The organism is Neobacillus sp. GCM10027624 (assembly GCF_042675345.1).
GTDB classification, from domain to species: Bacteria; Bacillota; Bacilli; order Bacillales; family Cytobacillaceae; genus Neobacillus; species Neobacillus cucumis_D.
This window is the reverse complement of record NZ_JBHTHD010000008.1, coordinates 288,357-403,699: the sequence shown is the minus strand read 5'-3', so window position 1 is coordinate 403,699 and position 115,343 is coordinate 288,357. Positions and strand designations below refer to the sequence as shown.

The window sequence follows — 115,343 nt, the reverse complement described above, 5'->3', positions numbered from 1 at the left end:
TACCGGTGACCGTTCAGAGCGGATTCGGACCTACAATTATCCGCAAAATCGCGTGACGGACCACCGAATCGGTTTAACGATTCAAAAACTTGATCAAATCATTGAAGGCAAGCTTGAGGAAATTATTGATGCTTTAATCATGGATGACCAAGCAAGAAGATTGGAAAATGCCGCAAATGAGTAAAAAAATTTACGAAGCTCTTCAATGGGCTTCTTCTTTTTTAAAAAAATCTAACCGGGATGAGAATGCCGGGGAGCTTCTCCTCCGCCACTTCACCGGAATGTCGCGGGCACATTTGTTTGCGAATGTCAGAGAGGATTTGGATCCAACCGTTTGGGACCAATTTGAAAAAGCCGTGCATGAGCATGTGAAAGGAACGCCGATTCAATATATCGTCGGCTCAGAGGAATTTTACGGCCGAATGTTTATCGTTAATGAAGCGGTGCTGATTCCGCGGCCGGAAACGGAAGAGCTTGTTTATGAAACGTTGAAAAGAGTAAAAAGGCTTCCGAAAGAAACGAAAAAACTTGCGGATATCGGGACTGGGAGCGGGGCAATTGCGATTACGCTTAAGCTTGAGGATCCAACATTAAATGTTTCCGCCTCCGATATTGCCGAGGATTCACTTAAAGTGGCAAGAGAAAATGCCCGCCTCCTTGGGGCGGACGTTGAATTTTATCTAGGGGATCTGCTTCAGCCTTTTCAGGAAGAGCTCGATGTCGTGATTTCCAATCCGCCTTATATACCTACTGGTGATATAATCACGATGTCTGAAGTGGTAACGGAGCATGAGCCGCACCGGGCGTTGTTTGCCGGGGAGGATGGCTTGGATTTTTACCGCCGCTTTATGGAGGAGCTGCCTCATGTTCTAGCTCCGGTCGCGCTCGTTGGCTTTGAAATTGGGGCCGGTCAGGGCGAAGCGGTAGCGGAGCTTTTTCAAAAAGCCTTTAAAGACGTAAAAGTGGAGATTGTTAATGATATAAACGGTAAGGACCGGATGGTGTTTGCGGAAATTGGCTTCGGGGTGTAGGGCCCCGAAGCTTTTTTGAAAAATATTAAAAATTACTAGTTTAAGATTCTTAGTTTCTGTCCACAATGAGGATATCGAAGGGACGGTGCTAGGAATGTATAGTAAAACATTGGTTTGGGCGTATCTTCTAATATTATCGTTTGGGACGATATTAAGTTTATATATACCGAAAAATGAAGCGATTGCGAAGGAGTCAGTGGTGATTCCGGGGGAAGCGATCCGCTTAAGGATTCTTGCAAACAGTGATGTGCCGGCTGACCAGCAGTTGAAGCGTGAAGTAAGGGATGCGGTGAATGCGAAAATTACCGTTTGGGTGAAGGATTTAACTTCGATTGATAAAGCAAGATCGGTGATTAAGTCGAAGCTACCGGAAATTCAGGCGATTGCAGAAAAAACGGTTGCGGATAAAGGGTCAAAACAAGCAGTGCATGTGGAGTTCGGGAAGGTTCAGTTTCCAACAAAGTTATACGGCGAGTTTTTATATCCTGCAGGTGAGTATCAAGCGATTTTAATTACGCTCGGTGAAGGAAAAGGTGCAAACTGGTGGTGTGTGCTATATCCGCCATTATGCTTTCTTGATTTTTCAAATGGGGTTGCGGTGAGCGATGGGTTTGATGAAAAGGTAAAATCGGAGTCGGAAGTTCAGAGGGATTCGGAGAAAACTAGTGAAGAAGTGGTGGACCAAAAGGAAGAGCAAAAGGCTGTGGCGTCTGAGGAGCAAGAATCCACAGATACGGAGCAAAGATCTTTGGCCTCTACTAGTAAAGTTGAGGAAGATCCTGCAACAACAGATAGTAAGGTTGAGCAAAATCCGGTTACAACAACGAGTAAGGTTGAAGAAGAGCCTGTAACTGAGGAAAAATCCGTACCTGCTATTAGTAATGAAGAGCAAAAGTCTGAACCTACTGTTAAAAATAGGGTGGAAAAGCCTGTGGATGTAAGCAAATCGGAACAGACGGCTCCCAAAGCAGAAACTTCGAAACAAGCGCCTGTTTATACCTCTCAAGACGAAGATCCGGTTAAAGTGAAATTTTTCGTAGTAGAATTGTGGAAAAAGCTTTTTGACTAAGAACTCCTTCAATGGGAAGGGTTCTTTTTTTGTTCTAAAAATAATAGAGTTCATCTGTTCTACTTTTCCTATTTTCTCATATTCATAGAGTAGAATCTTAAAAAATGGGGTGGAACTTAGATGCAGGCATTGATTCGCACGGCAAATAAGCAGGATTTGGGGAAATTGAGAGAGTTCTTGATCAAGGCAAACCTTGGAACTGACGGACTAACGGACGAAACGATTGAATACTTTTTGCTGCTAGAGGATGTGAACGGACAATTAAAGGGAACACTTGGAATTGAGGCGTTTGAAGGCTTTGGTTTGCTGCGATCATTGGTGGTAACCCCTGGGCAGGCGGAAAAAGAAATCTTTATTCTTGTGGAACAAATGATGAAGCTTGCGAAGGAGAAGGGGATGGAAAGTTTATTTTTGGCGACGAATAAGCGGGCAGCTCTGCCATTTTTCAATTTGCTAGGTTTTCAGGAGATTGAACGTACGAAATTACCTTCTGAATTGAACGGGTCTGAGCATATTCGACATATTTTAAATGTGGATAACTCGAGTTTTCTGAAATTTTCATTGTAGATGTGGATATTTGGGCAAAGTTATCCACTATTTCCACTAAGTTATACACAATTTGTGGACAAAACTTGTATTTTTCCACACCTTCTTTTATACTTGCAAACGTATAATGTGAAAAATATGAGTCTAGGTGCCTAGATTCGGCAAATTTCGATAGAAGTTTTGTTTTTATATAAAGGTGGATAACTATGAACACGAAAGTTTGGAAAGTGGATAACTATGTGGATATCTTAGAAAATAATCCACATATTGTGGATGCAGCACATTTTTTACGAGAAAATGAAGTGGTTGCCCTCCCGACGGAAACGGTTTATGGCCTTGGCGGGAATGCGGAGAGCGACGTGGCAGTCGCGAAAATTTTTGCGGCAAAGGGCAGACCTGGGGATAACCCGTTAATCATTCATATTGCGGATCGGGAGCAGTTATGTCGATTTGTGGCGGAAATTCCGGAAACGGCGGAGCGCTTGATGGAGGCATTTTGGCCGGGTCCGTTGACGATTATTTTTAAAAAGAAGGAAGGCGTGCTTTCGGAAAAAGCAACTGCAGGTCTTGATTCCGTTGGGGTGAGGATGCCGGACCATCCGGTCGCCCTCTCGCTGCTTAAGGCGTGCGGTCTGCCAATTGCGGCACCAAGTGCGAATAGTTCTGGAAAGCCGAGTCCGACTCATGCCGAGCATGTAATCGAGGATTTGCAAGGGAAAATAGCCGGGGTGCTGGATGCGGGTCCGACCGGTGTTGGTGTGGAGTCAACGGTTGTCGATTGTACGGAGGCGGTTCCGGTTATTTTGCGGCCGGGCGGTGTGACAAAGGAGCAGCTTGAGGAAGTGATTGGAGAGGTTCGGATTGATCCAGCGCTTGAGAGTGGTGCCGGCGAGGGTGGATTGAAGCCGAAATCGCCTGGGATGAAATACCGTCATTATGCACCGAATGCACCGCTTTATTTAGTCGATGGAAGCCGGTCGTTTCTACAGGGGCTTGTGGATGAAAAGCTGAGTAGGGGTTTGCGAGTCGGCGTGCTGACGACAGAAGAGAATCAGAGTAAATTTTCGGCGGATGTTGTGATTGCTTGTGGACAAAGGGCCGAGCTTGAAACGGTTGCAACGGAGCTTTATGATACATTGCGTCGATTTAATGTGGAAAAGGTCGATGTGATCTTTAGTGAAATGTTCCCGAGGGGCGGAGTTGGTCTGGCGATCATGAACCGGCTGGAGAAGGCGGCGGGGAATAAGGTAATTTCGGAATAGTTGTTGACTTGTTGAAGCACCTCGGGAGGACCGGGTGCTTTTTTTGGTTGCTTTAGGGGCGACTGATATAAAGAACTACTGATAAGGGTAATTAAAATTGACAGTTTTTAGGGATTCTAGGTGAAAAGTACCTGAGCCGGGGCTTCAGGGCCCTGCTTTTTTTAATGAAAATAACTAGATGGCAAATAAAGTAAGCCGAAGTGGAAACTAACTCAAAAAAGCGGCAAATAAAATCCACCCTCTTCCCCGATTCACAAAATTCCCCTAACTCTTCAGGTCTGACTTCTAAACGCCAGTGGACGTGCATATGTTGAAATAGCAAGTCCAAGGGGGCGGAGAAAGAATGTCAGCAATGATTGGAGAAATCCTTACACTCGTAATAATGGCACTCGCACTAGGCATGGATGCCTTTTCTGTTGGCCTCGGCATGGGGATGTACAACCTCAGACGGCGGCAAATTTTTAAAATCGGTCTGACCATTGGACTTTTTCATGTCTGGATGCCACTCATAGGAATCTTGGCCGGGAAATTTTTATCGGCAAAATTCGGTACCTTTGCGTCCCTAATCGGCGGTCTGCTGCTCATCATTCTAGGCGTGCAGATGATCTGGGGCAGCTTCAAAAAGGGCGATGAAAAAGTGATGACCCCAGTTGGATTTGGTTTACTTGTATTTGCCCTAAGTGTAAGCCTCGATAGTTTTTCCCTTGGCCTTACACTCGGAATATATGGTGCCAAAACCATTATGGTTATTATATGCTTTGGGATTGTAGCAACATTGCAAACATGGGCGGGTCTCTTGCTCGGCAGAAAGGTACAAGGCTGGATTGGCTCCTATAGCGAGGCACTTGGCGGTACCATCCTACTAGCTTTCGGGATAAAATTGCTCCCACTTTTTTGGTGATGATGGCAGTAATTTGTTAAAATATTAGAAAGAAAGGGGGGCAAATAACATGCGGCGCATTTTATTTGTTTGTACGGGAAATACGTGTAGGAGCCCAATGGCGGAAGCGATTTTGAAAAATAAAGACCTCGAAGGCATTGAGGTTCGCTCAGCAGGGGTTTTTGCGGTTGACGGCAATGAGGCTTCAGCACATGCCAAGCAGGTGTTGGAGGAAAATAAAATTGTACATAATCATCAATCCAGTTTGCTGACCGGAGAGGAAGTAGGTTGGGCGGACCTGATTTTGACGATGACGGAATCTCATAAGGGAGCTATTTTGAATTACTATCCGGAATCGGCGGCCAAACTTTTTACCCTGAAGGAATACACCGGAGAGACCATCTTTCAAGATGTGAGCGATCCCTATGGCGGGAATGTTTCCATCTACCGTGAAACCTTTCAGGAGCTTGAACAATTAATTGATAGAGTTATTGAAAAAATAACGAAGAATAAGTAAGAACTGCTCTCCATCTAAATGGGGGGCTTTTTTACGATAGCAGGAACTTTATCTTTTTCTCCGGGTATGTCAAAATGAAGGCAGAGTAAATTTAAATCTGGGGGTTTTTTTATGAAGGTAGCATTGGCATCAGATCATGGCGGCGTGAATATTCGCAAGGAAATCGCTCATTTAATGGACGAATTGGGCATCGAATATCAAGACTTTGGCTGTGACTGCGAAACATCCGTCGATTATCCCGATTATGCCCTGCCGGTTGCGGAAAAAGTAGCAAACGGCGAGTTTGACCGAGGCATTTTAATTTGCGGTACCGGCATTGGCATGTGCATTGCGGCAAACAAAGTAAAAGGAATTCGTGCGGCAATTGTTCATGATACTTTCAGCGCAAAGGCAACACGTGCCCATAATGACAGCAATATTTTAACAATGGGTGAACGCGTGATTGGCCCGGGTCTTGCGCGGGATATCGCGCAAATTTGGCTGACAGGCGAGTTTGAAGGTGGCCGACATGCCAATCGCGTCAACAAAATTACTGAAATTGAAAATAAGCAACTTTAATATCCCAAAATAAGGGGCGAAAATCATGATAAAGCAGTTAGAACAGGAATTGGAAACGATACTATCAGAGTTTAACGACCAGGCCGATCTAAAACCGGGTCAGCTTTTGGTGGTCGGCTGCAGTACAAGCGAAGTCATGGGCGAAAAAATCGGCACATCCGGTACGTTAGAAGTCGCGGAAATGATTTTTCGCCAGCTAAAACAATTTCAGGAGCAAACTGGAATTCGTTTGGCCTTCCAATGCTGCGAGCATTTAAACCGTGCATTGGTGATCGAAAGGGCAACAGCGGACGAACGGAAATTGGACGAGGTTTCAGTTGTTCCCGTACGAAAAGCAGGCGGGGCGATGGCAACGTACGCTTTTGAAAAAATGACGGATGCAGTCGTCGTGGAATTTATCAAGGCAGATGCGGGAATTGATATCGGCCAAACTTTTATCGGCATGCATTTAAAACATGTCGCTGTACCCGTACGCGTGAAGCAAAAAATGGTGGGCCATGCCCACGTAACGCTTGCACGGACACGGCCAAAACTGATTGGCGGGGAAAGAGCTGTATACGAGCGCAAAAGTGAGAATTTGAGCTGTAGCTAACAAGCATTTTTTCATGAAAGCAATTCCAAAAATTAAAATATTCTTTCTTTTTCGATAATCAAAAAACTGTGTTAAAATGAGGTTGATTTTTAAACTGATAGCGGATTTCAACAAATAAGGGGGATCTTTATGAAGCACTTATCACAGCAGGACGAGCAAGTATTTCAGGCAATTCAACAGGAATTAGGACGTCAGCGCGCGAAGATTGAATTAATTGCGTCAGAAAACTTTGTAAGCGAAGCAGTTATGGAAGCACAGGGGTCTGTTTTAACTAATAAATATGCAGAAGGATATCCGGCAAAACGCTATTACGGCGGCTGCGAATATGTTGATATCGTGGAAGATTTAGCGCGTGACCGTGCGAAAGCAATTTTCGGTGCTGAGCATGTGAACGTACAGCCACACTCCGGTGCGCAAGCAAATATGGCTGTTTACTTTACAATTCTAGAGCAAGGCGATACAGTTCTAGGGATGAACCTTTCACACGGCGGTCACTTAACACACGGAAGTCCGGTAAACTTCAGTGGTGTTCAATATAATTTCGTTGAGTACGGTGTAGATGAAGAAACACACCGCATTAATTACGAAGATGTTTTAGAAAAAGCTCGCCAACATAAGCCAAAGCTAATTGTTGCGGGTGCCAGCGCGTATCCTCGCGAAATTGACTTTAAAAAATTCCGTGAGATTGCTGATGAAGTGGGCGCCTATTTAATGGTTGATATGGCTCATATTGCAGGTCTTGTTGCAGCAGGTCTTCATCAAAATCCAGTTCCATATGCAGATTTTGTTACGACTACTACGCATAAAACCTTAAGAGGCCCACGCGGCGGAATGATTCTTTGCCGTGAAGAGTTTGCGAAAAAGATTGATAAGTCAATTTTCCCTGGAATTCAAGGCGGTCCATTAATGCATGTCATCGCTGCAAAAGCGGTTGCTTTTGGTGAAGCATTGCAGGACAGCTTTAAAGAGTATGCAGGAAACATTATTGCAAACGCAAAACGTCTTGCTGAAGGTCTGCAAAATGAAGGCTTAAAGCTTGTTTCCGGCGGAACGGACAACCACTTATTATTAGTGGATGTAACGACTCTTGGCTTAACTGGTAAAGTGGCTGAGCATGTCCTTGATGAAGTGGGAATTACCGTTAACAAAAATACAATTCCTTACGATCAAAACAGCCCATTTGTAACAAGCGGTGTCCGCATTGGTACTGCAGCTGTTACAAGCCGCGGCTTCGGTTTAGAGGATATGGATGAAATTGCATCGATTATTGCGTTTACTTTGAAAAACCACGAAGACAAAGCGAAGCTTGAAGAAGCTAGCAAACGCGTTGAAGCTTTAACAAGCAAGTTTGTTTTATATCCTGAATATTAAGATTTTTGTAGATCGGCCTTTTTAAAAAAAGGGCCGATTTTTATTTGCTCTATTGAAGGTTTTTCTGTAAAATTAGACGAAGTGTTTAAAGTTAAATTTTAATAAAGGGGCGATTTTTGTGGCAAAGGTTTACGTCTTCGACCACCCACTCATTCAGCATAAGCTTACATACATACGTGATAAAAACACAGGAACGAAAGAGTTCAGGGAATTGGTAGACGAAGTGGCGACACTTATGGCTTTTGAGATCACGAGGGATATGCCGCTTGAAGATATTACGATTGAAACACCGGTTTGTCCGGCCCAATCTAAAGTTCTTTCCGGGAAGAAAATCGGTCTAGTTCCGATTCTGCGTGCAGGGATTGGAATGGTTGATGGGATTTTAAAATTAATTCCAGCAGCGAAGGTAGGCCATATCGGTCTATACCGTGATCCGGAAACTCTGAAACCAGTTGAATACTATGCAAAACTTCCAAGTGATGTGGAAGAACGTGATTTCATCGTTGTGGATCCAATGCTGGCAACGGGCGGCTCAGCAAATGAAGCGATCAACTCTTTGAAGAAGCGCGGCGCGAAAAATATCAAGTTTATGTGCTTGATTGCGGCACCAGAAGGAGTCGAAGCGGTGAAAACGGCTCATCCAGATGTTGATATCTATATCGCAGCGTTAGATGAAAAGCTCAATGACCACGGCTACATCGTACCAGGACTAGGCGATGCCGGGGACCGGTTGTTTGGGACGAAATAAGTTAAGTTAGAAGAGATCTTTTTTTGAAAAAGGTCTCTTTTTTTAGATAGGGTAATGGAACATAAAATTTGAGGTTCCACAAAAAAACTCCCTGCATATTTCCCCTATCCAAAGAAGACCCTATGAAAAAAGGGGAAATCAGCAAAATGAAGAAACTTATTCTAACCATCATCCTAATCGCATCCATCACCATACCCACACCAATCCAATCCCAAACACGGAAACTGATCACACCGCCAATCCCCAATCAGCAAACCGTCGCCATCGTCGTTACAAAACAACCACAAACTACAGAACAAATCAAACAGTTTCTCACATCATACAAAGGCATCAAACTGCGCCGTGTTTTTACGGAAGCAATCACGGGATTTTCCATTGAGGGCAGCCGCGCGGCCATCACAAAACTCTCAGAAAACGTCAAAATACTAAACGTGTCTCCCGTAACCAGCTACCAGGCTCAGACGGAGGAGAGCGTCAAAATCATTGGCGGTGAAGAGGTACGTGGATTATTTTCATCGAAAAATCAACGCCTCACTGGCAAAGGGATCACTGTCGCAGTCATCGATACCGGCGTGGATTATACACATCCTGACCTTCGGCGCAACTATGGCGGCGGACACGACCTTGTTGATAACGACAAGGATCCGATGGAAACCCGTGCTATTGGCAAAGCGACCATTCACGGAACCCATGTTGCGGGGATCATCGCCGCCAATGGGAAAATCCGCGGTGTTGCACCGGATGCGAAGATTATTGCGTACCGGGCACTCGGCCCGGGCGGCGGCGGAACAACTGAGCAAGTCATTGCTGCGATCGATCAAGCCATTAAGGATAAAGTCGATATCATGAATCTTTCCCTTGGAAATGATGTCAACGGTCCGGACCTGCCGATTAGCCTTGCGCTCAACCGCGCCGTCGACAAAGGCATTGTCGCGGTGGCCGCAAATGGCAATGCCGGTCCGAATATTTGGACTGTCGGTTCACCCGGAACGGCATCAAAAGCAATCTCCGTCGGGGCCTCGACACCCACCATGAAAATACCGTACTTATTAATAGAAGGAACGCGGAATAAAATTCGAATTCAGCCAATGGAAGGCTCGGAAAAATGGGAGTTGGACCGCTCGTATACAATCGTCGACGGTGGGATTGGCCGAAAGGAAGATCTGAAAAATGTTGCGGGCAAAATTGTTCTCATTAAGCGCGGCCGCTTAACCTTTACAGAAAAAGCAAAAAATGCCCAAAAGGCAGGGGCTAAGGCTGTACTCATCTACAATAATATGAGCGGGAACTTTATAGGGAACTTAGAATCACTGGTGCCGTTACCAGTCGGATCCATCTCGAAGCGTGACGGTGAACAGCTTTTAAAAAAAGACTCCACCACAATGCGGATTGTCCAGAACGAAGAAAAGGACCGGATGGCAGAGTTTAGTTCTCGTGGTCCAGTAACTGGAACATGGGAGGTAAAACCAGATATTGTGGCTCCCGGGGTTGCGATTAATTCGACCGTACCCGGCGGCTATCTTTCATTACAGGGAACAAGCATGGCAGCACCGCATGTCGCCGGCGCCTGTGCCTTAATCAAGCAGGCACACCCGGACTGGACACCACAGCAAATAAAAGCGGCCTTGATGAATACCGCCAAGCCATTGTTTAAAAATGCAAACACTCCGTATCGAACCTACGAGCAGGGAGCAGGGAGAATTCAAGTGCCCGAGGCGGTAAAAGCGGAATCGCTTGTGACGCCGAGCTCGATTCACTTTGGGAAATTTACAGAACAGAGGGATGTTCATAAAATCCTTTTATACGTTGAAAACACAAGCAATGCGACAAAAAGATATTCCTTTGACATTCCGGAGCGAACAGATGGACTATCGTGGAAAGTTCCGCTTTCGTTTACATTAGCATCAAAGGAAACAAAGGAGGTTGCGATTGAACTTAGGGTCGACCCGCAAAGTTTTAAAAAGAAAATCCATGATGGCAACATCAAGCTTCAGGCAGGATCTACCCTCATCCATATTCCATATATCTATGTCCTCGAAGAACCAAATTACCCGAGAGTAATGGGATTTTCCTTTGGGGAAGGGGATGCTCCAGGGCAATATCTGTATGAGGTCTACCTTCCGGGTGGAGCAGAGGAGTTCGGCATCGCCTTATTCGATCCCGGTGATTATCGTTTTGTCGGCTTTTTAGATTCAATTGAAAATGTCAAAAAAGGATTGATTCAAAAGAAAATTGAAAATGAGAATCTTCCAGAGGACGGGGTGTATCTTGCAAAGGTATATGCGAAAAAAGCCGGGAAAGAGGATTTCATTGAAACGATGGTAAAAATTGAAAAAGGGAAACAGTAAATTTTTAAAAAGAAAGTGAAACCTTTTTGAAACCGGTTCGTATTACCTTATCGTGTACTCCTTTAATGAGGAGGGTATCTGCCCTCCTAAGCAAGTTTTTTCAATAAAACTTCCGGGGGCAAGAGTATGGGTAAATATTAAATTTTCTGATAATTTTTAGTATCCTAATATATCGTGAAAAGCTGAAAATTGCAAGTGAATATTTCGTGGAAACTCATTGACTTTACATATTGCCTATTGTATGCTTACAAAGGGTGTAAATGATAAGGTTTTCACATTCAAGAAAGTGTTAATTACCTTGATCATTTGCCATAAAGCCCGGTTCACATTCTCTTATAGTGAGGATGCGATAATGATGCGTAAAAACAACCGCAATCCATTTCAAGCTATGGCTTTAATGTCCGCAATTGTCTCCCAGTTAGTAGGTTCCATTCTCATTGGTATTTTTGCAGGAAGATGGTTGGACCATCAGTGGGGTACCGAGCCAATTTTCTTAATTATCGGATTGTTAATCGGATTAGCATCGGGAACCTATGCCATGCTTGTTTCGATTCGCCATTTTTTCTCGGGAGATAAATGATTATGCCGGATTTTAGAGAGATATTCAACAGGCAGCGAAAATGGAATTTGTACTTGTTATCTATATTCGTGCTTGGATGGGGGTTTACCTCCTACAAAACTGTATTTTTAGGATTAATTCTTGGGACATGCTTTAGTTTTCTGAATATCTGGTTGTTAACCAAGAAAACAGAGAAGTTCGACAAGGCCTTTGATAAGGGTAAAAAAATGAAATCGCTTGGTTCGCTGCAAAGAATGGCGACGGCCGCGATTGCAGTGATTATTGCCATGAGATGGCCCAATTACTTTCATGTAGTCAGTGTGGTTATGGGACTAATGACATCCTATATTGTCATTATGATAGATTATTTTTATCATGCATTGCATTTTCATAAATGATAAGGGAAGTGAGGTGAACATAGATGCATCATGAAGCTCCTTTAGTAACATTGGGGGGACTAACCTTTAACTTGGCGAATGATCTGATGATTCTTGTAGCGAGTCTCATTGTTTTTATCATTGCTGTTCTATCTACCCGGAAGCTTGCGATGAAGCCGACAGGCATGCAAAACTTCTTTGAATGGGTGATGGACTTCGTCAAAGGAATCATCAACAGTACGATGGATTGGAAGGAAGGCGGAAGATTCCACATCCTTGGACTTACCTTAATTTTGTATATCTTTGTATCAAATATGCTAGGTCTTCCATTTTCAATCTCTATTGATGGCAAGCTTTGGTGGAAATCACCAACAGCCGATCCTGCTGTAACCTTATCGCTTGCGGTAATGGTAGTAGCGCTTTCCCATTATTATGGTGTAAAGCTAAAAGGTGCAGCTGGATATGGAAAGGGATTCTTCAGCCCAATGGGATTCTTGTTCCCATTGAAAATTATTGAAGAATTCGCGAACACATTAACGCTTGGTCTGCGTCTTTATGGGAACATATACGCAGGTGAATTACTTCTTTCGCTTTTAGCGGGAGGATTGGCTTGGACCGGAGTAGCTGGTATGATAGCAGCCGTACCATTAACCCTTGTTTGGCAAGGTTTCTCCGTATTCGTCGGAACGATCCAGGCATACATTTTTACCATGTTAACAATGGTTTACTTGTCTCACAAAGTGAGTCACGACCATTAATATATTTTTAAACACTAAATTATTCATACATTTTTAAGGAGGAACATTATAATGAATCTTATAGCAGCAGCAATTGCAATTGGTTTGGCAGCAGTAGGCGCAGGTATTGGTAACGGTTTAATCGTTGGACGTACAGTTGAAGGTATCGCTCGTCAACCAGAAGCTCGTGGTTTATTACAAACAACAATGTTTATCGGGGTTGCGTTAGTTGAAGCATTACCGATCATCGGCGTTGTTATCGCGTTCATGGTTTTAGGACGTTAATTAGTAGAGAGAAAAATCCCAAGTGGCGGAGAGGAAGAAGAGACACCTTCGCCATTTATGTTTGTGCAATAGAGAACATACTTTTTCGAGTAGCGAACGACTCTTGAAGGGAGTGAACCCGTGGTGTTATCAGGCAATCTATTTGTTTTAGGTGCTGCAGAAAGCGCAGGCCATTTCAATGGTGGAGATAGTATTTTCCAACTAGTTGTTTTCTTAATTTTGTTAGCGTTACTGAAGAAATTCGCGTGGGGTCCATTAATGGGCATCATGAAACAGCGTGAAGACCATATTGCAGGTGAAATTAATGCGGCTGAAGGAAGCCGTGTTGAAGCCCAAAAGCTTTTAGAAGAGCAGAGAAACCTTTTAAAAGAAGCACGTACAGAAGCTCAAAGCTTAATAGAAAGTGCGAAAAAGCAAGGCGATGTTCAGCGTGAGGAAATCATTGCGATTGCCCGTACAGAAGCTGAACGCGTGAAAGAAGCTGCGAAGCTTGAAATTGATCAGCAAAAGGAAAAAGCAATGGCCGCAATTCGCGAACAAGTTGCTTCCTTGTCTGTATTAATCGCCTCTAAGGTTATTGAGAAAGAGTTGAATACCCAAGATCAGGATCAACTCATCAACGAATATATTAAAGAGGCAGGAGAACGCCGATGAGTAACTCCATCGTAGCAAAACGCTATGCGTCGGCACTTTTTCAAATTGCTAAAGAACAACAGATTCTTAGCGCTGTAGAAGAAGATCTTCGTGTAGTAAAAGAAGTAATCCAAACGAATAAGGATTTAAAGGCTGTTCTCAGCTCTTTAAAACTTTCAAAGGAAAACAAAAAAGCCATTTTAAAACAGGCTTTTGCGAACATTAATGGATTTGTTGTAAATACATTAATGATTTTAATGGACCGTCACCGTGAAGGTGAAATTGTTGAAGTGGTCAACCAGTTTATTGAGCTTGCATATGAAGCATCCGGTGTTGCTGAAGCTGAAGTTTCCAGTGTACGCCCGCTTTCAGATGCTGAGCGTGAGGCGATCTCGGCTACTTTTGCAGCAAAAGTTGGCAAGCAGTCTCTCAGAATTGAAAATATTGTGGATTCCGAATTGCTGGGTGGCGTGAAGGTCCGCATCGGAAATCGTATATATGACGGCAGCTTGCGCGGCAAGCTCGATCGTTTGCAACGTAAATTGTTAAGCTAAGATTTGTAGATAGGGGTGAAACTCATGAGCATCAAAGCTGAAGAAATCAGTGCCCTGATAAAAAAGCAAATTGAAAACTATCAGGCGGAAATTCAAGTAACAGATGTTGGTACGGTTATCACCGTTGGTGACGGTATCGCTCGTGTTCACGGTCTTGACAACGTTATGGCTGGAGAACTAGTTGAATTTTCAAACGGCGTTATGGGTATGGCACAAAACCTTGAAGAAAATAACGTCGGTATTATTATCCTTGGACCTTTCACTGATATCCGTGAAGGTGACGAGGTACGCCGTACAGGCCGCATCATGGAGGTTCCGGTTGGTGAAGAGTTAATCGGACGTGTAGTAAACTCATTAGGACAACCAATTGATGGTATGGGTCCAATCAATACAACAAAAACTCGCCCTATTGAGCAAGTAGCAACGGGCGTTATGGCGCGTAAATCGGTTCATGAGCCATTACAAACAGGTATTAAAGCGATTGACGCACTTGTGCCAATCGGCCGCGGTCAGCGTGAGTTAATCATCGGAGACCGTCAAACAGGTAAAACATCTGTTGCCATCGATACAATCTTGAACCAAAAAGGTCAAAACATGATCTGTATCTATGTTGCCATTGGACAAAAGGAATCAACAGTACGTGGTGCGGTTGAGACCCTTCGTAAAAATGGCGCATTAGATTACACAATCGTTGTGTCTGCATCTGCATCACAACCAGCACCAATGCTATTCTTGGCACCATATGCAGGCGTTTCAATGGGTGAAGAATTTATGTTCAGCGGTAAGCACGTATTAATCGTGTATGATGACTTAACAAAGCAAGCATCTGCATACCGTGAGCTTTCCTTGCTACTTCGCCGTCCTCCAGGTCGTGAAGCATATCCAGGGGATGTATTCTACTTGCACAGCCGTTTATTAGAACGTGCAGCGAAATTGAACGACAGCCTTGGCGCGGGTTCAATCACTGCATTACCATTTATCGAAACACAAGCAGGTGACGTTTCTGCTTATATTCCAACAAACGTTATCTCCATCACAGATGGACAAATTTTCTTACAATCTGACCTTTTCTTCTCCGGTGTTCGCCCAGCGATTAACGCAGGTCTTTCCGTATCTCGTGTAGGTGGATCCGCTCAGATCAAAGCGATGAAGAAGGTTGCAGGTACACTGCGTCTTGACCTTGCTTCATACCGTGAGCTAGAAGCATTTGCTCAATTCGGTTCTGACCTTGATAAAGCGACCCAAGCGAAGCTAAATCGTGGTGCACGTACCGTTGAGGTACTTAAACAAGACTTGAACAAGCCGCTATCAGTTGAAAAGCAAGTAGCGATTCTATATGCATTAACACGCGGCTTCCTTGATGATATTCCATTACAGGATATCCGCCGTTTCGAAGCTGAATTCTTAACATGGTTAGACCACAACCGCAAAGAGTTGTTAGACCATATTACCAAAACGAAGGATCTTCCTTCTGATGACGATTGGGCATCTGCAATTAACGCCTTCAAAAAGACGTTTGCAGTTTCCGAGTAATTTATGGCTAACATTGAACACTTTTAGTGAGGGTGGTGAGAACTTAAAATGGCATCATTACGCGATATAAAAACTCGTATTAATTCAACGAAAAAGACGAGTCAAATTACCAAAGCAATGGAAATGACTTCTGCTGCGAAATGGAACCGCGGGGTGATGAATGCAAAATCATTCGTCCCTTATATGGAAAAAATTCAAGAGGTAACCGCAGCGATTGCACTTGGCAGTAAAGGGGTAAACCACCCAATGCTGCAGGCACGTCCTGTTAAGAAGACAGGCTATATCGTTATGTCATCTGACCGTGGTCTTGCGGGTGCGTTTAACAGTAACGTCTTAAGACGTGTAAACCAAACGATCCAACAAAATCATAAGTCCAATGATGAATTTGCGATTATTGCCATCGGTCGTGTTGCCCGTGACTTCTTCGTGAAACGCGGCATCAATGTAGCACTTGAAATCATTGGTATTTCAGACCAGCCTTCATTTGCGGACATTAAAGACATTGCATCGAGCACAGTAGGCATGTTTGCTGATGGTACATTTGATGAAATTTATCTATATTACAATCATTATATGAGCGCAATTTCGCAAGAAGTAACCGAGAAAAAACTGTTGCCGCTTGCTGAAATTAAACCGACAGGCAAACTGATTTCATATGAATTCGAACCGTCTGCTGAAGAAATTCTCGAAGTTCTCCTGCCGCAATATGCCGAGAGCTTAATCTATGGCGCGCTGCTAGACAGCAAAGCCAGTGAGCATGCTGCCCGGATGACGGCAATGAAAAATGCAACTGATAATGCAAAAGAACTAATTCGTAACTATACACTTATGTATAACCGTGCCCGCCAGGCAGCGATTACCCAAGAAATTACCGAAATTGTCGGCGGTGCGGCGGCATTAGAATAGACCGTTTTTTGAAAAATGAACTTTATTTCGTGTCTGTGACTTGTTTCCGTTTATGGATCGTGATTCAATGCTGTGAACAGGTTTCAGGCCGAAATCAAAGTTCGGTGTGATTCAATAAGTTCCTTTTTAAAAAAGAGGTTTTGAATCAAAAAAGTAAGTAAGGAGGGAAAATGATGAACAAGGGACGCATTGTTCAGATTATGGGTCCGGTTGTTGACGTTAAGTTTGATAACGCCCAATTGCCTGAGATCTATAACGCATTGAAAATTAGTTCTGAATCAGTCAACCTAACCCTTGAAGTAGCCCTTCATTTAGGTGATGATACAGTTCGTACGATTGCAATGGCTTCTACTGACGGGTTAACTCGTGGTTTGGAAGTATTGGATTCAGGTGCACCGATTTCTGTACCGGTTGGGGAACCAACTCTTGGCCGTGTATTTAACGTATTAGGGGAAGTAATTGACCTTAAGGATGAAATTCCTGCAGGCGCTCGCCGTGATCCGATTCACCGTGAAGCACCGACCTATGAAAATCTTTCAACTGAGGTTGAAATTCTTGAGACTGGTATTAAGGTAGTTGACCTTCTTGCTCCATATATTAAGGGTGGTAAGATCGGTCTGTTCGGTGGTGCCGGTGTAGGTAAAACCGTATTAATCCAGGAATTGATCAATAACATCGCACAAGAGCACAGCGGTATTTCCGTATTCGCTGGTGTAGGGGAGCGTACTCGTGAAGGGAACGACCTTTTCCATGAAATGACGGATTCCGGCGTTATTAAGCAAACTGCGATGGTATTCGGACAAATGAACGAGCCTCCAGGTGCACGTATGCGTGTTGCCTTGACTGGTTTGACAATGGCTGAATATTTCCGTGATGAGCAAGGCCAAGACGTGTTATTGTTCATCGATAACATCTTCCGTTTCACACAAGCAGGTTCTGAGGTTTCCGCGCTATTAGGCCGTATGCCATCTGCCGTTGGTTACCAGCCGACACTTGCTACTGAAATGGGTAAATTACAAGAACGTATTACTTCAACAACAAAAGGTTCTGTTACATCGATCCAAGCGATTTACGTACCAGCCGATGACTACACTGACCCGGCTCCGGCTACTACTTTCGCTCACTTAGATGCTACAACAAACCTTGAGCGTAAACTTTCTGAGATGGGTATCTACCCTGCGGTGGACCCACTTGCATCGACTTCTCGTGCATTGTCACCTGAAATCGTTGGCGAAGAGCACTACAATGTTGCTCGTCAAGTACAGCAAACCTTACAGCGTTACCGTGAATTACAGGATATCATCGCGATCTTGGGTATGGACGAACTTTCTGATGATGATAAGTTAGTCGTAGCTCGTGCTCGTCGTGTTCAGTTCTTCTTATCACAAAACTTCCACGTTGCTGAGCAGTTCACTGGCCAGCCTGGATCTTATGTGCCGGTTAAAGAAACAGTTAAAGGATTCAAAGAAATCCTTGACGGTAAATATGACCACCTTCCAGAAGATGCATTCCGTCTTGTCGGCCGCATCGAAGAAGTGGTTGAATCTGCTAAACGCATGGGCGTAGAGGTCTAATTCCAGCCAGGAGGGTAAAAAATGAAGACGATTAAAGTCAATGTTGTTACTCCCGATGGCCCGGTGTATGAATCAGATGTGGAAATGGTTAGTACAAAAGCTAAAAGTGGCGAACTCGGTATTTTGCCTGGCCACATTCCCTTGGTTGCCCCGCTTGAAATTGGTGCTGTTCGTCTGAAGTTAGGCGGCGGTAAACAAGAGCAGATCGCAGTGAGCGGCGGATTTTTAGAAGTTCGTCCGGATCAAGTGACGATTTTAGCTCAAGCAGCGGAAAATGCAGCTGATATTGATGTTGATCGTGCCCTAAGGGCGAAGGAACGCGCTGAACAGCGTCTTCAACAAGCACAGCAGGAACATATCGATTTCAAACGTGCTGAACTAGCTCTTCAACGTGCCATCAACCGCCTCGCCGTATCGGATAAAAGATAATCAAGTTTTTAGATAAGAACCCCTCCTTTTTGGAGGGGTTTTTTGTTACTCTATCTGGTGTAGAGAGTATTTTGAAAAAAGATAATATTATTACTATTAAATTTGTTGATTTTGTGGTATTTATAGATAGTAAAGAATTATTTTGATATACCGTTTTCTAATGAGAAGAGCTGGAAGTAATGGCTCTTTTTACATTTACTATAAATAGTTTGAAAGTTTCATCTATTTTGATATTGACGTGAAACGTTATAGAATGTAATATTATATTATAATACATTAAGTGATAGGAAAATCGCTGAGACAGTGGGGTGTAATGAGACTTAGGAGACATATTTTGAATTTGTAAGCGGTTAATCTGGTAATTTGATAGTTTATAAACTAATTAGGGGGATCTTGTATATGAAACGTTGGCTTAATCTAGCAGTTGGTATCCTTTTGGTAATGTCCATATTTTTAGCCGGATGTTCCTCGAAAAGCACGAGTTCAAATTCAGCAAACGGAAAGACAACCATTACATTTTTTTACCGTTGGCCAAATGAGCCATACAAGTCTTACTTTAAGAGTGTGATTGCAGATTTTGAAAAGCAGCACCCTAACATTCAAATTAAAGAAGTAACCGCATTAAATGATGATTATAAGCAAAAAGCAAATGTTCTTCTTGGAAGTCAAAATCCGCCGGATGTTTTCTTTACTTGGGCAGGAGAATATGGTCAAAAGTTTATCCGGGATGGTGTAGCATTAGATCTCTCGAAATACTATGACGAGAACAAAGATTGGTCAGGTAAATTAATTGGTTCACAAGTAAATTTCTTTAAAAAGGATGATAAAGTCTACGGTGTTCCACTATTTACTGACAGTAAGTTATTCTTCTACAACAAAGACTTGTTTGACAAGCTAAATTTAAAGGCACCAACGACATGGGATGAATTTATTCAGGACCTTGCTGTCATTAAAAAGAGCGGAACGACACCACTTATTTTAGGGAATAAATCACCTTGGGCTGCTGCTCACTATGTAACAGCATTGAATCAGAGACTAGTACCGAAGGAAGTTTTAGATAAAGATTTAAGCTATAAAGGGGCTCAGTTTACAGACCCTGGATATGTAGAAGCATTAAAGAAATTAAATGAATTAAAAACGTATATGAATGATAATCCAAATGCGATTGCCCATGACGAAGCAAGAAACCTATTCCTTGGCGGCAAAGCAGCGGTAACATTCCTTGAATCATTGGAAATTACCTTTATGAAAGACGCTACATTTAAATGGGGAACCTTTAAAGTACCGACCATTTCAGGAGCGAAAGGTGACCAAGAAGGCTTAATTGGTGCACCTGAAGGATTTATGGTTCATAGTAAATCGAAACATCCGAAAGAAGCAATGGAGTTCTTGGAGTTTATGACTTCTAAAGTTAATGGAGAGAAATTAATCAAGGATACAGGTTTAGCAAGTACCGTGGATGGTGCGGTGAATGCGAATAGCGCAACAGATCATGAAGTCGAAGCAATGGATTTAATCAAGAGCGCAAAGAATATGGCCATTTGGACTGACAGCGCATTAGACAGCAGAGTATTTAAGCCATATGGTGATGGAGTACAAGCTATGCTTGGTGGCAGCATGACACCAGAACAAGTCATGAAGAATGTTCAGGATGCAGCGAAACAAGTAAATCAATAAAGGGAGACATGAAATCTATTAAAATGTCGGTTTAGCGGAGTCCTTGTTCCTCTTAAACCGACATATTTTAATAGATATTGATGGGAGGGGTATAGAATGCACAAGTCACGAGTTGTCCCAGTTTTATACATAGCACCGGCCATTCTTATGCTTGCATTATTTGTTTATTATCCATTAGTTCGAAATGTAATAAATGGCTTTTATGAATGGAACCCATTTACTTTAGATCGAAAATTTGTCGCACTACAAAATTATGCACACCTCTTTAAAGATCCCGTCTTTTTTACAGTACTTAAAAACAATCTATTTTACGCCTTTATCTCCGTTATTATTCAAGTTGGTCTTGGATTAGTGATTGCAGCAATATTAGAAGACAAGATCTTCAGAAGATTTTCCACATTCTTTCGAACAACTTTTTTTATTCCTGTTCTTATTTCCATGACCGTAATTGGGATCCTCTTTAGTTTCATCTATAATCCAGAGGTTGGGTTACTAAATGGTTTTCTTAAAGCAATTGGCTTGGGTGAATGGGCAAGAGGCTGGCTTGGGGATCCGAAAACATCGATTTTCGCTGTTATTGGTGTTTCCCAATGGCAAAGCCTTGGCTACACCGTTATGTTGTATGTGTTGGCCGTCCAAAAAGTCCCAGGGGAATTATATGAAGCAGCTACCATCGATGGGGCAGGAAAAATCCGCACATTTTTTAGCATTACAGTTCCACAGGTAAAAGAAATGACCTTTGTGCTATTAATCTATACCGTAACAGGTTCATTCTTAGTGTTTAGTGAAGTATACGTATTAACGGCTGGCGGTCCAAATAACTCTTCACAAGTCTTTAGTACCTATCTATACCAAAAGGCGTTTATTGACAATCAACCGGGATTTGCCTCTGCTATAGCAAACGTAATTTTGGGTATCACATTAATCTTCTATTTTCTACAAAATAAGTTCGTAAAAACAGGGGAGGAGTAAAAATGAAACCGATTGAATCACAGGGAGATTCAGGGGCGGTGAGTCCGAATGCAACGATCGTAAAGTCTGCGAAAATCAGCACGAAAGCAAAAAAACATAAACAAGGCTTCTCCATCGTCGTTGGGATCATCTTTCTATTTCTGCTTCTTTACTTTGTTGCGATTGCCTATCCAATCTTTTGGATGGTTGTCAATTCCTTTAAAAATACAACAGAAATTTATAACGACACTTGGGGGCTTCCAAAAGAATGGCTGTTTTCAAATTATAGTGCTGCGTGGGAACAAGGGGTTTCAAGCTACTTCGTTAATAGCTTGATCATTACGATTGGTACATGTATTTTAACGGTTTTGATTAGCTCGTTTTGTGCATACGGCTTGACCCGTTTCCAAATAAAGGGGGGGAAGTTCCTGCTCCTATTTGTGTCAGCAGGTCTGATGTTTTCCCCGCAAAGCGGTTTAATTCCACTCTATGAATTAATTCAAAAGATGGGGATTTTTGATACGTATTGGGCGCTGATTTTAACTTTTACAGCCTATCGAATTCCATTAACGGTTCTGTTGATTCGTTCATTTTTCCTCGGGATTCCGAAAGAATTGGAAGAATCAGCTTATCTCGACGGGGCTACGAGTTTAGATGTTTTTGTGAGAATATTTCTGCCAATGAGCAAACCGATAATGTTTACGGGTGTCATTTTAACTGCTTATTATTCATGGAATGAGTTTTTATTCTCAATGCTTTTCATTCAAACAGAAGAGGTAAAGCCGATTACTTCCGGTTTATTAGTTTTCAAAGATGCATTAAATACAAACTGGGGAGTCTTACTAGCTGGACTGGTTATTTCTGCCATTCCATTGATTGCCATCTTCCTGATGATGCAGAAGTATTTTGTCAGAGGCTTGGCCGAGGGAAGTGTAAAAGGATAATAAGAGACTGGGGACAATCCGTGCCCCACTATTATTATCTTGTATATAACGTTTTATAACATATTAATAAGGAGTGAGTGAGATTGTTAAACTTTAGTAGAGAGAAGTATTTGAAGGTAACCGGCGGTGCAGTAGGGCTGCGCGAAGAAATTGAAAAGGTAGTGGACAAGGTTTATGAGAAGGGGTTTAAAAATATTTTCTTAATTGGATCAGGCGGTGCTGTTGCGACCTTTTATCCATTTGAATTTATGATTAATTCAACATCCACGATTCCAGCCTATGCCGAAATCGCAGCAGAAGTTGTCCTACAGAATCATAAACAACTAAGTGAACAATCGCTTGTCATTCTATCTTCTCTATCAGGTACAACACAGGAGACAGTAGCAGCAGCGAAATATTGTAAAGAAAAAGGCGCAACAACAATTGGATTGACAGGTGAGTACAATAAACCGCTTGCTGACACAGTTGATTTTCCAATCGTTAATTTTGCAGAAAATGACTTTGCCAGCGATGGGAATCAACTAGTTCTCTATTTACTCATTTTTAAATTAATGAATAAAAATGGAGATTTCCCTCGTTATGAGGAGTTTGCAGCGCAGTTGGAAGCCCTTCCAGAACGATTAATCGAGGCAAAAGAACAGTTTGAAGACAAGGCGGAAGCTTTTGCTGTCGCTTATAAGGATGAGCCCTATCATATGGTAGTTGGTTCCGGAAATACCTGGGGACGTGCTTACTCCTATGCGATGTGTGTATTGGAAGAAATGCAATGGATTAAAACAAAATCGATTCATGCAGCAGAATTCTTCCATGGCACCTTGGAGCTAGTGGAAGAAGACACGAGCGTTCTTTTACTTAAGGGTGAAGATGAATCACGCCCGTTGATGGACCGTGTTGAGGCTTTTGCTGAGAAGTATACAAAGAAATTGACCGTAATCGATACAAAGGCGTTTGAGCTAGAAGGAATTAATGAAGAGTTCCGCAAATATTTATCACCAATCGTTACATCGACGCTTCTCCAAAGACTGAGTGTCCATTTAGAAGATAAACGCAATCATTCTTTAGAGATTAGAAGATATTATCGTACAGTGGCTTATTAAAAAGATTTAGAGAAAGATACAAGAGGTATCTTTCTCTTATTCACCATATGGGAGGTTTCAATTATGAGATTGATAGCAGTAGGAGATAATGTAGTAGATTTTTATGATGACCTTGGTGAGATGTTTCCAGGCGGGAATGCTGTAAATGTGGCGGTCTTTTGGAAACGTTATGGTGTTGATGAGGTTTCCTATATTGGGATTGTCGGCAATGATGAAGAAGGCGATCATATTGTTAACTCGTTAAAGTTGGAAAATCTCAATGTTTCAAGGGTAAGAAGAGCGATTGGTCCGTCAGGTGAAGCGGTAGTCACGCTCGATGAGCATGGGGATCGGAAGTTTGTCGGCTCCAATAAAGGCGGAGTCCAACAGCAGCTAAAATTGAATCTTACCGATGAGGAACTAGAATATATTCAAACCTTTTCGCTGCTGCATACAAGCGTTTTTAGTCATTTGGAGAAAGAGTTGCCATTATTGCAAAAATACATCGATATTTCGTTTGATTTTTCAACAAAATATGATGATGACTATTTAGAACAGGTTTGTCCATATGTGAAATATGCAATTTTCTCTGGTGGAGATTTAAGCAAAGAGGAATGCAATGCGTTAATTACGAGGGTACACAAGGCAGGTACACCAAATGTTGTCGTTACTAGAGGTTCTGAAGGATCATTGTTCTCGGATTCCCATCAGGTTTATGAACAGGGAATTGTCGAGACCGATGTAGTGGATACACTTGGAGCTGGGGATACGTTTGTAGCGATCTTTTTAAAAGAATATGTCGCACATGGGAATGCCCAGGTTGCAATGGATAAAGGTTCCGCAGCTGCAGCTGAAACGTGCCAGCGCTTTGGCGCCTTTGGTCATGGAAAGAAGCGGGAGAGTAAGATTGTTATTGGCCGTTAATAAGATGAACCTGTTCTGTTGAAGAGCAGGTTATTTTTTTGGCTCTTTGTTGCTTTAATAATAAATTCGCAAATAAAACACTGGATTTGCTAATAAACTATTAAAACCCGCTGTTAAGATGACTTTCAGTAGCTTGAACGTAGGTATAAACAACAATCTAAATGAAAAAAGCTCCTCGAGTCCAAACTCGAGGAGCTAATTCTTCCTATTAATATTCAACTTTCCACATATATCTTCTTTGTGATAGTGGATGATTGCGCGCCTCTGCTAATTGTTCAGCATATTTACGAAGAACATGATTTAATACAAGCGGTGCGATATAGCCCCTTAACTCTTCGTCAACACCAGTTAAATCAAGATCTTTAGCATCTAATACAACTAGTTTTTCACCGTATTTTTTCGAGAAATCTAATGCTCTTTCATCTAGTGGGCGTGTTTCATCTAAGCCAAGCAAGATAATGAATGGTACGTCTTTATCAATAATCTCGAACGGACCGTGGAAGTACTCACCAGAGTGAACGGCATTGGAGTGGATCCATTGCATTTCCATTAGAATACAAATGGCGTAAGAATAAGCAATTCCGTAGTTTGCTCCACTTGCCATTGTATAGATCACTTTTTCATCCTTGTATTCCTGGCCAAATTGTAGTGCTTTGCCTTCATATTGCTTAGCGGCTTTCTCAAACACAGATTGGAGATTGGATAAGCTGTTGACCATTTTGTCAAACTTATCATTTCCTTCTAATACGTTTAAAACGCCGAATGTTAATTGATAAAGTAAACCTAAGTTTGTATTAAAAGCAACGGATTCAGCGCCCCACTCATATTTCACAACAAATTCACTTTCTTGTGCAAGAGGTGAGGTTGGCTGGTTTGTAAATCCAACTGTTAATGCTCCTTTTTGACGGGCAAATTCTGCTGCTTTAACCGTTTCAGGAGTTGTACCTGACATAGAGCATAATACAACGAGTGAATTTTCTCCAAGTTTTCTAGGGTTGCGATGAATGAATTCATTCGAACTGTAAACATCAGAAGTAAGATCTTTTGCTTCACGGTCCAATATGTACTTATTTGGATACATAATGGCAGAAGAACCTCCACATGCAACAAAATATACGTGGTTGATGGTACGTCCTTTCAAAGCATCTAAAACATTTTGAACTTGCTGATCGACAACTACTTGTGAATTTACCATTCATGTTTCCTCCCTTAAAATCTTTTGTATTGAATATAATAATACATTATATAACATTATATTAAGTGCCAAAAGATTAATTGTCAATGTTTTTTGAACATTTAATTTTTTGAAACCTGAAGAAATTAATATTACATTGACTTATAACATAATATAATGTTATGTTGATTTTGATAAATGAGCTGAAAAAGGAGGGGGTGGGGTACATGGCAAAAATCAAGCGGGACCAAGTTACAGGGATGAACTTCCATTATAAACACTATTCTTTCGAATACTTTTTAGATGCAATGGTTCGATACGGGTTTAAAAATATTGAAATATGGGGTGCCTCTCCGCATTTTTATGTGGATGATATGAGTATCCAAGACATTAGACAAGTAAAGAAAGAGATTGATAGAAGAGGTTTATCGGTTGTCTGCTTTACACCAGAGCAGTGTGTATATCCAATCAATCTTGCAGCAAAAGAGGATCGAATCCGGGAAAAAAGTATCCAATACTTTATTAAATCAGCCCAAGCCGCGAAAGAATTGGATGCGCCCATGCTGTTAGTTACTCCAGGCTGGGGCTATGAAAATGAGGACTGCAATGAAGCATGGAAAAGAACAAGAGATTCATTGGAACGATTAACAGCGGTTGCCGCTAATTTAGACTTAATCCTTGCGTTTGAACCATTAACAAGAGTGGAGTCAAATTTAATTTACAATGCGAAGACACTTAAAGCCATGTTAGATGAAGTGAACAGCCCTTATCTTAAAGGAATGATTGATAGTATTCCAATGGCACTGGCGAACGAAGATTTCCGTGATTATTTTAGCTTATTAAAGGAAGATTTAGTTCATATTCATTTTATTGATGGAAAACCTGAAGGCCATCTTGTCTGGGGTGATGGGGTCCTTCCTCTACAGAAATACATCGAACAATTGAATGAAATTGGCTACAAGGGCTCTCTAACATTAGAATATACTTCTTATCAATATGTGCAAAATCCGGATGCTGCAATTGAAAGGACATTGAATGTTTTTTCCGATTTTTTTTGAAATTGATAGGGTGAATGAAATTCTATATACTTGAATATAGACAGAATGACGTAATGAAGGCAGGTGAAACAAATGTTAAAACAAGATAATCAAATTCCTTTATACATCCAATTAAAGGAATCCATCCGCAGTTCGATTTTAAATGGGCAATTAAAGTTCGGAGATCAAATTCCCACTGAATTAGAATTGAGCGAAGAGTATAAGATTAGCAGGATTACGGTAAGAAAGGCAATCCTCGATTTAGTAGAAGAAGGCTATTTAGTTAAAAAGCAGGGGAAAGGTACATTTGTAAACAAAAGGAAAATTGAAAGAAAAATCGTTCATTTTTTAAGCTTTACGGAAGCTTGTAAAGCAAATGGTATGAAAGCCAGCAGTAAAGTCTTTAAAAAGGAAATTATTCAACCAACAGCCAAGGATCAAGAAAGACTTCAACTCGATGAGGGAGATGCATTGTTATTCATTCAGAGAGTAAGATATGCGGATGAATCACCGATTATGATTGAAAATAACTACTTTTCATATAAAGATTTTCATTCATTATTAAATGAAAACTTGGACGACTCTGTCTACAAGATATTGGAAGAAAAACTGAATGTAAAACCAGATCGTGCGGGAGAGTTAACATTGGAGATTGTTCGTGCCACTGAGGAAGAAGTCAATTTACTTCATACATCGAGCGGAGAACCTCTTTTTTACATGGAAACAACGGTCTATGATGAAAACGACAGACCTGTGCATATTGGAAAACAGTATATTTTGGGTGATAGTTATAAATACAACTTGAAGTAATGAAAGCGATTACCCTTGTGCAGACGGAGCCCCACTTTTTTGAGGGGCTTTTTGTTTTTGAAGCGGGGAATGTGAAGGGACCAGAAAATAACGGGGGTTCAAGTATCCTACACCCCTTTCTACTCATTTCACTATTCCAAGCATGAAATCACCGTACAAGAATATGATTGTAGTAGTGAAAATGATAACAAGTCTAGTTTTTAAATGAAGAAGATGAACAATTAATGACAAATCTCACATACAATCTGGTGGTTTTGTAGTTAAATAGGGGTTGTTGTCGAATAATCGGAATATATTAGCTTGATATATCAGGGTTTCCAGGGGTTTTATTAGAATAAAAATGACCTTCTTTATATTTCCAATTTAAAGGCGGAGGCTTGTCGACACAGGTATCTTTCAATGCTATAATGTATTCGGTTACAAATATTCACTAGTAAGAAAATTTTCAACATTGGAGGGGATAGACATGGAACTTCTAAATGTATATCAGAATAATTATCTGATTGTTTTTGTGTTTCTATGTCTCGGGGTATTGCTGCCTGCGGTAGCATTATATTTAGGTAAGCTTTTGCGTCCTCATGCACCAAGTGATGCGAAGAATACCACATATGAGAGCGGTGTTGAGCCATTTCACGATTCCCGTGTACAGTTCAATGTCCGCTATTATATTTTTGCCCTAATGTTTGTTATTTTTGATGTAGAGACTGTGTTTTTATATCCATGGGCTGTTGCCTATGATAAACTAGGCGTTTTTGCATTGATCGAAATGTTAATTTTCGTTGTCATGCTGTTAATTGGCCTAGCCTATGCTTGGAAGAAGAAGGTGTTAAAATGGACCTGAAACTAGACAACGTATCGCCTCAGGAAATGGAAGAGTTACAGAGGAATGTATTTATGACAACACTAGAGCAGGTGAAGGCGTGGGCGCGAAGCAATTCGATCTACCCGCTGACATTTGGTCTGGCTTGTTGTGCGATTGAAATGATGGCTGTAGGTTCCTCCCACTATGACTTGGACCGTTTCGGATCATTCTTCCGGACGTCACCGAGACAGTCGGACTGTATGATTGTGTCAGGGACTGTGACGAAAAAAATGGCACCAATTCTTCGCCGTTTATATGATCAAATGCCGGAACCGAAATGGGTAATTGCGATGGGATCGTGTGCAACAGCGGGCGGACCATATGTAAAATCATATTCCGTTGTTAAAGGTGTGGACCAAGTAGTCCCTGTAGATGTTTATATCCCGGGATGCCCTCCAAACCCGGCCGCTTTAATATATGGAATCAATAAGTTAAAGGAAAAGATTCGTTACGAAGCGAAGACTGGGAAGAAGGTGATGTAATCCATGAGCGGGGAGAAGGATCTCGAACAATTAAAGCGAGAAGCCGCTGAAAAGGCGAAGGCAGCTGCACTAGCGAGACGCCAGGCGAAGGAAGCCGGAGAAAACGCACCGAAGCCTGAAGCCACGTCAACCCCAGCAGGCGACGCTGATGATCTTGCAATTAAAAAAGCTGCAGCAGCAGCGAAAGCCAAGGCAGCTGCACTAGCTAAAAAGCAACGTGAAGGAATCGAAGACGACCCAGCAGAAGCTCCAGCAGCGGAAGCGGCGGGCGACGCTGATGATCTAGCAAAGAAAAAAGCAGCGGCAGCAGCGAAAGCCAAGGCAGCCGCACTCGCCAAAAAGCAACGAGAAGGCATTGTTGAGGAAACGGTTGCACCAGCAGCGGAAGCCTCAGCAGATGGCGATGATCTAGCGAAGAAAAAAGCAGCAGCAGCAGCAAAAGCAAAAGCTGCAGCATTAGCGAAAAAGCAACGAGAAGGAATCGCGGACGAACCGGCAGAAGCACCAGCAGTCGAAGCGTCGGGCGGCGATGATGATCTAGCGAAGAAAAAAGCAGCGGCAGCCGCGAAGGCAAAAGCAGCTGCATTAGCGAAAAAGCAACGAGAAGGAACCGCGGATGAACCAGCAGCCGAAGCAGGGGGCGACGACGATCTAGCGAAGAAAAAAGCCGCAGCAGTGGCCAAGGCAAAAGCAGCGGCAGCCGCGAAACGTAAGGCAGCTGAGTTAGCCGGTGGAGGAGAAGCTCCTGCAGGCGGCGATGATGAAAAAGCGAAAGCAGTTGCAGCCGCAAAAGCGAAGGCCGCCGCAGCAGCCAAAGCCAAAGCAGCAGCCGCAGCGAAAGCGGGCGGTGCAACAGCAGGTGGCGATGACGAAAAGGCGAAAGCCATCGCAGCGGCGAAGGCAAAGGCCGCCGCGGCAGCAGCAGCCAAGGCGAAAGCAGCCGGCAAAGCAGGCGATGCACCAGCACCGGCAGTCGAGGAAACTGCGTCACCAAATCAGCCATTCCTGGATAAATACCGAAAAGTGATTGAGGAAAATCTGGGCGCTGAGGTTTTAGAAGATTCTTATATTAATAAACTGTCCAAAGACGTTCCAACCCTCGTGGTAAAACGTGAATCCTACTATAAGCTTGCACAATTTTTAAAATACAATGAACTGTTAGGATTCGATTATTTATCCGAGATCCATGGAACCGATTTTCAAACACATATGGAAGTTTATGCTCATCTTTACTCATACAAAAACCGTCAATCCGTCGCTGTCAAAGTGAAAATTGACCGGGATGAACCAACCATCGAGTCCGTCACGCCAATTTGGGCCGGTGCGGAATGGGCAGAATGTGAAGCTTATGATTTGCTTGGAATTAAGTTTACAGGACATCCGGATTTACGTCGGATTTTGCTCGGAGAAGATTGGGTTGGCTATCCACTAAGAAAAGATTATGAGCCTTATGATGTCGAGGTGTAACCAATGATCAGAACAGAAGAAATGCTGTTAAACGTAGGTCCTCAGCATCCAAGTACGCACGGAGTATTCCGGCTGGTGGTAAAAATCGATGGGGAGATTATTACCGAAGCAACACCGGTCATCGGTTATTTGCACCGCGGAACAGAAAAACTAGCTGAAAACCTGCAATATACACAAATTATTCCTTATACGGACCGGTTGGATTATGTCTCCGCCATGACCAACAACTATGTACTTTGTCACGCAGTTGAAACGATGATGGGAATTCAAATACCTGACCGTGCTGAATATTTACGTATTCTGGCAATGGAATTAGGCCGGGTTTCAAGCCACCTTTTATGGTGGGGGACATTCCTCCTCGATATGGGGGCCGTCAGTCCCTTCCTATTTGCGTTCCGCGATCGCGAAATGATTCTGAATTTCCTAAATGAGCTTTCCGGTGCCCGCTTAACTTTCAACTATATGCGTGTCGGCGGCGTCAAGTGGGATGCTCCAGAAGGCTGGGTAGAACGAGTAAAAGACTTTGTCCCATACTTGAGAGAGCAAATTAAAGGATATCATGAACTTGCGTCCGGAAATGAAATTCTCCTTACCCGTATTAAAGGTGTCGGAACATATTCAAAAGAAGATGCCATTAATTACTCGCTAAGCGGTGTCAATCTTCGCAGTACCGGTGTCAAATGGGACCTGCGTAAAGATGAGCCATATTGCATTTACGACCGCTTTGATTTTGACATACCAGTCTTGGATAGCGGTGATGTATTGGCGCGCTACCATTTACGCTTATTAGAAATCGAAGAATCTCTAAAAATTATCGAGCAAGCATGCGACCAATTCCCGAAAGATGGGGATATTCTCGCAAAGGTACCAAAAATCATTAAAGCACCAAAAGGTGAAGGATTTGTCAGAATCGAAGCACCACGTGGAGAAATTGGTGTTTACATCAACAGTGATGGAAAGAAAGAGCCATACCGTCTAAAACTAAGAAGGCCATCTTTCTACAATCTGCAAATTCTCCCGAAATTATTAAAGGGAGAAAACATTTCAAACCTCGTTGCCATTTTAGGGGGCATTGATATAGTCCTTGGGGAGGTGGACGGCTGATGATAAATGATTTACTCCAGTCTAGTCCCGGTTTGTTTAATTTCTTAATCTTCTTTTTACTAGGAGCAATCTTACTTTTAGTCGTACTGGGCTTTGTAACCTACGGAATCCTGGCAGAACGTAAAGTCATGGGTTACATGCAGCTCCGCCACGGTCCAAATCAAGTCGGCGGCCGCTGGGGACTCTTGCAAACCGTTGCCGACGTCTTGAAGCTATTATTAAAAGAAGATATTATCCCGAAACTTGCAGACAGGCCATTATTTATTTTGGCACCGGTAATTGCTTTTGCACCGTCTTTCATGGTGTTGGCAACGATTCCGTTTACCGACAAATTTCAATTTGCCGATATTGGTGTCGGCTTGCTCTATTATATTGCCGTTTCAGGATTAACGACGCTCGGTGTTGTTACAGGTGGCTGGGCATCTAATAACAAATACGCACTCCTTGGAGCCATGCGTGCGGCTGCGCAAATGATTTCATACGAAATTCCGCTTGTCATGTCCGTACTCGGAATTATTTTGCTCACCGGCAGCTTGAACTTAAACGATATCGTGCACCAGCAGAGTCATGGCTGGTTTATCCTGCTACAGCCAGTAGCCTTTATCGTCTTTTTAATTGCATCAGTAGCAGAATTAAATCGGACACCATTTGACTTACCCGAATCCGAAAACGAACTTGTTGCCGGATACCACGTTGAATATTCAGGATTTCGCTGGGCATTCTTCATGCTGGCTGAGTATGTGTACCTATTTGCGATGACGTCACTGATCGTGACCATCTTCCTTGGCGGCTGGCTGCCACCATTCCATTTCCTTGGATTTATCCCAGGAGCCGTTTGGTTCGCACTCAAATTCGCCGTTGTCCTTTTCGTCTACATCTGGTTCCGTGTAGCGTTCCCGCGTCTGCGTGCCGATCACTTGATGGAAATGGGCTGGAAAATATTACTGCCAGTATCCCTGGCAAACATTTTCCTAACCGCCTTAATCAAAACCTTATTTTTCTAAAAAGGAACTCATTTCTCCTCGGCAAGACTTGAGTTTTCCAATACCTTGACTGCCTCGCGTTTGGCAGCAAAGCAAACTTTAAAATGATAAAAGGGGTGAAAAACGTGCTTGGATTAGCAAAAGGCTTGAAATATACCCTAAAACAATTAACAAAAGAAAAGGTCACCTATGACTATCCGAAAAAGCCGCTGCCACTGCCTGACCGGTTCCGCGGCATTCAAAAATTCTATCCGGAAAAATGTATCGTCTGTAACCAGTGCATGAACATTTGCCCGACTGAATGTATTGATTTAGTCGGTAAAAAACACCCGGATCCAACGAAAAAAGGGAAAATCATCGATACCTATGATATTAACTTTGAAATCTGCATCCTTTGTGATCTATGTACAGAGGTGTGCCCGACAGAAGCGATTATCATGACCAATAACTTCGAGCTTGCTGAATACAGCAGGGATGCTTTATTTAAAAACCTTGAATGGTTAGATGAAAACGACGAAAACATACGGCAGGTGAATAAACCATGATATTTTCAGGCGAGTTTCTCGCATTTTTGGGTCTTGCCTTGGCTGCGGTCATCGGCGGTGTGCTGCTCTTAAACCTGACAAAGGTTATGCACATGGTCGTTGCCCTCATATTCACTTTCGTTGCCATTGCCGGCATCTATGTTTTGCTGTCAGCAGAATTCGTTGCAGCTGTGCAAATCTTAATTTATTCAGGCGCGATTACCATCATTATGCTTTTTGGAATCATGTTAACGAAGCATGATGACGAAAGTGAACCAACAACAGGCAAGCTCCGAAAGTTTCTTTTGTTCTTAGGGGTTGTAGGCTTCGCCTTTGCCGTATACATTGGGATCTATAACTTCAATATCGAACAAGTTCCAACCACTTTGCATGAAAATAACACCATGCAAATCGGTAAAGCCCTTTACTCCAAGTGGGTAATTCCATTTGAGTTAACCTCTGTGTTACTTTTAGTGGCATTGGTTGGGGCGATTGTTTTAGCGAAAAAAGACAAGAAGGAGGCGGACGACGAATGAGTTCAGTTCCTGCTTCAGCCTTCCTGGCCCTTGCGCTGATTCTATTTTGCATCGGATTGTACGGTGCCTTAACAAAACGCAACACCGTGATTGTTCTAATATCGATTGAATTAATGCTGAATGCTGTCAACGTCAATCTGGTTACCTTTAGTAAATACGGCTTAGCACCGTCCATTACCGGACAAATCTTTGCCCTATTTGCCATCTGTGTAGCCGCAGCCGAAGCAGCCGTCGGATTAGCCATCCTCATTTCGCTTTACAACAACCGTAAGACGGTGAATATTGACGAAATGAACAAATTGAAAAATTAATCTAACGTAAAATTTTTAGCTGGAAAATCCTGAGCATTTTGTGAATGAATGCGCAGGTAGTGTTTTATAATCTGTGATGAGGTAAGTGGGCTTATCCACACCTTTATCTGTCCTGCTATTTTTAGCGGGCCCAATCTGACGCGCAATTTTATAAAATTTACAGCGGTAGCGCGTTTAAAAAAGGGGATCGTGATATTGATGGAAAATGCATGGATCATACCGCTTTTCCCGCTATTATCGTTTGTGCTCCTGCTTCTTTTCGGGAAGCGCCTGAAGGAGGCGAGTGCATATGTGGGAATTCTGCTCACATTGGCATCGCTTGTTTATTCGGTGTTAGTGCTCTTTGAACGCTTCACAGAGCCAACCTATATGACAAAGGCAGACTGGCTGACGATAGGAGATCTTCATTTAACAGCGGGCTTTGAAGTGAACCAATTAAATGCATTAATGCTAGTGATTGTATCGCTCGTAAGTTGCTTAGTACATACCTACTCAAAAGGGTACATGCATGGTGACGAGCGGTTCCACGTATTCTATGCCTATTTAGGACTATTTACCTTTGCAATGCTTGGTCTGGTCATTTCACCAAACCTTTTGCAAACCTATATTTTCTGGGAGCTTGTCGGGGTCGGTTCCTTCCTCTTAATCGGTTTTTATTTTTACAAAGAAGAGGCAAGAGCTGCTGCCAAAAAAGCCTTCATCATGACCCGTATCGGGGATGTTGGACTTTTAATCGGGATGATCCTCTTGTTCTGGGAAACGAAAAGCTTTGAATATAGTGAAATTTTTGCTGCTGTACAAAACGGCGCTGTTTCACAATCGATGATCACCTTAACAGCTATTCTGATCTTTATCGGGGCTGTTGGTAAATCAGGTCAGTTCCCGCTACATACGTGGCTGCCTGATGCGATGGAAGGCCCGACACCAGTTTCGGCCTTAATCCACGCCGCAACAATGGTTGCTGCCGGGGTTTACTTAGTTGCAGCACTATTCCCATTGTTCTTAGCAAGCAAAACAGCGCTGCTTGTCATTGCCGTCATCGGTGGGATTACAGCAATTTTTGCCGCAAGCATCGGTCTTGTGCAAACAGATATTAAGCGGGTATTAGCCTATTCAACGGTCAGCCAGCTTGGCTACATGATGCTTGCCCTCGGTTCTGCCGGCTATGTGGCGGGTGTGTTCCACTTAATGACACATGCATTCTTTAAAGCGCTCTTGTTCCTTGCAGCAGGTAGTGTCATCCATGCGGTGCATACGCAAAACATCGAGGAAATGGGCGGTCTTTGGAAAAAGCTTCGTCTGACAGGACCATTATTCTTAATCGGAACACTTGCCATCAGCGGTGTGCCGCTTTTATCAGGTTTCTTCAGTAAAGATGAAATTTTAGCGGCTGCATGGGCAGATGGACATTATGTCCTATTCTTGTTGGCGCTGATTGCAGCATTCTTTACAGCATTTTATATGTTCCGCCTGTTCTTCATGGTATTTACCGGAGAAGCACGCGGAGATCAAAAACATGTTCACGAATCGCCTTCCAATATGACGATTCCGATGATCATTCTTGGCGTCTTGGCGATTATTGGAGGTTATGTGAACACTCCATGGTTTGGAACCTTCTTTGGCGATTGGCTTGTGGATGGAAACGAAGTGCTTGCACACCACGCCCATGCGGAAGGTCCAGGATGGATTATGCCTGCCGCAACCATTGTATCCTTGCTTGGAATTTTCCTTGCATGGTTGATCTACGGAAAACGTTCCGTATCACGCAACTGGTTGAGTGGAAAAGGCGATACGCTTCATACGATTTTATTAAACAAATATTACATCGACGAATTTTATCAAATGACAGTGGTTGCTGTTACAACCGGAATCAGCTACTTCCTCAAGTTCATTGACACCTTTATTGTTGAGGGAATTGTGAAGGGTGTTGTCGGATTTGTACAGGGACTAGGAGCATCCGGTTCAAAAATGCAGACCGGACAGGTTCAAACTTATGGTGCGGTTGCCTTCGTGGGTCTTGCCGTTCTAGCTGTCATCTTTGCGTTAACAGGGGGGTACTTAAAATGAATCTAACATCCGTTCTTTCAATCCTAGTATTCTCCCCGTTACTAGGGATTGTGATATTAGCATTCATGCCAAAGACAGCGGAAAAAGCAATCAAAGCGATTGGCTTCCTTGCTACATTGCCGGCCTTGCTCCTGGCACTTGCAGTGTATTTACATTATCAAGCAGGTAAAAACCTAGCGGACTTTTCCGTATCGGTTCCATGGATTAAATTTGGGAATCTAACCGGTGCCGCAAAGGATTTGTTATCTGTTCGTTATGAGCTTGCAATCGGCGGCTTCCAGCTGTTACTTGTCGTATTAACAGCAGTCATTGCGACGTTGTCAGCAATCGGCGCTGCTAAATTTGTGAAAAAGGAATGGAAAGGCTACTTCATGCTGTTCCTTCTTTTAGAAATTGGGATGCTCGGTGTGTTTACAGCGGAAAACCTAATTTTGTTCTTTATCTTCTTCGAGGTAACATTAATTCCAACCTTCTTCCTAATCGGAAAATGGGGTTATTTTGAAAAAGAAAAAGCCGCATTCAGCTTCTTAATCTACAATGGATTAGGTTCAGCGGTATTATTAATCGCCATTATGATCTTGTTTTCAAAAACAGGAACAACGAATATCGAGCAATTACAGCATATTGTTAATGTCAAAGGCGGCCCAATTTCGGGTGATTTAAAGATGGGTTTGTTTATTGCCTTGCTGATTGCCTTTGGTGTGAAATTACCGATTTTTCCATTGCACAGCTGGATGCTGCGCGTTCACGTACAAGCACCGCCGTCAGTGGTAATGATTCACTCTGGTATTCTACTAAAGATCGGTGCGTACGGTTTGATTCGTTTCGGAATGGGAATCTTCCCGGCGCAGTTTGACAAGCTTGCCGTCATGCTGGCAATCCTTGGGGTAATTAATCTCTTGTATGGTGCCTTCTTGGCGTTCATTCAATCAGACTTCAAAATGGTTTTGGCCTATTCTTCGATTTCTCACATGGGAATCGTGTTAATCGGTCTTGCGGCGATGAATGAAGCGGGTATTCAAGGAGCGATTTTCCAAGTGGTTTCCCACGGGTTAATCTCAGCCTTATTGTTCTTCCTTGTCGGTGTGTTCTACGAGCGCACAGATACATCTTTAATCGAAAATCTTGGCGGGATGGCGAAGGGGATGCCGCGGGCTGCGGGTTTCTTGCTTGCTGGTGGTCTTGCGTCACTAGGACTTCCTGGTATGTCTGGATTCGTCAGCGAATTCATGGCGTTCCTTGGCTTGTTCAAAGAAATGCCGGTGATCGCCGCTGTTGGGACAATCGGGATTATCATGACTGCCGTTTATTTACTTCGTGCGGTTCTAGGGATTACCTATGGCCAGGCACATCGTGAATTTACCGGTGTTGTCGATCTAAAAGGTGTTGAAATGGTACCGGTTGTTGTTTTGATCGTTTTAATCGTGTTAATCGGTGTTTATCCAAGTGTTCTAAGCTCACCACTTCATGCCACACTTGAAACTATATTGCTTGGGATAGGAGGGTGATGAAGGATGGATATCAAAGCATTGGAATCATTTAATTGGGGCGCTATGACACCGGAATTCATCATCGTCGGTGTTGCCGCCGTCCTAACCCTTCTTGATTTATTTATGCCGAAGAATCAGGATCGCAGGATTCTTGGCTGGATTGGGATTGCCGGAATTTTTGCCGCATTGATTTCGGTCATTAGTGTGATTGACCAAGGAACGGTATCCATTTTAAACGATACCTTCCGCCTCGATGGATTTGGCAAGGCGTTCAAGGTTCTGCTCTTAGTTGGTGCCGGATTGGTAATGTTCTTAGCGGTCAGCTATGAACCGAAAGACGGAATGAAAGAATATCACGGCGAGTTTTTCTATCTGTTTTTAACAGCCTTGCTCGGCGCGATGGTCATGACTTCAAGCGGAGACTTGATTACATTATTTATCGGTCTTGAATTGCTCTCGATTTCATCTTATATCCTTGCAGGGATGCGCAAACGCAATGACGCCTCGAATGAATCAGCAATGAAATACGTCATCAATGGCGGGATTTCCACTGCGATTACCTTGTTCGGGATGAGCTATGTGTACGGCTTAACAGGCACAACGAATTTACTAGCGATTGCCGGACAGCTGCAAAGTCTTGCGGATGGTCAGCATGTCTACCTGCTTGGCTTAGCATTTTTGATGATTTTCGTGGGTTTATCCTTTAAACTTGCGGCTGCTCCTTACCATATGTGGGCGCCAGATGTTTATCAGGGAGCACCAACACCTGTTACCGCATTTTTGAGCGTTGTTTCAAAAACAGCCGGTTTCGTGATTGTCATCCGTATTTTGTTATCCGTATTCGGCGTGGCTGCATCGGAAGGGCCTGGTTCTGCACCAATTTTGTATAAAATGCAGGATTACATCAGCTTTATCGCGGCAGCAACGATGATTATCGGTAACGTGGTTGCCTTGAAACAGACGAATATTAAAAGAATGTTTGCTTACTCAAGTATTGCCCATGCCGGTTACATCCTTGTGGCATTTGCATCGATGAACTTTATCATGTTCGATGCCATCTGGTTCTACTTACTAGCGTACTTGTTCATGAATCTTGGCGCCTTTGCTGTGATTCAATTAGTTTCGGAAAAAACAGGTACCGAGCGGATTGCCGATTATGCAGGTCTTTATCGCCGCTCGCCGGTTCTTGCGGTTGCGATGGGAATTTTACTTGTTTCGTTAGCAGGTTTCCCGGGCACTGCTGGATTTATCGGAAAGCTTAATATCTTTATTGGAACATTTGCGGGTGAATCCCACTATGTATTAGCGTCGATAATGATAGCAACAACGGTTATTTCGTACTTCTACTATTTCGGTGTCATGACGCAAATCTTCTTCCGTCCGGCTGCTGACGAAAGCAAATTCAATATTCCATTTGGAATCTTGGTTGTCTTAATCGTCGCTGTCGTGGCATCCGTGCTATTCGGAGTCGCGCCAAACCTGGCTTTAGACTTCCTGCACAATCACTTCAATCAATTTGCAGACTTTTTGCAATAAAAAAGAGGCCCGTGGGCCTCTTCTTTTTATTTAGCGCTCTATTTCATCTTTTACTTCACCATATCCTTCTTTTAGCTTCCCTTTTACTTTATCAGCCTTTCCTTCCGCTTCCTTTGATCGATCATCGGTTAATTTACCCCATTGCTCTTTGGCTTCTCCTTTGACCTGGTCAAGATTTCCTTTTACTGTTTCTTTATTCATGTTAACTTCCTCCTTTGATTTGGTTTCGATTGATAAATACCCCTTTGAAAATGGATTAAACCTGATAAGTGGAAATGTTTAGAAACAAAATGGAGGGGTAGTACATATAGCAAGCAAATGTGAAAAAAGGAGATGGAAAAATGAATCTAAATCAAATGATGAATGGTTGGTCCTACTACCTCCAGCAAATCCCAAATGTATTGCTTGCACTTCTCGTCCTACTGGTAGGCTGGCTTGTCGCAAAAGCGATTGGTAAGGCAGTCGAAGCAGGGTTAAAGAAAACAAATCTCGATAATAAGCTATTCTCCAATATTGGAAAAAGAAAGGTTTCATCAGAAGTCATTATCGGAAAAATCGTTTACTATCTTTTACTAGTCTTTGTCTGGATTATCTTCTTTAATATGCTGAACCTCGGCTTGATTGCAGCACCACTCGTCAAAATGGTCTCCACGTTGACCGGGGCAATCCCGAATCTATTAAAAGCAGCTTTGATTTTGTTGCTGGCTTGGGTCGTTGCCTATCTAGTTCGTATGCTCTTTATTAAAATGGCTTCCATGTTTCATTTCGAACGCCACCTTGTAAAATGGAAAATGAACAAGAGTGAAGTGGATGCTTTTAATGTAGTAAATAGTATTGCAAAAGGGCTTTTCTATTTTATCCTGTTGTTATTTTTACCGGCCGTACTAGGAGCATTACATATGGAGGGGATTTCGGATCCATTCTCACATGCTCTAAGCTCAATGTTATCGTTTATTCCGAAGCTGTTTGCTGCAGCACTAATAGGATTCATAGGCTGGCTGATTGCCAAGATCGTTCGTGATATTTTAACGAATCTATTAAAGAGTATTGGAATGGATTCAATTGGCCAGCGAATGGGGCTGATGGATAATCTATCAGGTGTGATTGGGAATATCGCGTTTGTACTCGTGTTAATTCCTGCAATTATTTCTGCATTGGAAAAACTGGATCTAAAAGGGATTTCCGACCCGGCGATTGCAATGCTTCATGATGTACTGACACTCATTCCAAATATCGCAGTGGCCATCATCTTGATTTTAGCAGGTCTATGGGTAGGGAAATGGTTAGAAAAAATGGTAGCACGAATGCTATGGCGTTTAAAGTTTGATAGTCTATTTCACCAAATGGGCATCGGTTCATTAACTCCGGAGCAATCAAAATATACTCTGTCACAAATGGTTGGATTGCTCGTAAAAATCGTAGTCGTCCTGTTATTTACAGCAGAGGCCTTGCAAATTGTCCATTTAAATTTCTTGGTTACACTAGCATCGGGTGTGATTGCCTATTTACCAATGCTGTTGGCAGCGATTGTCATCCTCGGAATTGGCTTATATTTGGGTCAATTAGTCGGGCGTGTCTTGCAGAATGTTCTGCAGCACCGCTATGCACGTACGCTTGCAGCGGTAGCGAAATATACAATTTTTGCGATTACCGTGTTTATGGCATTGGATCAATTGGGTGTGGCTCATTCGATTGTGAATGCTGCGTTTATCCTCGTTTTAGGCGGCTTGGCGCTCGCGTTTGGTCTCGCATTTGGGATTGGCGGCAAGGAGTTTGCCGGGAAATATTTGCGAAAGCTTGATGAAAAGCTGAGTGAGGGGAAAAATAATTAAAGGTTGATTTTCCGAATCCTTGGGTGGATTCGGATTTTTTTGATTCGCGGATAAATAGGGTCAATTCGCGGATAAATGTCTTCAATCCGCGGATAAACTACTTAGAAACGCGGATAAATTTAGTAATGGTGTAATTTTTACGAAAAAAAAGCTGAAAAAGTCCTCAAAGGAGTTCTTTTTCAACTTTTTTTTCATTCATTATCATCAGATCTTGATGAAAAGTTTCATAAATAGCCTTTTTTGTGCCATATAACAGGACCTGATCGCCTTCATGGAGAGGTGTATCAAATAAATTTCTTCTAATTTTCACCTTGCCGCGTTGGATAAACAAGATATTGAGCTCTAGTTGATTCAAGTCTTCTATTATTTGATTAAAGGTATTTCTAGCAAGCTTGGATTCTCTGAAAATAGGAAGATAAAGCAAAACATCTTCATTATTTTTCAAAAAAACCTCCCGGACCGGTAAATCAGCGAGCTCTACATTCTGTTTCATTTTTCGATTAAATAAGCTTGATAGTTTCCGCTGCATCCAGGTTAATTTAAGAGCCAGATATACGCACAAAACCACAGTGGCGAGGATAAAAATCTCCTTTGCCTGCAGACCCTTCGATAAAAACTGACTGATTGATGAGATGATCACAGCTAAAGAAAAGGCTCCAAACAAAATTAGAAAGATCGCTAGCTTACGACGGATGGGATGACCTAAAATAAGTTCCGATTCATCGGTGGTAAATCCGGTGCCGGTCATCAAGGAAATGACCTGAAACCGAGAAATCTCTACCTTCAGGCCAGTTAGCCGAAACAAAATCACAAAAATTTCAATGACAGCGACAATAATAATGAAATAAATGAGCAAAAAGAGTAGTGTCATTTTTCACCTCTCATAAAAATAGTTGGGGCAGCTTTCGCCCCAACTATCTATTGAATCTTCTCGTTATAGAATTTTACTGAGTACATTGCGCCTTCATCCACCATTTTATTATCCTCGAAATCATGTGGAAGTGGGTGCCCGCCTTTATGAATTGGAAGTTGTTCACTTTTTTCAAAAACTGTCGGAAAAAATTTACGTTTCCATTCTCGTAATAAACTTTCTGCCTTGATGCGATTCGGTTTATTGGATAACCATATTGCCGAAGCTCCAACTCCTGCCACCACGAGTGATGTCATTCCAATACTGCGTTTCATAGTATCCTACCTCCTCAAAATTTTGAAGCTTATTTATCCTTACCCGCTTTTTTAGAGGATGAAACGTTTTACTGACCATAAAAACGGGGATTAACTAGAAAAAAGGAGATTGCGATGGAAAAAGTATTGGGTGAGAACAAATGGAAATGGTTTCAATTAAATAAATGCGAGATTGAACGTGGGGCGACGGAGGGGCTTGAAAGCGAATGGCTGGAGCGGATTCGGAAAAATAAGAGTAACTGCCTTCGGGTCGAAGTCCTGGAAAATGGAGAAAAGGCAGTACATGCCTCACTGATTTATCAGCAAAGCTTTGAAGAGGAACAAGATAATAAGATTTTCCATTTCTATTTGACGAATGACAAATGGGTATCGGTTGATCTTGATTTGAGCTCTTTTCCGTTAAAAGGTATGGACAAGACGGAAACGGCGGTTGATGGCTTTTTACTCTTTTTGGGAGAGTTGCTGAATGAAATGTTAGTAGAAATTGACCAATTTGAGGAATCGCTTAAAACCTTGATTTGGAGTGTTCGTAAACGAAATGAAACGAGGATTCTTGAACTGTTGTACCGCCAAAGGCATGAGTTATTGGTGTGGAAAAATCTCTTAATCCCGATAAAGGAGTTGATCATGGCGATTGAGGAGGTCAATCTTCATAAGGGTGGGAATGAGGAGATTTATTTCTGTAGCGCTAAGCGGATGGAACGGGCCTTTGCGCTTCTGAATGAGTATGAACATGAGCTCGATTCGATGATTAATTTGGAAGAGGTCATTTCCTCCCATCGCGGTAATGAAATTATGAAAACCCTAACGGTGATCACGACGATTTTTACCCCGATCATGGCGTTTGGGGCCCTATGGGGAATGAATTTCAAGCATATGCCGGAGCTTGGTTGGAAGTATGGATACCTTTTTTCTATTATTCTTACGATTATTTCAACGCTCCTTCTCTATGGTTATTTAAAAATAAAAGGCTGGACAGGCGATTTGTTGAAAGGGAAAAGAAAGGGTTCGTTTTTTAAATAGTGTGTTTAAGAACTAGAAAAGGGTGGTATTACAATAGTAAGGCTAACAAAGGAAGAGGGTGGTTGAAGTATGCAGCTGCAACTTCAGTAAGTGCTCGTGAAAAGGCAAGAAATGAAATGCAGCAATTTGAATAAATGAGGAGGAATGGAAAATGGCTAAGAATTTATATGATGAAAAAACTATTAAGGAAACAGGTCTTCAAGAGGGAAATAACCATAATGATAGAGAAGTAGATCAGACCCAGCGGGAAAATGAGGATAGAATGAGGAGAACCGCTTCACAGTATGATGATGAAAAATACCAATATCAGAAAAGCCAAAATGGTGGAGAATCCGATTCTGGTTATAATATTGAGCAAAATAGGGACTAGGAAATATTCTTCGGGATTTCCCGGAGTTGTATAAATAGATAAGCGAGAGACCGAGCTGTCTCTCGCTGTTTTCGTACGAGTGTCATGCTATGATAAAACTAGATACATAGGAGGAATTAACGAAAAGGGGGGAGACGATGAATATTGTCATTGTGGACGATAATCTGACGAATTTAATGATTATCGAAAAAATCCTGCAAAAAGATGGCTATGATCGGATCGTCAAGCTTTCATCTGCCAAAGAATTATATGACTATTTGCAGCTGGATGGGCCGAAGACGGCGGAGGTCCCGGTCGATTTGATTTTGCTGGATCTGATGATGCCGGAAATTGATGGTGTGGAGGCGTGCCGGACCATTCTCGCAGAGGAGCGCTATCATGATCTACCGATTATTTTTGTAACAGCAATGGGAGATTCCTATAAGATGGCGGAGGCAATGGATGCCGGAGCACTTGATTATGTGATGAAGCCGATCAATAAAATTGAGCTGCTGGCGAGGATTCGTTCTGTCCTCCGTTTAAAACAAGAGAAGGATTTACGAAAGGAACGCGACCGGCGGATTCAGTTTGAGTTGGATTTGGCGAAACAGGTTCAGTTAAGCATGCTCAGTCATCCGATTCAGGAGGAGAAGGTATCGATTTCGGCGGTCTATCGTCCATCCTTCGAGCTTGCTGGTGATTTGTATGCCTGGCACCAGATTAGCCCTAACCGCTATGCTGTGATTTTGCTCGATATGATGGGGCATGGGATTTCTTCTTCGCTCATGTGTATGTACATCTATTCTGTTTTAAAGGATACGATTGTAGAGTTTGGTGATCCGGATTCGGTGATGAAGGAGCTGAATCGCCGGATGAATCAGCTTCATTTCCCGGATAGTTTGATCAACTATTATTTTACCGCGATATATTTTGTCCTTGATACGGAGCAGCAGACGATTGAGTATGTGAATGCGGGCCATCCGGCGGGGATTGCGATTGTTGATGAGGAAGTGAAGCTTTTGACAGAAGGCTGCTGTGCAATTGGATTTTTTGAGGATATTGAGGTAACAAAAGGGGCTATTCACTATTCGGATGAGGCGCGGCTGTTATTGTTTACGGACGGATTGTCGGAATGGTTGGAGGAGGAGTATGAGGATACGACTTCGAAAATTGTTCGGACGTTGCAGGAAAAGGAAAACGATACTCCTGCGTTGATCCTCCAGCAAATCCAGCAAAGCGCCGAGCCGCTGAATGTGCCAAAGGATGATATGTGCTTGGTGATGATTTCAGCGAAGGCGTGATTTTAGTCGAACGAAACAGCACAAAAAAACGTACACCCTCGTGTACGTTTTTTAATCCTTTACCCTTCCAAAAAGGCCTCCAGCATCCAGCGGTGCTTCTCAAGCGACGTCCGAATCGCAATAAACATATCGGCTGTCGGTTGATCATCATGATCCTCCGCGACCGTAATCCCCTCTGTCAACTCACCGCAAATCATCTCAAAGTCCTCAGCCAGCGTTTTCACCATTGCCGAAGTATCCTCATCACCAGAAGCCTCCTTAACTGAAGCCAGCCCCAATTGTTCCTTTAAGGTTGCCGTTGGCAGCGCGCGAAGCGACAGCATCCGTTCCGCAATCGTATCAAAATGAAGCCCAGCTTCCTTATACAGCTCTTCAAACTTAAGGTGCAGCGTGAAAAACTGTTCGCCTTTGACATACCAGTGATAATGATGCAGTTTCATATACAGTACCGAGAAATTCGCCACCTGCTGATCCAGTGCCTCAGTAAGCTGGGCGGTTTTGTCTTTTGTTTTTGTATTTGCCATAAAAAATCACTCCATTCACTTGATATCTATTCAATACCCGCCCATCCTCCTGCTTAAACAAAATACAAGTTTACAAGAATATTTCAGAAGTTTTTCAAATTGGTAAAATCCGCCTAACAATAATCGTAAACGCCAAAATCAACATGAAAAATATGGTAGAATTATGGCGTTATCCTTGTCGAATGATACCGGGAAGAGGGCGATGATCATAAAAAATATCAAATTCAATATTCAAGCAAAAATCATTACAGGCTATTTAACCATCCTGATTTGCCTAGGGATATCGCTTCTAATCGTGAATGCTAGAATGACAGATTTACAGAAGCAGGCAGACTTCGTTTCCAGTCATGATATTCAGGTACACGACTTGGTCAATCAGCTGCAAAAAAACGTCCTTAATATGGAAACCGGCATGAGAGGCTATGTGATCACGGGAGATAGTCAATATCTCGAACCATATAAGGAAGGAAGCCGAAGCTGGCTGGATAATTACAATAACCTTCACTCTCTATTAATGTATAACACCAACCAGAAGCATAACCTCGAGGAAATCAAACCGCTGATCCAAAGCTGGATCAAAGATTCCGGGGAATATGTGATCGAGGCGAAAAAAGCAAATGATTCGGCCGCATTAAATCAGCATTTTAAAGAAAACACCGGGAAAAAACTGACCGACCAGCTCAATACACAATTTGATTCCTTCCTTAAGGAAGAAAAGCAGTTGACGGCGGAACGGATTGATAAACTCAATCAAAATAATATGAATTTAAGAATTACCTTTTATACGATTATCATCTTAGTAACCATCATCACATTAGTAACAGCCTTTTCGCTGGGGAACTCGATTGTAAAAACGATCAGGCAGGTTGTCAGAACGATTCAAAGTATCACTGAATCCAAAGTCGACCTTTCCACACGCATAAAAGTGAAAACCCATGATGAGACCCGTGACCTGGCCGATGCGATGAACAATCTCCTCAGCAGTTTGGAGAAGCAAAGCTGGATCCAGAAAAGTATGACGGAAATTTCGACAATGTATCAGGGAATCACCGATATAACCGTGCTAGCCCAAACCTTTATCACAAAGCTTGCCCCGTTGCTCGATGCTGTTTATGGGGTCGTCTATTTGCGGAAGGCGGATGGTCAAGGCGTTCATTTTGTCAAAACAGCGGGCTATGCGATTAAGGATCAGGATGTTGCCTCAAGCTTTCGTCTAGGGGAAGGACTTGTGGGACAATGTGCCCTGGATCAAAGAATTTTTCTGATAGACACCCTGCCTGAAGATCATATTAAACTAACCTCCGGCCTTGGAGCTTCCTCACCGACCCATTTACTAGTTGCTCCGATTGTTGTAGAGGGCAAAGTCGAGGCAGTTATTGAATTCGCGGCACTTCAGCCGTTTCTTGCGCAGCACCTCACCTTATTGGACCTGCTTCAAGATAAATTTGGTTCATCAATTACGAGTGTGCTCGGACGGATGGAAGTAGAGAGACTGCTTAGTGAATCCCAGGTAATGACAGAGGAATTACAAGCACAATCGGAAGAACTTCAAGCGCAATCCGAGGAATTGCAAATGCAGCAGGAGCAGCTACAAATTTCCAATGACTATTTGGAGGAACAAAACCATTATGCCGAACAGCGGGCGGCAGAGCTGAAAAAAACGAAGGATGAATTAGTCGAATATTCGTTAAAGCTTGAGGAGAGCTCACAATATAAATCGGATTTCCTTGCGAATATGTCGCATGAGCTGCGGACACCATTGAACAGTATTCTCATTCTCTCGCAAATGCTGATGGAAAATAACCAGGAAATGGACAAGGCAGAGGTTGAGGAATATTCACGCGTGGTGTACACGGCCGGCGAGGATTTGCTGCGGCTAATCGATGATATCCTTGATTTATCGAAAATTGAGGCGGGAAAAATTGAAATTTTAACCGATGAAGTGAATGTCACAGAGCTTCCGCAACTATTAAAAAGCATGTTTGATCCGGTTGCTGCGAAAAAGAATGTGGCCTTTGAGGTCGAAACGCATCCGGATGTCCCTCCAGTCATCTCGACAGATGGACAAAGATTGCAGCAGATTTTAAAAAATCTTTTATCGAATGCCTTTAAATTCACTGAACAAGGGTCAGTAACGGTACGAATGGAGCTTGCCCCGCCAGACTTTGCAGAAAAATTAGAGGTAGAGGGACCCGTTATGGCGATTTCCGTAAGTGATACGGGAATTGGAATTCCTGCCGAAAAGCAGCAAATTATCTTTGATGCCTTCCAACAAGTGGACGGGACGACGAATCGTCAATACGGCGGCACCGGCTTAGGGCTTTCGATTTGTCGCGAATTTACCCGCTTGCTTGGCGGTTTGATTGAGTTAGAAAGCGAACCGCAGAAGGGAAGCACATTTACCATTTATATTCCGAGCAGACTTGAGTCTGAGGTACAGCAAGAGGAACAGGCACTTAAGGAGGTAGCAGCGGGGGTCAACGAAGTAGCAGTGACGCAAATTCCTTTTGAAAAAAAATCCCCGTCCTCTGAACACATATTTAAAGGGAAAAAGGTCCTCCTAGTAGACGATGATGCTCGTAATGTTTTCGCCCTTGTGACAGCGCTTGAGCGAAAAGGAATGGTAGTACAAGTGGCTGAAAACGGGAAACGGGCATTGGATATCTTACGGGACAACACTGATTTTGATCTTATTTTTATGGATATTATGATGCCGGTGATGGGCGGCTATGAGGCGATGAAGGCAATCCGTCACGATCTAAAGATGGTCCATTTGCCGATTATTGCCCTAACCGCGAAGGCGATGAAAGGGGAACGCAGCAAATGTATGGAAGCGGGTGCCTCTGACTATATTATGAAACCATTAAATATTGATCAGCTCTTCTCGCTGATGCGGGTGTGGCTGACAGAGCAGGTGAATCAATCATGAGTGAATTAATCGTTGAAACGGAAGAGTTTTCTCCGACAGAGCTGCAGAATATTGAAATGAATTTGCTGCTTGAAGGCCTCTATCAAATGCACGGATATGACTTTCGCGGCTATGTTCGAGCCTCACTATTCAGAAGGGTTACCAATCGCATGAAGATGGAAAGGCTAGAGACGATTACTTCATTATTGGAAAAAGTACTTCATGAGCCGGATTTTTTGGAGCGGCTGCTCAATGATTTGTCAATTCGGATGACAGAAATGTACCGCGACCCCAGCTTTTTTGCGGCCTTTCGTCAGGAAGTGGTTCCATTGCTGCGCGAGCTTCCGGAAATTCGGATTTGGCACGCCGGCTGTGCGACGGGGGAAGAGGTATACTCCATGGCCATCTTGATGCAGGAGGAAGGACTAGCAGAAAAAACGACCATCTATGCAACGGATATGAATGAACGCGCACTAAAGGTGGCACAAAAGGGAGCGTTCCCGCTGAAGAAAATGCAGCAATATACGAAGAATTATTTGGTTGCGGGGGGAAATAAGGCTTTTTCTGAATATTATACGACGGATCATCAGTTTGCTTATTTTTGCCCGAAGATGAAGGAGAAACTGATCTTTGCACAGCACAATTTAGTAACGGACAGTTCATTTAATGAGTTCCATGTCATTTTGTGCCGGAATGTCATGATTTATTTTAACAGTGATCTGCAGCAGAACGTCCATCGCCTCATGTACAACAGTTTGGCGGATGGAGGCTTTATTGGATTAGGCAGTAAGGAATCGATTTTGTTTCTCCCGAAAGACATTCATTATGAGGAATTCAATTCGCAGGAACGAATTTACCGGAAGCAATAAGAAACGGCCCTCTTTAAGGGCCGTTTCTACTAATCTTGCAGCGGGTCTTGGGTGAGGTTGTCTTCCCGTAACTCACTGCCTGTTTTTTGCTCCTTCATTTCTTTACCAAGCTTTTTCATTTCGTCCAAATTCTGAGCCATCGAACTATTATTGTTGGATGCAGCCTTCAAGTCCTGAATAAATTGAGCTGATTTCACTTTTTCATTCATTGTGCAACACTCCTTTTCTTTTTATATACCACTTAAATTGTTTTTGAAACATTGTAGACTTATTGATTGGAACGGAAGGCACGAGACTCCTGCGGGAGCACGGTACAGGGGAGACCCCGCAGGCGCTTTAGCGCTGAGGAGGCTCCCCGAGCCGCCCGCGGAAAGCGAAGTGCCTGGAGTGGAAATCAAACTGGCAAAAATTTTTTTTAAAAAAAGGTTTAAGGTTCTGAAGAGGCGGGTATGTAACAAATAAATAATCCAGAGGTGATCATGAAATGAATCTAAAAATAGATAAACATCAGAATAATGAAGAAACCTTTGTCCAAGTTTCCGGCGAAATTGATGCCTATACGGCACCGCAGCTAAGAGAAGAACTGCTGCCGCTGGCGGAAGGAAAAAACAAAACGCTAACCGTCAGCTTAAAAGATGTATCTTATTTAGACAGTACCGGACTTGGCGTGTTTATCGGTTTATTTAAACAAATGAAGAAAAATGATGGAGAGCTAAAGCTGATTGATTTATCCGATCGGTTAAAACGGCTCTTCGAAATTACTGGTATTAGCAATATTATTCATATTTCTGCAGATTAAAGGGTGGGGGACGATGAAACAAGTGATGGATTATATTGAAATGAAGATTCCTGCAAAACCAGAATATGTGGGGGTCATCCGATTAACCTTATCGGGGATCACGAGCCGGATGGGCTATACATATGAGGAAATTGAGGATATTAAAATTGCTGTAAGTGAGGCTTGTACAAATGCTGTCCAGCATGCCTACCGTGAGGACGAAGACGGGGAAATGGTGATAGGATTCGGGATTTACGAGGACAAATTAGAAGTAATGGTAGCGGATTATGGAAAGAGCTTTAATTTTGCCAAAACGAAACAGGAACTAGGCCCATACACAAAGTCAAGCACCGTGGATCAACTTGTAGAAGGAGGGTTGGGTCTCTATTTGATTGAAACGCTCATGGATGAAGTCCATGTAACGAACAAGTCCGGTGTAACGGTCTTCATGGTGAAGCATTTAAGTGGGGAGCGTGATAATCATGACACAACCATCTCAAGCCATGAAACGAACTAAGGAGGAAATCAATGCACTGATTCGGGAGTATCAGCAGAATGAGAGCCCATCAGCTCAAACCGCGCTAACAGAACAATACACGGCCCTGATTGCAAGCCTTGCAAGGAAATATTCAAGGGGGAAACACTTTCATGAAGATCTCATGCAAACAGGGATGATTGGGCTATTGGTATCGATCAGAAGATATGATGAAAGTTTTGGCAAATCCTTTGAAGCCTTTTTAATTCCAACCGTCATTGGTGAAATTAAACGGTTTTTACGGGATAAAACCTGGAGTGTCCATGTTCCGAGGCGGATCAAGGAATTGTGGCCAAAGGTAAAAACTGTGGTGGACGAGCTCACTACTCTTTACCAGCGTTCACCAAAAATCCAGGAAATTGCCGATCATATAGGGATTTCGGAAGAAGAGGTTTTAGAGGCCATGGAGATGGGGAAAAACTATCAAGCTGCGTCTGTTGATCAGCCAACGGAAACGGGATCTGAGGGCAGCACGGTGACGCCGCTTGATATTATTGGCTCGCCTGATGAAGGTTTTGAAAAAGTGGACCAAAAGCTGGTACTTGAAAGCAGTCTTCATGTGTTATCGGATCGAGAGAAGGAGATCCTGCAGTGTACGTTTTTGGAAAATAAGAGTCAAAAGGTGACGGCCGAGCAATTGGGAATGTCGCAGATGCATGTTTCTCGTCTGCAAAAGAAGGCGATTGATAAACTGCGAAGGGAAATCGAAAGCAATGCCCATTAAGAATGAACATATGCCGGACGACTATTTTAATGGAAAATAGTTGTTCGGCATTTTTATTTGGTTGTGTTAAAGGACAATGTTGATTTTTGAACAACGTTGATTGGAGCGGAAATCAAAACCCAAGTTTAATAGAACCTTAAAAATAAATGACAAATATTTCATCATTAAACAGGTTAAAAAGCGTTTTGATCCCATGAAAAGGGGGTACATCTTAAACAAGGTTACAAAAACAAGCTAACCTGACAAAGTCAATATAGAAGGAGGTATATAGGATGGGTCTGTTGAAAGTTGCTGAAAATACCTCAGTTTCTATCCAAAGCAGCGGGGAAACCTAGTGCTATAGGATTCATATTCCAATCTGAAAATGAGAGCGGCACTTTGTTACTGAAAAGAAAAAGACCAATCAAAATTTAAGGGAGGAAATAAATATGGCTAACAATAATAATGATAATATGAGCATGGAAGAAAGAGGACGTAAGGGTGGACAAGCCACTGCAGAAAAACATGATAAAGAGTTTTTCCAAGAGATCGGTCGAAAAGGCGGAGAAGCCACAGCCGAGAATCATGATAAAGAGTTTTATCAGGAGATTGGCCAAAAAGGTGGAGAAGCCACAGCCGAAAATCATGATAAAGAGTTTTATCAGGAAATCGGCAGAAAGGGCGGAGAGGCCACAGCCGAGAATCATGATAAAGAGTTTTATCAGGAGATTGGCCGAAAAGGCGGAGAGGCGACCTCCGAAAACCATGATAAAGAATTTTATCAAGAAATCGGAGAAAAAGGCGGAAAGTCCAGCAGTAACCAACGTGATGATGATTAACCCTTTTGAATAGATGAAACGATTCAGAAAAGAGCTTGCACAAATTTGTGCAAGCTTCTTTACTATAGGGGGATTGCCTGGATGAAAAAACAAACAATCGAATTTGTCTTTGTGATATTCATCGTGATTCTAGGATATTTGGTGGTGTTGACAGACATTTCATTTAAGTGGAAAGTATTGTGCCTGTCATTCTACGGAGTAATTATTTTGATCACGATATTTTCCTTAATGCTTGAATATCGCTCGGCACAAAACACGCTATTATGGATTTATATTTTATTGTTTTTACCGGTAATAGGGTATCTATTCTATTGGTATTCCGGTCAACTTTTATTAAAAGGAACTTTTTTTAAACGTAAGCGTGCAAACGACCGCGAAGTCCTTGAAGCCATTAATAAAGGGGTTAGGAAGATTGATTTTTCAAAGCTGAATCATCACCAGCAGTGTTTTGTCCGTTATCTTGAGAAGGTAAGAGTCACCCATACAGATACCCATACAAAAACAACGATATTAAAAAACGGGACAGAAACGTTTCAAGAAATAAAAAGAAGGCTGAAGGAAGCAAGCGAGTTTATTCATATGGAATACTACATTTTTCGGTCTGATCGATTAGGCAAGGAGATTATCGAGATTTTAATGGAAAAGGCAAAGGCGCGGGTGGAGGTACGCCTGATGTATGATGCGGTCGGAAGCGTTTCCTTATCAAGCTCTGATATGAACAGGATGAGGGAAGCTGGTATCCATATCCATCCCTTTAATCCGATTAGGAGTGGATTATTCAATCAAAGGTTTAATTTTCGTAATCATCGTAAAATCATTGTCATTGACGGGGAAATTGGCTTTGTCGGGGGACTGAACATCGGGGTGGAATATCTCGGAGAAGACGAAGATATTGGATTCTGGCGGGATACACATGTTGTTCTTAAAGGGGAAGCTGTTCAAACACTCCATGCGGTTTTTTTATTAGATTGGCTGGATGTTACTGGTGAAATGATTGTGAAAGATGAAAGGTATCAGAAGGTTATACCCGCAGAAGCAGATGGAATGGTGCATGTCGTGGCCACCGGGCCTGAAACGGAGGATATGAGTGATCATTACTATACGATGATCTCGTGTGCAACAAAATCGATTTGGATTGCTTCACCTTATTTTGTTCCCAATCAGGCAATCCGGACGGCCCTTAGAATTGCGGCACAAAAGGGGATACAGGTCCGAATCATGGTACCAGAGAGAAATGATGGTTTCCTGACGCAATATGCTTCACAGTCCTATTTTCCGGAGGCCTTACGAAATAGGATTGAAGTGTACTTGTATCAAAAGGGATTTTTACATGAAAAAATAATGATTGTCGATGGGGACCTCGCGACGATTGGAACAGCCAATATGGATATGCGAAGTTTTCGACTGAACCTTGAAGTCAATTTGTTTTTAACAGGTACTGAATCGATCCAGGATTTAATCGACCATTATGAGGAAGATTTACAGGATTGCTGCCGGCTTCGTCCTGTGGAATTTCATAAAAGAGGAATGGACGAAAGGGTGAAGGAATCCTTTGCCCGGTTGTTTTCGGGAGTATTATAACAGCGAAAGAGAGGCTGCATTTGCAGCCTCTCTGTTATTTTTAATGAGCTTCTCGACGCATGCTTTTTATGACAAAGCTTACGATTAATACGAGAATAATCGCTCCAATCAATGCGGGGATGATAAAGAAATCTCCAATTTCCGGACCCCAATCTCCAAAAATGAATGAGCCGAGCCAGGCACCAATAAATCCGGCAATAATATTACCAATGATCCCTCCAGGCAGATCTTTGTGCATGATCAGACCTGCCAGCCAGCCGATTACTCCCCCGATAATTAATGACCAAATAAATGCCATACAGATTCTCTCCCTTCGATTTTTAATAATGTCTATGGTATATAAGTACCCGAATTTTCACTGAATAAACTAAAACTATGCTTAAAGGGGGATGGAATGATTAACTCGCCATAGTTGGGGGTACAGCATAATAAAAGAGGTGGGAGGCGAAGTTAGTGGAACAACAAAAACAGAGCTACTATATTAATATTCAATCTCATGAAATAGTGAGGGAGCCTTTTGATTCGGAATGGGATTTTAAAGTGGAGGCGACAGATAGTCAAATCAAAAGTCTTAAACAGTTGTTCGATGAAAACTACCAGGCAGATTGGGAAAGCTATATTCGGTCCCATATTCCTTTTCTTGAATATCATCATGACCCGCAAAATAAAGAATATGATGCACGAATGGTTATAATCTATGCGGTCATTTATCAGCTCGGAGATGAAAGAACCCGTGATCATATCAAAGAGATGGAGATTCTAAATGGGGCCTTTTTAAAGATACGTAACCAAAATTTTAGATAAAATAAATTGAGAGCCTTATAGAATTAGGCTCTTTTTTCGTTTTCTAAAATCGCTAAACGAATCAGTTTTATCTTAATTTCCTTACTAAGTAAAAGCCATTCACGTGTATAGAATTTCATTTTTCATTCCTCCAGACGGTTGATTTATTTGAATTTTCTATCATATTTATTTCTTCCCCTTTCTTATAGGATGTAACATAGTTTTGTGTGGCAATTTCTTTAGATTTTCTACATTTTTCATCATTCACGAATTAGTTTGGAGTTCGTAACAAGAGGGTATGTAACCAATGAGGTGATAGGAAATGAATGAGAAGAAAAAAGAGCATTTGGAGCGTTTGGTGGAATCTAGGGACCATCCTGAACAATACCCAACAGAGAAAGAAAGCTTGTTCGATCGATTTGAAAGCGAACAAAACGTGGACCCGATTCCTGTAGAGGATTTGAAGGAAGAGCAACGGGAAGAAAAGGCAAAACATGCTTCAAAAGATACTTCCTCAAGTGAGAAAAAATATAAGACGGGGATGGAATGAAGAAATGAGAAAAGACTGCATTTTCTGCAGTCTTTTCTTATTATGTTCTATGTCTTACACTTCTTAAGATGAGACCAACAACGAGGACAAGGATAATGGCACCAATAAATGCCGGTATAATGTAAAATCCTCCAATAACAGGTCCCCATGTTCCTAATAAAAGGGAACCAAGCCAGGCACCGATGAATCCAGCAATCATATTTCCAATAATTCCTCCGGGGATGTCACTTCCAAGAAGAAGCCCTGCCAGCCAGCCGATAATTCCACCAATAAATAAAGTCCAGATAAATCCCATATTGTTCTCTCCTTTCGATTATGAAAAGGTGGTGATTAAATACCCTTATCTTCAAACAGTAACCCTTTTTGCTGTCCCTGCTGTTTAATCTTATCCTTGAACCGAGTTTGAGCATCATTTCTTCCTGTTTTTAAAAAATACTGGCAAACTCTTAATTCATAGGTTAACTGTTTAAATTTTTCTTGATCTCGATCGTCGAGACATTGGTCAATTTTCCGCTTTAACAGGCTGATTTTTGAAATGGCTTCCGCCTGCCGTTTCGTTTCTAAATAAAGCTGCTCTTTTCTATGCTGTGACTCCTCCCTACGGTAGTCACTTGGATGAGTTAATCGTAACCCGCATTTTTTGCACAGTGTTTCGCGAACATTTAACACATAAAATTCCGCATTGCCACAAGCCTTACAAACCAGTTTCCTCATATATATACCTCCAATCAAATTTTCGTTGTTGAATGAATGAATTAGGTGTTACGTATATACCCTTAATCGCTTGCTGTTTAACCTAACCAATAAAAATAAATAGAATTTTAGAAAAATAGGTTTCGATTTTTCAAGAAGCGGTTACATAAAAGACAAGTCCACCAAGGACAAACTAAATTTTCTGGAGGGATTTTGAAATGGAAACCGTTAAAATCGTAGAAAATGGCGTGCAGGCAAAAAGGGAAATTGAACAATTAATGGGTCAAGGGTTCAGCCAAAATGAAATTTATTTACTGGCGCATGACAAAAACCGCTCAGAGGATTTAACCAATGCATTAGACATTTCCGAAATCGGTGTTTCAGAACAAGGCGTATTCGACTCCATCGCCAATGTGTTTCGCTCACGGGGAGACGAACTTCGAACGATGCTCGAGTCATTAGGATTATCAGATGAAGAAGCAGAGCGCTATGAAGAAGAAATGGACCATGGCAAAGTCGTAGTGATCGGTTCAAAATCAGCTTAAAGGAAAGCGGGTCGATTCCGGCCCGCTCTCATTAAACAAGGCTGTATTAAATATAAAAAGTTGATTGGAGCGAAGTGCCTGGAGCGGAAATCAACTACCAAATTTAAAAAGGCTTTAAAAATTCAGAGAGGAGAATTATAATGAAATTTTCAAATCAAAGCTTAGAAAAATTACGGGGCGTTCACAAGCGGGCCCGTCATAAAGTAAGTGGAAAAAGGAGCCTGGAACAATTTTTCGAAGACCCAATCATTCATCGAGAAATTCAAGGGGACCGAATCTATGTCCCATTAAACTTAAATAAGGTTTGGAATGGGGTTTAACTATTTTTATTAACTGCCTAAACACCGTTTAATCGTTGTAAACTGTGTTTAGGCAGTTAATTTATCTTTAATTTGGAACAAAATGAAACTTTTCCGATTTTCATTCGTCAATATGTTAGACTATCATGAGGGAGGAGTGATGACAAAGTGGATTTCGGACAAATTGCTTTATTAAGTATTGCTTCACATTTGGTATTTATTGCCTTATCTTGGTGGGCGCTGCAGGCAATCCGCTTGGAAAAAGTGCTAAAGGCGAATCATGTCTTTCAGGCACGGCTGTTATACATATTATTGGCAATTTTCCTCGGGTCAACAGTTAGTAATTTTTTCCTAGACTATCTACAATGGTCACAGCAGCTCCCGATGATGTTTCAGTAATGTACGGCTTTATGAATGATCCAGCTATAGGGATTGAAATCTCAATCGAGCAAATTGGTAAATATTTAGGTCTTCATACATGTTCCAATTTGTCCGGTTTTTGAGTACAATCTTCTTTGTGTGATTACATACTTTAATGTTGTAAAGCACGACTTTGTGAAAAACCGAACTTGATAGAATTTACGTATTTGTCTAAAAGTGACGAGAATTCCCAAGTATGCTCTTCCCATCATTGGAAACACTGGTAGTAAGGGGGAGAGTCGGTTGAAGAAATATATTTTTGGCATCATTGCCATTTTAAGTTTGATTACAGTTGTTTTGGGGAATCGAAATACAGAAGCGGCAAAAAATGAAAGCCTGGATTTGATGAAAATTGGTTCTATTTTTCAAACAAAAAATATTATGCCGAGTGAATGGACTTTATATGCACGGGAACATTTGGTTGACCTAAAAAGTGAAAAAGACGTACAGGTTTATGCAGAGGAGCTTAAGCGGAAGTTTCCAGATTGGGATTGGTCCACAGCAAACACCAGCCAAAAATGGGAAGTGACAGCAGTATCTCCAGCTTCAAACCACCACATAGAGACACTTCAAATTATGTCGTCCCGCACAAACCAACCGATCGATGCGTATATAGTATATAAGGTCAGCGGCAAGCAGTGGAATAAGGCTACAGAGTCCTTTTTCACAACGAATCAATTCAAAAATAGGCTAAGTGATGTGTTTCGAGGAAAACCGACAGTTTTTTCTTGTATGAAGGGTATTGTCGGTGATAAGATGGATAAGGCTTTACCTGCAACAGTGAATGAATTGCTGTCTGCATTGAATGCGAAAAAAATCGAAGCGTTAAAAGAGGAGACGTTCATGTCTGTAACGGCATTTTCACCTGACTTTTCAGAGTCGATTGGGGATGCAAAAACAGATCTGAATCTACAAATTGGGGTACGCTCCGAAGGATTGGGCGCAAAGACTACCGTTGTAGTTGGCACACCAATCATAACGATTGAATATTAATATAGAGAAAATGGACGCGGAGGGGAATACTCTTGGAAAAGATTATCGTCCGCGGCGGACAAAGGCTTCATGGAACGGTGAAAGTAGAAGGTGCAAAGAATGCCGTTTTGCCTGTTATCGCTGCAACATTATTAGCAAGTGATGGAAAAAGTGTAATTCGTGATGTACCTACACTCTCCGATGTATACACAATTAATGAAGTATTACGTAATCTAAACGCTGAAGTAGTGTTTGAAAATAATACAGTTGTCGTTGATGCATCCAGAGTGTTAAAAGAGGAAGCGCCTTTCGAATATGTTCGGAAGATGCGTGCGTCTGTCCTTGTAATGGGATCATTATTAGCCCGCAATGGCCGGGCTCGGGTAGCTTTGCCTGGCGGCTGTGCCATCGGATCCCGCCCAATCGATCAGCATCTTAAAGGCTTTGAGGCCATGGGTGCAAAGGTCAAGGTTGGAAATGGCTTTATCGAGGCGGAGGTTGATGGCCGCTTAAAAGGTGCAAAGATTTACTTGGACTTCCCAAGTGTTGGTGCAACAGAAAACATTATGATGGCGGCATCGCTAGCGGTTGGAACGACCGTCATCGAAAACGTCGCAAAAGAACCAGAAATCGTCGATTTGGCAAACTTCTTGAACAAAATGGGCGCAAAAGTAAGAGGCGCCGGAACAGGCACGCTTCGTATTGAGGGTGTCGATCGTTTATTTGGTGCAGACCATAACATCATTCCTGACCGAATCGAAGCAGGTACGTTCATGGTAGCTGCGGCGATTACTGGCGGAAATGTGCTTGTAAGAGGAGCAGTTCCAGAGCACTTGTCTTCTTTGATTGCGAAAATGGAAGAGATGGGTGTAAAAATTATAGAAGAATTTGACGGAGTTCGTGTCATTGGACCGGAGCGCTTGAAGGCTGTCGACATTAAAACGATGCCGCATCCAGGATTCCCAACGGATATGCAGTCGCAAATGATGGCGTTATTGCTTCGCGCAGAAGGTACGTCGATGATTACGGAAACGGTTTTTGAAAATCGCTTCATGCATGTGGAGGAATTCCGCAGAATGAACGCTGATATTAAGATTGAAGGACGTTCAGTTATTTTAAATGGCCTTTCTAATTTACAGGGTGCCGAGGTGTCTGCAACCGATCTTCGTGCAGCAGCAGCCTTGATTTTGACAGGCTTAGTTGCAGATGGTGTGACACGTGTGACCGAATTGAAGCATTTAGACCGTGGATATGTAGATTTCCATGAGAAGCTTGCTGGATTAGGCGCCGATATCGAGCGTGTGAAAGAAGAAGATGAGATTTATATCGAGAAATTAATTTCGGATATGAATGCTTAATTTTTAGTGGGAGTCGCTGTTGTGATTTGATTGCGGTAGGATTGTGAAATATTCACAATGGTGACAGACACTATTGTTTAGGCACTTGAGTGTGAATCAAGGATCAGCGGTATGTGAAGAGTGCCTGGAAATGAATAAATAACGGGTAAACCGGAGAAAGTGGCTGTCTGATGTCCGACAGGTGCATTCTTCGGTTTTTGCTTTTTAAGGGCTTATAGTCAGGTCCAAATTTAATCATTTAAAAGTCATAAATGCTTGTCCACCTCCATAAGATGAAATGAGTAAGATAGGTACAGGGGACTGTTTAGCGTTGCCTTTCGGAAAGGGGTATCTGTGTCCATTCCACGCGGACAAAAATGCTGAAAAGTCCACGGGCGGTGCCTGTCACCATAAATATTTCACACTGGAGGCACTTTCATGAAAAATTTCAAACCACTCATCGTACTAGCGTCTATTCTATTTGCCGTGACTTTGCTTATCCCCGCGGTTCTGGTGTTGCCGTTTGCCCAAGGCGAGGCGAATGGAAAACTGGGTGAGGATCTAACAAAGGCCAAGGCAAAGGAAACTTCGGCCGTGTCTGCAGATTCTGCGGTGGAAGTGTCGGTCTACCGCGCAGCGAAGGAAAAAATTGAAACGGTACCGCTGGAGAATTACCTCGTTGGTGTTGTTGCAGCGGAAATGCCTGCAGATTTCAAGGAAGAGGCGCTTAAAGCTCAGGCTTTAACGGCAAGGACCTATATTGTGGAGAGATTGAGGAGTAAAAAGCCCCTTGGCGTTCCAAAGGGTGCAGAGGTAACGGATACTCAGATGCATCAGGTGTATAAAAGCGATGATGAGCTGAAGAGAGAGTGGGGAATGGATTATTCTTGGAAGAAGAAAAAGGTACTTGAGGCAGTCAGGGCGACTAGCGGCCAGATTATTACATATAAGGGCGAGCCCATCGATGCATCTTTCTTCTCCACTAGTAATGGCTACACGGAAAATTCCGAGGATTATTGGCCGGACGCCTACCCATATCTACGCAGTGTTGCAAGCCCGTGGGATAAAAATTCACCGAAATTTTATAACCAACAGGTGGTCTCTGTAGCGGAATTTCAGGCGAAGCTGGGGGTTACGCTTGGGTCTGGGGCTACGATTGGTAAAATTATTGATCGGACGGCGGGGCATCGTGTTGGGAAGGTTGATTTTAATGGAAAAATTTTAACCGGTAAAGATATCCGTGATAAGTTGGATTTAAAGTCGTCTGATTTTACATGGAGTCGGAAGGGTGACAATATCATTATCGCCACCAAAGGTTTTGGTCACGGTGTCGGGATGAGCCAGTACGGAGCGAACGGAATGGCGGCGGAAGGGAAAAACTATAAGCAGATCGTGAAGCACTATTATCAAGGTGTACAGATTACTTCGGCACAGAATATGTTGGCGACGATTACGGCCGCGAAGTGAGCCAGGCATTTATTTGTCTGGCTTTTTTTGTTGTGGGTAGTGGAGGTGGTTGGTAAAAGGGGAGAACCGGAATGTAAACACGCCAAAGTAGTGGGTAAAGAGTCAAAACCGGTGGGTAAACGGAAATAGGTTGAAGAAGAGGGCTGATCTGGGGAAGGGAACTTACTGAAAATGGTAATTTCCGAAGATGGATACCTGGATTTTTGTAGCCTTAATAATAAGCGGAGGGTAAATAGGCAAAAGTGGTGGGTAAAAGGGGAGAACAGGAATGTAAACACCCCAAAGTATTGGGTAAAGAATCAAAACCGGTGGGTAAACGGAAATAGGTTGAAAAAGGGGATTGATCTGGGGATTGGAACTTACTGAAAATGGTAATTTAGCTTCTAAAAAGGTAATCTTCAAAGAAGGATACCTGGTTTTTAGTAGTCTTAATAATAAGTGGAGGGTAAATAGGCAAAGGTGGTGGGTAAAAGGGGAGAATCGGAATGTAAACTCCCAAAACCGGTGGGTAAACGAAATAAGGGCATTTAGTTTTTTTACCTCACACCCACTGCTAAAAAGCGACACACATCTGTCAAAACAACCTGTCGAATTTTGCAGGAGAACCTACTAATATGGTAGAAATAAATAGAAAAAAGAAAGGACTGGTTAAATTGAATTTAAAGCCTCTAACACTTCCCCCGATGGTAGAAAAAATTGATGCCCTTCTAAGAAGGATTCGTGTTGATCATCCTAAAATGATGAACATTCAAATGGAACGTGAGATAAAAATGAAAGGATACCAGGGACAAAAAGCCCTAGAATTCTATTTAGACCAGCTACCCGAAAAGAAATACGATATCATCAACGACCTCCGCCTCTACGACGGCAAATACTTTTTTCAAATCGACGTCCTGGTCCTATCCGTCTCCTTCTTTCTAGACCTTGAAGCCAAAAATAGGGGAAAGGAGATCATCTTTGAACGAGAATTAGAGCAAGCAACCCTTGTAAGGAACAACCATAGAGAACGTATTGCCAACCCCGTCTTACAGGCAAAAACGCAAGCCAGGAAACTGGGGAAATGGTTACAAGATCAAAATTGCACAGCACCACCCATCCATTACCTTTTTGTCAATAGCAATCAAAAAGCGAAAATAACCTTTGCCTACAATAATCACCCGCTAAATCGCAATGTCTGTAATAGCGAAGGACTTCTTGAGAAAATAGAACAAATGGAAGAATTTGAATTTGAAAAAATGACCCAAAAGGAATTAAGGAAAATTGCCCGTCTTTTACTCGCTCATCATACACCGGAAAACCCCGACATTCTTCAATACTTCGATATTTCCCCAAAGGAAATCTCCACTGGTGTACAATGTCCTTATAAAGAGTGTAAATTCATAGGAATGGAGCGCCGCTATGGGACATGGTGCTGTCCAAAATGCGGAGCACGGTCGAAAGATGCCCATATTCAAGCAATCTCAGACTATTTTCTGCTCATAAAACCTTCTATCACAAATGCAGAACTGTGTGATTTCCTACATATTAATCCAAGACTCGCTTATAAGATTTTATCATCTATGAATTTACCTTTTACCGGAAAGTTTAGGGACCGGGTCTATCACAAACCTGCCCCTACAAGCCCCAGCACCTTCCGCAATCCCGCAAACCTTCCCCTAAACAAAGCACCATGCACAAAATAGAAGCAAACTCCAATCCCAACAAAATCCTTAAAAAGGTCAAAAAACGAGGCAGAACGAGCCGGATTAAAAGATTGATGAATCTCATCGCTGACACCGTAAAGCGCGGCAAACACCGCACAGGCCACATTCAACCGCACACTCAGACCGGATCGGCGCGTCAAAAATGCCAACACTAGTAAAACATACAAAATTGCAAACTCAACCAAGTGCAGCGACTCCTTAATCGTGTTATCGAGGTCCTCCTCGGGCAGGGTGACAAAATGATCCGAAGAAAAACTCGACTGGATCCAAATCACCGCCATATAGGCAAAAGGCAGCAAACGGAGCACCCATTTAAAAAACTTCATAAAAAAATTCCACCTTTCCATGCATAAAAACAAAACCCTTGACAAAAACTAAAAAAATTTTTCCACCCCGTGTATATAATTCTACTTATCTGTTCAGAATGATTGCTGAGGTGATGAAAATGAGAGAGGAAGAAAACAAACGATCTTCTCAGAAAAGCTTTTTCAAAAAGCGTTGGGTATTTCCAGCCATTTATATCGCAAGTGCAGCAATCATTCTGACCGGTGTACTTTGGTACACGAACCTAACCAGTTCAACTAAAGACAACAAAGCCACAGACATCGCTCAGAAAAAATTCAACGAACCATCCGTTGAAGTCAACAAAGCAATGGAAAACTTTAAAATGCCAGTGGCCAATCCTGACACTGCTGTCGTAGAAAAGAAATTCTATGATTTCAAAGCAAGCAAGGAAGAGCAAGTCGCAGCATTAGTTCATTACAACAATCAATACGTTCCAAACACCGGTATCGACATCACGATGAAAAACGGGGAAACATTTGATGTAGTTGCTGCCTTAAGTGGAACAGTTACAAAAGTAAACGAAGATGCTACTTTAGGTAACGTCATTGAAATCGAACATGAAAAAGGGGTAGTAACCCAATATTCATCAGTTAATGACATGAAGGTCAAGGTTGGCGATCAAGTGAAACAAGGCGATGTCATTGCCAAAGCTGGACAAAGCCTATTCAATGAAAAAGCTGGTACCCATGTACACTTTGAAATCCGCAAAGATGATGTTCCAGTTAATCCTGATAACTATTTTAACAAAACGTTAAGCGCGTTACAGGAAGATAACACAACACCAGCAGCGGACACAACAGACAAAGTAACGGAAGATAAAGCTAACAATCAAAAGATCGATGACAGCACGAAAACTCCAGACGATCAAAAGATTGATGACAGCACAAACACGCAAGATGACCAAGGCACATCTTCTGAAGAAGATGGCACACCATCTGACAGCTCTTCCGACACAAATTCATAATAATGGAACTGAGGGGAAAGGGGAATAAACTTTCCTCTTTTTTGTGTTTCTTTTTGAAAAAGGAACCTAGTGCGGCTTCCAAGATGAGTGTAGTCCCTAACATAGCCCCGACCCCTTTTTTCCTTTTTCCATCCCCTAAAAATTGGTCGAGAGCTCCCTTCGATGGTAAAATAATAGAAAAAAGGGGGGAGTATCCGTGAAAAAACTAATCGGGGTGCTGCTGCTGGGATTCGTAATCATCCTTGCCGGCTGCAACAAAGAACCGGCGCCGCAGGACCGATTTGCTGCATACATAAAATTATGGAACCAACAAAAATTTGATCAAATGTATGATTACCTTTCAACGAGCGCGAAAAAGTCGATCTCCAAAGAGGAGTTCACCTCGCGTTATGAGAAAATTTATAAAGACTTGCAAATTACTGACCTCAAAGTCAATTTCAAAAAGCCGAAAGAGGATAAACAGGCAGATGAAGAGAAAGCAACCTATTCTTTTGACGCAAAGATGAATAGTGTAGCTGGTCCAATTTCCTTCACTTACAAGGCTAAGTTGAACAAAGAGGAAAAAGACGATAAGAAGAACTGGTACGTTGACTGGAATACAGGATTCATTTTTCCAAAATTACAGAAGGGCGATAAAATCGGACTCAGCACGACAAGCCCTGAGCGCGGGGAGATTCTTGACCGCAATGGCAATGGGCTCGCGGTAAATGGCGATGTGATTGAAGTCGGTGTCGTTCCTGGCAAGATGGGTGACAAAAAAGCACAGATCGTCGCACAACTGGCGAAGCTGTTAGATATCTCAAAGGAACAGATTGAACAGGATCTTGGGGCAGGCTGGGTGAAGCCGGAGCTGTTTGTACCGCTGAGAAGGATTCCGCTTGATGACCATAAGACAATCAATCAGCTGATGAGCATCCAGTCGGTGGTCACCAAGGATGTGCCGGCACGGATTTATCCATATAAGGAGGCGGCGGCACAGCTGGTTGGCTATGTCGGCGCAATTACCGCGGATGAATTGAAGGAGCTAGAATCGAAGGGCTACACCGCTCAGGACCTCGTTGGAAAGCGCGGCCTCGAGCAGGTGTATGATGAGGAGCTTAAGGGCCAGACGGGCGTGAAGATTACGATTAAGAAGAAGAATGACACAGATGAGGTGCTTGCGGAGAAGCCGGTTAAGAACGGTAAGACGATCAAGCTGACGATTGATGCGGAGCTGCAAGCAAGCATTTATGATGAGATGCAGGGCGATGCGGGGACAGCTGGGGCAATGAACCCGACGACAGGAGAAACACTCGCACTTGTCAGCAGTCCATCGTTTGATCCGAACCAAGCCTCGCTCGGATTCTCAGCTTCCGAGTGGAAGGCGCTGCAGGGCAACAAAAAGATGCCGCTGACGACACGCTTTAAGCAGACCTATGCACCGGGCTCAGTGATGAAGCCGATTACGGCGGCGATTGCGCTTGAGAACAAGGCGATTACACCAGGGCAATCGGTAGCGATCAAAGGGCTGAAATGGCAGAAGAGCAAGTCATGGGGCGGCTATTATGTGACACGCGTTCACGAGGCAAGTCCGGTTAATCTTGAAAAGGCATTTGTTTACTCCGACAATATTTACTTTGCACAAGCAGCACTGAAAACAGGCCGGACAGCGTTTGTGGATGGGCTGAAAAAGTTTGGCTTTGAAAAGGAGCAAGATTATCCGTTTCCATTGGAAAAGCCGACGATTGGCAGTCTTGGCAGTGAAATTTCACTAGCCGATTCAGGCTACGGGCAGGGACAGATTCAGATGAATATCGTGAGCTTGATGGATGCTTATACGCCACTTGTGAACAGTGGTAATATGATCAAGCCGATATTGCTGGCTGGTGATAAGAAGAGCGAGGTGCTGCAGGAGCAGGCGATGACGCCGGATGCGGTGGCAACGATCGCACCGATGTTAAGGAAAGTCGTGACGGACCCAGGCGGAACAGCGCGTGCTGCGAATATTCCGGGCTATCCATTGGCCGGGAAAACCGGGACTGCTGAGATTAAGCAGAAGCAGGGTGAGCTTGGAACGCAAAATGGCTGGTTCATTGCGTACAATCCGAAGAAACCGAATCTGATGATGGCGATGATGATCGAGAACGTCGAGAAGCGCGGCGGCTCACAGGTCCCAGTGAAGAAACTGACGAAGGTCTTTAAGATGTGGAAATAGAGCGAAAACCAGGTGGAAAACTGCCTGGTTTTTTTATTTGAAGATTTATCTAAAGATGGGAATTTGTACCCCCTTCCTACCGGGATGAATTACCCAATTTTTCCCTATTGTCTAGAATAATAAATTGATAACTTTTATAATGAATAAAAAATAGGGAAGTTTTTAACAGTTAAGTAGGTGATTTAGTGGGAATTAATATCCATGCAGCCCATTCCCAGGCCAATAAAATAAGCCATTATGCCTCAACACTTCGTGATGTGCAGCAGCATTTAGTAAGGGCGAGAGGCGATTTAAATAATGGCTGGCAAGCTCAGGAAATGTTGTATGTGAATCAGGCGATCGAGCAAATGAGCCGGGAAATGGCGGCACTCGCTTCAAAATTGGAGGGGATTAGCTCGGATATCAGCTCCGCTGCAGACGGGATCAAGCGGGAAGAAGAAGCGAAAGAGAAGGCAGAAGCAGAGGCGAAAGCAAAAGCTGAAGCGGAGGCAAAGGCGAAGAAAGCACATGATAAAAAGTAAGGGAGGTGGGAACCGTGTCGCGGATTAAAATTCAACCTGATTTTGTAAAAAGCACCGGTGCCAGCCTCGCACCAGATTCCTCAAAATTGTTGGATATAAAGGACGGATTATCCACGCTCATGTTTTCCATCAATTATAAAATCACGGAAAAGAACAACCTTCTCGCAAGGATGGATGGGGCGGTAAAAGAAATAAGTAATCTCGAAAGACAGGTAAAGGCGTTGGAGCAGTTTATTGACCATTCGGCAGAGCAGTATTGGCGGGTGGAAAGGGGATTGACGGAGAAATCGTTTGATGCAATCTCCACGAAGAAAGGGAAGCCGACGTTCCTGGCGATTATTAATTTTTTAAACTCATTTAATAGCAATTTAAGTAAAAGTGACGCTGCCTTGATTGCAACGCAGCTTCTTTCTGTTGCGACAACCGGTGTGCTTTCCCGTAAACTGAAGATCAACTATGTCGGCGGCAAGCCATCCTTCCTCCAGAAAATAAAGGGGGATTATAAATTTAGCGTGAAGGCGGACCCTTCCTGGACAAGCAAAGGACGGTACAGTTCAAAAATTGCCCGGATGATTTATGATTTTTCAAAATCAGATCCTTCTAATCCACTCGTAAAAAAACTTCATAAATTTGTAGCGTCTTATTCGAGCCCATCGGCATTGTTGAAACATGTGGCAGGTTTTCCAAAGAACGTAAATTCAAGGTTAAAGGCAGGAACTCTCTCCTCCACCTTCAAAAATCGAATTACCATTGGCACCAAGGAAGTAGCAGAAGAGGTCTTGAAGGCGAAAGGCTTTCGAGGTGCTGCGAGGAAGATTCCAGTAGTTGGCTGGGGAATCTCAATTGGAGCGAATTTATCGGAAATGTGGAGTGACGATAATATCGGGAAAAGCACTGGCGAAAAATTAGGAAGAACGTCTGCCGGAATTATTGCCGATTTTGGTGCGATTGCCGGAGGCGCTGAGCTTGGGGCAACGATTGGGGCAATCGGCGGCCCAGTAGGAATCATCGTCGGCGGTGCCGTGGGCGGTTTGGTCGGCGGTGTCGGAAGTATTGTATTTGAAAACCAAATTAAGGATGTCGGCGAGAAGCTTGGCGGAGCCGCAGAATCCGGGGCTAAATACCTTGGCAGTAAGATAAACAGTGGATTCAAATCAGTCAAGAGCTGGTTTAACTAAGTACATATCAAATAAAGGTTAGGGTTGGAATATGACACCTGAAACAGTAAGAGTAATTTTAGATCTTGTAGCCTATTATTTTTGTGTCCAAATGTCATTTAGTGCATTGGTATTAGTAATAGGCAGGGTGATCCTGAATCCGTATGAAGCATGGGTTTATGAAAACCCGCAAAATCTATTTCAACGAGTGATTACCTTTTGTATGGTTGCCGTCCTAGGAGTCGGACCGTACCTCAATAAAAAATTTATGAAGTTTTCTTGGATCGTCAGAAAGATCCTACTGCTCATTTCAATCAGTATTTTGTGTGTGGTATGTGTGATTATCTACTATGTAATTAAAAATATATTGGAAATGATTTTTTTATAAGAACGATTTTGTTTCGATAAAAATTAAAGGAATGTGAAACGATGGATTATTTGATGACCTGTACCTCGGAGGAACTGGCCCTGTTGGTTACCATTAACGGGTATCCAAGTGTAGCCAAAACGATTGCGGAAGCTTCCTTTGGGAAAAAAAGCGAAAAAGAATGGCAAGCGATCATGGAAGCGGCCGTCCACCAATTAATCCAGAAACAGCTTTGGGACGAGGAAAAGGATGCAAAAGGCGAGAGCCCGGTAAGCGAGGAAGTTCAACAATTTATTCGCTACTATGTGGAATCGAAATGGATGATTCGCTGCTCGAATCAGAAGAAGTCTAATATTTTGATGCTTCACCATATTGAAGGGACTACGTGGATGACCCATGTGATTGATCGGGACATTATCCATGAATTTGCCTACATCCACCGCGAGGAGATTCCCGCAATTGTCCGGAATTATTATTCTTTTTCCGAGGCGCCGCTCGAAAAAAAGCTTGAGTTTAATCTGACCGACAAGGCGTTTGATTTATTAAGCAAGCCTGGTAAGGAAAAGAAGGTGCGAAAGATGTGCCGCTTTACAGCGGATGAAGAGGAAGGTTTTGAACAGTTTGTGAGCGATTTGCAAGCAGAAGGCTGGTCACTGTTCAATATTTCCTTTTTCCAGCTGGAAGGCCTTGAAGCCGACCCTTACCTTGAAAATATTGTATTCTTTCTTCCTTCGAAACAAGGAATCTGGCTGGTTGAATACAGTGACATTTTAGTTAAACCTGTTCAAATTCAGTTGAGCACCCATGAAGAGTGGTGCGATTTGTTAGATGGCGTAGGGATGGCCGCAGCGAATGTGGAATAAAAGGATAAGTCGATTCATGTTGAAAAATACCTGGAAGCGTTCGTTTATTTAGATAATGACAGATTAGTATAATTTTGGTGCTGTCACTATAAGGAGAGAATGGTTTTGATTTTAACGCTTTTTGATCGGGGCAAGGCTTTCGCACTCGTACTTCCCGAAAAAATTACCGGAAGATATATCCTGACAACTGAAGACAACGCGGGTAATCCGAAAGATTTAATGGCGGTCGAAGCGGAAGCGGGTAAATGGTATGTAAAATCGAATAAATATGCCCATCTGAAAGATTCCGATCCGAAAGCGCTGCTTGAGCCATTCCTGACCTATACTATAGAACGGGACGGCGATTCCTCGGCACTGCTTTATGCGGAGCCATTCAGCGAGGACCGCAACGAGTTTACGAGACATATTGTGACCCGTGACGTGGTGAAGATTGGCCGTGCCAAGGATAATCATATTTGTTTTACGAATCAACTCGTTTCCAGCACACACGCGTTGATAGAATACAGCAGCGACGGACAAGCAAAGCTGCGTGACTTCAACAGTTCAAACGGTACGTATGTGAACGGCGAAAGAATTAGCGAAAAAGTCCTCGCGATTGGCGATGTTATTTCGATCATGGGGTTACGGATTATTTTTAATGGACGTATGCTTTCATTAAATAATCCGCATCAGCTTGTCTTTTTAGACAGGAGCAGTTTTCAGCCGTTTGCGGTGAGCCAGCCGATCGTCGAAGAAGACGACGGGCTCGATGACTTTTTAGTAGAAGAAGAGAATGAAGATTTGTTCTATCGCTCCCCGCGTTTTAAGCGGGAAATTGAGCGGAAAACGATCAAGATTGACCCGCCGCCGCAGCCGCAGGCACCGGATGAGACGCCGCTCATGTTAATGCTTGGCCCTTCGATTACGATGGGGATGGCCTCGCTTGCAACAGGGGTGTTCGCCGTGCTCAATGTAAGGCGGACAAACGGCGATATGATGTACGCGATGCCGACTTTGGTGATGTCGATCAGTATGCTGATCGGGATGATTCTTTGGCCGATTTTAACGAAACAGTATGAAAAGAAACGGCGGATCGCTCAGGAGAAAATCCGTCAGGAAAAATATTTACAATACATAGAAGACATGAAAACAGCGATTGCGGCAGAATGCTCACATCAATGCGAGATTCTCCACGAAAACCATGTGACCCTTGAGAACTGCCTGCAGCGGATTGACCGCCGCGAACGCAATTTGTGGGAGCGGGCCATCGGTCAAAATGATTTCCTACGCGTCCGTGTAGGGCTTGGCGATATCCCGATGGTGGCAGAGATAAAATATCCTGAAAAGAAATTTACCTTAGAGGATGATAATCTCCAAGATGCGTTATACCAGTTGGTCGATGCCCCAAAAATCCTTCCTCAGGTGCCTGTCACCCTGTCGTTCATCGAAGAGCGAGTGAGTGGGATTATCGGTCCTCGAGAAAATGTTATCGATTTCGTCAAGGGGATTATTTTTCAATTAACGGCGTTACATAGCTATGATGAGCTTAAACTTGTGTTTATTTACGATCCAGCGGAGCCGTGGGAGTTTGTGAAATGGCTGCCGCATTTGTGGGACGATGACAAGGCAATCCGCTTTATGGCGACGGATGCCAATGAAATGAAGGAACTTTCTGCTTATTTTGAGAAGGAAATTGCGCTTCGGGAAGAGCATGAGTGGGAGCCCGCACCGCCGCATTATATTGTTTTTTCAATGAATAAGGAGCTCGCTGGTAAAGCGGAAATGGTCAATCAGCTTTTAAAAGCGAAAAAGGACCTTGGTTTCAGCTTGATCACACTCTACGATGAGCTTGAGAAGCTGCCGAAGGAATGCACGAATGTGGTTGAGTTGGATGGTATGACCGGAAAAATCTATGACAAGGATGATCTTTCCGGTAAATATCAAGCGTTTGAGCCCGATATTTATTTCCGGGGGGATGCCGATGAGATTGCGGTCAAGTTGGCCAATATCCAGCTTGCTTCTTCGGTGGAGGCTTACACCTTGCCAGAGATGATGACGTTTTTAGAGATGTTTGGGGTCGGAAAAATTGAACATTTGAACGCGTTGACGCGGTGGAGTGAAAATAATCCAACTCTCACGATGAGGACTCCGATTGGGGTCAACACGCGCGGTGAACGCTTTACGATCGACCTTCATGAAAAATATCACGGTCCGCACGGGCTGATTGCCGGGATGACCGGTTCAGGAAAAAGTGAATTCATTATGACGCTGATTTTATCACTCGCGGTCAATTACCATCCGGACGAAGTGGCATTTATTTTGATCGATTATAAGGGCGGTGGCATGGCGAATGCCTTTTGGAACCTGCCGCATCTCGCCGGAACGATTACCAATCTAGACGGTGCGGCGGTGAAGCGGTCACTGATTTCGATCCAAAGTGAATTGAAGCGGCGTCAGGCTATTTTTAGCGAGACGAGCCGGCGTTTGAACGAGAGCAATATTGATATTTACAAATACCAAAAGCTGTACCGCGAGGGCGTTGTCACGGAGCCTTTGCAGCATTTATTGATGATTTCCGACGAGTTTGCTGAGTTAAAGACGCAGCAGCCGGAATTCATGGAGCAACTAGTCAGTGCGGCGCGGATTGGCCGAAGCTTGGGCGTGCACTTGATTTTAGCAACGCAAAAGCCTTCAGGGGTTGTCGATGATCAGATTTGGAGTAACAGTAAGTTCCGGATCAGCTTGAAGGTGCAGGAGAAGGCCGACAGTATGGAGGTCATAAAGCGCCCGGATGCCGCGGAATTAGCGCAAACCGGCCGTTTCTATCTGCAGGTCGGCTACAATGAGCTGTTTGAACTTGGGCAGTCGGCATGGGCCGGGGCGCCGTATTATCCTGCTGATAAGGTGGAAAGGCGTGTAGAGGACGGGATTGAGGTCATCGACCATTTGGGCCGTGTTGTGAAGAAGGCCCGTCTTGAAAGGGAGCGTCATGTGAAGAACCCTTCTAAGCAAATAGATGAAGTGGTGAACTATCTTGAGGCGCTTGCAGAGCAGGAACGGATTCAGGTGAAGCCGCTCTGGCTTGAGCCGATTCCGGCCGATATTTATGTGGATGAATTGAAGGCGAAGTACGGCTTTGTATCGGGTACCGGTATCAAGTTGAATCCGGTGATTGGCGAATACGATGATCCGGCGAATCAACGGCAGAGTTTGCTTAGAATGCCATTTGAAGGCAATACGGTCGTCTACGGGGTGGCCGGCAGCGGGAAAACGACGCTGTTGACGACCCTCATATACTCGTTGATGGAGGAGCACACGCCGGACGAGGTCAATCTCTATCTCCTCGATTTTGGTTCCGAGACCTTGAGCTGGTACCGCGAGGCGCCGCATGTCGGCGATGTCTTGCTGTCGCATGAAGCGGAGAAGATTGATAACCTCTTTAAGATGCTTGGCGGTGAGATTACTGCTAGGAAGAAAAGATTTGCCGAGTACGGGGGCGATTTCAAGGCCTTTAATAAAATGTCGTCAGAGACCGTTCCTGCAATCGTGGTAGCGATCCATAATTATGCGTCGTTTGCTGAAACGTATGAGCAATATGAAGAAATGTTTTCCTTTTTGACGCGCGAGGGTCTGAAATATGGGGTTTATTTTGTGGTAACGGCCTTAAATACAGGGGCTTTAAGGTACCGCCTGTTGCAGAACTTTAAGCAATTGTATGTGCTGCAGCTGAATGATACTTCCGAATATTCAGGGGTACTGGGTCATGTTGACGGGGTGTATCCTTCAAAGTTTAAAGGCCGGGGGATTTTTAAAAGTGATGCTGTTTATGAATTCCAGGTGGCACAAATTGGGCGCGCTTCGACCGATATGTATCGCTTTGTGACGGAGTATTGCCGGAGTTATCAGTGGCAGGGCGCTCGGGCGTATCGGGTGCCGCTACTGCCGGAGAAGGTGGATGTTCACTACTTAGCTGATTTGCATGGCGTATCGGGTGTGCCAATTGGTGTGGAAAAAGGGTCTCTGGCAGTTGCCGGATATGATTTTGATGCTTCGTTTGTGAATTTTGTATCGGCAGTGAATGTGGATGATTGCTCTGGGTTTATGCAGGGTCTTGCGGAGGTTGTGTCGCGCGATGCGGCCGGTGAGGTCATGGTTCTCGATGCTGGGGCAGGCTTTGCTGCCGACCTTAATAGCGGGTACCAATATGTCGTTGAGCCGGAACGACTAGAAGAGATGGTTGTTCATTTGTTTAATACGCTGGTGTATCGCAATAACACAACGAAGGATGCCATTTCAGAGGGTGTGGAACCTCCAGTATTTGAGAAAATTACTTGTTTGGTGAATTCGTTAAGCGAGTTAATGGCAGAGCTGTCGGAGGATGGCAAGGATAAGTTGAAGGTCTTTTTAGAAAAAGGCAATGGCCTGAACGTGACGATGATCATCGCTGATGCGGCGGATAAAATCAGCCCGATGATGTATGACGCGTGGTTCCAAAAACAGGTGTCGCTGAATCAAGCGATTTGGGTCGGCAATGGGATTGCCGAGCAATATGTCTTTAAGATTGGCAAAATCACGAACGACCTGTATGGGGAGCTGCCGGAGGGCTTTGGCTATGTGATCCAGAAGGGCAAAGTGAAGCAGGTAAAACTCGTGACGGCCGCGGCGGTTCGCGAAGAGGGGGCGGTGCAATATGCATAAGATTTTAGTCGAGGTTTATAACCCCGCCGCCTCACGCTCCTTTGATGTGTTTATCCCGGTAAAAAGTAAGCTGTATGAGGTTTTGATGCTGTTATCGAATGCGGTTTCGGAGTTATCTCAGGGCTATTATAAGGCATCTGAACAAACGATTCTTTGTGACCGGAAAACGGGGAATGTTTTGGACTTAGGCAGGACGGTTGAGGAGCTTGGCTTGAAGAATGGCGCGAAGTTGATGCTGCTGTGATGTAGGTTGGAAGCGTTAATGGTGTTTGGCGGTGTCTAACTGGCGGAAGGCGTTATGTAACTAGCGGAAGGTGTGACGTAACTGGCGGAAGGCACAACATAACTGGCGGATGCGAGCCTATAACTATCGTATAGCCAATAACCGGCACTTTAAAGGAGGTGAACAAACATGGCAAGATCGATTATGGTAGATCCGGCTAAGCTGGAAGATGCAGCAAATAAGATTGACCAGCAATCAGCTGAATACGAAAGACTTTATAAAGCACTTTTTCAAGAAGTGGACGGAATGCAGGCTGCTTGGCAAGGGCAGGATAACGTTGCATATACGACCCAAATCAAGGGATTTACGGATGATTTCCAAAAAATGACTCAGCTCATGAGACAATACTCCGACTTCCTAAAAGTTAGCGCAAAAACTTATAGAAACACCCAGCAAGATATCATTTCTGGAGCGAAACGTCTGACAAACTAATAAATAGATTGCTAGGAAAGAGAGGTGGAACCCATGACAATTGAAGGAATTAAAATTGGTCTTAATGAGGTCACCAGTACCGCCAGCCAAATCCGCACGTTAAACCACAACTTAACAGCGAGACTGGATGAAATCAAAAAAGAAATGAACGCCCTAGGCAATACGTGGAACAGTGATGCGTCCAACACCATCAGAAACAACTTCAACGCACTACTGCCCAAATTCGATAACTTCCGCGAAATCGTCGAAAGCTACTCAAAATTCTTAGACCAAACCGTAAACTCATATGACAGCACAGAAACAGCCATCAACAACAACGCCAGCGCATTCAAATAAGCCGCAATATAGGTATGTGAAACAAGAAAATTCGGGTGGTGCCTGGCACCTGTCGAATTTTGTCAGGCACCACAAACAGGGAGGGGAGTTTAGATGATTAGCAATTTGGATCTTAAGCTAGAGGATTATGGGTTTTCGAAGTATTTTTATTTTCCGGTTCCACAGGGGATGGAGTTGGATGCTGAGTTGGTGGCGGACCGGGCGGAGACGGATTTGTTGACGAATAATAAGATGCGGATTTCGGGGCTGCTGCCGTTTGGTGTGGTGAAGAAGGATGGGGCTGTTGCGCTGCGTTATGATATGATTTCCCAGGTCAATTTGGAGCAGCTATTCTCCAGTACGTTAACGAAGGAGCAGTTGGCGTCTAATCTTTTAAAGATGATAGAAGGCCTGGAGGACCTCGAAAAACACGGCCTCAATCTTGAGAAAATCCTGCTCAACAAGAAATATATCTTCCTTGATGACTTTTCAAATAGATTAGTATTTTTGTACGTTCCGGTGAAAGTTAATGTTTTTGAAAAGGTATCAATGAACGAGTTTCTTAAAACGTTGATTGCCGAGACCCCGTATGATGAAGCAGATGATTTGTTATTTTTTATCAAGCTCCACAATTATCTAGTCAAAAATGCTGACCTTCATTTACCGGATTTTAAAGAAAAGCTGAAGGAGTTTGCCGCGGTTGGTACGGGCCCAGCGACGGATTCGGGCAAGGCGGTTCCACAGGGGCATTTTTATAGTCCAAGCCAGGGGAACGTTATCAGTGAAGCGGCTGCCGCAGTGGAAGAGGGTACGACGGTTTTAGGTGCGGTCAACATTCAGGAAGAAGAGGGCACCACGGCATTAGGGGTTAGCCAGCATTCTCTTCCAAGGCCGTTTTTATTCGAAGCAGCTACAGGGGAAAAGATCTTTCTGAGGAAGGATGTTTTTAAGCTGGGCAGGGATCCTGAGCAGGTGGATTTTATTGCGAAAAATAAAGTGGTCGGCCGGGTTCATGCCGAGATCTTTACGGTGGATGGGGAATATTTCCTTGTGGACAAACAGTCTCGAAATGGCAGCTACTTAAACGGGGTAAGGCTCGTGCAAAATAGTAAAACCAAGCTTAAGCATGAAGATAAAATTAAGCTAGCAAACGAAGAGTTTGTTTTTAGATTGTTTTAATAGAGCCTTTTGATTGGGGATGAGACTAGGGAAGATAAGCTTTCATTGCCCGTGAGAGAGGGTTTTCTTTGAAAAAGGTAAAAGAAAGCTGTTTTCATTGCCCGCGAGAGAGTGTTTTTTCTAAAAGAAGTAAAAGAAAGTCCTTTTCTTTACCCGATAGAGGGGATTTTCCATGAAAAGGGGAAAAGAAAGGCGGCTGTGAGGTGTAATTTTACACTCGTGCACCACCATCAAAGTTTCAAAAAAAATGAGGTTTGAAATATGACCATTTTAACAGCATTCCATACGGATGTGGGAATTAAAAAGAAAACCAATCAGGATGGGTTATTACTCAAAACAGCCCGGACACCAAAAGGACAGGTCGGCCTGTTCGTGGTCTGTGACGGCATGGGGGGCCTGGCCCAGGGAGAACTCGCCAGCGCAACCGTCATCAGGGGGATGGCCGATTGGTTTGACTCCGAGATGCCAAACATCGCTCAATCTCAGCGTATTGAGGAAGATATCCGCAAGGAATTAGAGGCATGTATTAAGCAATTAAATGAAAAAATCCTGAGCTACGGGGAATCGGAAAAGGTAACCTTAGGAACTACTGTGACGGCACTGCTCATTGTTCACAACAAATACTACATCGTCCACATTGGTGACAGCAGAGTCTATCAAATTTCAAGTACCTTGACGCAATTAACGACAGATCAAACGTTGGTCGCAAGAGAAGTGGCCCGCGGCAATCTGACGGAGGAGCAGGCAAAATTAGATCCGCGCCGAAATGTGTTGCTGCAATGCGTTGGGGCGACGATGGATATTGAGATTGCTTTCTCTTCGGGGGAACTTAAGGAAAATACGGTATTTATGTTGTGCTCAGATGGATTTTATCATCAGATTTCAGAGGAAGAGCTGGCGGAGAATTTTCATCCACCCAAGCTGATGGATGAAGTGCAGATGAAGGAAAAGGTAATCGAGTTAGTCGAGTTAGTGAAGGCACGAAAAGAAGTCGATAACATTTCGGTTGTGGTGGCAAAAGTGGTATAAGCTACGGGGGGGTTTTTCTTGATACAGATTGGAACAGTAATCGATGGTCGCTATGAAATATTAAAAGAGATCGGCCGGGGCGGGATGAGTATCGTCTACCTTGCCATGGATAACCGCCTCAATAAATCCTTGGTCGTAAAAGATATCCGCAAGCGTGAGCCGAGCAACAACGAACTGCTCATCAACAGCTTGATTATCGAAGCCAACATGCTGAAGAAACTCGACCACGGGGCCTTGCCGAAAATCTATGACATTATCGATGCAAAAGGTGACATCTATGTTGTTATGGACTACATCGAAGGCGAGTCGCTAAAGGAAAAACTGAAACGAGAAGAAACGATTCCCGCGGACAAAGTCATTGAATGGGCAAAGCAGCTCGGTGAAGTTTTAGAGTACTTACATACGAGAAAACCCCACCCGATTATTTACAGGGATATGAAACCAGACAATATCATGCTCACCCCAGAAGGCAAAATCAAGCTTGTCGACTTCGGGATTGCCCGGGAGTTTAAGGCGGAAAGCACAACCGATACGACCAATCTCGGCACGAAATCCTATGCCGCGCCAGAGCAGCTTTCCGGAAAGCAAACGGATGCCAGAACCGATATCTATAGTTTAGGAGTTACCTTATATCATCTCGTCACTGGAAAAAGCATCAATGAACCGCCCTTTGAACTGAAGCCGATCCGCCACTGGGATGCGTCCCTGCCGGAAGGGCTCGAACATATCATCAATAAGTGCACCCAGTCTGAGCCGGATAACCGTTATCAAAGCAGTAGTGAGCTATTATATGATCTTTACAATATTAACAAGTTGACGGAAGGATACAAGCAAAAGCTGCGGAAAAAATTGTCGGTGTATCTGGTCCCTGTCATACTGTTTTTTATTTTTACAACAACCGCTGTTGCGGGGTTTCAGGGCATCAAAAATACAGAGTTCCAGGATTATATGAAACTAGTAAATGAGGCAGGCGTCGCGCATATGAATCGCGACGATCAAAAAGCTCTCGCTTTATTAGATAAGGCGATTACTGCCGTCGATAAAAAGCGGCCGGAGGCTTATATCAGTTTGCTGGATTTATTTATTAGCCGCAATGAAACCGATGACGGCCTTGGAAAAATTGAGACTTATATCGAAGATGAATATGGAAATATCCAGAAAAACAGTGAGCTCCGCTTCAAGATGGGGATGACGTATTTTGATTTGAAGCATAATTATCCGGAGGCGCTGAAGCATTTTAATCATGTTGATCCCGAGGAAATCCCTGATGTGCAATACTATGAAACGATTGCCACGCAGGCGAGCTCGATGAATATAGATTATAAAAGGTTTGCCAACAACTTGAAGAAGTTTGAAAAATTTAATGATGGGCTTGCGAATGACCGGAAAAAGGTCGATAACTATAAATCCTTAGCCGGAATTTATATTTCCTATAAGGGGCAGTTGGCCGAGGCCAATACGAAAACGATTGAAATTATCAATAAAGCGGACAAGGTCCTCAAAACCATTGGTGATGAAAAATTGCAATCCCAGTATGAAGAGGATTTTAAAAGTAAACTGGGGCAGGCCTATTACAGCAGGGGCGTGAATTTGCAGGCAAGAGCGGATCTGGAACAGGCCATCAATTATTATCAAGAACTGAAGGCTTTGGATGAGCAAAACAAACCGGAAGTGGAGACGAAAATTGGTGTAATTTATCAAGATATGGATGATCCGGATATGGCCGTCCAGACGCTGCGGGATACAATCGAACATTACCCGAAATACCTCGATGCGTATATGAAACTAGCAGATGTATTGCTGGATATCGAACAAGCCAAGCCGGAGGGCAAGCGTAATTTTAAGCAGGCCAAGCAAGTCTATGAAAAAGTGAGTAAGCTTGCCGGTGCGAAGGGCGATGCTGATTTTAAAAAGCTGACAGGGCGGCTTGTGACACTCGGTCTTAAGTAGAAAGGGGGAGAAAAGATGGGTTATCAGTTGATGTTTTATGGGGGCCTAGCCGGAGCCCTGATTACCCTTGCTATCTCGATTATCCTTTTTGTAAAAATGGAAATCGCCCAGGTGATTACCGATTTAACTGGGTTTCAGTTTCGGAAAAAACGCCGCCGAACCGCTGAGGAATCAAGAGAAAGGCATACAAAGGAAATTATGCTGAAAAAGCAGTACGCGGAATCAGCGGCTGCGGAAGAAACCGAACTTTTGGAAGTGGCGGAAACAGTGTTACTTCAGGACATCGAGGAAACGACCTTGTTGACGGAAGAGACTACGCTTTTAGTAGAAGAAACGACACTTCTGGTAGAAAACGAGTTTATCAAAGAAGTAGATGTGATGATTGTGCATTCCAACACTGTCATCTAGAGGGGATAGGGAAATGTCAGAAATAGCAAACAGAAAATCGCTGATTTGGATATTAGCAGGCGGATTGCTGCTCCTGTCTGTGCTGTTTTTTAGCACAAACGCTTTTTCATTGGATGGAGCCAAACGCTTAGTTGTCTTTAACGGCGATCAATGGGATCTGGAATCGGACGATCAGCCCAACTGGTATACAAATGAAAACTCCGTATCCTTCCAGATAGATTTAACGGAGGATTTTAAAAACAGCCAGCCGGAAGAGATGGAAAGGCCGTTTGAAATCAAAGCATCCTACCCTGGTGCCGCGGTGAAGCCGGAAATTACCGAGGTGAAGGACGCAGAAAAAGGGTTCCAAGGTGAATACACGGTAACCATTCCGTTGCCGGCGGGAAGTAAGGATGGGGATTTGGACGTCGCTGTCGAGATGGTAAAGGATAACGCTTGGAAAATTCCTGAACATTCGAGCACGTTTACGATTAAACGGGATACAACCAAGCCGATTGTCGATGTTCAAACGGTGTTTCAGGACGGTGAGTTTTCAGAGGACGGATTTACAGAAAAGCCGGTAACGATGACGGTCAAGGTCGAGGATGATCACTTTGAACCTTCTAAGGAAACAATTTCGGTTATCAAAGATGATATTGCCTTAAGCTCGTCACCTGAATGGAAGGACGGTCAAACGACGCTGACTTTCGACCAAATCGGTGATTACGAAGTGACCGTTGTTGCTGCGGATGAGGCAGGAAACAAGAGTGAAGCGAAAAAGGTGAACTTTGGGATTTGGAAAAAGGGGCCGCGTCTAACGATTGAGAATAGCAGGGAAAATGGCTTTTACAATGAGCCGGTTGTGCTGAAGGTCAGCGATGATTTTAAGATTTGGGATGCCACTGCAGTGGTCGAGAAAGACGGAGAAACGGCCACAAAATCCTTTGATGAACGCGGGAAAACCGCCTCTCTTGAGCTATCCGAACAAGGGGTTTATAAAGTAAAAGTCACTGTGAAGGATCGAAAAAATCCTGTTGGCCTCGACCTTGGTGAGACGACGTTTACGATCGATACGACGAAGCCGGAGCTAGCCTTTACCGGTGTGGAAGATCAGGACAGCGACAAAAAGCCGCGGAAATTTGGAATCGATGTGAAGGATCCGAATTTGGAGGATGATTCCGTGCTTCTGAAGGTGACCCGTGATGGTAATGAGGTTGCAACGTTTGCGGGCAAGGAAGCTTATGCTGAGCACAGCCTTTCAGAAGACGGGGTTTACAACCTTGAGCTGTCGGCAGCCGATAAAGCTGGAAACACAGCAACGAATACGATTACGTATACCATCGACCAAACAGCGCCAGTGCTGAACATTTCAGACGTTCCAGCCTTTATGAATGTACCGAAAGAGGTTGTTTTTACCGCGGAAGATTTAACGCTTGATGTGAGTAAAATCAGCCTAAAAGTATTGAAAGATGGAGCTGCGTACGGGGAGCCGATTTCGTTTGTTGAGTCGGACCGCGCGGCGGTGGCTAAGCATACGTTTAAAGACGAGGGCAAATATGAACTGAGTTTTAACGCAGCCGACAAACTAGGAAATGCCGCTTCGGAAAAAACGGCGGCGTTTACGATTGATCGTACCGCACCGGTTGTGACGATTTCCCCAGTGGAAGATGGGGCCAAATATGATCAGGATCAAAACGTGAAAATCTCCGTACAAGATCCTTATTTGGAACAGTACGATGTAGCCGTGAAGAAGGACGGAAAAGCGTATGCGATCAAACCGCTTGCCCTTGACGGCGATACCGCCACGACAGAACATCAATTTGACGAAGACGGAGTTTATGAAATAACGGTAACCTCCAAGGACAAAGCAGATAATGAAAAAACAGTCACCAAGACGTTTACGATCGATAAAACCGGTCCAGCGATCGATTTTTCCGATAATGTGTCACCGGGAGAGCACTATAATACCGATAAAACAGTCACGGTTTCGGTTGATGATTACACATTTGATCCGCAAAAGACGACGGTGAAGGTTCTGAAAAATGGGGAGGATGTCACGAAGAAAATCATTGGCGACTGGACATTGTCGGATCAATATAAGTGGATTCTCCGCGGTGAGATGGTGCTTCCGTTTACGGAGGAAGGCGATTATGACATCACCGTTACTTCAGAAGATATTTTTGGAAAAACAAGCAGCAATAAGCTTTCGTTTGTGATCGATAAAACGGCGCCAGTAATCGCGTTGTCGGGAATCAATGAGGGGACCTTCGTGCAAAAAGGCGAAGTAACGATTGGTGTGGATGAAACGCATTTTAAAAATGATGATGTGACCGTCACCGTCCAAGATAAAAAGGTTTCATTTGTTAACACGGGTATTCACTCTGAGCTGAACCTTCCGTTTACGAAGGATGGCGATTACGTCATTATGGTTGAGGCGAGGGATAAAGCGGGCAATGCCGCTGAGGTGAAAACCTTATCGTTTACGGTCGACACGATTGCACCAAAAATCAGTATTGTGAATAAGAATTCGGGTGCAGCGGTGAAGGATGATTCCTTCTCAAGCAAGGATAAAGAGGTTTCCGTTGTTGTCGAGGAGCATAATTTTAAAAACAATCATGTTGATGTGAATGTGACGGAAAATGGCAAGAACATTTCAATCGGCGATTGGAAAAATAACGGCGAGACCTCAACACTCGATTACGAGTTTAAAGAGGACCGTGAATATACGATTTCGGTTGCGGCGGCTGACGCGGCGGGGAATAGGGCGACTGAAAAATCGGTCACGTTTACGATTGACCATATTAATCCAGAGCTTGAGATTAGTGGAATTGAGGATGGACAGAATTACAAAAGCAAGACCGCTGCCTTTACTGTAAAGGATACGAACATTGATTTAAGCCAAACCTCGCTGAAGGTTTCGCGAAACGGTAAGCCTTATTCGGTTGGCTGGCTGGCGTTAACTTCGAAGACAAAAGGCGAGTTAAGCTACAATTTTGAGGATGAAGGAAATTATGTGGTTAAGCTGTCGACTACGGATAAAGCAGGCCGTGATACGAGCTTGAAGCCGGTTTCGTTCATTATTGACCACACGAAGCCAGTGGTAACAATAGACGGGGTGGACAATAATTCCTTTAATCCGAAGAGTCGAAATGTAGCGATTTCAGTGGATGAAAAGAACTATTCAACCAATCAGGTGGAACTCTCTGTTATGAAGGATGGTCAACCATTTGGGATTGGAACAATGCCTGTAAAACAGCATTCGAATCTAAGTTATAATTTTTCAAAAGACGGTTTGTATTCGATCTTGATTCGTGCGGAGGATAAAGCCGGAAATGGACCGGTTGAGGTCAAGCGTACGTTTACGATTGATAAAACGAAACCGGCGATTGAGATTACCGGTGTGGAGCAGGGCGCCTATTATAACGAGGATAAACTTGTTAAGGCAACGATTCAGGACCGGAATTTTGATATGAATAAAATGGTTGTTAAGAGGGATGGACACAGTTATCCTGTTGGCGGATTTGTGGTAAGCGGGGATGTAGCGTCGTTTAGCCATAATTTTAGCCAAGAGGGCGACTATCAGTTGATCGTTGATGCGACCGATAAAGCCGGAAATCATTTTAGCAAGGAAATGAAATTCACGATTGATAAAACCAAGCCGGTTATTACGCCGAAATTTAGAGGGCAGGACCGTGTGATTAAGAACGGCGCATTTATTAACGAGATTTTTACACCAGAATTTTCGCTCGATCACCCAAAAGATGATTCGATTGTTTCGGTGGTTTTAAACGGTAAAAACGTTGGAAAAAGTGCTCTGACCGCTTCGAAGGAAATGGAGTATAAGTACAAGGTGGTTGCACGGGATAAGGCCGGAAATGAAGCGGAGCTGGCGATTCATTTTACCTTGGATACATCGAAACCGGAGCTGTCAATCACAGGGGTTTTGGATGGATTCTTTAAAAAGGATATTTCGCCGGTTGTGACGTATTCGGATGTGCATTTGGATAAGGGCAAAACATCAGTAACGTTGGATGGCAGACCATATGTGAACGGCACGAAGCTGAATACCGAGAAGGTTTATGTACTGAAGGCGAAGGTGACCGATTTAGCGAAAAACGTCAGCTCGAAAACGATTGTGTTCACGATTGATAAGACGGCTCCGTCTATCAAGTTCAACGAGGCGATTTCCAATCAGTATTTTAAGGAGGACTTAATTCCGAAGTTGCTGATTCAGGACCATAGTGCCTATGATATTATCGCGCAAACCTTGGACGGCGAGGATTATAAGTTAGGTGAGCCGATTACGTCGGAAGGAAAGCATGTTCTGTTCTTCGAGGTCAAGGATAAGGCTGGAAACATTAAACAGATGAGTGTCGAGTTTATTCTTGATAAGACGGTGCCAGTGGTCAAATTTGATGGCGCTAAGAATGGTAAGACCTATTTTGATCCGGTGAGTTTAGCGATTCATCTGGATAATCCAAAGGATAAGATTACGAATGTTTGGGTGAACGGTAAGCTTGTGAAGGATCTTATTGAGACAAAAGATGACAACGGAAATATGGTGTATACGAAGAGATTTAAGGGAATTGGGCAGTATAAGGTGAAAGTTGTCGCAGTTGATGATGCTGGCAACGAGGTTACCACAAAATTCCCATTCATCATCGCCAAAAAGGCTGCTATTGTGAAGTTTTATGAGAATAAGCCTTTGTTTGCAGGAAGTATTGTAGGTTTGCTGGCGTTGATTGGCTTGGGAGTTACGGCAGTGGTGAGGAGACGGAATGAGGAAGATGTAAGTGAGTAGTTTTTTTAGGGAGCCAGGCGGATGCCTGGCTTTTTGCGTTGTGGTTTGGAGGGCTTGAGTTGTTAGGAACATAAAATGGATTGGTTGGAACATAAACCAGGGGAACGGAACATATAAGGTGCGAAACGGAACATAAAATTTGAAATGGGTAATTTAAGGGGTGGTGGTTGGTGAAAAAACACCAATTCACTCAAAAATGGTGGGAAAATTACCTGAGCCGGGCGGTTACCTGGCTTTTGGAGCTCGAAAATAGCTAGTTGGAACATAAAGTGAATAACTTGGATCATATATCGATACAGATGGACCATATATCGCTATGAATGGATCGTGTATCGATACAGATGGAACATATAACGCTATTAATGGATCGTATGTCGATACGAATGGATTATATATCAATATGAATGGATCGTATGTCGATATAGATGGATCATATACCGCTATGAATGGATCGTGTATCGATACAGATGGAACATAAAATTGAAAAAAGCTAGGATGGTCAGGCTTTCCTAGCTTGGATGGTACTGATATTTTTCCAAATCAATCCTGCCGTTCAGGCCAACCTCAACTCCCTCGCCCTCAAGTGCAAACAGCTGCTCATGGTAGGATTCATCGTATCGGAGGGCGATATGGCCTTGAGCATTGATGACCCGGTGCCAGGGCAGGCGGTGTTTCCGGCTCATCGAATGGAGGATGCGCACAACTTGGCGGGCGGCACGCGGGCTGCCGGCGAGAGCAGCAATCTGGCCGTAAGTCATTACTTTTCCTTCAGGAATATTTTTAATGATACTAATTACATTTTCGGTAAAAGGAGTCATGTCGGGATCCTTTCTTTATCACATATTTTTATTTTATTTGAAATCGAGGAAATCGACAAATTTCTCGGGAAATAGCATTACAGGGTAGTCATTTCCCGGAAAATAAAAGGGATATCGCGGATTCCAGCTTTTTCGCGGTGTTGTCGAATGGCGGAATGCAAGAGAATACTGAGTTAAGCGGTGTCCGATTTTTCAAAAAATTTCCGAAACACCTTGTCCTGATTGTGTTTTTTGTGCATAAACCCGTATCCAAGCTAATAAACTGTTACAAACCTTTACAAAGAGAGTGTTTGAGGTGAGGAATCGTTTGTGGAGGGCGTGGATTTAGTCGGGGACATGATTATTCCTAGTATGATCAGAAGGTAGATTACTTTCTGTCGCATGGTGACCCATCATAAGTAATGTCCATCCCAGATGGACAAAGTGGTGAAAATGTCCTTTTGTGGTGCCTGTCACCCATGCGGAAAGCAGAATTCGTCATTGTGATAAGCGAGTCTCATTTCACACTACTCACATCCAATTTAGGGAGGGCGAGAGTGTGCACGATTACATCAAAGAGAGAACTATCAAGATTGGAAAGTATATCGTGGAGACGAGGAAAACGGTTCGCGTGATCGCGAAAGAGTTTGGCGTATCCAAAAGTACAGTCCATAAAGATTTAACAGAGAGGCTTCCTGAAATTAATCCAGAACTTGCGAATGAAGTAAAAGAGATTTTAGATTATCATAAATCGATCCGGCACCTAAGGGGCGGGGAAGCAACGAAAATGAAGTACCAGAAGGAAGAAAGAGAAGGCGAAGCGGTGAAATAATTTTAGAGATATGCAGGACTTTAGGCGGAAGGGGGATTTGTGGCTATAGGAGTGTGCCCATATGTAAGCGCTATATTTGCAAGGAAGCCTAACGGGTTCCTTTTTCAAAAAATTCGAGGACAATTACTGTTTTCGGATTTTTTTGATTTCCGACAAATAATTACATATTTTTGAGTTAAAAGTATGGAATTTTCTTTGGTTGTGATACAATAAACAATTAGAGTAGTAGGATCCGTTAAGGAGGAAAGACAAGAGAATGTTTGCTAGGGATATTGGTATTGATTTGGGTACTGCGAACGTGTTGATTCACGTGAAGGGCCGTGGAATTGTGTTGAATGAGCCTTCTGTGGTGGCGATTGACCGAAATACGAATCGCGTTTTGGCGGTTGGTGAAGAGGCGCGCCGCATGGTGGGACGTACACCTGGGAACATTGTCGCGATTCGTCCGCTAAAGGATGGCGTAATCGCTGACTTTGATGTAACTGAAGCAATGTTAAAACATTTTATTAATAAGTTGAATGTAAAAGGTTTTCTTTCGAAGCCGCGTATTTTGATTTGCTGCCCGACGAATATTACGAGCGTTGAGCAGAAGGCAATCAAGGAGGCGGCTGAAAAGAGCGGCGGCAAGAAGATTTATCTTGAAGAGGAGCCGAAGGTGGCGGCGATTGGCGCAGGGATGGATATTTTCCAGCCAAGCGGGAATATGGTCGTGGACATCGGTGGCGGTACGACGGATGTTGCCGTGCTTTCGATGGGCGATATCGTAACGTCTTCTTCGATTAAGATGGCGGGCGATAAGTTCGACATGGAGATTCTCAACCACATCAAGCGTGAGTACAAGCTGTTGATTGGGGAGCGTACGGCTGAAAATATTAAAATTAATATTGGGACGGTATTTCCTGGTTCTCGTTCGGAGGAAATGGAGATTCGCGGCCGTGATATGGTCAGCGGTTTGCCACGCACGATTTCGGTTCGTTCGGAAGAGATTGAGGGGGCGCTTCGTGAGTCGGTTGCCGTGATTGTTCAGGCGGCGAAGAGTGTGCTTGAGCGGACTCCGCCAGAATTGTCTGCGGATATTATTGACCGCGGCGTGATTTTGACGGGCGGCGGTGCATTGCTGCACGGGATTGATATGCTGCTTGCGGATGAGTTGAAGGTACCGGTATTGGTTGCGGAGAATCCAATGGACTGCGTGGCGATTGGTACGGGAATTATGTTGGATAATATTGACCGGATTCCTGGTAGGAAGCTGGGATAGTTTTTGGTTAGAGCCTGATGACGCGTGGGTGCGTTGTTGGGCTTTTTTTGTAGTTTGGAGTGTGTTTTGGTGGTAGTGGTCGGTATTTTGGGGAAAGCGGAGGGTAAATAGGTAAAAGTGGTGGGTATAGTGGCAAAACCGGTGGGTAAGGTGGAAATTCAGTTGGTGCGAGGCCTGGTTCTAGGAGGTTTTTACTAAAAATGGTAATTTTGTGTTAAAAAGTGGACCGGGATAGTGGAATATTTGGGTGTTTGGCTGTTTGAATGGGAAGTGGAGGGTATTTTGGTTTAAATGGTGGGTAAAGTTCCGGAAGTGGAAGGTAAAGTGGTAAAACCGGTGGGTAAGGTAGAAATTCATTTGGTGCGAATCGAAAATGAGTGAACGATTTTACTGAATATGGTCAACTTCCCCTTCAAGCTTACAGAAATCCCACACAATTCGCGTTTTTTTTACAAAAGTCGACCTTTTCCACAAAAAGTTAATGAGTATTTTTCAAATATTTTTTATAATAGAGATAAGACTAGGCGAATAATTTTATAAAAAACAATATTATCCCAATAGTTTTGGTAATAATATGTTTTAACTCGCTAGTTTTGGGAGAAACACAAAGGGGAATTCCGATGTCCGAACAAGTGAAAACAAGGGAAGATTTTAATAAGGAAAAAACTGATTCGCAAAAAACGGCGGAAGAAGTACGTCCAGCGACAAAATGGGTGAGAGTGCGCTTGATTCCGATTTGGTTGCGGCTTATTCTTTTGGTGATTAGTATATTTATTTGCGTCATGGCGGGATCAGCGGTTGGCTATGGTATGCTTGGTGGCGGCAAAATTGCAGATGTTTTTAAGGAATCAACGTGGACGCATATCATCGACTTGGTTGATAAAAAATAAATCGATTGGAGGGAAGGGAGCAATCTCTTCCCTTTGTTTGTGTTTAATAGTAAAATGGATTTTAAGTAGCTAATCTTAGTAGGAGGTACTAAATAATGCTTGATATCGAACAAATTAAAGAGATTATTCCTCATCGTTATCCATTTTTGCTGGTGGATCGTATTTTGGAGATCGAGGAAGGAAAACGGGCGATTGGAATTAAAAATGTTTCAGCGAATGAGGAGTTTTTCAATGGACATTTTCCTGATTATCCGGTCATGCCGGGTGTATTAATCGTGGAGGCATTGGCTCAGGTTGGTGCTGTTGCCATGTTGAAAAAAGAGGAAAACCGCGGCAGATTAGCATTCTTTGCAGGGATTGACGGCTGTCGTTTTAAAAGACAGGTAAAGCCTGGGGACCAGCTTCGTCTTGAGGTTGAAATCATTCGTCTGCGCGGCCCAATTGGGAAAGGAAAAGCCGTGGCGTTGGTGGACGGCGAGATTGCGTGTGAAGCGGAGATTACGTTTGCGCTGGGAGAGAAAAAGGAATAATCTTTGGAGAAATGGCCGGGGGACCGGTCATTTTTTTTTGTGGGGATGGTGTTTGGGATATGTTCCGTTTAGGCGGTTTTATGTTCCATTTTAGTGATTATATGTTCCAAACGTTTGTTTAGTAATCAAATAGCAAGTCGAATGCCTAACTTAGATAATTTTTCCCCCACATTAAAGTTAAGGGGCCATTTTTATGCGGACCTCGCCCTTAAAATTACTTTTTTCAAGGGTGAATTCAATTATATGTTCCATTCCGAATGATATATGTTCCGATTAGGGAGATATATGTTCCATCCCACCGACTATATGTTCCGAACCGAACGAATCATCCACCCCAAATCAAAAAGCCAGGCACCAAGCCTGGCTTACACTCACTGTGGAGTCTTCATCTTAATCTTCGGTTTACTTTTCATCTTTTCCTTAAACTCAGTCAGGAGGGCTTGGCCACTCAAGCCTTTTTGAATCAAACTATCGAGCAGCAGCTCAGAATAATCGCGGCGCAGACGGCGCAGACGGCCTTCCAACAGTACACTCATATGATGTTCAAACTTATTCAACGTACCAATCTTCGTTTGGAAAAATGCCGGATCATTCTCAAGCTTCGTGATCACCGCTTCAACAATAATTTCGCGGCCTTCATCCTGAATCTTTTTAAAATAATCATAAAGAGACAGATCCGTATAAGCTTCCAGCAGCCAGGTGTGCTGCTCATCTTCTTTATTAATGATTAAACCATCATGTAACGGGATTTCCACCGAATTGTCATTATCAACTACTTCCAATGACACCAACTTGAACGATTTCATTAGGTAAAACCTCCTTCTAGCATTTTGCCGCGGACCTATTCCCCCAAATCAACGTGACGAATCACTTTTCCTAAATTATAACATATGCAGAACGAAAGCAAATGTCGAAAAATATATGTCGAATCTTGCAAAAATGGTTTTTCATACCCCATACCCAACAAAAAACCCGATTTCCCCCTAGAGAAAAACCCCTTTTTCAACTGTGAACAGCCTCGAAATGGCCCTTTTCGTCATTTTACAGGGGGAGGCGGAGAGGAATATGATAAAGCCATGAAACAGAGAGGAGATGAACAAATGATCAATCAAGTCACACTTGTCGGAAGACTGACGAAGGATCCAGAGCTGAAAACAACGACCGATGGAACTCCCGTTACGCAGGTGACGCTCGCTGTAAGCCGGAATTTTCGCAATCATAATGGAGAGATTGAAGCAGACTTTGTTTTATGCACGCTGTGGCGGAAAGCGGCTGAAAACACCGCGCAATACTGCCGGAAGGGTTCCGTCGTCGGGGTCACAGGGCGGCTGCACACCCGGAATTACGAAAAAGAAGGAAAGAGGGTGTATATAACTGAGGTTGTCGGGGAGCAAATCCGTTTTCTAGGCGCCAAACCGCATGCGGAGAATCCAAGCCCGAGTCCGTCTCCGTCTCCAGTTCCAAGCCAGACTCAGAGTCCGATTCCTGAATCGAGTGAAAAAAAGGAGGAAGTACCAGTTGGAAGCTAATCGTGACAGTTTAGAGCAGCTCATGGAATCATTAATCAAAATGGTCGGGAAAGCAAATCAAAAAGTGGACAGCCTGCAGCGAAGAGTTATCCAGCTTGAAACCTTTATCAAGGAGGAAAAGGAACGAGGCACTATCCGCATCTACCCCGAGCAACCTCAAGAATCCGCCTCATCCACCCCCCACATCAGTTGATGGACATTATTTCCTCACTATATAAAATCAAATGTCTCTCCTAGGCACCCCAAATTTCCGGCGAATCTGCCGGATTTTTATTTTTTGAGGTATAAAAAAACGGCAGCAGGGAACAATGTTAGCAAAACCCCCTGTTTTTTATAAGAAGCCGCTGACATAGTTGTCCAGCGGCTTCTTCGTTTTTTTTGGAAAAAGGAACATAGAAATGATCCCATTGCTTGTACTCGTCCCAAAAAGAGTTTACCGGCGATTAACGTTTGGTAAGTATCTAAAGTAGGAGAAATTGTGAATAAAAACGCACAATTCCACGTTTTGTTACTAGGGTGATTGCTGGAGAAGAAATTATTGTCATATAATGTAGATAATTGTAAGATTTGGAGTGATCATATGGAAAGAAATCCGAGCAGTTCGTTGAACTTTATTGGCGTCAGGCTAAGCAATCGCGAAATTATGATCAAGAGCAAGCCAGGCTTTTTCGATGCATTAACGCTTTCCAAACACCCATCTAAGAGCAGCTTCTATCAAACTATTCCTCTTGGCGATACACATTCAGTTTCCATCTATTACTATAACAAAAGATTTCAATTTACCTATCAAAATAAGTCATTTCAGCTTTACGAAGGGAATCAGCAACTCAGTGAGCAAGCAGTTTACAATATTTTAAATAATTTTATCGTAAAAGAAGGGAATAAGGCTTCCTATTTAACAAGCTTCCCAGAAGACAAGATCAGGACGGCGAAAAGGAAGAAAACCCGGGTGCTCGCGGAGAGCAAGCGGGTCGGGGAGTGAGTAGAATTTAAGAAATAAGCTAGGCATAATGCCTAGCTTATTTTTTTTTCAATCTAGTACTCCTACTGTCCACCCCACACGGACAAAAAGGCCGAAAAGTCCACGGGCGGTGCCTGTCACCGCATTTGGTAATTGCCCCCATTTGGCGAATTTTTGGCTTATATGACAAAATGGGAGGCATTTTTAATGTTTTTGTAACATGGCTGCTACATTGTTTTGATATAAATAGGGAAAGGGGGAAAGAGTATGCAAGTTTTTAAGCGTATGATTCTCGTATTATTTACATTAACATTGTGTGGAACTGGTTCAATCATGACATATGCCGAGAGCAATACGGAAGCATTACATAATGTTGAGCAGGACCTTCAGCAAAAAGCACAAGAAAAGCAATCTGTTTCAAACGAGATGTCGAACATTAAGCAAGAAATGGACTCAATCTATAAATATATTTCAGCGAACAAAGAAGCGCTGACCAAAACGCAAAAGAGAATTGATGCAACCAATCAACTCATTGAGCAGAAAAAAGAAGAAATTGTTGTCGTTGAGGACAAAATTCTGGCCCGCCAAGATGTCATGAAAAAGAGGCTAGTCGCCCTTCAGCACGACAATAGTGTCAGCTTAGTGATCAAAGTTCTTTTAAACGCAAAAAGCTTTGATGACTTACTACAGCGCGCAAGTGCCGTCTCGGCTCTATTTAACGCTGACCAGAGCATTTTAGAAGATCAGAAGCATGACCTTAAACAGATTGAGGACGATAAAAAAGAGATTGATAAACAAGAGCAGGTTTTAAAAGAGGAACAAAAAAACCTAGCCAATCAGCAGGGACAACTTAATTTGAATCTGCAAAAAAGACAAGAAACCCTAAAAGAAATGCAAGATAAATATAGCAAAATCGATAAAGAAATGGCACTTGCTAAAAAAGAAAAAGCAAGCATTCAAGCTGAGCTTAGGGCTGCCGAAGCAAAGGTTCGCAAGGAACAAGAAACGGCAAGAAAGAACGCTGCAACTGCATCTGCTGCATCCACCGGAAGCCAGCAAGACCAGTCACAACCGGCAGGCAACGGGGAAACCTTTTACGTTACCGCTACAGCCTATAGCTACTCAAGTTCAGGTGCAATCACAAGAATGGGCTACAATATTAAAGAAAACCCATATATGAAGCTTATTGCTGTTGACCCATCTGTCATTCCATTAGGAAGCAAGGTTTGGGTAGAAGGCTACGGTGTCGCGGTTGCAGGTGATACAGGCGGTGCTATCCATGGTCACATTATCGATGTTTTAAAACCAACAAAAGCGCAGGCACTAGCCTGGGGCAGAAGAACCGTGAAAGTGAAAATATTAGATTAGTAACCAAAAAAGAGATCGAACATGAAAAATGTTTGGTCTCTTTTTTTATTGACTTATGCCCATTTCCACAATAAAGTATTATTGGATAATAATCCCACGAGGAGGGGTATAGATGAATTTAAATCTAATGGAAGTGTCTAATTATACTTTTGGGGTGGATGATGAAAAGACAATATGATTTGGACTGGATCCGTGTAATCGCGACGCTCGCCGTATTCCTTTACCACTGCTCGATGTTTTTTAACCCATTCCCTTGGCATGTGAAAAATAATCAGTTGGATTCGGGAAGTATTTTAGTATTTTCCTTATTTGTGGGTGCTTGGATCATGCCTGTATTTTTCGCCGTTTCAGGGATCAGTGTGACGTATGCCTTGAAAAATCGGCCCGTGACTGCTTTTTTCAAAGAACGGTTGATTCGGCTAGGAGTGCCGCTTGTGTTCGGTGTATTTATCTTAACTCCTCACCAAATTTTTCTCGAACGAATTGTCAACCGTCAGTTTGATGGTTCATTCCTAGACTTTCTTCCTCACTATTTTGATGGGATATATTTAGATTTTGGTGGAACAGGAAATTTCGCGTTCTTTGGCTTACATCTATGGTATTTACTCGTACTGCTCGTATTCTCCTTTCTTACGATACCGATATTTAAAAAAATCCCTATCAGCGGAAGATTTGGCTTGGTCCATTTGTGGCTGCTGCCATTCATTCTTTTTGCATCAGGGTTAGTCAAAACCCAGGGGTTAGGCGGCTGGGACCTTGTACTTTATCTAATCGTCTTTATTTATGGTTATTACTTTTTTTCAAGCGAAGCCTTTAAAAATAATCTTCAAGCCACGATCAAGATTCACATGACTCTCGCCTTGATTTCTTCCGCTGTATACATCGTCTGGTTTATGAAGGCTTATCCTCAACCGGGATCGATTGAGGAGATCGTCTTTTTTGCTGTACGAACGATTAATTGCTGGAGCTTGTTACTATGCATTTTTTTCCTGGCAGACAGATATTTATCTTTTACCAATCGTTTTCTGAAGTACGCAAGTGAAGCTTCTATGCCATTTTATGTATTACATCAGCCGGTCATTGTGCTTCTTGGCTTTTTTATCCGCGACTTATCATGGCCAATACCCGTTAAGCTGGTTTTTCTTATTTCCATTTCCTTTATATTGATTATGGGTGGTTATCACTTTGTTGTTCGGCACTTTGGCGTGCTGAGGTTTTTGTTGGGGATGAGGGGGGCAAGGGGGAGAGGCAGGGCCCAAGCAACTTATTCTTTGCATAAATAGGTGAAATCCCAATTGGGAATTTGGACTATTATTTGTAAAAAATACCCATATAATAGACTTAGATAGGAAGAAGGGGGAACAGTCAATGTCGAATGATCATGAGGTTTTATTAGATAAAGGAAAACAAAATGATCCAAAAATAAAAGTGGAAAGGAAAGAGGGAGAACCGACTTCCGCTTTCAAAGGGGCTTCATGGGCTGCGCTGTTAGTAGGGGTTGCGGCTTATCTCATCGGTTTGTTTAACGCATCAATGCAATTGAACGAAAAGGGCTATTACTTCGCCGTTTTAGTGTTCGGGCTCTATTCCGCGGTATCTTTGCAAAAAGCAGTAAGGGATAAAGAAGAGAGAATCCCCGTTACGAATATTTATTATGGGATTAGCTGGTTTGCCATGATTGTTTCGATTTCATTAATGGTCATCGGGTTATATAATGCAGGAAGTATTGTTTTAAGTGAAAAGGGATTTTACGGGATGTCGTTTGTTCTTAGCTTATTTGCAGCCATAACGGTTCAAAAGAATATTCGAGATACACAGAGGGCAAGAGAAAGAGATTGACCGACAGGGAACTGTCGTTTTTTTTTGGGGGGCTCAGGGTGCTTCTGAAAAGGGAAATTGTTGATATCCATTTAAAATTTGTTGATTTCCGGTCAAAAAGTGTCGATATCCGATGGAAAAGTGTTGATATAGTATAGATTTGTGTTGATATCCTCTAAAAAAGTGTTGATATAATCGAAAATGATGTTGAAAAAAACCAGTCGAGGACTGGTTTGGGGGAGCAACTGATTATTTTTTTGCCAAAACTTCGACTTCCTCGATAGTGAGACCGGTGCGTTTGGCAAACTCAAATACCATAGACATTAAATGACAGCATCTACAATAGAGTGTCCACCCCACGCGCACAAAAACAGCAAAAAGTCCACGAACGGTGCCTGTCACCGTATGAAGTGTCACCGTGTGGACTTTTCACATTGTTACCCCAAATACACTAGATCCTTCAGTTCATCTGTAGAAAGTTCGGTAATCCAGTTTTCACTTTGGATGATTTGGTCGTTTAAGAATTGTTTTTTCTCGAGCATGGCGTCGATTTTTTCTTCGAGCGTCCCGGTACAAATTAGCTTATGGACGTGGACAAACCGCGATTGCCCAATCCGGTAGGCCCGGTCCGTGGCCTGGTTCTCGACAGCCGGATTCCACCAGCGATCATAGTGAATGACATGATTCGCTGCCGTCAAATTCAGCCCGGTGCCGCCCGCCTTCAACGACAACAGGAATACCGGAAACTCGCCATTCTGGAACCGCTCAATCATCGCATCACGCTGCGTCTTCGCCACACTTCCGTTCAAAAATGGCACCTCGACCCCAAACCGCTTCTTCACCGCGGCCCGAATCATCTCGCCCATCTCGATATACTGCGTAAAAATCAGGCAGCTCTCGCCTGAATCCAACACCGCATCGACTAAATCGACGAGCTTCTCTAATTTATTCGACCGCTCCAGCAGCACACGTCCAGCAGATTGCTCTTTCAAATACAAGGCTGGATGATTACACAACTGCTTCAAGCGGCTCAACATCTGCAAAATCAGACCCTTGCGCTCAAACCCGGTCAATTTTTCAATCTGCTCAAACGTATCGCGCACGAGCTGCTCATAGAGCGACGCCTGCTCCGTCGTCAGCGGGCAATATTCCTTCTGCTCCTGCTTATCCGGCAAATTCAGCGCAACCTCTTCATCCTTCTTCGTCCGCCGTAACAAGAACGGCCGAATCAACGCCTGCAGCTGATGCACCTTTTCCTTCTTCTCATCCTTCTCAATTGGAATCACGAACTTCTTCTGGAACTGGCCCAAACTTCCCAAATATCCGTGATTCGTAAAATCAAAAATCGACCACAGCTCCGACAAGCGATTTTCCATAGGCGTTCCGGTTAAAGCAACATGGTGTCGGCCTCGCAACCTGCGTACCGCTTTCGATTGTTTCGTCTGCGCGTTCTTAATATTTTGCGCCTCGTCAATCGCAATCGTGCTCCAAATCGCCGATTCAAACTCATCGGAATCGAGATGGCTCAACCCATAAGAAGTTAACACCACATCGACGTTTTTAACCCGCTCCAAAAAGGCTTCTTCCTTCAAGCGGTTTGAACCATAATGCAAATAAACATCCATCTCCGGTCCAAAACGTTCCAGCTCTTTTTGCCAGTTTCCGAGAACGGAGGTAGGGCAAATAATCAATGAAGCCTTAGTCGGATCCTTCACTGCTGGAGCGGCTTCTTCGGCATCCTTTTTCCGGCGCCGGCTGCGAGACTCGCTTTCAACCATAGCTGGTTCTTCGCCAGCCAGCTCCTTCACCTTCAACAAATAAGAAATCAATTGCACCGTTTTACCAAGTCCCATATCATCGGCAAGGACTGCGCCAAACCCATGCTGCCTTAAAAACCACAGCCAACTCATTCCTAGCTGCTGGTAGGGGCGGAGCTCGCCGTTCAAGCCTTCCGGCACCGGTTCCATCGGAATTTCTTTTACCTCGGAAAGCTGCTTGATCATCTGCTTCCACTGCCGGTTCAACTCGATTTGTATTTTCGCAAATGCTTTTGGATTCTCCAGTTCATCCTCGGTTGCCTCAGCATTCACTAGCTCCTGCTCAAGCAAATCACGGACCTGCAACCCTTCTTTTTCAGCCCGTTTCATCAAATCCTGAATTTGGCGAATAAACTGCGGATCGAGCTTCACCCAGCGGCCGCGGATATAGACAAGTCGGCGCTTTTCTTCGACAAGCTGGCTGAATTCATCCTCAGACAGGTCGACTCCGTTCATCGAAAAACGCCAGTTGAAATCGAGCATTGCCTGTAAGCCAACGAACGACGGGCGGTGACTGGATGTTCCTTTTAGCGACGCCTTCACTTTTAGGTTGGCATTTTTCATTGCCTGCCACCAAGAAGGGAGGAGGATCTCGACATCAAGTGCCACAAGGGTTTCGCTTGCTTCGGTTAAAAACATCCAGGCTTCTTCCTCGGTGAGATGGGATTTTAAATGGGAAGGGTCGACATCATTTTCAAGCCACGGAATTAAACGGACCCAGCGTGCGATTTCCCGGTCGACTTTGTCAAAATAAGGCTTCCATTTCCCGGGAATTTTCGACTCCAGTCCAACCATCTCATCGACATTTTTCTTTCCGCGTAAAAACACATCTAAATTCCATGCGCCTTCGCCATCCTCCGGTTCTTCTAGCCGCAAGCCAATGGTAAATGGCGTATCGCTTTCCTTAATTCCAACCCACTCGAGCCAGCTTTCCTCATCAAAATACCGGGCAAGATCGCCGCCGGAAATATTTTGTTTTTTCAAAAGGTCGAGCTTTGGTCCGAACAATTCTTTCATCGCTGAGTTCCTTGTTAAATAACCATCGAGTGCGTTGTTGTAGAGGTCGCCGATAAATTGTAGTGTTGTTTCGGGAGTATCTGCCACTTGCAAATCCTGTTCCCAAAAGGAGGGGTCAAACTCTTCCTTTACACGTTCCGGGAGCTGCCAGCGGAAATCGCCATGCTCCCACACCGAAAAGTCTGGGAGCCAATCTTTTTCAATGATGCCTTCGTGAAGTGCGAAAGCAGCAGCGAGACAAATTTCCGATTCCTCACTCCAGTCCCACTCAATAAACCGGTTAAATGATTCCTTTGCAAAAAGCGACACCAGCTGCCAGCCGCTTAGAGGGACACCTTCAACCCCTTGTACGTTCTCCGTTTCCAAAAGCGTGCCAAAAAAGCTCTCCTCATGGCGGCTGAACAAAAGATTCTTCCAGTCATCGGGATGCAAAAATTGCCCGCTCTCCTCTTGCGCCGTGAGAAAATAACGCCCATCCTCTAATTTCATTGTCAGCAGTTTAATAAACCTAGTTTTAAGCATCGATTCCGTGCTCCTTTACCGTACAAAAATCCATATTCCTTTATTATAACCCAAAAGTTGGGGTTTTGCTTCGGTGAGTAAATTTGTCCCTAAAGGGAAAAATAGGTTCGGGAAGATGCTTCCCAATTAAAAAAGTGGGAGTGAATAGAATGGCTGAAAACAGAGAACGCAATCGTGCTGATGTTGACGCTGGTGAAGCGGTTGGAACAGGTGCCGGTGCTGTTGCAGGTGCTGCTGTAGGTTCTGTTCTTGGACCAATTGGTACGGTTGCCGGGGCAGTTGTCGGCGGAGCATTGGGTAACAAAGCGGGAGATGCTGCTGATAACGCCGTCGATGAAGCTGCAGGACGAGAAGATTAGCATAAAGGAACGTATTGCATAAACCAGTGCAGGGGACTCCCAAAAAGGGAGTCCTTTTTGTGAGAAATTCCCATGGCTGTAAGGTAGTTTTTTCCTTAATAAAAGAGAAAATACAAGGTCATTATATTGAGGTACTTCAAAACAAAGGAGAGATACTCTTGACTCAAATTGATGTAAATCAACTAAATCAAGCTAAAGCAAATGTAACATTAACTCAAGAATTGTTAACAAAAGCAATTGAAAAAGCAAATTCCGATCCCATTCTCGCTCAGGAAGCGATTAAACAAGCATCAAACGAAATATCGTCTGCATTAACCGCGGTAACACAAGTACAAAAAACATCACAAACTGAATCAACAGAATTTTAAAATAGTTGTTTAAAAAACCCCTCAGACTTTGTCAAGGGGTTTTTTTATGCTCCTTATTATTTTTTGAAAAATAATCAAGCAATCCTAAGTAAATCCCCTGAGCGACGTTTTCATTGAAAGCCGAACTTTCCACAATGGAATCGTCTTGTTTATTTGAGAGAAAACCAAGCTCAATAAGGGTACTCGGTTGAGAATTATTCCGCAGCACACTTAAGTTATTGTATCGGGTTCCGACATTCTCCAATTTTGTTGTTTTGGCAACCTCATTTAAAATGTCGGAGGCTAATTCATTATCTCTTGACTTTTGAAAGTAAAAATCAGTCACACCATGGACGGACGGGTCTTTGATCCAATTGTAATGAAAACTGATAAAAGCATCCGCATCGTTTTGGTTTGAGATAGTAGATCGTTCTGGTAATGAGATGTAGGTATCATTTGTCCGGGTCATAATGACATTCGCACCAGCATTTTTAAGCTTTTGCTCCACTGCTTTGGCTGTTTCTAGGGTTAATTTTTTTTCATGTGTACCGTCAATGCTTGTGGTCCCGATATCGACGCCGCCATGACCGGGGTCAAGGACAATGGTTTTTCCGTTAAGGGGTCCTTGGATAGTTGTTTTTGCCGCCGGGGTCTTGGATGATTTGGTTGCGGGTGCAGGTGCAGGACTCTTTTTGCCATGGTCCATAGTGTTCTTTGATGTTGGTGGCTTAGAAACAGCTTGTGTGTGAAGCTTGTCCGGTTCGTGTTTTGTAATGTAATATTCGTTTACCCACCCTTTCATGCCGGAGGAAGACACGATTTTGGCCCAACCTGCTTGTTCTGCCTGAACGGTTATCTGGGCGCCCCAATCTAATTTGCCGATAACGGGGTTCGATACGCCGGGGCCCGTGCGAACATTTAGGAAATCAGTATTTACGGTCGCTCCTACATTTTTTGGCGGGGCCGTGTAAGCGTGGCTGATCCAGCCAATTTGGTTGTTTCCCAGTTTAATTTGATCCCAGTTGTTCTTTTTCCGAATGACTACAAGTGTGTCCCCTTTATGAACAAGACCGAGCACCTTTCCTGAAATGCCAGGAGATTCCCGGACGTTCAGATTGGTTGCTGTTACGGTGACTTTCGTTGGGGAGGGATTTGCGTATGCATCTTGGTCCATTTCGACAAAGGGTATCGCGATGACACTAAGGCCGATCAGCAGTTTAACGAGGCCGAAGTTTTTGAGTTTGGTTGTGATCATTTTCGTAACCTCCTTCTTTTTCAAACTCTAAAACTAGTATGGACAGGTTTCTAGCAAAATATAATCTGGAATTTTAATTTTCAGATTATAAGTGTAGGTCTTTTTCAAACAAGTTTAAGAAAAAAATAGAGTCGAAATTCTAGTATAATCTCTGAAATCTGTGTCTATCCTGTTCCTATACAAGAGTAAATTGGGAGAGTGCCAGTGAAAAGGGGAATGATCGATGTATACTGAGGAATTAAATAAAATGATTGCCTTAAAAAAGATGGATTTAGAGGAATGTGAATACGAACTTTATAATCGCTACTATCCTTCGATTGTCAGAATGGCGATGACGAATTACATATCCGTCTTGCAGACACAATTGGAAAAGTATCAGCATGAACGAATAAAAAACAATCAGATATGACCTATATTTAAAAAGTTACTAGAGCCAGGCAGGGATGCCTGGCTTTTAGATTGTCTATGGTGGATTGGCACAAATGTGAGCTTGAACGGAACATAAACCAACCCCAATATGGAACATAGATTCAAAACCTATATAAAACAGAGACGCCGCCCAAAGCAGCGTCTCTTCCTTTGTCCGCGTGGAATGAACAAAACCGGCAAAAAGTCCACGGGCGGTGCCTGTCACCACCATATGATGTCACTTGGTGGATTATTTTTCGGTGGACCTTAAAATAGTCTACAAAAGAGTAATAATTCAGACTATAATCCTCCAATCTGAGGGTAGATAATGGAATTACGAAATCAAAAGGAGGAAAGGCGATGCAGCGACCGCTTGAGAATGTTCGAGTATTAGATTTTACGAGAGTGTTGGCCGGACCGTATTGTACGATGCTTTTGGCAGACATGGGTGCGGAAGTAATTAAGATTGAAAGACCCGGTGCCGGTGATGATACGAGGCACTTCGGTCCGTTTCAGAATGGCGAAAGCGGTTACTTTGTTTATTTGAATCGTGGTAAAAAAAGTATGGCGCTAGATTTAAAAAATCCACATGCCATTACAGCACTAAAGGAATTAGTCAAAGAATCGGATGTAGTGGTAGAAAATTTCCGCCCAGGCGTAATGAAAAAACTAGGATTGGATTATGAAAGCCTAAAAGAATTAAATCCGTCTATCATTTATTCCTCGATTTCAGGATTCGGGCAATATGGCCCGTATAGCCAGAGACCAGCCTATGACTTGGTTGCCCAAGCAATGGGAGGGATGACAAGTATAACCGGTCATCCGGATGATCCGCCCACACGGTCTGGCGCTTCACTAGGGGACATGAGTGCCGCTCTTTACGCGGTATATGGAATTATGGTAGCGCTGTTCCACAGAGAACGCACGGGTGAGGGACAATTAATCGACGTTGCCATGACGGATAGCATCTTTGCGCTCTTAGAAAATAATGTGATGCGCTACACGGTAGATAAAATCGTACCGGAACGCATTGGCAGTCGGCACCCAATCAGTTCACCGTTTGATATCTATCAAGCCCAAGATGGCCATGTGGTGATCGCAGTTGCCAATGAATCTTTATTTGGAAAATTAGCAGCGGTTATGAAACAGCCCGAACTGGCAGAAGATAAAAGATTTTACCTTGATTCGTTACGTACGAAAAATGAAACCGAGTTGAAGGCTATCATTGAAAACTGGCTGCGTGGATATACCGTTGCTGAAGCGGTCGAGATGATTTCTGAAGGCGGGGTTCCATGCTCCCCCATTCTAACCATTGGGGATGTATGTGAAGATGAACATACAAAAGCGAGGGAAATGCTCATTCGAGTCGACCATCCTGTGGCAGGGCCCATGAAGATACCAGGAAATCCAGTTAAACTTTCGCAAACTCCTGCGGTGATCAAAGAAGCATCCCCGATTCTTGGTGAACACACCGGCCAAGTGTTAAAAGACGTATTAAAGTGGGATTGGAGAAGATTGCAAGACTTAGAGGAGCAGGAAGTATAAAAAGAAAGCTCATTTCGGGAGATTCAGCGGCGAAAAATCATACTTTTTCCGCGAATCAAAAAAACAATATTAAAAAGGAGCCAAAACATATGAATTTCGAACTAACAGATGAACAAAAAAGTATTAGAGCTATGGTAAGAGACTTTAGCCGCGAGGTTATTTTACCAAAAGCAGCAGAGTTAGATGAACAAAACCGTTTTCCAACGGAACATATCAGCAAGCTGGCAGAGTTAGGATTATTGGGAATTGCCTATCCGGAGAAAGATGGCGGTGTTGGAGCAGATTCCATTGCAGAAGCGATTGCAGTTGAAGAAATCACCTATGCCTGCGCGGCAACGGGATCGATTTTAACCGCGCATTACTTAGGAATTGACGGCCTTTTCCTAGCCGCAAATCAAGAGCAAAGAGAAAACTTTTTAGTACCCGGATGTACAGGTGAAAAATTATTTGCCTTTGGTTTAACCGAACCAAACGGAGGCACGGATGTTGGCTCCATGAAAACCAATGCCCGTTTGGATAACGATGAATATGTCCTCAATGGAACAAAACATTTCATCACCAATGGTGCCGAAGCCGATATCATCGTCGTTTATGCCAAAACAGATACAGCCGCCGGAACAAAAGGAATTAGTGCATTTATTGTCGAAAAAGGTACTCCAGGACTTTCTTTCGGAGCAGGCGATGACAAAATGGGAATTCGTGGGGCGCGAACTCACGAAGTGATTTTTGAAAATTGCCGGATTCCCAAAGAGAACTTAGTCGGAAAAGAAGGCGATGGCTTTAAAATTGCGATGAGTGTCGTCGATCGCGGTCGAATTGGGATTGCAGCAATGGCAGTAGGGTTATCCCAAGCGGCACTTGATGCAGCGGTTTCCTATTCAAAAGAAAGAATCGCCTTCAATAAGCCGATTGCACAATATCAAGGATTGCAGTGGATGCTGGCGGAGATGGCTGCAGACGTGGAAATGGCTCGGCTGTATACGTACTATGCTGCTAGTTTAAAAGATAAAGAGGGCTACCGAATTTCAAAAGAGGCGGCGATTGCGAAGCTAATGGCTTCAGAGGCCTCCCATCGTGTCGTCCACAAAGCCGTACAAATTCACGGGGGATTCGGCTACATGAAGGAATATCCAGTGGAGCGGATGTATCGCGACCAACGAATTTTGGAGATTTTTGAAGGAACCTCACAAGTGCAAAAAATGGTGATCGCAGGTCATCTATTAAAATAATGGGAGGAAGTAGCATGGTTACCGAAGCTAAACGTGTCATTAAAGCCCCAACTGGGACAGAGCTTTCCTGTAAAGGCTGGGTGCAAGAAGCGGCATTACGCATGTTGATGAATAATTTGGATCCGGAGGTCGCGGAAAATCCGGATGAGCTCGTGGTTTACGGAGGAATTGGCAAAGCAGCGCGAAATTGGGAGTCCTTTGATGCAATTGTCAAGTCGCTCAAGAATCTTGAAAACAATGAAACTCTGTTAATTCAATCCGGTAAGCCGGTTGGCATTTTTCGGACACATGAGATGGCTCCACGAGTATTAATCGCCAATTCCAATTTGGTGCCAGCATGGGCAAACTGGGACCATTTTAATGAATTAGAAGAAAAGGGTTTGATGATGTATGGGCAAATGACAGCGGGAAGCTGGATCTATATCGGTGCCCAGGGAATTTTACAAGGAACATACTTAAGTTTTGTGGAGGCTGGAAAAAAAGCATTCGGTACTGATGACTTAACCGGAAGATTTATTTTAACCGGGGGCATGGGCGGAATGAGCGGGGCCCAGCCGCTTGCTGGAAAAATGGCCAAGGCGGTCATTTTGGTGGTCGAAGTGGATAGGCAGCGCATTGAACGGAAAATCAAAGAGGGCTACTGTGATTACCTTTGCGAAAGCCTAGATGAAGCACTTCTCATGGTAAAAGAGATAACGGAAAAAGGCGAGCCTGCTTCCATTGGTCTTGTCGGCAATTGCGCAGATATCTATCCAGAACTTGTACAACGCGGGGTAATCCCGGATATCGTTACCGATCAAACGAGTGCACATGATCCAATCAATGGGTATGTACCACATGGAATGACGTATGATGAGGCATTAGCGCTTAGAAAAACTGACCCGAAAACATATGAACAAAAAGCAATGGAATCCATGGCCGTACATGTCCAAGCGATGCTTGATTTGCAACAGGCTGGAGCGGAAACGTTTGATTACGGCAATAACATTCGGGCATATGCGCAAAAAATGGGAGTCGAAAATGCATTTGATTTTCCAGGATTTGTCCCGGCGTACCTAAGACCGTTATTTTGTGAAGGAAAAGGCCCGTTCAGATGGGCTGCTTTATCCGGAAACCCGGAGGATATTTATAAAACAGACAGGGTCGCACTCGAAATGTTTGCTGAGGATAAATCGCTAGTGAACTGGATTGAAATGGCACAGAAAATGGTGAAATGGCAAGGCCTTCCTGCCCGGATTTGCTGGTTGGGATACGGAGAACGGCATAGGTTTGCTTTGAAAATTAATGAAATGGTTGCGAGCGGGGAAATCAGCGCACCGATTGTCTTTGGCCGAGACCATCTGGATAGCGGTTCGGTGGCCTCTCCAAACCGCGAGACGGAAGCGATGCGGGACGGCAGTGACGCGATTGCGGATTGGCCGATTTTAAATGCCTTAATCAATACATGCGGCGGTGCAAGCTGGGTGAGCATTCACCAAGGGGGCGGCGTGGGCATGGGGTATTCCCAGCATGCCGGTCAGGTGCTTGTGGCCGATGGTTCGAAGGAAGCGGCCGAGCGGATTGAACGGGTATTGGTTTCCGATCCTGGGATGGGCGTCATTCGCCATGCGGATGCTGGCTATGATAAAGCAATCAAGGTGGCAAAAGAAAGAGGCGTAAGGATTCCAATGCTTGAGGAATAAATTTTACTTGGGAGAGGCGGGGGAGTTGGCTGACTGGAGGAGAGTAGTATTTAATTGGTGGAAAGTTATCTTCATTGTCGTAGAGCGGCATCCAATTGTCGGAAGATGGCTTCTAATTGTCGGAAGGCAGCATCCAATTGTCGTATAACGCTCGCCAATTGTCGCAACCACCGCCCCTACCTATAAAAAATGGAGGTGCCAAACCATGTTAAATCTATTTGTGCTCCTAAAACGCACATTTGATACCGAAGAAAAAATCACTGTTCATCAAGGAGAAATTGACCAAAACGATGCAAAATTCATTATCAACCCATATGACGAATATGCCATCGAAGAAGCGCTGCAACTCAAAGATAAACACGGCGGCGAGGTAACCGTTGTAACGGTGGGAGACGAAGAAGCGGAAAGTGAATTACGGACAGCACTTGCGATGGGTTGCGATAAAGCTGTTTTAATCGAGTATGAAGAGGAGCTCGACCCATACATTAGTGCGAAAATTTTGACCTCCTATTTAAAAGACCAAAACGTTGACTTAATTTTAGCAGGCAACGCCACCATCGATAACAGCACCGGACAAGTCGGACCGCGTGTCGCTGAGCTATTAAACATTCCTTATGTGACAACCGTAACCAAACTGCAAATAGACGGATCCATCGTGACCGTGCATCGCGATGTCGAAGGGGATACGGAGGTCATCGAAACCACATTGCCACTGTTGATCACAGCTCAGCAAGGATTGAACGAGCCGCGGTACCCATCACTTCCAGGGATCATGAAAGCTAAGAAAAAGCCGCTTACTACCCTTGAATTAGATGATATCGACGTAGACGAGGACGAAATTGCTCCAAAAACAAAAAAAGTAAGAACCTTTTTACCACCGGAAAAAGAAGAAGGATATGTGCTGCAAGGCGAGCTTGCTGACCAAGCAAAAGAGCTTGTTTCCCTTCTTTATAATGTAAAGAAAGTAATCGGATAAGGAGGACGGACGATGAAAAAAGTACTTGTGGTCGGAGAAGTTCGAAATGGGACAATAAGAAAGGTTTCATTTGAAGTCATTGCGGCTGCTACTGCTTTGGCAGACGGCGGGGAAATCATAGGACTGTTAATCGGGAACGGGTTCCAAGAGATAGCGAAAGAACTAGTGGAATACGGGGCAGACCGTGTCATTTTAGCTGAAAATGAAAAACTCGGTAGCTATACTTCAGACGGATATGGACAAGCATTAATGCAAATCATCAGCACTGAGCAGCCAGAGGCAATCGTTTTTGGCCACACTTCCTTTGGCAAGGATTTATCGCCAAAAATTGCTGCAAAATTGGATGCCGGGTTAATCTCGGATGTGGTTGAAATTACCGCGAACGAGGGTGAAATCATTTGTACCCGTCCGGTCTATGCCGGAAAAGCTTTCGAGGAAAAGCAGATAATCGAAGGAACATCACTTGTCTCCATTCGGCCGAATAATATCGCTGCACTGGAAAAAGAAGTAGGGAGACAAGGGGAGATCCAATCCGTTAAAGTAGAGGTAAAGGATCTACGGACCATTGTCAAAGAGGTCGTTCGAAAAGCGGTAACCGGGGTTGATTTGACTGAAGCGAAAGTGATTATTTCCGGCGGCAGAGGAGTAAAAAGCGCAGAGGGCTTTACCTTGCTTCAAGAGTTGTCTGATGTACTGGGTGGTGCTGTTGGTGCTTCAAGAGGGGCCTGTGATGCCGGCTACTGCGATTATTCGCTGCAAATTGGCCAAACCGGAAAGGTGGTCACCCCTGATCTGTACATTGCTTGTGGAATATCCGGTGCGATCCAGCACGTGGCAGGAATGTCCAATTCAAAGGTGGTAGTTGCCATCAACAAAGACCCGGAAGCCACTATTTTTTCCATTGCGGACTTTGGGATTGTGGGCGACCTATTTGAAGTGCTGCCGCTGTTAATAAAGGAATTTAAACAGATTCTTGAAACAACTGAAGTTGCAGTGGGATAACATTTTTTAATCGTGGGTGTCTAAATGTTTTAAAAGAGGAAGGAGGACTGGCGATTTTGAAAACGATTTCTTCGCCAATCGGTAGGGAGCTTTCATGTAAAAGTTGGGAAACAGAGGCATTAATGCGCTTATTAATGAACAGCTTGGATCCGCGTGTTGCCGAGAACAATCAAGAATTAATCGTCTATGGGGGAACGGGGAAAGCGGCGCGAAACAAAGAAATGCTTGAAGTGATTATCAAAGAGCTGAAACAGTTAGAGCCGGATTCGACGTTGATGATTCAATCAGGAAAACCGGTAGCCTCCTTCCGCACCTTTCCTTTTTTTCCACGCGTGATTTCTTCTTCCTCCATGGTCGTTCCGAAATGGGCAACCTGGAAGGAATTCTCGCGCTTGGAGGAAAAGGGTTTAACGATGTATGGACAAGCAACCGCAGCATCATGGGCATATATTGGCGTTCAAGGTGTGCTGCAGGCAACATTTGAAACCATGAGTGAAGTCGCCAAGCGATATTTTAATGGAACCTTAAAAGGGAAAATTGTCCTCACCTCGGGCTTAGGGGGCATGGGTTCGGCGCAGCCTCTATCCGTAACGATGAATGGCGGAGTAGCCATCGTTGTCGAAATCGATGAGAAAAAGATTGGGCGACGCCTGTTGAACAACTACTGTGATATTATGGTTCACACGGTTGACGAAGCACTGGAGCTGGCAAATGAAGCGGCCTTCCATGAAAGACCGATGGCGATTGCGTTGCTCGGAAATGCTGCTGACGTATACAATGACTTGATTATGCGCGGCGTCACGCCTGATGTGGTAACCGATCAAACAGCGGCACATGATTTATTGCACGGCTATATTCCAAGTGGAGTCACCTTGGATCAGGCGGATTTTTTACGAAATAAAAAACCGGAAAAGTATGTGGAATTAGCTTCAAAAACGGTCATCAGTCACGTGAAAGCGATGAAAATGTTCCAGGAACGTGGTGCGGTGGTGTTTGATTATGGCAATAATATCCGCGGTCAAGCATCGAAGGCGGGATATCAAGAAGCATTTGCCTTCCCGGGATTTATTTCTGAATATTTAAGACCTCTCTATTGTGAGGGGCGCGGTCCTTGCCGCTGGATTGCTTTATCGGGCGACCCTGGTGATATTTATAAAATAGATGAAGTAATCTTATCGAAGTTTAATCATGATGAACGGATTTGCCGGTGGATTCGTTATGTCCAAGATAAAATCTATTTTTACGGACTGCCGGCAAGAACGTGTTGGTTGGATTATAAGGAGCGTGAACAAATCGGAGAAATCATCAATCATATGGTGGCATCAGGCGAGCTGGCTGCACCTGTAGCGATTACACGCGATCACTCGGAAGGAAGTACAATGGCGGCCCCTAATCGTGAAACAGAATGGATGATGGATGGAAGCGATGCAGTCGCGGACTGGCCAATTTTAAATGGATTGTTGAACACCTGTGCGGGTGCATCGATGGTCAGCATTCAGCACGGGGGCGGTGTGGGAATTGGTAACTCGATTCATTCCGGAATGACAGCGGTAGCGGATGGCAGCATGGAGGCCGGCGAAAAATTAAAGCGGCTGTTAAAAATTGACCCCGGTTTAAATATCATTCGCCATGCAGATGCCGGCTACCCAACAGCAAAAAAAATGATCGAAAAGTATGGAATCAACAAACCACTCTAGCAGGCAATTCTTCTTAGTGAAGGGGTGTGATCCAATGAACGAGACGCTTGTCATGATTTCAAATGACGAAACAGCCATACAGCTAATCGAATCAGTTAATACAAAATACCATTTTCACTTTACGATTAAGGTTTATGACGTCAGGAGTGATTGGGAAAACAGGATTAAGCAGAACGATCCCCAACTCTTGTTTCTCGATATTGACGAGATGGACCGTAAAATCATCGATGAGAAACGGATCAGCCCTTGGATTATTCTTAAATCAAATTTTTCAAAAGAAGAACTCCGTCAATTTTTTAAAAAGGGTGCTTTTGATTGCTTACAAAAACCAATTACCGACACAAGCCTTTATTACCTGCTACACGAATGTAAGGCGGAAATGGAGAAAAGGGCGTCCACTTTTCATAATGAAAGTAAGTCAAAAGTCAGTAATACCTCATTAAAAAGCAACCTTGCATATGATTTAATTTTTGGAAATGTAAAGAATTCGAAGGAGATATGGGACCGCAGCAAATGGGCGGGTCTTTCGGTTGTCCCGAACACCGCGATGGTCATTCATATTGATGAATTTCATCGCCTTACGAAAAATAAAAGCAAGCTTTGGGAGCATACGATTCGGAACGAAGTCATCACGGCCATTCAGCAGTTTCAGGATCAAGACTGCGGCGAAATCTTGCCCATCGTGACCGCTCCGGACAAAATTGCGGTACTGCTTTCGATTCCATTACGAAGCAGTACGGACGAATATAAGCTATTAGCTAGTGCTTATGGCGGAAAAATAAAAACCTATATCCATGAGAAAACGGGTAATACCGTAACGATTGGAATCGGCCATTATTACGAGGACGCCCGAAATTTACATGTTTCCTATCAAGAGGCATTGCAGGCCCAAACCTATAAATTTTTTGCTGGAACCGATTCGATTTTTCATATTGCCGATTTGAAGCCGTTCGAGAGTGAGACAGCTCTGCTTCCGAACAATGAGATTGAAACGTTAGCGAATAAGCTGACGGTCGGGGATTTTGTTGGCATGAGGCAAAACTTGGAGAAGGTGTTTGACAAGGTATTTACGCAGCAAAATGTGGACCCGGAAGTTTTGAAGCTGCAAATTCTTGATCTCCTGACGACTTTAGCCCGATCGGCTATAAATGGCGGGGCAAGGCCAAAAGATATTATCTCGATTCATCTCCAATATGCCCGGGATTTACTGATGGTTGAAAATACGACTCAAATGAAGCAATGGTTTTCAGAGGCCATGAAGCAGCTGTTAGACCGGGTTTTGGATGATTATAATGAGGCCGCACTGAAGTCCATCCAAAAAGCGATTACCTTTATTGATCAGCGTTATGTTGAAAATATTTCATTAGAGCAGGTCGCCAGCCATGTTCAGTTAAGTCCGAATTATTTTAGTAATCTTTTTAAAAAAACAACCGGCACGTCATTTATTGAATATATGACCCATTTGCGCATTGAAAAAGCAAAAGAGATGTTGACGAATTTAAATCAAACCGTATACCAGGTGGCCAATGCTGTGGGCTACCATGATGCCCGCTATTTTAGCCGGGTGTTTAAATCGGTTTGCGGGAAGACCCCAAGTAAATATCGGAATTCCTTGCTTGGAACGCAGGAATAAGAAACCCAAACGCGTGCCTTAAAGTGTTGGGTTTTTTATTGGGCATTGGAAAGAGTTTCGAGGTTTCATCGTTTGGTCGTTTTTTCTTAAGTATGAATTTGACTTCAATTGGAAAAAGGAATTCAAACGAAAAATAATCGACTATTTAGTAAAATTATCTACTTTTTATACTAAAGCGGTATTGATAATATTTAGACAATTGGTAATGTTTTAAAATCATTTTTTTAAAAAGGAGGGCTTGAAGGTAATTGTAAGCGGTTGCGAATGGCGGTTCATCATCTAAAATTAAGGGGAAGGTGGGGTTTTAATGATTGAAAAACGCACAATAGAATATATTCCTGAAGAGGAGCGACATGGCAGTGTTCGGAATTTATTTTCGATTTGGTTTAGCTCCAATATGCAAATTACCACGCTTGTAACGGGGGCTTTGGCGATTGAGTTCGGCTTAAATCTGTTTTGGAGTATTGTTGCCATTGTTTTAGGGAACTTAGTCGGCGCCGTCTTCATGGCTTCCCATTCAGCTCAGGGTCCAAAGCTTGGGGTTCCACAAATGATTCAAAGCCGCGCCCAATTTGGTGTAATCGGCGCAGTACTGCCTCTAATCATTGTAACACTTATGTATATCGGTTTCTTTGCCGGAAGCAGTGTTTTGGGTGCTCAGGCACTCAGCAGTGCATTTTCCCTCCCCATCAATGGAGGCATTATCCTCTTAGGCGTTATTACCTGTTTCATTACCATTTTAGGTTACGATTTAATTCATCGACTTGAACGCTATTTTGCTATTTTATTTGCGATTGTCTTTCTATTTGTCACCTTTGAAATTTTCCGTCTCCCATTACCAGCTGGCTCTTGGGATCCATCCCATTTTGATTTAGGTCCATTTTTATTAACCATTAGTATTGTAGCTACGTGGCAACTAACATATGCACCATACGTAGCAGATTATTCAAGATATCTTCCTAGCAATACACCGGCTTCAAAAACATTTGGTTATTCCTATGCAGGAACAGTTGTTGGAACGGTTTGGATGATGTCCTTAGGTGTATTTTTAACAGCGGCTATTCCGAAATTTCTTGATAATGCCAGCGCTGGGCTTGTGAAGCTGGTTGGTCCACAGTTTGGAATCTTCATGTATTTTGTTATTATCTTAGGGGTAATCGGAGTAAACGTGTTGAACCTTTACGGGGCGTTTATGTCTGTTACGACGACGCTAGAGGCGTTCACCAAATTAAAAGGAACAACGAGAGCGCGTTTTTGGCTAGTATTTTCTACAGCGATTGTTGGCACTGTTTTATCCGTTTGGGGACATGGAAATTTCCTTGAAAACTTTGAGAATCTTATCCTATTATTGTCTTATTTTATGGTTCCTTGGACGGCCATTAACCTAGTAGACTATTATATGCTCCGCCACGGCGAATATAATGTAGAGGCGATTTTTGATGTAAATGGAGAGTACGGAAAATTCAATTGGATTGCGATTGGTTCTTACTTGGTTGCGGTCGTACTCGAAATTCCTTTTGTGAACACCACCATGTACGTCGGCCCGATTGCCAAGGCGTTGGATGGCACTGATTTGGCCTGGATGGTGGGGTTAGTGGTACCAACGATTCTTTATTACTATCCAATGAAAAAGAAAATCAGTTTACCGAGCGAAGGTCTTCAAAATGAGCGGTTGGGGATTGAGAAATAAATTTGGGAGAAAGCCAGGCGGATGCCTGGCTTTTAATATATCAAGAATAATATGGTTCATATATTAGCTAGAACGGAACATAGAATTGGTTAAATGAAACATAAATTGATTAATATGGAACATAAATTAGAAATCCAATGAAAAAGGGGTCTTTATTTGGTGATATCAGGTAAATTTAGCTTAATGCTATCAAAATGAAGAGGAGAAAGTTACCAGAGCCAGGCAAAATGCCTGGCTTTTAAGCAATTTAACGTGTGTTGGAACATATATTCACTAAATTGGAACATAAACCAACCAATATGGAACATAAATTCAAAACCCAAATAAAAAAGAGACACTGCAAAAGCAGTATCTCCCACCTGTCCGCGTGGAATGGACAAATCAAGCAAAAAGTCCTCGGGCGGTGCCTGTCACTATATTGAATCACCGTATTGAATCACCGTATTGAATTACCGTATTGAATCACCGTATTGAATTACCGTATTGAATCATCGCACTAACTTTCGACCAACTTGCTCCGTTTGCATTCTTCGTGGAATGCGCGGAGGCGTTTGGTTCGCTCCATAAGGGTTTCGATGAAGTATTCCCAGTCGTCTGAGCGTTTGACTTTTTTGTAGATGGTCCGCAGTTTCTTTAGGTGCCGTACGGCCATTTTGTAGCTGGAGCGGTTTTTGGCGTCGATTTCCCTCTGGGCCGATTGATGGAGCAGCGCGAGCAGCACCTCGGGCTTTTCCTTTTCAATCAGCTTCATCCGATCCTTGGGGATATCATAGAAATTCAACCCAACAAACGCCTGCAGCTCGCCCCATTTATCATACATCCCGCGCTCAAACAGCAAATATTCATAATCCGAATAGCTGTAGGGAAGGGTCTGCATCAGTGCTTTTTCAAATAAATCAAAGCGGTCATTCCCGCCGCAATAGGGGGCAATAGCCCGAATCGCCGTTCTCGTAAAACTTGAACAACTATGATAACCGCTCAGAGAATCCAAGTACTTTTTAATTCTTCCGATAAACAGTTCAATCACCGGTCCGACACGCTTCCATGCCTTTTGGCTGCTCAAAAGATCAATCCAGTAAAGGATGTAAGGCACAGTCCAATCATCTTCGGAAGCTTGGATCAGCTTAAGTGCCGAATCATCCTTTTGCAAAAGAAAGTTCAAGTGAACCCCAGCAATCATCAGCGGCCCTGGGTTTTCCCAATCCTGGAGCTCCTTCATCCGCGAACGGATCTTCAAGATTTCCTCTTCGCGCCATTCCTTCTTTTTAAACAATCCAGTCCACAGAAGGCGGTAAAAATAGATCCGTTCAAATTCAAGCCGCTGGACACAGGTCAACAAATCAAAGGCGTCGTCCTTTAATTTTAAAATAAACTCATCAAAATCAAACGGCATTGACTGCATGCCGATTTTTTCGACAAGTTCCTCGGCATCATCCAGTAATTTTTCGAACACGCTGCCATAGGTTCGTTTCGCCATCTCCTCTGAATGCTCTGACTGCTCACTGAGCATTGCCAGCTTTTTAAATGAAATGACTGTTCCGACCATTTCATATAGAAGGCGCCATTCTTTTTCAACTGGGGCACTGGCTCGAATCCGCCGTTCGAAAATTTTAAATAACTCCTCGACCACATAAGGGCTCGTCGATTTTTTCGACTGCAAGAGCGTATCAAAGCTCACTTCAAAGGAATGGACCCACCGTCCGTAATCTGGCTTCAATACACCGTTCGCCTTGATCAAATCCTTCGCTGCCTGGAGTCCCCAGCTGGCGGCTGCCATTTTTTCCTTCATCGGTTCGCGCCACGCTTCAACCCATTCGGCGACACTGCCGACCCGTGAATAGGCCGCAAAAAAAACAGCCATTTGATGGCGGCACCATTCGTCGGAAGGGCAGGAGCATTCACTCATCGTAAAAAAGGTGAGGTCAAGGGTTACCTTCACAGGCGTCACATCCTGAACCGTCGCCGTGACCGTATTCTTCCCAAACGAAAGCTGCGACACCAACCCTTGCCGGTACAGCATCAACCCCTTTTGGACCATCCTCGCACCCTCAGTGGAATTCGGACTCAGCAAATCCGCAATCTCCTCCGCAAACCCCTGTATCTCCTCCGTCAACTCCAAAACGAAAACCCCCTTTACCCGAAAAAATCCATATTCCACTATTATACCCAAAAAATCAACGTTAGAGGAGGGGAGTGCTTGATTCGACAAAATTCGGGTGGTGACAGGCACAGTCCGAATTTTTTCTTTTATGGTGAATAAATTACCGCACTTTGGGTATTCTGTTAATGTTGAACTAGCCCCTATCGTATTTTAGCTCTGATTTGGTTACCTTCTAGCCAGGTTAATCTACGGTTTACGATATGGGGCTAGTTTTTATTTTGGGTTTGAGGATTTACCCACCGGTATGGTCCGCTTACCCGCCAGTTTCGTTGTTTTACCCTCCGCTTTTGCCGTTTTACCGTCCACTTCGACCTCTCACCAATCCAAATTCTTAAAAAAGTAACTTTCTCTCCAATTTTAAGAGGGAAAAGCAAGATTTTCCTAACGAAACTACTAAAAATCCACCAACCAATCCATTTACCTTCCACTTTTAAAGGTTTACCCACCGGTTTAGGCCGTTTACCCACCAGCTCAGTAGTTTTATCGTCCGCTTTTACAACTTTACCGTCCACTTCAATTACAACCCGCCCACCGACCGGATTTTGTCGAATATTTAGAATTCTATTGCGCGATGACAAATGAGAATATATAATTATGGTCAAGACCGTTATTAACCGAAATTAAAAATTAAAAGTTGGAGGGTGAGTTGGATGGGTAGTGGTAGGCGTCATTTTATTTTTTCATTGTTGTTTTTGGGGTGGTTGGTGGATTCGTTGACGTTGTTTGGGATGAATGTGGCGATTATTCCGATTAGTAAGGAGTTGCATTTATCACAGACGCAGAGCGGGATGGTGATTAGCAGCTTCTGGTTGAGCAGTGCGTTAATGACTCTGATTGCCGGCTGGGTTTCGGACAAATTTGGCTCGAGGAAAGTCATCGTCATTGCTGTATTTATCATTTCACTATTTTCATTGTTAACCGGGATGACTGGATCATTCATCGCAATTCTAGCGATTCGTTTTGTTCTTGGATTAGGGGACGGGGGGCTTCCAACAGGCTCTGGTGTCGCGATCACCGAAATTTACAAAAGAGAAGTCCGTGCACGTGCCAAGTCCATGTTACTTGCTGCACAATTAATCGGCGGGGTTCTCGCTTTATATCTTGCCGGAGTAATCGCAGACACCTGGGGCTGGCGCGTCATGTTTTATATTGTTGGCGGTCTAGGTCTCGTTGTGACCCTATTACTCTTTAAATATTACAATCCGCCAAAAGTTGAAAAATCAACCAGCAATCATTCGAATTCCTTACCAATGAAAGACCTATACAAGAGCAAACTTCTTTGGACGATCGTCATCATGTATTTTTGCTCAAGTGTTGTTCACTGGGGATTCTCCTCCTGGCTGCCGTCATATTTGGAGCAATCGCGCCATCTAAATTTACGAGATGTTGGCTCACTATCGATGATACCGCAAGCATGCGGCTTGCTCGCGGCGGTACTCACTGGCTTTTTAATCGACAAATCCTTAGCAGGCAAGGAAAAATTCATCGTTTTAATCGGCGCAATTGTTTCCGGTATTTGTTTGTATTTAATGTTCAAGGCACCAAATATTCAACTAGCGATTACTTATCAAAGTATTTTCTCCTTGGGCGATTCGGCGATTGCGATGGCAATTATCACGATTCCGCTCAAATATGTTTCGCAGAATATCATTGGCTCGTTTATGGGAATGATGTATTTTGCCGGGGGAATGGCCGGGTTTATTGCACCAACGGCAATGGGGGCGCTAATCGACAGCTTTGGAGGATCATTCCAAGCAGCATTCATCTTCCTCATTTGCGCACTGGCGGTAGTGTTAATTTGCGGCCTATTCTATAAAATTCCAAAAAATAATCCTAGTATCATAGAGAACAACCAATCAGCATAAGAGGTGACCAAACATGGATTTTCGCACAAGATTATCACAAATTATTGAAGAAAAACGGGAAAAATTGATTCAAGTAAGCGATAAGATTTGGAGTTTCGCTGAAACAGGATTCGAGGAGTTTCAATCAGCAGAACTCCTATGCAAAACACTAGAAGAAGAGGGATTTTCGGTAGAAAAAGGCATTGCCGATATTGAAACCGCCTTCATCGGCAGTTATGGCAGCGGCAAACCGGTTATTGCCTTTTTAGGGGAATTTGACGCCCTGACAGGGTTAAGCCAAAACGGCGGCACGACCCAACCAGCTCCCGTAAAAGCCGGAGGCAACGGCCATGGCTGCGGACATAATCTGCTTGGAACAGGATCCCTCGCGGCGGCGATTGCCTTAAGAACCTACATGATAGAAAACAATATAGAAGGAACCGTACGGTATTACGGCTGCCCGGGTGAGGAAATTGGCGGCGGCAAGACCTTTTTGGCCAGAGCGGGAGTGTTTGATGATGTTGATTTTGCCTTAACCTGGCATCCGGGAACCACGAATAATATCTGGTCGGCAAGGACGCTTGCTTGTTATGAAGTATATTTCAAATTTAAGGGGAAAAGTTCGCACGCAGCAGCAACACCGCATTTAGGCAGAAGCGCCCTTGACGCGGTTGAACTGATGAATATCGGCGTAAATTATTTACGTGAGCATATCATTCCTGAAGCACGCGTACATTACGCGATCACAAATACGGGCGGCCTTTCTCCAAATGTTGTCCAGGCGGAGGCGGAAGTGTTGTATTTTGTGAGGGCGCCAAGGGTTTCGCAGACGGAAGAGATCTACCAACGGGTTTGCGATATCGCTCGAGGGGCGGCGCTGATGACCGGCACCGCGGTTGAAATTGACCTCGCCTCAGCGCTCTCGAATGTGATTCCGAATACGACACTAGAAAAAGCGATGTATGAGAGCTTCGTGGAATTGGGTGTGCCTGAACATAATGAAGAGGAACTTCAATTTGCACAAAAAATCCGTACGACACTAGCGGAGGCGG

116 protein-coding genes (2 of these 116 cut by a window edge) are annotated in these 115,343 nt (G+C 43.5%); 100 read left to right on the top strand and 16 right to left on the bottom strand.

Features of this window, described 5'->3' with window-relative positions; genetic code table 11:
• The 27 genes from prfA to ACFQZ9_RS13055 all read left to right on the top strand — a co-directional run.
• Positions 1-184 carry the final stretch of a peptide chain release factor 1 gene (gene prfA / locus ACFQZ9_RS13185; RefSeq protein ID WP_026572666.1) on the top strand. It extends 890 nt beyond the left edge of the window, so 184 of the gene's 1,074 nt are visible here — the last part of the coding sequence; the start codon falls outside the window, past its left edge; the stop codon is at positions 182-184.
• Positions 177-1,031 (top strand): peptide chain release factor N(5)-glutamine methyltransferase, encoded by an 855-nt coding sequence (prmC, locus tag ACFQZ9_RS13180; RefSeq protein WP_498944146.1) that lies wholly within the window; start codon positions 177-179, stop codon positions 1,029-1,031. The genes prfA and prmC overlap by 8 nt, the downstream gene beginning before the upstream one ends.
• Before the next feature lie 94 nt (positions 1,032-1,125).
• Positions 1,126-2,100 (top strand): stage II sporulation protein R, encoded by a 975-nt coding sequence (spoIIR, locus tag ACFQZ9_RS13175; protein ID WP_498944145.1) that lies wholly within the window; start codon positions 1,126-1,128, stop codon positions 2,098-2,100.
• A 120-nt stretch (positions 2,101-2,220) separates the two neighbouring features.
• The gene (locus ACFQZ9_RS13170) at positions 2,221-2,667 is read left to right on the top strand and encodes a GNAT family N-acetyltransferase (protein ID WP_498944144.1); all 447 of its coding nucleotides are present in this window, start codon (positions 2,221-2,223) and stop codon (positions 2,665-2,667) included.
• A 185-nt stretch (positions 2,668-2,852) separates the two neighbouring features.
• Positions 2,853-3,908, top strand: coding sequence for an L-threonylcarbamoyladenylate synthase (locus ACFQZ9_RS13165; RefSeq protein ID WP_498944143.1), 1,056 nt, complete (start codon positions 2,853-2,855; stop codon positions 3,906-3,908).
• A 343-nt stretch (positions 3,909-4,251) separates the two neighbouring features.
• Entirely contained in the window at positions 4,252-4,809 is a 558-nt protein-coding gene (locus ACFQZ9_RS13160) for a manganese efflux pump MntP (protein WP_498944142.1), read from the top strand.
• A gap of 49 nt (positions 4,810-4,858) precedes the next feature.
• Positions 4,859-5,305 (top strand): low molecular weight protein arginine phosphatase, encoded by a 447-nt coding sequence (locus ACFQZ9_RS13155; RefSeq protein ID WP_026572671.1) that lies wholly within the window; start codon positions 4,859-4,861, stop codon positions 5,303-5,305.
• A 111-nt stretch (positions 5,306-5,416) separates the two neighbouring features.
• Positions 5,417-5,863, top strand: coding sequence for a ribose 5-phosphate isomerase B (gene rpiB / locus ACFQZ9_RS13150; protein WP_498944141.1), 447 nt, complete (start codon positions 5,417-5,419; stop codon positions 5,861-5,863).
• 25 nt (positions 5,864-5,888) lie between these two features.
• Positions 5,889-6,455 (top strand): TIGR01440 family protein, encoded by a 567-nt coding sequence (locus ACFQZ9_RS13145; protein ID WP_498944140.1) that lies wholly within the window; start codon positions 5,889-5,891, stop codon positions 6,453-6,455.
• 129 nt (positions 6,456-6,584) lie between these two features.
• The gene (gene glyA / locus ACFQZ9_RS13140; RefSeq protein WP_498944139.1) at positions 6,585-7,826 is read left to right on the top strand and encodes a serine hydroxymethyltransferase; all 1,242 of its coding nucleotides are present in this window, start codon (positions 6,585-6,587) and stop codon (positions 7,824-7,826) included.
• 118 nt (positions 7,827-7,944) lie between these two features.
• On the top strand, positions 7,945-8,574 hold the full coding sequence (gene upp, locus ACFQZ9_RS13135) for a uracil phosphoribosyltransferase (protein ID WP_198310888.1): 630 nt from the start codon (positions 7,945-7,947) through the stop codon (positions 8,572-8,574).
• Positions 8,575-8,720: 146 nt separating this feature from the next.
• On the top strand, positions 8,721-10,922 hold the full coding sequence (locus ACFQZ9_RS13130) for a S8 family serine peptidase (protein ID WP_498944138.1): 2,202 nt from the start codon (positions 8,721-8,723) through the stop codon (positions 10,920-10,922).
• 355 nt (positions 10,923-11,277) lie between these two features.
• A complete protein-coding gene (locus ACFQZ9_RS13125) occupies positions 11,278-11,502 on the top strand; it encodes an AtpZ/AtpI family protein (protein WP_198311046.1) in 225 nt (74 codons plus the stop codon).
• A gap of 2 nt (positions 11,503-11,504) precedes the next feature.
• Positions 11,505-11,879: an ATP synthase subunit I gene (locus ACFQZ9_RS13120; RefSeq protein WP_198310886.1), complete on the top strand. Its 375-nt coding sequence runs from the start codon at positions 11,505-11,507 to the stop codon at positions 11,877-11,879.
• A gap of 23 nt (positions 11,880-11,902) precedes the next feature.
• Positions 11,903-12,616, top strand: a complete 714-nt coding sequence (atpB, locus tag ACFQZ9_RS13115) for a FoF1 ATP synthase subunit A (protein ID WP_498944137.1) — start codon at positions 11,903-11,905, stop codon at positions 12,614-12,616.
• A gap of 51 nt (positions 12,617-12,667) precedes the next feature.
• Entirely contained in the window at positions 12,668-12,880 is a 213-nt protein-coding gene (gene atpE / locus ACFQZ9_RS13110) for a F0F1 ATP synthase subunit C (RefSeq protein ID WP_026572680.1), read from the top strand.
• Positions 12,881-13,003: 123 nt separating this feature from the next.
• Positions 13,004-13,534, top strand: a complete 531-nt coding sequence (locus tag ACFQZ9_RS13105) for a F0F1 ATP synthase subunit B (protein ID WP_198310884.1) — start codon at positions 13,004-13,006, stop codon at positions 13,532-13,534.
• Positions 13,531-14,067, top strand: a complete 537-nt coding sequence (locus ACFQZ9_RS13100; RefSeq protein WP_498944136.1) for a FoF1 ATP synthase subunit delta — start codon at positions 13,531-13,533, stop codon at positions 14,065-14,067. The genes ACFQZ9_RS13105 and ACFQZ9_RS13100 overlap by 4 nt, the downstream gene beginning before the upstream one ends.
• A gap of 24 nt (positions 14,068-14,091) precedes the next feature.
• Complete coding sequence (atpA, locus tag ACFQZ9_RS13095) at positions 14,092-15,600, top strand: F0F1 ATP synthase subunit alpha (protein ID WP_198310882.1); 1,509 nt, start codon at positions 14,092-14,094, stop codon at positions 15,598-15,600.
• A 48-nt stretch (positions 15,601-15,648) separates the two neighbouring features.
• The gene (gene atpG / locus ACFQZ9_RS13090; RefSeq protein ID WP_498944135.1) at positions 15,649-16,506 is read left to right on the top strand and encodes an ATP synthase F1 subunit gamma; all 858 of its coding nucleotides are present in this window, start codon (positions 15,649-15,651) and stop codon (positions 16,504-16,506) included.
• 173 nt (positions 16,507-16,679) lie between these two features.
• Complete coding sequence (atpD, locus tag ACFQZ9_RS13085; protein ID WP_198310880.1) at positions 16,680-18,080, top strand: F0F1 ATP synthase subunit beta; 1,401 nt, start codon at positions 16,680-16,682, stop codon at positions 18,078-18,080.
• 21 nt (positions 18,081-18,101) lie between these two features.
• Positions 18,102-18,509 carry a F0F1 ATP synthase subunit epsilon gene (locus ACFQZ9_RS13080; protein ID WP_026572686.1) on the top strand — a complete coding sequence of 136 codons (408 nt, stop codon included), beginning with the start codon at positions 18,102-18,104 and terminating at the stop codon, positions 18,507-18,509.
• Positions 18,510-18,908: 399 nt separating this feature from the next.
• A complete protein-coding gene (locus ACFQZ9_RS13075) occupies positions 18,909-20,186 on the top strand; it encodes an ABC transporter substrate-binding protein (protein ID WP_498944134.1) in 1,278 nt (425 codons plus the stop codon).
• Between the two features lie 96 nt (positions 20,187-20,282).
• Entirely contained in the window at positions 20,283-21,158 is an 876-nt protein-coding gene (locus tag ACFQZ9_RS13070) for a carbohydrate ABC transporter permease (protein ID WP_026572688.1), read from the top strand.
• Between the two features lie 38 nt (positions 21,159-21,196).
• Positions 21,197-22,081, top strand: a complete 885-nt coding sequence (locus ACFQZ9_RS13065; RefSeq protein WP_498944273.1) for a carbohydrate ABC transporter permease — start codon at positions 21,197-21,199, stop codon at positions 22,079-22,081.
• An 83-nt stretch (positions 22,082-22,164) separates the two neighbouring features.
• Positions 22,165-23,178, top strand: coding sequence for an SIS domain-containing protein (locus tag ACFQZ9_RS13060; RefSeq protein WP_498944133.1), 1,014 nt, complete (start codon positions 22,165-22,167; stop codon positions 23,176-23,178).
• Between the two features lie 45 nt (positions 23,179-23,223).
• The gene (locus ACFQZ9_RS13055; protein WP_498944272.1) at positions 23,224-24,081 is read left to right on the top strand and encodes a PfkB family carbohydrate kinase; all 858 of its coding nucleotides are present in this window, start codon (positions 23,224-23,226) and stop codon (positions 24,079-24,081) included.
• A 208-nt stretch (positions 24,082-24,289) separates the two neighbouring features.
• Here ACFQZ9_RS13055 and ACFQZ9_RS13050 read toward each other — a convergent pair whose 3' ends face one another.
• Positions 24,290-25,276 (bottom strand): SIS domain-containing protein, encoded by a 987-nt coding sequence (locus tag ACFQZ9_RS13050; RefSeq protein ID WP_133332937.1) that lies wholly within the window; start codon positions 25,274-25,276, stop codon positions 24,290-24,292.
• A gap of 206 nt (positions 25,277-25,482) precedes the next feature.
• Here ACFQZ9_RS13050 and ACFQZ9_RS13045 point away from each other — a divergent pair, with 206 nt between their 5' ends.
• From ACFQZ9_RS13045 to nuoN, 13 genes are all read left to right on the top strand, one after another.
• Complete coding sequence (locus ACFQZ9_RS13045; protein ID WP_498944132.1) at positions 25,483-26,313, top strand: sugar phosphate isomerase/epimerase family protein; 831 nt, start codon at positions 25,483-25,485, stop codon at positions 26,311-26,313.
• A gap of 72 nt (positions 26,314-26,385) precedes the next feature.
• Positions 26,386-27,102 carry a GntR family transcriptional regulator gene (locus tag ACFQZ9_RS13040; protein WP_498944131.1) on the top strand — a complete coding sequence of 239 codons (717 nt, stop codon included), beginning with the start codon at positions 26,386-26,388 and terminating at the stop codon, positions 27,100-27,102.
• 466 nt (positions 27,103-27,568) lie between these two features.
• Positions 27,569-27,943: an NADH-quinone oxidoreductase subunit A gene (locus ACFQZ9_RS13035; protein ID WP_198310873.1), complete on the top strand. Its 375-nt coding sequence runs from the start codon at positions 27,569-27,571 to the stop codon at positions 27,941-27,943.
• Positions 27,934-28,446 (top strand): NuoB/complex I 20 kDa subunit family protein, encoded by a 513-nt coding sequence (locus ACFQZ9_RS13030; protein WP_498944130.1) that lies wholly within the window; start codon positions 27,934-27,936, stop codon positions 28,444-28,446. The genes ACFQZ9_RS13035 and ACFQZ9_RS13030 overlap by 10 nt, the downstream gene beginning before the upstream one ends.
• Positions 28,447-28,449: 3 nt before the next feature.
• On the top strand, positions 28,450-29,913 hold the full coding sequence (locus tag ACFQZ9_RS13025) for an NADH-quinone oxidoreductase subunit C (protein ID WP_498944129.1): 1,464 nt from the start codon (positions 28,450-28,452) through the stop codon (positions 29,911-29,913).
• Between the two features lie 3 nt (positions 29,914-29,916).
• Positions 29,917-31,017, top strand: a complete 1,101-nt coding sequence (locus tag ACFQZ9_RS13020) for an NADH-quinone oxidoreductase subunit D (protein ID WP_198310870.1) — start codon at positions 29,917-29,919, stop codon at positions 31,015-31,017.
• The gene (gene nuoH / locus ACFQZ9_RS13015; RefSeq protein ID WP_198310869.1) at positions 31,017-32,021 is read left to right on the top strand and encodes an NADH-quinone oxidoreductase subunit NuoH; all 1,005 of its coding nucleotides are present in this window, start codon (positions 31,017-31,019) and stop codon (positions 32,019-32,021) included. The genes ACFQZ9_RS13020 and nuoH overlap by 1 nt, the downstream gene beginning before the upstream one ends.
• Before the next feature lie 104 nt (positions 32,022-32,125).
• On the top strand, positions 32,126-32,545 hold the full coding sequence (gene nuoI / locus ACFQZ9_RS13010) for an NADH-quinone oxidoreductase subunit NuoI (RefSeq protein ID WP_071354923.1): 420 nt from the start codon (positions 32,126-32,128) through the stop codon (positions 32,543-32,545).
• Positions 32,542-33,060 carry an NADH-quinone oxidoreductase subunit J gene (locus tag ACFQZ9_RS13005; protein ID WP_498944128.1) on the top strand — a complete coding sequence of 173 codons (519 nt, stop codon included), beginning with the start codon at positions 32,542-32,544 and terminating at the stop codon, positions 33,058-33,060. Before nuoI ends, ACFQZ9_RS13005 begins: the two co-directional genes overlap by 4 nt.
• A complete protein-coding gene (nuoK, locus tag ACFQZ9_RS13000) occupies positions 33,057-33,371 on the top strand; it encodes an NADH-quinone oxidoreductase subunit NuoK (RefSeq protein ID WP_198310866.1) in 315 nt (104 codons plus the stop codon). Before ACFQZ9_RS13005 ends, nuoK begins: the two co-directional genes overlap by 4 nt.
• Before the next feature lie 195 nt (positions 33,372-33,566).
• A complete protein-coding gene (nuoL, locus tag ACFQZ9_RS12995) occupies positions 33,567-35,438 on the top strand; it encodes an NADH-quinone oxidoreductase subunit L (RefSeq protein WP_026572704.1) in 1,872 nt (623 codons plus the stop codon).
• The gene (locus tag ACFQZ9_RS12990; RefSeq protein ID WP_498944127.1) at positions 35,435-36,946 is read left to right on the top strand and encodes an NADH-quinone oxidoreductase subunit M; all 1,512 of its coding nucleotides are present in this window, start codon (positions 35,435-35,437) and stop codon (positions 36,944-36,946) included. Before nuoL ends, ACFQZ9_RS12990 begins: the two co-directional genes overlap by 4 nt.
• Positions 36,947-36,952: 6 nt before the next feature.
• Positions 36,953-38,464: an NADH-quinone oxidoreductase subunit N gene (gene nuoN / locus ACFQZ9_RS12985; RefSeq protein ID WP_498944126.1), complete on the top strand. Its 1,512-nt coding sequence runs from the start codon at positions 36,953-36,955 to the stop codon at positions 38,462-38,464.
• A gap of 30 nt (positions 38,465-38,494) precedes the next feature.
• Here the strand turns inward: nuoN and ACFQZ9_RS12980 are convergent, their stop codons facing one another.
• On the bottom strand, positions 38,495-38,665 hold the full coding sequence (locus tag ACFQZ9_RS12980) for a CsbD family protein (protein WP_498944125.1): 171 nt from the start codon (positions 38,663-38,665) through the stop codon (positions 38,495-38,497).
• 140 nt (positions 38,666-38,805) lie between these two features.
• Here ACFQZ9_RS12980 and ACFQZ9_RS12975 point away from each other — a divergent pair, with 140 nt between their 5' ends.
• The gene (locus tag ACFQZ9_RS12975; protein ID WP_498944124.1) at positions 38,806-40,296 is read left to right on the top strand and encodes a mechanosensitive ion channel; all 1,491 of its coding nucleotides are present in this window, start codon (positions 38,806-38,808) and stop codon (positions 40,294-40,296) included.
• A gap of 163 nt (positions 40,297-40,459) precedes the next feature.
• On the opposite strand, the gene ACFQZ9_RS12970 is transcribed toward ACFQZ9_RS12975, so the two are convergent.
• Together ACFQZ9_RS12970 and ACFQZ9_RS12965 are read right to left on the bottom strand one after the other, a co-directional pair.
• Positions 40,460-41,167, bottom strand: a complete 708-nt coding sequence (locus ACFQZ9_RS12970; protein ID WP_498944123.1) for a TrkA C-terminal domain-containing protein — start codon at positions 41,165-41,167, stop codon at positions 40,460-40,462.
• 47 nt (positions 41,168-41,214) lie between these two features.
• Positions 41,215-41,481, bottom strand: coding sequence for a YbyB family protein (locus ACFQZ9_RS12965; RefSeq protein ID WP_498944122.1), 267 nt, complete (start codon positions 41,479-41,481; stop codon positions 41,215-41,217).
• A 114-nt stretch (positions 41,482-41,595) separates the two neighbouring features.
• Here ACFQZ9_RS12965 and ACFQZ9_RS12960 point away from each other — a divergent pair, with 114 nt between their 5' ends.
• The 3 genes from ACFQZ9_RS12960 to ACFQZ9_RS12950 all read left to right on the top strand — a co-directional run bounded on the left by ACFQZ9_RS12960 (position 41,596) and on the right by ACFQZ9_RS12950 (position 44,154).
• Positions 41,596-42,504 carry a magnesium transporter CorA family protein gene (locus ACFQZ9_RS12960; protein ID WP_198310859.1) on the top strand — a complete coding sequence of 303 codons (909 nt, stop codon included), beginning with the start codon at positions 41,596-41,598 and terminating at the stop codon, positions 42,502-42,504.
• A gap of 151 nt (positions 42,505-42,655) precedes the next feature.
• Positions 42,656-42,874, top strand: coding sequence for a hypothetical protein (locus ACFQZ9_RS12955; RefSeq protein WP_198310858.1), 219 nt, complete (start codon positions 42,656-42,658; stop codon positions 42,872-42,874).
• Between the two features lie 137 nt (positions 42,875-43,011).
• Positions 43,012-44,154, top strand: coding sequence for a PP2C family protein-serine/threonine phosphatase (locus tag ACFQZ9_RS12950; protein ID WP_498944121.1), 1,143 nt, complete (start codon positions 43,012-43,014; stop codon positions 44,152-44,154).
• 59 nt (positions 44,155-44,213) lie between these two features.
• Here ACFQZ9_RS12950 and ACFQZ9_RS12945 read toward each other — a convergent pair whose 3' ends face one another.
• The gene (locus ACFQZ9_RS12945) at positions 44,214-44,678 is read right to left on the bottom strand and encodes a Dps family protein (protein WP_498944120.1); all 465 of its coding nucleotides are present in this window, start codon (positions 44,676-44,678) and stop codon (positions 44,214-44,216) included.
• A 202-nt stretch (positions 44,679-44,880) separates the two neighbouring features.
• On the opposite strand from ACFQZ9_RS12945, the gene ACFQZ9_RS12940 reads away from it, so the two are divergent.
• Entirely contained in the window at positions 44,881-47,607 is a 2,727-nt protein-coding gene (locus tag ACFQZ9_RS12940) for a CHASE3 domain-containing protein (RefSeq protein WP_498944119.1), read from the top strand.
• Entirely contained in the window at positions 47,604-48,455 is an 852-nt protein-coding gene (locus ACFQZ9_RS12935) for a CheR family methyltransferase (RefSeq protein ID WP_498944118.1), read from the top strand. Before ACFQZ9_RS12940 ends, ACFQZ9_RS12935 begins: the two co-directional genes overlap by 4 nt.
• A 29-nt stretch (positions 48,456-48,484) precedes the next feature.
• Here the strand turns inward: ACFQZ9_RS12935 and ACFQZ9_RS12930 are convergent, their stop codons facing one another.
• Complete coding sequence (locus tag ACFQZ9_RS12930; RefSeq protein WP_498944117.1) at positions 48,485-48,664, bottom strand: hypothetical protein; 180 nt, start codon at positions 48,662-48,664, stop codon at positions 48,485-48,487.
• A 275-nt stretch (positions 48,665-48,939) separates the two neighbouring features.
• On the opposite strand from ACFQZ9_RS12930, the gene ACFQZ9_RS12925 reads away from it, so the two are divergent.
• The 5 genes from ACFQZ9_RS12925 to cls all read left to right on the top strand — a co-directional run bounded on the left by ACFQZ9_RS12925 (position 48,940) and on the right by cls (position 52,891).
• A complete protein-coding gene (locus ACFQZ9_RS12925; RefSeq protein ID WP_498944116.1) occupies positions 48,940-49,254 on the top strand; it encodes an anti-sigma factor antagonist in 315 nt (104 codons plus the stop codon).
• 13 nt (positions 49,255-49,267) lie between these two features.
• On the top strand, positions 49,268-49,750 hold the full coding sequence (rsbW, locus tag ACFQZ9_RS12920) for an ATP-binding protein (RefSeq protein ID WP_498944115.1): 483 nt from the start codon (positions 49,268-49,270) through the stop codon (positions 49,748-49,750).
• Positions 49,716-50,492 (top strand): RNA polymerase sigma factor SigB, encoded by a 777-nt coding sequence (gene sigB / locus ACFQZ9_RS12915; protein ID WP_498944114.1) that lies wholly within the window; start codon positions 49,716-49,718, stop codon positions 50,490-50,492. The genes rsbW and sigB overlap by 35 nt, the downstream gene beginning before the upstream one ends.
• Before the next feature lie 428 nt (positions 50,493-50,920).
• Positions 50,921-51,310, top strand: a complete 390-nt coding sequence (locus ACFQZ9_RS12910) for a KGG domain-containing protein (RefSeq protein WP_498944113.1) — start codon at positions 50,921-50,923, stop codon at positions 51,308-51,310.
• A gap of 81 nt (positions 51,311-51,391) precedes the next feature.
• A complete protein-coding gene (cls, locus tag ACFQZ9_RS12905; RefSeq protein ID WP_498944112.1) occupies positions 51,392-52,891 on the top strand; it encodes a cardiolipin synthase in 1,500 nt (499 codons plus the stop codon).
• A 40-nt stretch (positions 52,892-52,931) separates the two neighbouring features.
• Here the strand turns inward: cls and ACFQZ9_RS12900 are convergent, their stop codons facing one another.
• Entirely contained in the window at positions 52,932-53,189 is a 258-nt protein-coding gene (locus ACFQZ9_RS12900) for a GlsB/YeaQ/YmgE family stress response membrane protein (RefSeq protein ID WP_498944111.1), read from the bottom strand.
• Between the two features lie 155 nt (positions 53,190-53,344).
• Here ACFQZ9_RS12900 and ACFQZ9_RS12895 point away from each other — a divergent pair, with 155 nt between their 5' ends.
• Entirely contained in the window at positions 53,345-53,695 is a 351-nt protein-coding gene (locus ACFQZ9_RS12895) for a hydrolase (protein ID WP_498944110.1), read from the top strand.
• A 301-nt stretch (positions 53,696-53,996) separates the two neighbouring features.
• The gene (locus ACFQZ9_RS12890; protein WP_498944109.1) at positions 53,997-54,224 is read left to right on the top strand and encodes a YczO family protein; all 228 of its coding nucleotides are present in this window, start codon (positions 53,997-53,999) and stop codon (positions 54,222-54,224) included.
• Between the two features lie 40 nt (positions 54,225-54,264).
• Here the strand turns inward: ACFQZ9_RS12890 and ACFQZ9_RS12885 are convergent, their stop codons facing one another.
• A complete protein-coding gene (locus ACFQZ9_RS12885; protein ID WP_198310846.1) occupies positions 54,265-54,519 on the bottom strand; it encodes a GlsB/YeaQ/YmgE family stress response membrane protein in 255 nt (84 codons plus the stop codon).
• A 35-nt stretch (positions 54,520-54,554) separates the two neighbouring features.
• The gene (locus ACFQZ9_RS12880) at positions 54,555-54,938 is read right to left on the bottom strand and encodes an IDEAL domain-containing protein (protein WP_198310845.1); all 384 of its coding nucleotides are present in this window, start codon (positions 54,936-54,938) and stop codon (positions 54,555-54,557) included.
• Positions 54,939-55,135: 197 nt separating this feature from the next.
• Between ACFQZ9_RS12880 and ACFQZ9_RS12875 the strand changes: the two genes are divergently transcribed.
• From ACFQZ9_RS12875 to ACFQZ9_RS12845, 7 genes are all read left to right on the top strand, one after another.
• The gene (locus ACFQZ9_RS12875; protein ID WP_198310844.1) at positions 55,136-55,462 is read left to right on the top strand and encodes a YflT domain-containing protein; all 327 of its coding nucleotides are present in this window, start codon (positions 55,136-55,138) and stop codon (positions 55,460-55,462) included.
• Between the two features lie 140 nt (positions 55,463-55,602).
• Positions 55,603-55,782, top strand: coding sequence for a hypothetical protein (locus tag ACFQZ9_RS12870; protein ID WP_498944108.1), 180 nt, complete (start codon positions 55,603-55,605; stop codon positions 55,780-55,782).
• 147 nt (positions 55,783-55,929) lie between these two features.
• Positions 55,930-56,160, top strand: a complete 231-nt coding sequence (locus ACFQZ9_RS12865; RefSeq protein WP_133332968.1) for a DUF1146 family protein — start codon at positions 55,930-55,932, stop codon at positions 56,158-56,160.
• A gap of 264 nt (positions 56,161-56,424) precedes the next feature.
• On the top strand, positions 56,425-57,174 hold the full coding sequence (locus ACFQZ9_RS12860; RefSeq protein ID WP_232490091.1) for a YwmB family TATA-box binding protein: 750 nt from the start codon (positions 56,425-56,427) through the stop codon (positions 57,172-57,174).
• A gap of 32 nt (positions 57,175-57,206) precedes the next feature.
• On the top strand, positions 57,207-58,511 hold the full coding sequence (murA, locus tag ACFQZ9_RS12855) for a UDP-N-acetylglucosamine 1-carboxyvinyltransferase (RefSeq protein WP_198310842.1): 1,305 nt from the start codon (positions 57,207-57,209) through the stop codon (positions 58,509-58,511).
• A 417-nt stretch (positions 58,512-58,928) separates the two neighbouring features.
• Positions 58,929-59,957 (top strand): stage II sporulation protein D, encoded by a 1,029-nt coding sequence (gene spoIID, locus ACFQZ9_RS12850; RefSeq protein WP_498944107.1) that lies wholly within the window; start codon positions 58,929-58,931, stop codon positions 59,955-59,957.
• Between the two features lie 614 nt (positions 59,958-60,571).
• Positions 60,572-61,639, top strand: a complete 1,068-nt coding sequence (locus tag ACFQZ9_RS12845; RefSeq protein ID WP_498944106.1) for a nuclease-related domain-containing protein — start codon at positions 60,572-60,574, stop codon at positions 61,637-61,639.
• Here the strand turns inward: ACFQZ9_RS12845 and ACFQZ9_RS12840 are convergent.
• Complete coding sequence (locus tag ACFQZ9_RS12840; RefSeq protein ID WP_498944105.1) at positions 61,558-61,986, bottom strand: VanZ family protein; 429 nt, start codon at positions 61,984-61,986, stop codon at positions 61,558-61,560. The genes ACFQZ9_RS12845 and ACFQZ9_RS12840 overlap by 82 nt on opposite strands.
• A 119-nt stretch (positions 61,987-62,105) precedes the next feature.
• Between ACFQZ9_RS12840 and spoIIQ the strand changes: the two genes are divergently transcribed.
• The 16 genes from spoIIQ (at position 62,106) to ACFQZ9_RS12760 (ending at position 83,602) form a co-directional block, all read left to right on the top strand.
• Positions 62,106-62,969, top strand: a complete 864-nt coding sequence (spoIIQ, locus tag ACFQZ9_RS12835; protein ID WP_498944104.1) for a M23 family metallopeptidase — start codon at positions 62,106-62,108, stop codon at positions 62,967-62,969.
• 196 nt (positions 62,970-63,165) lie between these two features.
• Positions 63,166-65,163 (top strand): penicillin-binding transpeptidase domain-containing protein, encoded by a 1,998-nt coding sequence (locus tag ACFQZ9_RS12830; RefSeq protein ID WP_498944103.1) that lies wholly within the window; start codon positions 63,166-63,168, stop codon positions 65,161-65,163.
• A gap of 185 nt (positions 65,164-65,348) precedes the next feature.
• The gene (locus ACFQZ9_RS12825) at positions 65,349-65,684 is read left to right on the top strand and encodes a hypothetical protein (RefSeq protein ID WP_498944102.1); all 336 of its coding nucleotides are present in this window, start codon (positions 65,349-65,351) and stop codon (positions 65,682-65,684) included.
• A 14-nt stretch (positions 65,685-65,698) separates the two neighbouring features.
• A complete protein-coding gene (locus tag ACFQZ9_RS12820; protein ID WP_498944101.1) occupies positions 65,699-66,862 on the top strand; it encodes a hypothetical protein in 1,164 nt (387 codons plus the stop codon).
• Between the two features lie 31 nt (positions 66,863-66,893).
• Entirely contained in the window at positions 66,894-67,229 is a 336-nt protein-coding gene (locus ACFQZ9_RS12815; RefSeq protein WP_498944100.1) for a hypothetical protein, read from the top strand.
• A gap of 41 nt (positions 67,230-67,270) precedes the next feature.
• Positions 67,271-68,071, top strand: coding sequence for a YfjC family protein (locus ACFQZ9_RS12810; protein ID WP_498944099.1), 801 nt, complete (start codon positions 67,271-67,273; stop codon positions 68,069-68,071).
• A 105-nt stretch (positions 68,072-68,176) separates the two neighbouring features.
• The gene (gene essC, locus ACFQZ9_RS12805; RefSeq protein WP_498944098.1) at positions 68,177-72,748 is read left to right on the top strand and encodes a type VII secretion protein EssC; all 4,572 of its coding nucleotides are present in this window, start codon (positions 68,177-68,179) and stop codon (positions 72,746-72,748) included.
• A complete protein-coding gene (locus ACFQZ9_RS12800; RefSeq protein ID WP_198310831.1) occupies positions 72,741-72,992 on the top strand; it encodes a ubiquitin family protein in 252 nt (83 codons plus the stop codon). Before essC ends, ACFQZ9_RS12800 begins: the two co-directional genes overlap by 8 nt.
• 168 nt (positions 72,993-73,160) lie before the next feature.
• Positions 73,161-73,463, top strand: coding sequence for a WXG100 family type VII secretion target (locus tag ACFQZ9_RS12795; RefSeq protein WP_026572740.1), 303 nt, complete (start codon positions 73,161-73,163; stop codon positions 73,461-73,463).
• Positions 73,464-73,496: 33 nt separating this feature from the next.
• A complete protein-coding gene (locus ACFQZ9_RS12790; protein WP_198310830.1) occupies positions 73,497-73,799 on the top strand; it encodes a pore-forming ESAT-6 family protein in 303 nt (100 codons plus the stop codon).
• A 93-nt stretch (positions 73,800-73,892) separates the two neighbouring features.
• Entirely contained in the window at positions 73,893-74,957 is a 1,065-nt protein-coding gene (locus ACFQZ9_RS12785; protein ID WP_498944097.1) for a DUF6382 and FHA domain-containing protein, read from the top strand.
• A gap of 261 nt (positions 74,958-75,218) precedes the next feature.
• On the top strand, positions 75,219-75,986 hold the full coding sequence (locus ACFQZ9_RS12780) for a PP2C family protein-serine/threonine phosphatase (protein ID WP_498944096.1): 768 nt from the start codon (positions 75,219-75,221) through the stop codon (positions 75,984-75,986).
• Positions 75,987-76,004: 18 nt separating this feature from the next.
• Complete coding sequence (locus tag ACFQZ9_RS12775) at positions 76,005-77,936, top strand: protein kinase domain-containing protein (protein ID WP_498944095.1); 1,932 nt, start codon at positions 76,005-76,007, stop codon at positions 77,934-77,936.
• Positions 77,937-77,951: 15 nt separating this feature from the next.
• Complete coding sequence (locus ACFQZ9_RS12770; RefSeq protein ID WP_498944094.1) at positions 77,952-78,344, top strand: hypothetical protein; 393 nt, start codon at positions 77,952-77,954, stop codon at positions 78,342-78,344.
• A gap of 13 nt (positions 78,345-78,357) precedes the next feature.
• Complete coding sequence (locus ACFQZ9_RS12765; protein ID WP_498944093.1) at positions 78,358-83,124, top strand: Ig-like domain-containing protein; 4,767 nt, start codon at positions 78,358-78,360, stop codon at positions 83,122-83,124.
• 316 nt (positions 83,125-83,440) lie between these two features.
• Complete coding sequence (locus tag ACFQZ9_RS12760) at positions 83,441-83,602, top strand: hypothetical protein (RefSeq protein WP_498944092.1); 162 nt, start codon at positions 83,441-83,443, stop codon at positions 83,600-83,602.
• A 31-nt stretch (positions 83,603-83,633) separates the two neighbouring features.
• Here the strand turns inward: ACFQZ9_RS12760 and ACFQZ9_RS12755 are convergent, their stop codons facing one another.
• Positions 83,634-83,942 (bottom strand): MGMT family protein, encoded by a 309-nt coding sequence (locus ACFQZ9_RS12755; protein WP_198310823.1) that lies wholly within the window; start codon positions 83,940-83,942, stop codon positions 83,634-83,636.
• Positions 83,943-84,480: 538 nt separating this feature from the next.
• Here ACFQZ9_RS12755 and spoIIID point away from each other — a divergent pair.
• The 4 genes from spoIIID (at position 84,481) to fabZ (ending at position 87,431) form a co-directional block, all read left to right on the top strand.
• On the top strand, positions 84,481-84,753 hold the full coding sequence (spoIIID, locus tag ACFQZ9_RS12750) for a sporulation transcriptional regulator SpoIIID (RefSeq protein WP_026572748.1): 273 nt from the start codon (positions 84,481-84,483) through the stop codon (positions 84,751-84,753).
• Between the two features lie 256 nt (positions 84,754-85,009).
• Positions 85,010-86,011: a rod shape-determining protein gene (locus ACFQZ9_RS12745; protein ID WP_026572749.1), complete on the top strand. Its 1,002-nt coding sequence runs from the start codon at positions 85,010-85,012 to the stop codon at positions 86,009-86,011.
• Between the two features lie 620 nt (positions 86,012-86,631).
• Positions 86,632-86,901 (top strand): DNA-directed RNA polymerase subunit beta, encoded by a 270-nt coding sequence (locus ACFQZ9_RS12740; protein ID WP_498944091.1) that lies wholly within the window; start codon positions 86,632-86,634, stop codon positions 86,899-86,901.
• Positions 86,902-86,996: 95 nt separating this feature from the next.
• Positions 86,997-87,431 carry a 3-hydroxyacyl-ACP dehydratase FabZ gene (gene fabZ, locus ACFQZ9_RS12735; RefSeq protein ID WP_198310821.1) on the top strand — a complete coding sequence of 145 codons (435 nt, stop codon included), beginning with the start codon at positions 86,997-86,999 and terminating at the stop codon, positions 87,429-87,431.
• A gap of 371 nt (positions 87,432-87,802) precedes the next feature.
• Here the strand turns inward: fabZ and ACFQZ9_RS12730 are convergent, their stop codons facing one another.
• On the bottom strand, positions 87,803-88,237 hold the full coding sequence (locus ACFQZ9_RS12730) for a YwpF family protein (RefSeq protein ID WP_498944090.1): 435 nt from the start codon (positions 88,235-88,237) through the stop codon (positions 87,803-87,805).
• A 294-nt stretch (positions 88,238-88,531) separates the two neighbouring features.
• Here ACFQZ9_RS12730 and ACFQZ9_RS12725 point away from each other — a divergent pair, with 294 nt between their 5' ends.
• From ACFQZ9_RS12725 to yiaA, 6 genes are all read left to right on the top strand, one after another.
• Positions 88,532-88,960: a single-stranded DNA-binding protein gene (locus ACFQZ9_RS12725; RefSeq protein ID WP_498944089.1), complete on the top strand. Its 429-nt coding sequence runs from the start codon at positions 88,532-88,534 to the stop codon at positions 88,958-88,960.
• Positions 88,950-89,153, top strand: coding sequence for a hypothetical protein (locus tag ACFQZ9_RS12720; protein WP_498944088.1), 204 nt, complete (start codon positions 88,950-88,952; stop codon positions 89,151-89,153). The genes ACFQZ9_RS12725 and ACFQZ9_RS12720 overlap by 11 nt, the downstream gene beginning before the upstream one ends.
• A gap of 387 nt (positions 89,154-89,540) precedes the next feature.
• On the top strand, positions 89,541-89,942 hold the full coding sequence (locus tag ACFQZ9_RS12715; protein ID WP_498944087.1) for a hypothetical protein: 402 nt from the start codon (positions 89,541-89,543) through the stop codon (positions 89,940-89,942).
• 246 nt (positions 89,943-90,188) lie between these two features.
• A complete protein-coding gene (locus ACFQZ9_RS12710; protein ID WP_498944086.1) occupies positions 90,189-91,289 on the top strand; it encodes a 3D domain-containing protein in 1,101 nt (366 codons plus the stop codon).
• Between the two features lie 161 nt (positions 91,290-91,450).
• Positions 91,451-92,572, top strand: coding sequence for an acyltransferase family protein (locus ACFQZ9_RS12705; RefSeq protein WP_498944085.1), 1,122 nt, complete (start codon positions 91,451-91,453; stop codon positions 92,570-92,572).
• An 85-nt stretch (positions 92,573-92,657) separates the two neighbouring features.
• Complete coding sequence (yiaA, locus tag ACFQZ9_RS12700; protein ID WP_498944084.1) at positions 92,658-93,128, top strand: YiaA/YiaB family protein; 471 nt, start codon at positions 92,658-92,660, stop codon at positions 93,126-93,128.
• A gap of 416 nt (positions 93,129-93,544) precedes the next feature.
• On the opposite strand, the gene ACFQZ9_RS12695 is transcribed toward yiaA, so the two are convergent.
• Entirely contained in the window at positions 93,545-96,463 is a 2,919-nt protein-coding gene (locus ACFQZ9_RS12695) for a DEAD/DEAH box helicase (protein WP_498944083.1), read from the bottom strand.
• Between the two features lie 149 nt (positions 96,464-96,612).
• Between ACFQZ9_RS12695 and ACFQZ9_RS12690 the strand changes: the two genes are divergently transcribed.
• Together ACFQZ9_RS12690 and ACFQZ9_RS12685 are read left to right on the top strand one after the other, a co-directional pair.
• Positions 96,613-96,822 carry a glycine zipper domain-containing protein gene (locus tag ACFQZ9_RS12690; protein ID WP_498944082.1) on the top strand — a complete coding sequence of 70 codons (210 nt, stop codon included), beginning with the start codon at positions 96,613-96,615 and terminating at the stop codon, positions 96,820-96,822.
• A gap of 59 nt (positions 96,823-96,881) precedes the next feature.
• Positions 96,882-97,190 carry a hypothetical protein gene (locus tag ACFQZ9_RS12685; protein ID WP_498944081.1) on the top strand — a complete coding sequence of 103 codons (309 nt, stop codon included), beginning with the start codon at positions 96,882-96,884 and terminating at the stop codon, positions 97,188-97,190.
• Between the two features lie 31 nt (positions 97,191-97,221).
• Here the strand turns inward: ACFQZ9_RS12685 and ACFQZ9_RS12680 are convergent, their stop codons facing one another.
• A complete protein-coding gene (locus ACFQZ9_RS12680; protein ID WP_498944080.1) occupies positions 97,222-98,424 on the bottom strand; it encodes an N-acetylmuramoyl-L-alanine amidase family protein in 1,203 nt (400 codons plus the stop codon).
• Positions 98,425-98,647: 223 nt separating this feature from the next.
• Here ACFQZ9_RS12680 and ACFQZ9_RS12675 point away from each other — a divergent pair, with 223 nt between their 5' ends.
• From ACFQZ9_RS12675 to ACFQZ9_RS12630, 10 genes are all read left to right on the top strand, one after another.
• Positions 98,648-98,833, top strand: a complete 186-nt coding sequence (locus tag ACFQZ9_RS12675) for a hypothetical protein (RefSeq protein WP_498944079.1) — start codon at positions 98,648-98,650, stop codon at positions 98,831-98,833.
• A gap of 359 nt (positions 98,834-99,192) precedes the next feature.
• Positions 99,193-100,377 carry a CaiB/BaiF CoA transferase family protein gene (locus tag ACFQZ9_RS12670; RefSeq protein WP_498944078.1) on the top strand — a complete coding sequence of 395 codons (1,185 nt, stop codon included), beginning with the start codon at positions 99,193-99,195 and terminating at the stop codon, positions 100,375-100,377.
• An 89-nt stretch (positions 100,378-100,466) separates the two neighbouring features.
• On the top strand, positions 100,467-101,606 hold the full coding sequence (locus ACFQZ9_RS12665; protein ID WP_198310808.1) for an acyl-CoA dehydrogenase family protein: 1,140 nt from the start codon (positions 100,467-100,469) through the stop codon (positions 101,604-101,606).
• 14 nt (positions 101,607-101,620) lie between these two features.
• Positions 101,621-103,288, top strand: a complete 1,668-nt coding sequence (gene hutU / locus ACFQZ9_RS12660; RefSeq protein WP_498944077.1) for a urocanate hydratase — start codon at positions 101,621-101,623, stop codon at positions 103,286-103,288.
• 25 nt (positions 103,289-103,313) lie between these two features.
• Positions 103,314-103,436 (top strand): hypothetical protein, encoded by a 123-nt coding sequence (locus ACFQZ9_RS12655; protein WP_498944076.1) that lies wholly within the window; start codon positions 103,314-103,316, stop codon positions 103,434-103,436.
• 57 nt (positions 103,437-103,493) lie between these two features.
• A complete protein-coding gene (locus ACFQZ9_RS12650) occupies positions 103,494-104,264 on the top strand; it encodes an electron transfer flavoprotein subunit beta/FixA family protein (protein ID WP_498944075.1) in 771 nt (256 codons plus the stop codon).
• A 12-nt stretch (positions 104,265-104,276) separates the two neighbouring features.
• Positions 104,277-105,266: an electron transfer flavoprotein subunit alpha/FixB family protein gene (locus ACFQZ9_RS12645; protein ID WP_498944074.1), complete on the top strand. Its 990-nt coding sequence runs from the start codon at positions 104,277-104,279 to the stop codon at positions 105,264-105,266.
• 47 nt (positions 105,267-105,313) lie between these two features.
• Positions 105,314-106,963 (top strand): urocanate hydratase, encoded by a 1,650-nt coding sequence (hutU, locus tag ACFQZ9_RS12640; RefSeq protein ID WP_498944271.1) that lies wholly within the window; start codon positions 105,314-105,316, stop codon positions 106,961-106,963.
• Between the two features lie 34 nt (positions 106,964-106,997).
• Complete coding sequence (locus ACFQZ9_RS12635; protein WP_498944073.1) at positions 106,998-108,596, top strand: helix-turn-helix domain-containing protein; 1,599 nt, start codon at positions 106,998-107,000, stop codon at positions 108,594-108,596.
• Positions 108,597-108,903: 307 nt separating this feature from the next.
• Positions 108,904-110,286 (top strand): purine-cytosine permease family protein, encoded by a 1,383-nt coding sequence (locus ACFQZ9_RS12630; protein ID WP_498944072.1) that lies wholly within the window; start codon positions 108,904-108,906, stop codon positions 110,284-110,286.
• Between the two features lie 496 nt (positions 110,287-110,782).
• On the opposite strand, the gene ACFQZ9_RS12625 is transcribed toward ACFQZ9_RS12630, so the two are convergent.
• Both ACFQZ9_RS12625 and ACFQZ9_RS12620 read right to left on the bottom strand, forming a co-directional pair.
• Positions 110,783-112,405: an SWIM zinc finger family protein gene (locus ACFQZ9_RS12625; RefSeq protein WP_498944071.1), complete on the bottom strand. Its 1,623-nt coding sequence runs from the start codon at positions 112,403-112,405 to the stop codon at positions 110,783-110,785.
• Between the two features lie 248 nt (positions 112,406-112,653).
• A complete protein-coding gene (locus ACFQZ9_RS12620) occupies positions 112,654-112,959 on the bottom strand; it encodes a hypothetical protein (RefSeq protein ID WP_498944070.1) in 306 nt (101 codons plus the stop codon).
• Positions 112,960-113,097: 138 nt separating this feature from the next.
• Here ACFQZ9_RS12620 and ACFQZ9_RS12615 point away from each other — a divergent pair, with 138 nt between their 5' ends.
• Together ACFQZ9_RS12615 and ACFQZ9_RS12610 are read left to right on the top strand one after the other, a co-directional pair.
• Entirely contained in the window at positions 113,098-114,312 is a 1,215-nt protein-coding gene (locus ACFQZ9_RS12615) for an MFS transporter (protein WP_198310801.1), read from the top strand.
• A gap of 13 nt (positions 114,313-114,325) precedes the next feature.
• On the top strand, positions 114,326-115,343 hold the 5' portion of the coding sequence (locus ACFQZ9_RS12610) for a M20 family metallopeptidase (protein WP_498944069.1). 389 nt of this gene lie beyond the right edge of the window; 1,018 of the gene's 1,407 nt are visible here — the first part of the coding sequence; its start codon is at positions 114,326-114,328; its stop codon lies off the right edge, out of view.

Excerpts from the sequence above, each read along its gene's own strand:
- prmC (WP_498944146.1), top strand. The coding sequence starts at position 177 with ATGAGTAAAAAAATTTACGAAGCTCTTCAATGGGCTTCTTCTTTTTTA.
- spoIIR (WP_498944145.1), top strand. The coding sequence starts at position 1,126 with ATGTATAGTAAAACATTGGTTTGGGCGTATCTTCTAATATTATCGTTT.
- ACFQZ9_RS13170 (WP_498944144.1), top strand. The coding sequence starts at position 2,221 with ATGCAGGCATTGATTCGCACGGCAAATAAGCAGGATTTGGGGAAATTG.
- ACFQZ9_RS13165 (WP_498944143.1), top strand. The coding sequence starts at position 2,853 with ATGAACACGAAAGTTTGGAAAGTGGATAACTATGTGGATATCTTAGAA.
- ACFQZ9_RS13160 (WP_498944142.1), top strand. The coding sequence starts at position 4,252 with ATGTCAGCAATGATTGGAGAAATCCTTACACTCGTAATAATGGCACTC.
- ACFQZ9_RS13155 (WP_026572671.1), top strand. The coding sequence starts at position 4,859 with ATGCGGCGCATTTTATTTGTTTGTACGGGAAATACGTGTAGGAGCCCA.
- rpiB (WP_498944141.1), top strand. The coding sequence starts at position 5,417 with ATGAAGGTAGCATTGGCATCAGATCATGGCGGCGTGAATATTCGCAAG.
- ACFQZ9_RS13145 (WP_498944140.1), top strand. The coding sequence starts at position 5,889 with ATGATAAAGCAGTTAGAACAGGAATTGGAAACGATACTATCAGAGTTT.
- glyA (WP_498944139.1), top strand. The coding sequence starts at position 6,585 with ATGAAGCACTTATCACAGCAGGACGAGCAAGTATTTCAGGCAATTCAA.
- ACFQZ9_RS13130 (WP_498944138.1), top strand. The coding sequence starts at position 8,721 with ATGAAGAAACTTATTCTAACCATCATCCTAATCGCATCCATCACCATA.
- ACFQZ9_RS13125 (WP_198311046.1), top strand. The coding sequence starts at position 11,278 with ATGCGTAAAAACAACCGCAATCCATTTCAAGCTATGGCTTTAATGTCC.
- ACFQZ9_RS13120 (WP_198310886.1), top strand. The coding sequence starts at position 11,505 with ATGCCGGATTTTAGAGAGATATTCAACAGGCAGCGAAAATGGAATTTG.
- atpB (WP_498944137.1), top strand. The coding sequence starts at position 11,903 with ATGCATCATGAAGCTCCTTTAGTAACATTGGGGGGACTAACCTTTAAC.
- atpE (WP_026572680.1), top strand. The coding sequence starts at position 12,668 with ATGAATCTTATAGCAGCAGCAATTGCAATTGGTTTGGCAGCAGTAGGC.
- ACFQZ9_RS13100 (WP_498944136.1), top strand. The coding sequence starts at position 13,531 with ATGAGTAACTCCATCGTAGCAAAACGCTATGCGTCGGCACTTTTTCAA.
- atpA (WP_198310882.1), top strand. The coding sequence starts at position 14,092 with ATGAGCATCAAAGCTGAAGAAATCAGTGCCCTGATAAAAAAGCAAATT.
- atpG (WP_498944135.1), top strand. The coding sequence starts at position 15,649 with ATGGCATCATTACGCGATATAAAAACTCGTATTAATTCAACGAAAAAG.
- atpD (WP_198310880.1), top strand. The coding sequence starts at position 16,680 with ATGAACAAGGGACGCATTGTTCAGATTATGGGTCCGGTTGTTGACGTT.
- ACFQZ9_RS13080 (WP_026572686.1), top strand. The coding sequence starts at position 18,102 with ATGAAGACGATTAAAGTCAATGTTGTTACTCCCGATGGCCCGGTGTAT.
- ACFQZ9_RS13075 (WP_498944134.1), top strand. The coding sequence starts at position 18,909 with ATGAAACGTTGGCTTAATCTAGCAGTTGGTATCCTTTTGGTAATGTCC.
- ACFQZ9_RS13070 (WP_026572688.1), top strand. The coding sequence starts at position 20,283 with ATGCACAAGTCACGAGTTGTCCCAGTTTTATACATAGCACCGGCCATT.
- ACFQZ9_RS13050 (WP_133332937.1), bottom strand. The coding sequence starts at position 25,276 with ATGGTAAATTCACAAGTAGTTGTCGATCAGCAAGTTCAAAATGTTTTA.
- ACFQZ9_RS13045 (WP_498944132.1), top strand. The coding sequence starts at position 25,483 with ATGGCAAAAATCAAGCGGGACCAAGTTACAGGGATGAACTTCCATTAT.
- ACFQZ9_RS13040 (WP_498944131.1), top strand. The coding sequence starts at position 26,386 with ATGTTAAAACAAGATAATCAAATTCCTTTATACATCCAATTAAAGGAA.
- ACFQZ9_RS13035 (WP_198310873.1), top strand. The coding sequence starts at position 27,569 with ATGGAACTTCTAAATGTATATCAGAATAATTATCTGATTGTTTTTGTG.
- ACFQZ9_RS13030 (WP_498944130.1), top strand. The coding sequence starts at position 27,934 with ATGGACCTGAAACTAGACAACGTATCGCCTCAGGAAATGGAAGAGTTA.
- ACFQZ9_RS13025 (WP_498944129.1), top strand. The coding sequence starts at position 28,450 with ATGAGCGGGGAGAAGGATCTCGAACAATTAAAGCGAGAAGCCGCTGAA.
- ACFQZ9_RS13020 (WP_198310870.1), top strand. The coding sequence starts at position 29,917 with ATGATCAGAACAGAAGAAATGCTGTTAAACGTAGGTCCTCAGCATCCA.
- nuoH (WP_198310869.1), top strand. The coding sequence starts at position 31,017 with ATGATAAATGATTTACTCCAGTCTAGTCCCGGTTTGTTTAATTTCTTA.
- ACFQZ9_RS13005 (WP_498944128.1), top strand. The coding sequence starts at position 32,542 with ATGATATTTTCAGGCGAGTTTCTCGCATTTTTGGGTCTTGCCTTGGCT.
- nuoK (WP_198310866.1), top strand. The coding sequence starts at position 33,057 with ATGAGTTCAGTTCCTGCTTCAGCCTTCCTGGCCCTTGCGCTGATTCTA.
- ACFQZ9_RS12990 (WP_498944127.1), top strand. The coding sequence starts at position 35,435 with ATGAATCTAACATCCGTTCTTTCAATCCTAGTATTCTCCCCGTTACTA.
- nuoN (WP_498944126.1), top strand. The coding sequence starts at position 36,953 with ATGGATATCAAAGCATTGGAATCATTTAATTGGGGCGCTATGACACCG.
- ACFQZ9_RS12980 (WP_498944125.1), bottom strand. The coding sequence starts at position 38,665 with ATGAATAAAGAAACAGTAAAAGGAAATCTTGACCAGGTCAAAGGAGAA.
- ACFQZ9_RS12975 (WP_498944124.1), top strand. The coding sequence starts at position 38,806 with ATGAATCTAAATCAAATGATGAATGGTTGGTCCTACTACCTCCAGCAA.
- ACFQZ9_RS12970 (WP_498944123.1), bottom strand. The coding sequence starts at position 41,167 with ATGACACTACTCTTTTTGCTCATTTATTTCATTATTATTGTCGCTGTC.
- ACFQZ9_RS12965 (WP_498944122.1), bottom strand. The coding sequence starts at position 41,481 with ATGAAACGCAGTATTGGAATGACATCACTCGTGGTGGCAGGAGTTGGA.
- ACFQZ9_RS12960 (WP_198310859.1), top strand. The coding sequence starts at position 41,596 with ATGGAAAAAGTATTGGGTGAGAACAAATGGAAATGGTTTCAATTAAAT.
- ACFQZ9_RS12955 (WP_198310858.1), top strand. The coding sequence starts at position 42,656 with ATGGCTAAGAATTTATATGATGAAAAAACTATTAAGGAAACAGGTCTT.
- ACFQZ9_RS12950 (WP_498944121.1), top strand. The coding sequence starts at position 43,012 with ATGAATATTGTCATTGTGGACGATAATCTGACGAATTTAATGATTATC.
- ACFQZ9_RS12945 (WP_498944120.1), bottom strand. The coding sequence starts at position 44,678 with ATGGCAAATACAAAAACAAAAGACAAAACCGCCCAGCTTACTGAGGCA.
- ACFQZ9_RS12940 (WP_498944119.1), top strand. The coding sequence starts at position 44,881 with ATGATCATAAAAAATATCAAATTCAATATTCAAGCAAAAATCATTACA.
- ACFQZ9_RS12935 (WP_498944118.1), top strand. The coding sequence starts at position 47,604 with ATGAGTGAATTAATCGTTGAAACGGAAGAGTTTTCTCCGACAGAGCTG.
- ACFQZ9_RS12930 (WP_498944117.1), bottom strand. The coding sequence starts at position 48,664 with ATGAATGAAAAAGTGAAATCAGCTCAATTTATTCAGGACTTGAAGGCT.
- ACFQZ9_RS12925 (WP_498944116.1), top strand. The coding sequence starts at position 48,940 with ATGAATCTAAAAATAGATAAACATCAGAATAATGAAGAAACCTTTGTC.
- rsbW (WP_498944115.1), top strand. The coding sequence starts at position 49,268 with ATGAAACAAGTGATGGATTATATTGAAATGAAGATTCCTGCAAAACCA.
- sigB (WP_498944114.1), top strand. The coding sequence starts at position 49,716 with ATGACACAACCATCTCAAGCCATGAAACGAACTAAGGAGGAAATCAAT.
- ACFQZ9_RS12910 (WP_498944113.1), top strand. The coding sequence starts at position 50,921 with ATGGCTAACAATAATAATGATAATATGAGCATGGAAGAAAGAGGACGT.
- cls (WP_498944112.1), top strand. The coding sequence starts at position 51,392 with ATGAAAAAACAAACAATCGAATTTGTCTTTGTGATATTCATCGTGATT.
- ACFQZ9_RS12900 (WP_498944111.1), bottom strand. The coding sequence starts at position 53,189 with ATGGCATTTATTTGGTCATTAATTATCGGGGGAGTAATCGGCTGGCTG.
- ACFQZ9_RS12890 (WP_498944109.1), top strand. The coding sequence starts at position 53,997 with ATGAATGAGAAGAAAAAAGAGCATTTGGAGCGTTTGGTGGAATCTAGG.
- ACFQZ9_RS12885 (WP_198310846.1), bottom strand. The coding sequence starts at position 54,519 with ATGGGATTTATCTGGACTTTATTTATTGGTGGAATTATCGGCTGGCTG.
- ACFQZ9_RS12880 (WP_198310845.1), bottom strand. The coding sequence starts at position 54,938 with ATGAGGAAACTGGTTTGTAAGGCTTGTGGCAATGCGGAATTTTATGTG.
- ACFQZ9_RS12875 (WP_198310844.1), top strand. The coding sequence starts at position 55,136 with ATGGAAACCGTTAAAATCGTAGAAAATGGCGTGCAGGCAAAAAGGGAA.
- ACFQZ9_RS12870 (WP_498944108.1), top strand. The coding sequence starts at position 55,603 with ATGAAATTTTCAAATCAAAGCTTAGAAAAATTACGGGGCGTTCACAAG.
- spoIID (WP_498944107.1), top strand. The coding sequence starts at position 58,929 with ATGAAAAATTTCAAACCACTCATCGTACTAGCGTCTATTCTATTTGCC.
- ACFQZ9_RS12845 (WP_498944106.1), top strand. The coding sequence starts at position 60,572 with ATGGTAGAAATAAATAGAAAAAAGAAAGGACTGGTTAAATTGAATTTA.
- ACFQZ9_RS12840 (WP_498944105.1), bottom strand. The coding sequence starts at position 61,986 with ATGAAGTTTTTTAAATGGGTGCTCCGTTTGCTGCCTTTTGCCTATATG.
- spoIIQ (WP_498944104.1), top strand. The coding sequence starts at position 62,106 with ATGAGAGAGGAAGAAAACAAACGATCTTCTCAGAAAAGCTTTTTCAAA.
- ACFQZ9_RS12815 (WP_498944100.1), top strand. The coding sequence starts at position 66,894 with ATGACACCTGAAACAGTAAGAGTAATTTTAGATCTTGTAGCCTATTAT.
- ACFQZ9_RS12810 (WP_498944099.1), top strand. The coding sequence starts at position 67,271 with ATGGATTATTTGATGACCTGTACCTCGGAGGAACTGGCCCTGTTGGTT.
- ACFQZ9_RS12800 (WP_198310831.1), top strand. The coding sequence starts at position 72,741 with ATGCATAAGATTTTAGTCGAGGTTTATAACCCCGCCGCCTCACGCTCC.
- ACFQZ9_RS12795 (WP_026572740.1), top strand. The coding sequence starts at position 73,161 with ATGGCAAGATCGATTATGGTAGATCCGGCTAAGCTGGAAGATGCAGCA.
- ACFQZ9_RS12790 (WP_198310830.1), top strand. The coding sequence starts at position 73,497 with ATGACAATTGAAGGAATTAAAATTGGTCTTAATGAGGTCACCAGTACC.
- ACFQZ9_RS12785 (WP_498944097.1), top strand. The coding sequence starts at position 73,893 with ATGATTAGCAATTTGGATCTTAAGCTAGAGGATTATGGGTTTTCGAAG.
- ACFQZ9_RS12780 (WP_498944096.1), top strand. The coding sequence starts at position 75,219 with ATGACCATTTTAACAGCATTCCATACGGATGTGGGAATTAAAAAGAAA.
- ACFQZ9_RS12770 (WP_498944094.1), top strand. The coding sequence starts at position 77,952 with ATGGGTTATCAGTTGATGTTTTATGGGGGCCTAGCCGGAGCCCTGATT.
- ACFQZ9_RS12765 (WP_498944093.1), top strand. The coding sequence starts at position 78,358 with ATGTCAGAAATAGCAAACAGAAAATCGCTGATTTGGATATTAGCAGGC.
- ACFQZ9_RS12760 (WP_498944092.1), top strand. The coding sequence starts at position 83,441 with ATGAATGGATCGTGTATCGATACAGATGGAACATATAACGCTATTAAT.
- ACFQZ9_RS12755 (WP_198310823.1), bottom strand. The coding sequence starts at position 83,942 with ATGACTCCTTTTACCGAAAATGTAATTAGTATCATTAAAAATATTCCT.
- ACFQZ9_RS12745 (WP_026572749.1), top strand. The coding sequence starts at position 85,010 with ATGTTTGCTAGGGATATTGGTATTGATTTGGGTACTGCGAACGTGTTG.
- ACFQZ9_RS12740 (WP_498944091.1), top strand. The coding sequence starts at position 86,632 with ATGTCCGAACAAGTGAAAACAAGGGAAGATTTTAATAAGGAAAAAACT.
- fabZ (WP_198310821.1), top strand. The coding sequence starts at position 86,997 with ATGCTTGATATCGAACAAATTAAAGAGATTATTCCTCATCGTTATCCA.
- ACFQZ9_RS12730 (WP_498944090.1), bottom strand. The coding sequence starts at position 88,237 with ATGAAATCGTTCAAGTTGGTGTCATTGGAAGTAGTTGATAATGACAAT.
- ACFQZ9_RS12725 (WP_498944089.1), top strand. The coding sequence starts at position 88,532 with ATGATCAATCAAGTCACACTTGTCGGAAGACTGACGAAGGATCCAGAG.
- ACFQZ9_RS12715 (WP_498944087.1), top strand. The coding sequence starts at position 89,541 with ATGGAAAGAAATCCGAGCAGTTCGTTGAACTTTATTGGCGTCAGGCTA.
- ACFQZ9_RS12710 (WP_498944086.1), top strand. The coding sequence starts at position 90,189 with ATGCAAGTTTTTAAGCGTATGATTCTCGTATTATTTACATTAACATTG.
- ACFQZ9_RS12705 (WP_498944085.1), top strand. The coding sequence starts at position 91,451 with ATGAAAAGACAATATGATTTGGACTGGATCCGTGTAATCGCGACGCTC.
- yiaA (WP_498944084.1), top strand. The coding sequence starts at position 92,658 with ATGTCGAATGATCATGAGGTTTTATTAGATAAAGGAAAACAAAATGAT.
- ACFQZ9_RS12695 (WP_498944083.1), bottom strand. The coding sequence starts at position 96,463 with ATGCTTAAAACTAGGTTTATTAAACTGCTGACAATGAAATTAGAGGAT.
- ACFQZ9_RS12690 (WP_498944082.1), top strand. The coding sequence starts at position 96,613 with ATGGCTGAAAACAGAGAACGCAATCGTGCTGATGTTGACGCTGGTGAA.
- ACFQZ9_RS12680 (WP_498944080.1), bottom strand. The coding sequence starts at position 98,424 with ATGATCACAACCAAACTCAAAAACTTCGGCCTCGTTAAACTGCTGATC.
- ACFQZ9_RS12675 (WP_498944079.1), top strand. The coding sequence starts at position 98,648 with ATGTATACTGAGGAATTAAATAAAATGATTGCCTTAAAAAAGATGGAT.
- ACFQZ9_RS12670 (WP_498944078.1), top strand. The coding sequence starts at position 99,193 with ATGCAGCGACCGCTTGAGAATGTTCGAGTATTAGATTTTACGAGAGTG.
- ACFQZ9_RS12665 (WP_198310808.1), top strand. The coding sequence starts at position 100,467 with ATGAATTTCGAACTAACAGATGAACAAAAAAGTATTAGAGCTATGGTA.
- hutU (WP_498944077.1), top strand. The coding sequence starts at position 101,621 with ATGGTTACCGAAGCTAAACGTGTCATTAAAGCCCCAACTGGGACAGAG.
- ACFQZ9_RS12650 (WP_498944075.1), top strand. The coding sequence starts at position 103,494 with ATGTTAAATCTATTTGTGCTCCTAAAACGCACATTTGATACCGAAGAA.
- ACFQZ9_RS12645 (WP_498944074.1), top strand. The coding sequence starts at position 104,277 with ATGAAAAAAGTACTTGTGGTCGGAGAAGTTCGAAATGGGACAATAAGA.
- ACFQZ9_RS12635 (WP_498944073.1), top strand. The coding sequence starts at position 106,998 with ATGAACGAGACGCTTGTCATGATTTCAAATGACGAAACAGCCATACAG.
- ACFQZ9_RS12630 (WP_498944072.1), top strand. The coding sequence starts at position 108,904 with ATGATTGAAAAACGCACAATAGAATATATTCCTGAAGAGGAGCGACAT.
- ACFQZ9_RS12615 (WP_198310801.1), top strand. The coding sequence starts at position 113,098 with ATGGGTAGTGGTAGGCGTCATTTTATTTTTTCATTGTTGTTTTTGGGG.